Genomic DNA, 110,523 nt, shown 5'->3' on the forward strand with positions numbered 1-110,523 from the left:
TTTGGCATTGGGCCCTCGGCGCTGACGGAGGCCATGGGCATGCTCAACCACCATTTCGCAGCAGCCGCCTGATCGGCGCAGAGCGACAGCCTACCTCTGACTGCCGCCAATCTTTGCAACAGAGCCCGGTGCATCACCTCCAGCACGTCGAGCAGGGTGTCCTCGCTCATGCGGTCTCCTTCCGGTCTGCGGCCGCTCGGGCGGCCTCCTGGACTGCGGCGGGCGCGCGCAGGCGCCCGGAGGCGAGCAGCGAGCTCGCCAGGGTGGCGGCCTCCCCGACCGCGGCGACGAGCTGCGGCCGCGTGCGGGTGAATCGTTCCGCGGGGGCGGAGACCGTGAACGAGCCCGCGGGGGTGCCGTCGGGCGCGAAGTACGGGGCCGAGACGCAGCGCATGCCCTCGGCGAACTCCTCCTCGTCGACGGCGTAGCCCTGGCTGCGCACACGCGCCAGCTCCATGAGGAGGCCGTCGAGGTCGGTGACGGTGCGCGGCGTGAGCCGGGTCAGCGTCACCCCGGCGAACAGCGTCTCCACCTGTTCGACGGGGAGGTGGGCGAGGATCGATTTGCAGGATGCCCTGGCGTGCATGTCTCCCGTGTAGCCGACCTCGAGCCCGCCCACGCTCAGGGTGTGGGTGCTCGTGAGGAAGTGGCGCAGCAGCACCGCGCCGCCGGTCCACTCCGCGATGAACGCCGTCTCGCCCGTCGCGTTGAACAGCCTGGTCAGGATGACCGCGAGCTCGGGGGCGATCTCAGAGTGGCGTTGCAGGCCGCGGCCCAGCGCGAAGCCGTGCGGGCCGAGCTCGTAGCGGCCGCCCTCGCCGCGGACGACGTAGCCGTCGGCCTCGAGGGTGCGCAGCACGTGATAGCAGACGCCGAGCGAGAGCCCGCGTTCCGCCGCGAGTTGCTTCGCGGTGGCGGGACCGGCGTTCACGAGGTGCTCGAAGACCGCCATGCCCCGGCTGAGCGTGGTCAGGATCTCCGACTTCGCGGCGGTCACGGCAGCACCCGCAGGGCGTGGGCGATGGTGCGTGCGGCCCGCAGCAGCTCGGCCTCCGCGACGGACTCGTTCGCGGTGTGCGCGAGCGAGGTGTCCCCCGGGCCGAACACGAGCGTCGGCACACCGAGCGCCGCGTACTGCCCGGCGTCGTTCCCGGCGGTGAAGCCGCGGAGCTCGGCGGCGCCGTCGACGAACTCCAGCCCGCGGACGAAGGCGGTGGCGAGCTCGCCCGACTCCGACGTCTCCCACCCCGGGTACGGTGCCCCGAGCCACTCGAGGCGGTGCGGGTGCTCGCGCTCGTGCGGGTCGTCTCGGACGACCGCGGCGAGCGCGTCCGCGAACACCGCTCGGGCGTGCTCGGGGTCCTCGCCGGGCTTCAGCCCGATCCGTCCGGTCATCCGGGCGCGCGCCGGCACGGATGCCTGGTACTCGCCGGCGTCGAGGAGGCCGATGTTGAACGGGATGCCGGTGGGCACCTCCGCGAAGCGGGGGTGGGCGAAGCCGGCGGAGCGGGCGGCCGCGGTGGCGAGCATCGTCTCCCGGAGCACGAGCAGTCGCGCGAGCGCGTCGACCCCGAGCCACGGGGCCGAGGAGTGCGCGGCGACGCCGGACGCCTCCACGCGGAAGAACTGGAGCCCCGTGCAGGCGGTGACGAGGGCGTTGCCCGTCGGCTCGAGCACGACGGCCGCCGCGGGCGGATCGGCGAGGGAGAGCGCGAGCCGGGTGCCGACCCCGGTGCGCTCCTCCCCAATCACGAGGTGGACGACGGGGAGATGACTCAGCGGCTCGGCGTGTTCGCGGAGCACGTCGAGGGCGATGAGCGCAGCCGCGATGCCGCCCTTCATGTCGACCGTTCCGCGTCCGTGCACGCGGCCGCCCTCGCGGACGCCGTCGAAGGGCGGATGCGTCCAGGCGGCGTGGTCCCCCTCGGGGACGACGTCGAGGTGGCCGTTGAAGACGATCGTGCGGTCGCCCGGCCGCGGGCGGCCGAACGGGTAGCCGATCACGTTCGCCCGGTCGCCGACGTGCTCCTCGCTCGCGGCGAGGTCGGTGCCGGCGAGGGGCTGGAGCTCGACGTCCCAGCCGTGCGCGCGCATCCAGTCGGCGAAGAAGTCCGCGACGGCGCGCTCGGCGCCGGTCACGCTCGGCCGCCGGACGGCGTCGGCGAGGAGCCCGGCGATGGCCTCGCCGCGCGCCGCGATCTCGTCGTCGAGACCGTGGGTTTCCTCTGCAGTCATGCTGGCTTCCCTCTCTGGTCTGGATCATCATCGGGGCGGGGCCCGAGCTCATCGATATTCCGAACAAGCTTTTCGATTATGCGAAATATCGCCGCTGCGACCCCGTCGTCCGCCGGCCCCGGCCCTACCGTGGGCGCATGACGAACGCGTACCCCACGCCCGACGCCGACGGGCGCACGCTCCTCGAACGCCACCGCGCCGTGATGCCCGACTGGATGTCGCTGTACTACGAGGAGCCGCTGGAGCTCGTCTCGGGCCGCGGCCGCACCGTGCTCGGCAGCGACGGCCGGGAGTACCTGGACTGCTTCGGCGGCCTGCTCGCGACCATGGTCGGGCACGACATCCCCGAGATCACCGAGGCGATCCGCCGTCAGTCGGAGCGCATCCTGCACTCCTCGACGCTGTACCTGCTGAGCGGCCAGGTGCGGCTCGCCGAGCGGCTGGCCGCCGCGAGCCGGATGGCCGACCCGCGGGTGTTCTTCGTGAACTCCGGGACGGAGGCGGTCGAGGCCGCCCTGCTGGTCGCGACGGCGCACGCGTCGAGCAACCAGGTGCTCGCGCTGCGCGGCAGCTACCACGGCCGCAGCTTCGGCACGGTCGCGACGACCGGCATCCGCGCCTGGTCCGCGACCGGCTTCAGCCCGCTGCAGGTGAGCTACCTGCACAGCGGCTACCGCTACCGCAGCCCCTTCCGCGACCTCGACGACGCCCGCTTCGTCGACGCGTGCATCGAGGAGATGCGCACCATCATCGAGACGAGCACGAGCGGCCGGATCGCGGCCATGCTCGCCGAGCCGGTGCAGGGCGCCGGGGGCTTCGCCGAGCCGCCGCCCGGCTTCTTCCAGCGCACGAAGGCGGTGCTCGACGAGTACGGCATCCCGCTCCTCTCCGACGAGGTGCAGACCGCCTGGGGCCGCGCGGGCCGCGGGCCGTACGGCATGCACGCGCACGGCGTCGTGCCGCAGCTGCTCACGCTCGCGAAGGGCATCGCGAACGGGCTGCCGATCGGCGCCGTCGTCGCCGAGGCGGAGATCATGAACAGCCTCCCGGCCAACAGCATCTCCACCGCGGGCGGCAACCCCGTGGTCATGGCCGCGGCCAACGCGACGCTCGACTACATCGAGGAGCGCGGGCTGATCGAGCAGGCGGACCGCATGGGCGAGCTCCTGCAGCGCGGGCTCCGCACGATCGCGGCCGACTCGCAGGGGATCGTCGGCGAGGTGCGCGGGGCCGGGCTGATGATCGGCGTCGAGCTCGTCGAGCCGGGCACGAGCGATCCCGCGCCGGCGCTCGCCGTCGCGGCGGTACAGCGGGCCCGGGAACTCGGCCTGCTGATCGGTCGCGGCGGCCTGTACGGCAACGTGCTGCGGGTCACCCCGCCGATGACGGTCACGGCCGAGGAGGCGGCGCGGGCCCTCGAACTGCTCGGCGAGACGATCCGCTCGCTCGCGGCGGAGCGCCTCGGCGCGGCCGTCCCGATCGCATGAGCCCGAGCGAGCGGCGCCGGGTGCTCGTCACGGGCGGCGCCCGGGGGCTCGGCCGCGCCTTCGCCGAGCACCTCGCCGGCGCCGGCTGGGACGTCGCGGTGCTGGACCTCGACCTCGACGGCTACCGCGAGTTCCCCGAGGAGCCGTTCACGGCCCCCGTGGTGGACGTCCTCCGCGAGCTCGGGGCCGACGCGGTCGGCTTCGAGGCGAGCGCGACCGACGGGGCCGCGCTCGACGCGGTGGCCGCCGAGCTCCGGGCGCGGTGGGGCTCGCTCGACGGCCTCGTCTGCAACGCCGGCGGCGGCTCCGGCGAACTCGACGGCAACCGGGCGTCGGAGGTCTCGCTCACCGACCTCGCCGAGATGCTGGAGCGCAACCTCCTGGGCACGGTGCGCACCGTGCAGGCGCACCTCGGGCTGCTCCGTGCGACGCCCGGCGGCGCGATCGTGACCATGTCCTCGCTCAACGGGATCGAGCCGACCGAGCACGGCGGCTACGCCCACTACGGGGTCGCGAAGGCCGCCGTGGCGCACTACTCGCGCTACCTCGCGAAGGACCTCGGGCCCGAGGGCATCCGGGTCAACTGCATCGCGCCCGGCCCGATCGCGACAGGCCGCCTGCTCCGCCGCATGGCGGAGCGCCCCGAGGCCAACGCGAACGTGCGGAACGCCCTCGGCCGGCTGGGCACCCCGGCCGACGTGGCCCCGCTCGTGCGCTTCCTGCTCGAACCCGGGTCCGAGTACCTCACCGGCCAGGTGCTCCGCATCGACGGCGGGCTGTGACGACGACGGGCTGCGACTCCGGGCGCGCTCGCTAGCCCTCCGCCATCCAGCGCTCCAGCCGCCGCGCGAACCAGTCGGGCCGTTGGAGCGGGATGCCGTGGCCGCATCCGTCCACGATCTCCAGCTCGCTGCCCGGCAGGGCTTCGGCCAGGCGACGGGCGGAGCGGCGCATGACCGCGCGCTCCTTCCCGCCGGCGAGGACGACGGCGCGACCGGGGAAGCCCGCCCAGCCGGCCGGGACGGTGAAGCGGAGGTTCTCGCCGACGGCCGCGAGGAGCGTCGCGCGCGAGACGCTCGCCGAGGTGCGGAGGTAGTCGTCGAGCAGGGATGCCGGGACGAAGAGCTCCCGCGCCTGCAGCGTCGCGAACCAGCGTCGCCGCGCGAGCGGCGCGGTCAGGCCCAGCAGGCCGAGGATGAGGCCAGGCGCCGGGGTCGGCTCGGCCTGCGCGCTCACCACCGCGACGCGGTCGACGAGCTCGGGCCGCTCGGCGGCGAGGAGCACTGCGAGCTGCGCGCCCAGCGAGAAGCCCACCACCGCGACCGCCCCCTCGGCGCGCCGCTCGATCAGCTCCGCGAGCTCGTGCGCGGTCTGCGCGTGCGAGACGTAGGGCGTCGCCGAGCTGCGGTCGTGGCCGGGCAGGTCGGGGACGATCAGGGTGGGCTCGGAGCGGAGTTCGGCGATCGCGGGCCGCCACATCCACCCGCCCACGCCGCCGCCGTGCAGCAGGAGCACCGTTTGATCGGCCCGCCCGCTCGTCACACTCGCGTACATGCCCGCCCCTTCGTCACGCGCCGGCCGCGGGCGCATCCGCCTGCTCGAATCCGGCCACCATCGTCGCGAGCACGGAGATCGCCCCGCCGAGCTGCGCAGGGCTCAGCGGCCCGAGCCGTTTCGCCGCCGAGAGCAGGCCGATCGTCGCGCACGACAGGGCGAGCGCGAGCTGCTCGGCGTCGACCGCCGAGCTGAACGCGCCGCGCTCCTGGAGCTGGCGGATCCACTCGGCGGTGCCCTCGAAGTGCACCCGGAAGCGCTCGTCGCTCACGGCGTCGGCATGGGTGCCGAGCACCCCCTCGTCGTCGAGGTACGCGGCGGTCATGAGCGGGTCGCCGAGGAGCGCGCGGATCGTCGCACGGTAGCCCTCGCTGAGCAGGGGCTGCTCGCCGAGCTCCTGTTCGACCCGGGCGCGCATGCGCTCGGCGCTCCGGCGGAGCAGCGCCTCGCGGAGCTCGTGCTTGCTCGCGAACTCGCGATACACGGCGCCCTTGGCGATGCCGGCGCGCTCGGCGACCGAGGCGACGCTCATCGCATCGAATCCGCGGTCGAGCACGAGCTGCTCCGCGGCGTCGAGGATGCGCGCTCTGCGGTGCGGGACGAGTGGTCGTGGCATGGGCTGCGGCTCCGTTCCGACGTTGTGACCAAATTAGCAGTTCTAGTCACAACGTCGCCCGGCAGCCCGAGGTCATCCCGCCGAGGCGACCGGCTGCGCCACCGAGCGCGCCGCGGCGCGCATCCTCCGCAGCATCCGCGCGTCCTCGAAGCCGACCTGCCGCGCGGCCGCCTCGGCGGTGTAGCCCTGCGCCATCAGGTGCTCGGCCCGTTCCCGTCGCAGCAGCTGCTGGTAGCGCAGCGGCGTCAGGCCGGTGGCGGCGGTGAACGCCCGCGTCACGGTGCGCGGGCTCGCGTGCACGCCCTCCGCGAGTTCAGCGAGCGGCAGCGGCTGGTCGAAGGACCGGTCGATGAGGTCCTGCACGCGGTGCACGAGCTCGTCGACGTGCGAGCGGTGCCGCAGCAGCGCGCTGAGCTGCGTCGCGTCGCCGTTGCGGCGCGCGTAGACGACCATCTCGCGCGCGACCCGCGCGGCGAGGGCCGGCCCGTGACGCTGCGCCAGCAGGAAGAGGGCGAGGTCGATCCCACTCGCGATCCCGGCTGAGCTGAGCACGCGGTCGTCGTCGACGTAGAGGACGTCGTGGATGACCCGGGCGCCCGGGTTCCGGCGCTGCAGCTCGTGCTGGATGTCGTGGTGCGTCGTGCAGCGCCGCCCTTCGAGCAGCCCGGCGCGGCCGAGCGCGAACGCTCCGGAGCACACACTCACGACGGTGCCGCCGCGCTCGTGGTGCTCGCGGATCCAGCGCAGGGTCGCCTCGGCGAACGCGCCGCTGCCGGACTCGAGCGGGGCGCGCCAGCCGGGGACGACGAGGAGGTCCGCCGGGGCGAGCTCGGGCCGTTCGACGGCGGCTTCGAGCATCAGCCCGTGCCCGGAGGGAATCCTCGCGGTCTCGGCCACGTAGTCGAGACGGTAGTCCGCGCCGGCCGAAGCCGCCGTCGCGAACACCTGCGCCGGCCCGGCGAGATCCAGCAGGATCACGCCGGGCGCGAGCAGGAAGACGACGCGGGTCATGCCGGGACCGCCACCCCCGCGAGCTGCTCGGTCGTCACGATCTCCGCGAAGCCGCGGCCGCCGAGGATCGACGCCGTGCGCGCCATCAGCTGCTCGCCGGAGATCTCGGCGTATCCCTCGCCGGCGAGAATCGGGGAGGTCGTCGTGGCGTCGATGACGAACTGCACCTCGTAGCCGAGGTCGCTCGCGACGCGGGCGGTGGTCTCGCAGCACTGCTCGGTGCGGATGCCGCAGACGACGAGTCGGCGGATGCCGGCGACCGTCAGCTGCTGCTGCAGATTCGTCGTCGTGAACGCGTTGATGGAGGTCTTCGTCAGCTGCGGCTCGTCGGCGGCGGGCTGCAGCTCGTCCATCACCCGAACGAAGCCCAGCGCCGGATCGAACACGTGGCCGGTGCCGGGCTCCGCGTGGGTGACCCACACGATCAGGTCACCGGCCTCGCGGGCCCGCTCGACGAGCCGGGCGACGTTCGGCACGGCCCGGGGGTTGGCCGTCGCCGCCCAGTCGTCGGCGCGCTGGCGGAACGATTCCTGCACATCGATGACGAGCAGGGCGGTGTCGGAACGAGCGGTCATGCAATCATCCTGCGCCCCATGGGCGCCTCCGACGAGGGCCGAACCGGCCACGACTCGGTACGATCCGGTCACCGGCGAGCCAGGCGCTTCGGGCGCTTCGACGAGCTCAGCGAACCAGCTGGTGGTTCCCCGAGCTGGTCGAGGGGCGCTCATTCGGCCGCCGCGCCGCGAGCGACGCCCCGCCCGGCGCCGCGGGCCGGGAGCAGGCCGAGCACGCTGAGCCCCGCGAAGACGAGCATGAGCAGCTGGGCCGCGCGCACGAGATCGGGCGCGGCCAGATTCACGAGCACCCCGGCGAGCGCGGCGGCGAACGCGCTCGCGATGAGGAGCACGGTGTTCACGGCCGCGGCGGCCTTCGCGCCCTCCTCCTCGCCGCTCGTGCTGCCGAGCGCCGCCACGGTGAGATGCGGGAAGCCGAGCCCGATGCCCGCACCCGCGACGAACAGGGTGACGAACCACAGCACGACCACGGCGAGCGAGGGGTCCTCGTACTGCAGCAGCCCGTACGCCGCGAGACCCGCGGCGAGCACGAGCGGGCCGACGAGGATGAGCGCCCGGCGCGCGGTCGCGGTGGAGGCGTTCGCGGTGAACACCTGGGTCAGCGACCAGCCGAGCGAGAGCGCCGCACCGAGCAGGCCCGCGGTGAAGGGGGCCATTCCGCCGATCTCCTGGCCGAACAGAGGGATGAAGGCCTCCGTCCCGATGCCGAAGGCGAGCACCGCGACGGTGAGGTAGACCCAGCGCAGCGAGGAGTTCCGCGCGAAGGTCGCGCGGGGCAGGATGCCGTTGCCGGTGCGCCGCTCGTGCGCGACGAAGCCGGCGGCGAGCGCTACACCGGCGACGAGGACGACCGCGGTCCAGACGCCGGCGGGCAGGATGCTGGCGACGCCGACCGCGCCGACGGCGCCCGCGAGGAGCAGCAGCGAGGCCCACGGCAGGGCGTCGCTCGACGGCGAGGTCGCGGTGCGGGGCATCCGGCGGAGCACGAGGAGGGCGATCAGGGCCGAGACGATGGCGAGCAGGGCGAAGGCCCAGCGCCACGCGTCGAGCTGGGCGAAGCCCCCGCCGACGACGGGGCCGACGATGTTGCCGACGCCCCACATGGCCGAGACGAGTGCGGCGGCCCGGGCCCAGAGCCGTTCGGGCAGGGCGCGCTGGATGAGGGCGTAGCCGAGTCCGGCGAGCAGGCCGCCGCCGAGGCCCTGCACCGCGCGGCCCAACAGCAGCACGAGCATCGACGGGCTCGCGGCGCAGAGGATCGAGCCGGCGGCGAAGAGGCCGAGGGCGAGCAGATAGGCCTGCACCGCTCCGCGCCGGGTGAGCACGCGGCTGACGAGCATGGAGCTGACGACCGAGGCGAGCAGGAACACCGTCATCGTCCACGCGTAGAACTCGGCTCCGCCGATCTCGGCGACGATCGTCGGCAGCAGGCTGGTGGTGAGGTAGACGTTGCTCGCCTCGAGCAGCACGCCGCCGGCGAGGACGGCGGCGATCGGCGCGTACCGGCTGCCGAGGAGTTCGCGCCACGTCCCCGTGGCGGTCGAGTCCTGGTCGATCTCGGTCATGGTCCGTCCTTCGTGTCGAGGGGCGGATGCCGCGGCATCCGGGCGCCGATGCGACGCCGCGGGCAACGGTAATACCTCGAGTAAACTTGAGGTCAAGGAGGTGCCATGTCCCTGGAACCCGAGGACCTGCTCGCGATCGGCGAGGTGTCCCGCCGCACCGGCGTGCCCGCCTCCGCGCTGCACTTCTACGAGCAGCTCGGGCTCATCGCGTCGACTCGCACGGCCGGCAACCAGCGCCGCTACCCGCGGCACATGCTCCGGCGCATCTCGCTGATCGTGGTCGCGAAGCGGCTCGGCATCCCGCTCAGCGATGTGCAGGAGCTGTTCGCCGGCCTCCCGCTCGACCACGCGCCCTCGCAGCAGGACTGGCGCCGGCTCGCCAAGATCTGGCGCGCGGAGCTCGACGCCCGCCGCACCCAGCTCGAGCACCTCCAGCGCGAGCTCACCGGCTGCATCGGCTGCGGCTGTCTGTCGCTGAAGGCGTGCCGGCTGCTGAACCCCGACGACGCCCTGAGCGCCGACGGCCCCGGCCCGCGACGCATCTGAGCCGCTTCGCAGCCGAGCGGACGGAATCGGTCAGCCGGCGTCCGGCGGCGCCGCTGTGTCCGGTCGGATCGCGACGCCCGCCGCCCGCACGATCCGGTCGGATCCGGCCCCCGGCGCCGCCGGGACGGGCCCCACGCCCCGTCCGATTTCCGCCGGAGCGGCGCCGCCCGCGGTGGTGGGGTGGGGGCATGCAGCTCTCCCGCGAACGCGTCCCGCTCCCCTCCGGCTTCACCCGACTGTCCTGGGCGAGCGTCCTCACCCAGCTCGCCGAGCAACTCGTGCTCGTGGCCGCACCGCTGCTCGCGGTGCTCGCGCTCGGCGTCGGCGCAGCGGAGACCGCGCTGCTGCAGGTGGCCCAGACCCTGCCGTTCCTCCTGCTCGCCGTGCCGTTCGGGCTGCTCGTGGACCGGACCGCCCCGCGCCGCGTGCTGCTCGGCTCCGAGGGCCTGCGGACGGCGACCCTCGCGGCGGTCGTCGTCCTGCTCCTCCTCGAGTCCCTGACCTTCCCGGCCCTGCTCGCGCTCGGTTTCATCGGTGCCATCGGCACGATGGGTCTGAGCGTCGCCGTCCCCGCCTCCGTGCCGCGGCTCGTGGGGCGCGAAGAGCTCGTCCCGGCGAACCGCTGGCTCGAACTCGGCCGGAGCGCGGCGTTCATCTCGGGGCCCGTGCTCGGCGGGGCGGCCGTGGCCGCCGGAGGTGCCACGACGGCGTTCGTCGCCGCGACGATCGCCTGCGGGGCGGCGCTCGCCCTGCTCGCGACGACGCGGGTGCCGCGCGGTGACGTCGCGCCGCGCAGCCGCCCGTGGCGGGAGGTCGGCGACGGCCTGCGCTTCGTCTTCACGCACGCGCTGCTGCGAGCGATGATCGTCACCTCGCTCCTCTTCAACGTCGGCTGGTTCCTGCTGCAGTCCGTCTTCGTCGTGTACGCGCTCGAGCGGCTCGGCATGACCCCGGAGCTCATCGGCGTGGCGCTCGGCGCGTTCGGTGTCGGCATGGTGCTCGGCGCACTGGGCGCGGGCTGGCTGTCGCGACGCGTCCCATTGGGCCGGATGGCGCTGTTCGGGCCGATCGGCGGCTTCGCCGCCGCACTGCTCATCGCGACGACGCTCTGGTTCCCGCTCCCCGCGCTGGCTGTGCTCTCCTACTTCCTGTTCGGGCTCGGCCCGGTGCTCTGGACGATCGGCACCACCTCGCTGCGTCAGGCGGTCACCCCGACCCGGATGATCGGCCGGGTCTCCGCCGTGCTCGTCGTCGCCACCTACGGCGCCCGCCCGATCGGCGCCGGCCTCGGCGCCGCGCTGGCCGCCACGGCCGGCATCGAGTGGTGCATCGCGATGTGCGCGGCGCTGTTCGCCGCGCAACTGCTCTACGTGCTCCGCTCGCGACTTCCCCGGGTGCGCGAGCTCCCCGGGCCGGACACGGACGCCGCGGGTGCCGATCCTGGGGCCCGGGTGGCGGCCGAGTGACCGCGGGGGTGGCATGCTGGAGCGGTGGGCATCCTGACCTATCGCTTCATCCGGACCGTCGAGATCGAGGACCGGTCGCTCGCCCATCTCCGCAGCGTCATCCTGGCCAAGCTGCGACGCGGCGAGTCCTTCGCGTTCTCCTGGGAGGTGCCCGCCGAGCAGGGCAGCGGCCGCAACTCGATCTGGCTCGGCCCGGACATCCCGGTCGTCTTCGAGTTCTTCGACGCTCGGGAGCCGCGGCTGAACCCGCTCTGGTTGCGCGAGCTGACGCGAGCGGCGAATTCACCCGCCGGCCTCAGCCTCGTTCCCGAGCCGTCCGGTCAGGGCTCGACGGAGCCCTGAGCGGGGCGCGCCGCAGCGAGCGCGACCGCGCGGATGCCTCGGCGCTCAGCCCGTGGGCTCGCGCCCGGCCTCGAGCGGCTCCGGCACGATCGTGAGGCCGCCGGCGGAGTTCGCGGAGCGGTTCATCGCCTGCACCCAGGCGGGGTTGAGGCGCGGGGCGCGGCCGCCGAAGTACTCGAACGCGACGGGGATCGCCGGCGACAGCCAGACGGAGGTGCGACCGAAGCCGCTGGCCGAGGCGGACTCGGTCCAGGTGAAGGCGAACGGTTCGCCGCGTCGCAGCTTCGCCCAGATCGCCGCCTGCAGGTGCGCGAGCACCCGATCGTCAAACGAGACGACCAGCTTGGAGTCGTAGGTGAGCGTGCCCATCAGAGGAAGGATACCCGGCGGACGAGCGCTCGCCGGCATCGGCCCCCTGGGGGCGCGCCCGGCGGGTGCGGAAGCCGCGAGGCGGTACGGTACACCCCCAAGCTGTGAACGAGCGATCCTTGCGCAAGGGGGTTGACAGGACGAGTCTTGTGGGATGGAGCGCCGCGCATCGCATCCCATCGCCGACCGGTCGGCCGAAGAACTCCGTCGCGCCGTCGGACGGGGCGAGCTCGTCGCCTACTTCCAACCCGAGTACGAACTCGCGACCGGGCAGCCGGTGGTGGTCGAGGCGTTGTGCCGCTGGCTGCACCCCGCTCGCGGCCTGGTGATGCCCGACCTGTTCATCCCGGTCGCCGAGCGCACCGGCCTCATCGGCGAGCTCAGCCGCGCCATGTTCGAGCAGGCCGGGCGGCGCGTCGCCGAGTGGCACCGCCACGGCCGCCACGTCGGGCTCGCGGTCAACGTCTCCCCGACGCAACTCCGCCCGGACTTCGCGGCGGCCGTGCTTGAGCTGGTCGGCGAGCTCGGGCTCCCGGCGGGCACCGTGACCGCGGAGATCACCGAGACCCCCGCCCTCACCGAGAGCTGCGAGGAGGTCGAGGCTCTGCAGATGCTCATCGACGGCGGGATCGGCGTCTCCGTCGACGACTTCGGCGCCGGCTTCACCTCGATCGAGGCGCTCCGGCGCATGCCGCTCACCGAGGTCAAGATCGACCGCTCGCTCATGCGCGATCACGACGCCGAGGCGGACGCGCTCGCGCGGGCCGCGGTCGAGGTCGCGCACGCGCGCGGCGCCGTGGTGGTCGCGGAGGGCATCGAGACGGCGGACGACCTCGACCGCGCCCGGCGGTGGGGCTGCGATCGCGGGCAGGGCTTCTACTTCTCCCCCGCGCTGCCCGCGGCTGAGGCGGAACGGCTGCTCAGCGTCGCCTAGCCGTACGCCATGCGCGAGGCCGCCGAGCCCCGGGGCATCCCGCCGTTAGAGGACGATCTCGTCGCCGGATGCGCCGGCGGGCTTCTCGTCGTCGCGTTCGCTCAGGTCGCCGCCCACGTCGATCTGCGACCAGGTCACGGGCATGCCCGGCGAGAAGAGGATGTCGATGCCGGGGCCGCCGCGCAGCGGCGGGATGTTGACGTACCCGCCGCCCGCCTTGATCGCCTCGAGGACCTGCTGCTTCAGCTCGGTCACGGGGTCGGGAAGGAAGTAGTCTCGGCCGTCTACGGTCAGTCGGTGCACAAGGGTCACCGATTCAGGCTACCTCGGCTCGCTTCCGCATAGGATCGGAACAATGGGACATCTGCACTACGGCTCGCCGCCGGCCTCGTTCGCGATCCCCGATCGCACCCTCGCGCACATCGAGTTCGTCGTGCTCGCCAAGCTCCGCCGCAAGGAGGCGTTCGCGCTCTCCATCGACGGCGACGCGGGCGCGCGCCAGCAGGTGTGGATCAATCCGTCGTCGACGCTGCGCTTCGAGTTCGACGGCGCCCCCGGCGAGATCAACCGGGTCTGGCTGGAGGAGCTCATCGACTCCGCCAACGGCGCCGCCGGCATGCGCGTCACGCCGGAGCCGAAGGCCTGACGCACGCCGCCGGAGGGGGCACCCCGACGCACGCCGCCTGACGGCGCGCGCCGTCAGAGCGAGATCCGGTTCCGTCCCGCGTGCTTCGCCCGGTACATCGCCGCGTCCGCCGCCTCGAGGAGCCCGACCCGGGGCGAGCCCGGCTCGGCCACGACGACGCCGCATGACGCCGTCACTGAGAGCACCGCACGACTCGTCACGATGGGCACGGCGATCGACTGCACGAGCCGATCGGCGATCGCCTCGACATCCTCGCCGATGACGCCGTCGAGGAGCACCACGAACTCGTCGCCGCCGAGCCGCACCACGACGTCCTGCTCCCGCGAGGACTCGGTGAGGCGGTTCGCGACCTCGAGGATCACCGCGTCGCCGGCGTCGTGCCCGTGCGCGTCGTTCACACTCTTGAAGTCGTCGAGGTCGACGAAGAGCATCGCCTTGCCGGCCTCGCCCACCGGGCCCCTGGTGGCCAGGCGCTCCACCAGGTAGCGCCGGTTGTACAGCCCGGTGAGCGCGTCGCGCATCGCGAGCTCCGCCAGCTGGGCCTCCGCCCGCCGTTGCAGGGCGACCTCCAGTTCGTGGCCGAGCTCCGCCGCCTCCTCGACAACCGTGCCCCAGGGCGCGCTGCGATCCCGCACCGTGCGCCGCCAGGTGGCGAACGAGGTGCGCGGCGACAGCTCGTCGGGCCGATTCGTGCCGCCGGGATCGCCGAGCCAGGAGATCTCGCGTGCGAGCTCGCCTCGGAAGAACACGAGCACATCGCCCGACTCCGCGAGCGGCACGATGAGGAGTCCCGCGACGCCCGGGATGAGCTCGGCGAGATCGGGCCGCTCGGTCAGGAGGCACTCGGATACGAAGGGCGTGCTGCCGACGCGTTCGAGCACCTGCAGGATCGGCCCCAGCGCGGGCGTCTCGCCAGCCATCCGCGAGGTGCCCGCGATCCGCACCAGCACGCCGTCGGCCGGGACGAGGTCGAGCACCGTCGCGGTGCCGCCGAGCAGCGCGGCGTGGATGTCGTCCGACGCGTAGAGCGGGGCGAGGAGCTCCGCCCGCCTGGCCCGCACGTCGACCATGTGCTGGAGGCGGCTGATCTGCCGCATCGAGGCGAGCTGCAGCGCGATCTGCCCGGCCAGCACCTCGAGCGCCCGGCGGAGCAGCACGGGCAGACGTCGCTCGCCCCGGTCGGCGCAGGTGATCATGCCGACGAGCCGGCCGCTCTCGACGATCGAGAGGGAGAAGCTCGAGGCCTGCCCCATGTTCCGCATGAACTGCAGGTGGTAGGGCGAGACCGTGCGCAGCTCGGCATCCGACAGATCGATCGTGCGCGGGTCGTCGGCGAGCGCGACGAGCGGGATGCCGGGCGCCTCCGTGCTCGCGATCGTGCGCCCGATCTTCGAGATGTAGAGGGCGCGCGCCTGCGGCGGGATGTCCGAGGAGGGGAAGTGCAGGCCGAGGTACGGCGGCAGCTCCTCCGCGCGGGCCTCCGCGACCACCTCGCCGTGTCCGTCGTCGTGGAAGTGGTACATCATGACGCGGTCGAAGCCGGTGATCTCGCGGATCTCGGTGACGACCGCCGCGCGCAGCTCCTCCTCGGAGCTCGCCTGCGAGGTGCGCATGATCGCCCCGACCACCGCAGTGCGGGCGTACTCGCCGCTCTCCGGCAGGGGCTCGATCTCGACGATCGTGATGGCGTCGCGGTGGTGCACGATCGCGTCGCACGCCTCGCCCTGCCAGGTGATCCGCACCGGATCGATCGCGTGCCCGCTGCGCACCGCGTACTCGAGCTCGGCGTTGCCGAGCTCGGCCACCAGATGCCCCAACCAGTCGCTCGCGTTCTCGCTCGCCACCGCGATGAGCCCCGTCCGGTCGATGCCGAGGAGGGTGCCGTGCGCCTGGATCGAGCCGGGCGTCCGAATCGGCTCCTTCGCGCACTCGTCGAGCCTGCGGAGCTCGTCGGGGTCGAGGGCGAGTTGGGCCGGGTCCACGGTCACTCCGTCTGCCGGAAGGGGTAGGACGACCGGTGTGGCCAGCGTAGCCGATTGAGCTGAAATGCCGCCCGTGTCAAGGGCCCCGTGCGTGGGCCGTTCCGACGGGATGATGCCTTCGGGAGGTCGATCGAAATGGAGCAGACACTGATCTGGGAGCCGCTCGCGCCGGGCGGATGGCGGCTCTGCGACTCGCGGTACCCGGCGGGGCAGGTGCAGCGACTCGTCGCCTACGTCGAGCGCGGAGAGCGCGGCGGCTACGAGGCCGTCTGGATCGCGCGGCGTTCGGCGCCGACGTGGCACACCTCGCGTGCCGATGTGCTCCGCGAGGCCCGGCGCAATGCCGGGTCGGTGGTGCCGACGGCCGCCGACGCGGAGCTGCACGAGGCCGTCGCCTTCACGGCATCCAGCACGTCCGACCGGCACCGCGTGCTCGCGGCCTGAACGAGGCGGCGCACACCGCCGCCGACGAGCGGCTGCGGGTAGGGTCCTCCAGACGCGCGCTGCGAAGGGGTCCGATGCCGGTGTTCACTCCGCCCACCGCACCGACGCTCGACCATGTCGACGTCACCGCACTCGAGCAAACCATCCTGCCCGACGGCGGGCCGTTCCCACCCTCCTATGTCGAGTTCGTGCGGGCGGCGGGGTGGGGGCGGCTCTTCGGGCTGTGGCTCGTGTACCCACCCGTCCTGGCCGGCTACGCGGACGGCTGGCCCGGTCGCACGACTCGACTCACCGAGCGGTTCCACGAGTCCTACGCTGCCGGGCGCATCGAGGGGTACGACTGGATGGAGGCCCGAGCTCGAACCGCTGCCGGGAGCGCGCATCGCCGGGTAGTCGGCACCGGTGAGCGCTCCGCGGGAGGCCGACACGCTCACCCCCAGGGCGGCTCGGAGGGGGTCGTCACTTCCAGGCCGGCGCGCTGCCAGGCACGGCGGGCGCCGCGTTTCAAGCGCTCATTGCAGTGAACCCCGCAGACGTGACGGTCCCGATGCACCCAATGAGCGTGCTTGGGGACTTCCGCACCGCACCAGATGCATGGTTCGCCGCCGCCCGCCCGCCCCTCCGGGTGCCGGAGCGAAGCGCTGTACCACTCCCAGAAGCCGTCCCCGACAGGCCCACGTCCCGCCTGCGCGACGACCCAATCGGGTACCTTGGTCCGGGCACCGCGGACCGCAAGCCTCGCTCTGAGCTCCTCCAGACCGATATCCATCCGGGCGACGAATGCCTCTTCAGTGATGATTTCGAGTGGTTGACCTCGCTCGACCTGCGCAAATGCTTTCGCGAGTTTGGTGCTGAAGGATGCCCCCGGCCGGAAGGTCCTCTCGTCGAAGTCTCCGGTCACGAGGATGCTGGTGGTGCGTGTGACCGAGTCCTGCCAGGTCCCGCCCTGCTCAACTACGAGCTCCCGCGCTCGTGTGCGGATCATCATCTTCAACGCGCCTGTGAAGCACACCACCTCGCCCTCGAAACCGGTGCCGACAAGGTCGTCGGCGTCTCCGTCGAGTGCAGCGATGAGCTCGTCGTCGTCTTCGGTCCAGGTCGCCGTGGTGCTGAGCGAGGTCTTCTTCAGGAGCTGATCGAGGCTTTCCGCTCCCGTCCGGGATGCAATCGCGGTCAACACCTGCGCCGATGCCCGCGCATCGGCCAACGGATCGTGGTGGTCGAACTCCGCGATGCCCAAATGCGCGGCGACCCAGGGCAGCGAATACGACGGCAGCGTGAGCGTCGCTCGCGAAAGCCGCAGCGTGCAAAGGACGTCCAACTGGGGCCAGTCGATGTCATGCGCTCCGCAGGCATTTAGGAGTACGGCGGTGTCGAACGGCGCGTTATGCCCCACCATCACGTCATCGCGCATGAACCGACGAAGATCCCGGTACACCGCGTCCCACGTAGGAGCATCGGCCACGTCGGCCGCGGTGATCCCGTGGACTCGGACGTTGCCTTCCTCGAACGCACCGAACCCGTCTGGCGGCCGGACAAGCGACTGGAACTCGTCCACCACGCTTCCGTCACGGACACGGACTGCGCCGACGGCGCACACAGACGCGTGCGCACGATTCGCTGTCTCGAAATCCACGGCGACAAAATCTAGCGCCACACGCACCCCCGCACTCGGTGGAGCCCCATCGCCTCCACAATTCCGGCCACGCTACTTGCCGGCACACGTCAGTGAGCAGGCCCAATGCTGGGGGTATCTCGCAGGTAGCTCGGATCGAGCAGTCTTCGGTCGCGCGCATTGCCATACTGTGCGGCACTATGTAGTGTGTGGCGCATGGTAGATGACGCCGAGCAGCTCCCGAAGCTCGAGCAGGACCTGCGCAAAGGCGTGCTGGTGCTTTCCGCGCTCTCGCGGCTGCGCACCCCGCAGTACGGGTACTCGCTGCGGCAGGAGCTCGCCCGGCACGGCATGCCCATCGAGGAGGGCACCCTGTACCCGCTGCTGCGTCGACTCGAGGGCCAGGGCCTGCTCGAGTCGCACTGGCAGGCGGACGACGGACCACCACGCCGTTACTACCGACTCAGCCCGCAGGGCGCCGAGGCCTACCGCGAGCTCACCTCCGCCTGGGGGTCACTCGTGTCGGTGATGGACGTGCTGTTGAACGAGAACGACCACGAGGAGGAGTGACATGGACCCCAACGCCATCATCGACAGCTACGTCGGCGACGTCGTGCGGCATCTGCCGCGACGACAGCGCACCGATGTGGCGCGCGAGCTCCGCTCGCTCCTCCGCGAGGAGGTCGCGGGCCGCGCCGCAGACGGCGGCCGCCCCGTCGACGCCGACGTGACGATGGAGCTGCTCGCCGCGTTCGGTCGCCCGGCCGACGTGGCCGACCGCTACCGGCCCGCAGGCTTCACCGTGATCCGACCGTCGGATGCCCCGCGCTTCACGTGGCTCGCACTCGGCGGCATTGCCGTGATCTGGCTGATCACGCTTCCCGCCGCGCTACTCGGCGTGCCGCCGGTCGTCGGCTGGGAGTACGGCGCCGACACCTGGTGGGGGCGACTCACGGTCTGGTGGTTCGGCCCCGGCCTCGGCGCGTTCTGGTGGCCGGGCGTACTGATCACGTTCACGCTCCTCTCGGCCCTCGCCACCCGTCGCCGCGAGTCCGCCGCGACGGCATGGGCACCGGCTCCCGCCTCGGTGCCGAAGAACGCGATCGACCGTGACCGCGTGAACCGCCCTCTGGGCGTGCTCTCCCTCGCACTCGCCCTGCTGGGCGCCAGCGCGCTGCTCGCCCTGCCCTCGCTGGGCTCGTGGGCACCCGGCCTGCCCGAGCCCGTGCTCGCCGCACTCGCCCTCGACCGCGGGTTCCTGCAGTGGCGGGCGCCGTGGCTGCTGCTTCTGTGGGCCGCAGAACTCGCCCTCTTCGTCGCCGTCCTCCTCGCGGGCCGCTGGGGTCCGGTCACCCAGGCCGTCAGGGGCGCGCTCGACCTGGTGTTCATCGCACTCCTGCTCTGGTGGGTGCTCGGGGGCCCGATCTTCGCGACGGCAGCCGCTGACGAGACCACCAAGTTCATCCTCGTCGCGTTCGTGATCGCCATCGCGGTCGACGCGGTCGTAGCACTGCGCCGGGCGGCGGCCGGGCGGCGGCTCGCCCGAACCGCAGCAGCCCCGCTCTGAGGCCGGTGCACCTGGCCGCAGGCCCCGTGTGACGCCGGGGGTCACCGTGCCGGCGGCGTGGTACCGTGACCGCGCACGTGGAAACGTTTCCGAGCGGGGACCTGGATGAGCACGATTCATGATGTCGCGCGGCTCGCGGGCGTCTCGATCGGCACGGTGTCGCGGGTGCTGAGCGGGAACCCCGCCACCTCGCCGGAGTCGCGCGAACGCGTGCGCGAGGCCGCCCTGCAACTCGGCTACACCCCGAACGCGCGGGCGCAGTCCCTCCGGCTGGCGCGCACGGGGGTGATCGGCCTGTCGATCTCCGACGTGCGGAACCCCTTCTTCGCCGACGCCGCACACGGGGCGGAGCAGGAGGCGCTCGCGGCGGGACGGGTGACGATGCTCGCCAACGCGGACGAGGACTCCGCGATCGAGGCCCGGTACCTCCGGGCGTTCCGCGCGCAGCGCGTGGACGGCGTGCTGATGTCGCCGCAGGGCGGGAGCGCCGAGGGCGCGCGGTCGCTCGTCGAGGCCGGGATCCCGGTCGTACTGCTGAACCGCACGCTCGACGGCGTCGACGCCCCGGTCGTGACGTTCGACGTGCGGCAGGGGATCGAGCAGGCGATCACGCAGCTGCGGGATCGCGGGCACCGGCGCATCGGCCTGATCGCCGGCCCCGTGTCCGTCTCGACGGGGCGGGCGCGGGTCTCGGCGTTCGAGGCGATCCGCGACGGGCTCGGGCTGGATCCCGCGCCGGAGCTCGTGCAGCTCGCCGACGGCCGGCGCGGCGGCGGCGCGGACGCCGCCGTGCGGCTCCTCGACCTGAGCCCGGCGCCGACGGCGGTGCTGTCCTCGAACGCGCTGATGAGCTCCGGGGCGTTCGAGGCGATCCGGGACCGTGGCGCGGCGGTCGAACTCGTCTCCTTCGACGACCAGGACTGGATGCGCCTGGTGGAGCCGCCGCTCTCGGTGATCGAGCAGGACGCCGCGCACATGGGCGCGGTCGCGATGCGCCTGCTGCTCGAGCTGATCGACGGCGGTCACCCCCGATCGGTGACCCTGCCCACGCGGCTCATCGCTCGCGGCTGATCCCGCGCGACTTGACAGCGGGAGGCCGCGGAGGTTAACTCTCTGCAGTCGTGTAAACGTTTCCATGTAAACGTTCACATCCCTGGATAAAGGAGTTGCCGGATGAGAGTCGCCCTGGGCGCCGACCACGCGGGGTTCCCGCTGACCGGGTTCGTGAAGGAGCAGCTGACGGCCCTCGGCCACGAGGTCGTCGATGTCGGCACCTTCGACGAGACCCCCGTCGACTTCCCCGACATCACGGCCCGCACCGCGCACGCCGTGCTGTCGGGCGCGGCCGAGCGCGGGGTGCTCGTCTGCGGCAGCGGCGCCGGCGCGATCATGGCCGCGAACAAGATCGACGGCATCCGCTGCGCGCTGACGCACGAGCCGTACTCCGCCCACCAGGCCGTGGAGCACGACGACGCGAACCTGATCGCGATGGGCGCGTGGCTCGCGCCGCGCGCGCTCATCCGCGACATCCTCGACGCCTTCCTCACGGCGACGTTCGACGACGACGAGGACACCCGGCGGCGGGTGCGGAAACTCCAGCTGCTCGAGCAGCGCACGCTCGCCGACTACCTGAACGACACCACCCCCTGACCCCACCACCGCGCAATCGAAGGAGATTGGGTATGACCAGCACGACCAGCACCGCCCCGAGCCCCCTGGGCTCGCCCGACCGGGTGAAGACCGCGATCGCCGCCGCCGTCGGCACGAGCGTCGAGAACTACGACTTCATCGCATACGGCACCGCCGCCGCCCTGTACTTCGGCCCGGTGTTCTTCCCGAACGAGGATCCGGTCGTCGGCACGCTCCTCGCGTTCGCGACCCTCGCCGTCGGCTTCCTGATGCGCCCCATCGGCGGGGCGATCGGCGGATACCTCGGCGACCGCTTCGGCCGCAAGCCCGTGCTCGTCGGGGCCATGCTCGTCATGGGCGGCGCGACCTTCGTGATCGGCGTGCTGCCGACCTACGCGACCGTCGGCATCCTCGCCCCGATCCTCCTCGTCGTCATCCGCATGATCCAGGGGCTCGCCTTCGGCGCGGAGTGGGGCGGCGCCGTCACGATGGCGTACGAGCACGCGCCGTGGAACCGGCGAGGGATGTTCGCCGCGATCCCCCAGTCCGGCAACCCGCTCGGCATCGCGCTCGCCAGCCTGATGTTCCTCGTCTGCGCGAACCTGCCCGGCGACTGGGCCTGGCGGGTGCCGTTCCTACTGAGCCTCATTCTCGTCGTCGCAGGCCTGATCGTGCGCGCGCGACTGTCGGAGTCGCCGGAGTTCGAGGAGGCGAAGGAGACCGGGAAGATCGAGAAGAACCCGTTCCTCGCGACGCTCCGCAAGGACTGGCGGGGCATCCTGCGGGTCATCGCGCTGCGCATCGTGGAGTCGTTCGCGTACTACCTGACGGCGACGTTCCTGCTCAACTACCTCACCACGAACCATCCCGACACCCGCTCGATCGCGCTCGCCGCGATCACCGTCGCGAGCGTCGTCGCCATCGGCACCACCTTCCTCGCCGGCTCGCTCAGCGACCGCTTCGGCCGCCGCCCGCTGTACATCGCCGCGTGCGTCACCGCGATCCTGTTCGCGTTCCCGATGTACTGGCTCACGAACGACGGGGTGCCGGCGCTCATCTTCGCCGTCTTCGTGTTCGGCATCGCGTTCATCCACGCCACGCTCACCGGGGTCCAGGGCTCGCTGCTGTCCGAGCAGTTCGGCACGACCAGGCGCACCTCGGGCGCATCCATCGGCTACCAGGTCGCGGCCTCGCTCGGCGGCTTCGCCCCGCTGCTCGCGACCCTGCTGACCGGCGTGTTCGGATGGCCCGGAGCGGCGATGCTCTACATCCTCGCCGCCGTGATCGGCCTCGCCGGCATCCTGACCGCGCGCGAGACCTGGGGCCGGGCGCAGCGCACGAAGGTCGCGGCGCAGATCGAGGAGGCGCGGCGCGAGACCGTGACCGCCTGACCGGGCGCGGCGTTCCGCGCGGTCAGGGCACGATGTGCCCGGCCGCGCGGAACAGCTCGTACCACTCGCTGCGGCTGAGCCGGAGATCGGAGCCCTGCGCGGCGGCGGCCAGGCGGGCCGGCTTCGTCGTGCCGAGGACCACCTGGATGCCGGCGGGATGCCGGGTCAGCCACGCAGTCGCGACCGCGATCGGCTCGACGCCGTAGCGGCCCGCGATCCGATCGATGACGGCGTTCAGCTCGGCGTGCTGATCGGAGCCGAGGAACACGCCCGCCGGTCCTTGGAAGGGCGCCCAGGCCTGCAGGGTGATGCCGTGCAGGCGCGCGTAGTCGACGATGCCCCCGCCGTCGCGCACGACGGACTGCTCGTCGGACATGTTCGCGGCGATGCCCTGGGCGATCGCGGAGGCGTGGGCGAGCGAGAGCTGGATCTGGTTCACGACGATGGGCTGGTCGAGCGAACGCTGGAGCAGCTCGATCTGGCCGGGCGTGTGGTTCGACACCCCGAAGGCGCGCACCTTCCCCGCCGCGTGCAGCTCGTCGAAGGCGCGGGCGACCTCGTCGGGCTCGACCAGGGCATCGGGCCGGTGCAGCAGGAGCACGTCGATGCGGTCGGTGTCGAGCGCATCGAGCGAGCCCTCGACCGAGGCGACGATGTGCTCGTAGGAGAAGTCGAAGGCCGCCTCGCCCTTCACGATGCCGCACTTCGTCTGCAGCGTGAGCTCGTCGCGCTCGGCGGGGCTGAGCCGGAGCGCCTCGGCGAAGCGGCGCTCGCAGCCGTGCAGCTCCCGGCCGTAGATGTCCGCATGGTCGATGTAGCTGATGCCCGCGGCGCGCGCGGTGTCGACGAGCTCGCGGATCGCGGCGTCGTCGAGGTCCTCGATGCGCATGGCGCCGAGCAGGAGGTTCGGGACCTCGAGGCCCGTGCCGCCGAGGGGGACGCGCTTCACGGACGGCTCGGGGACGGCGGTGGCGGTCATCCGGGATCCTTCGTTCGACGGGAGAGCGGGGGCCGCGGTCGGCCTCACCCGACGTTACCCCTCGACGGGCGCCGCGCTCCTGCCGCGGATGAGACGCTCGACTTAATAGAGATTAATCTCTAATATTGAGACGGATGCAAGGAGCCCCCATGATCTCGTCGACTCGTCCCCTGCCGGGACGCCCGTGGAGCTGGGGGCCGCCGATTCCCGGCGGGCCGAGCCACGCCGCTGCCCTCCCCGACCCCCGCACGATCGCGACCCGGGCGGTGCGCACGAGCGCGACGCCGGAAGCGCTGTTCCTCTGGCTGTGCCAACTGCGCCGCGCTCCGTACAGCTACGACTGGATCGACAACTTCGCCCGCCGCAGCCCGCAGCGCGCCGACCCGGCGATGACCCGGCTCGCCCTGGGTCAACGGTTCATGACCATCTTCACCCTCCTCGCCTTCGAGCACGGACGCTCGATCACCCTGGGCATGCGACCCGGCGCGCCGTCCCGACTCTTCGGCGCGCTCGTCGTGGAGTACCGCATCGACCAGCTCCCCGACGACGAGCGTCAGCTCGGCGCCATCCTCCGCATGCCGAGCGCCGGCCGCGGGGCCGCGGCGCGCAACACCGCCCTGGCCTGGGGCGACCTCGTCATGATGCGCAAGCAGTTGCGCGAGCTGAGCCGGCTCGCCGAGCAGGTCACACCGACCGGGAAGGAGGTCCGCTGAGATGGGCCGGACCGCGAAGTACTCGGAGCAGGACATCCTGGATGCCGCGCTCGAGCTGATCGCCGAGGACGGCGCCCACGCGGCCACCGCCGTCGCGGTCGCCAAGCGACTCGGGGCGCCGTCGGGCTCGATCTACCACCGCTTCCCCTCGCGGGACCTGCTCGTCGCCACGCTCTGGGTGCGCACCGTGCAGCGGTTCCAACGCGGCTTCCTCGACGCGCTCGCCTCGCCCGACCCGCGGATCGCCGCCGAACGCGCCGTCCGCCACACGCTCGACTGGAGCACGGCGCATCCGACCGAGGCGAAGCTCCTCACCCGGCACCGCCGGGAGGACCTCATCGCGCTCTGGCCGGACGAGCTCGGCGAGGAGCTCCGCACCCTGAACGACGACGTCGCCCGCGCGATCCGCCGCTTCGCGGCAGCGCAGTTCGAGCGCGTCGACTCGGCCGCGCTCGGCCGCACCCGACTCGCCCTGATCGACCTCCCGTACTCGGCCGCGCGCCTCGTCATCCGGGAGTCCGCGCAACCGCCCTGGCTCATGCCGTCGGTGCTCGCCGCCTCGGCCGCCGTGCTCGATGCGGATGCCGAGGCGCCCGCAGGCGGCGGGGCCGCGACATGATCGGCGACCGGCTCGGTTCGCTGCTCGGCCGCCGCCTCGCGGCGCGGCTCTTCCGCCCGCCGAGGAGACCCCACCACCGTGATCCCGCCGACTTCGGCCTCGAGGCGAGCGAGGGCACCGTCCGCACCGCTGACGGCATCGACCTCCATGTCTGGCTCGTGCCCGGCCGGGGAAGCGGCACCGCGATCGTCGGCCACGGCATCGGGCTGACCAAGTCGGCGAGCCTGCGCCACGCCGAGCTGCTGCACGGGCTCGGCTATCACGTGCTGCTGTTCGACCACCGCAACCACGGTCGCTCCGGCTCCGATCGGAGCCGGAGCGGGCTCGCCGATCGGTTCAGCCGGGACATCGCGGCCTGCATCGAAACGGCGACCGAGCGATGGCCGGACGCCGGCCCCGTCGTCGTGTGGGGCTTCTCCTTCTCGACGTTCCCGACGCTCTACTCCCTGCGCACCCGCGCGACGCCGATCCACGCGATCCTCTGCGACAGCGGCCCCGGCCTGGAGCTCGAGCCGATGCTGCGGCGCTTCGTCGTCGACGGCGGCGCGCAGCTGCCCGCCGCCGCCCGCTCGGCGCTGCGCCATCCGGCCGCGGTCGCCGCGTTCGCCTCGACCGCCGTCTCGATGCTCGGCGCCGCATGGCCGCCGGACCCCGCGAGCTCGGCGTCGGGCAGCACCCCGATGCTCTTCCTCATCGGCACCGAGGACGAGGTGCTCGACCCCGCCCAGGTGCGGGCCCTCGGCGCGCGCTACCCGCACGCACGGGTGGCCGAGCTGCCGACCGGTCACCTGCTCGGCATCAAGGAGACGGAGCCCGAGTACCGCGCCGCCGTCGCCGCGTTCCTGGCCGCCCTGAGCAGCCCACGCCCTGCGGAGGAGCGCCCAGTCAGCCGAGCGCCCCGAGCGGACGCGAGTACTCTGGCGCGCAGCGGAGGTTCGGCCGCCGATGCAGATCGAACCGGCCGCACGAACCCCTCGGCCACGACCACGGAGGCACGATGAACGACGTACCCGAGATCGCACCCGCCACCGATCCGACGGACCTCGCGTTGCTGCGGCGCTGCGTCGAACTCGCCCGGGAGGCGCTGGACGCGGGCGACGAACCCTTCGGCTCACTGCTCGTCGATTCCACCGGAGCCGTGCGCTTCGAGGACCGCAACCGCGTCGCCGACGGCGACGAGACCCGGCATCCCGAGTTCGAGATCGCGCGGTGGGCGGCCGCGCACCTGACCCCGGCCGAGCGTCGGCAGGCGGTCGTGTACACCTCCGGCGAGCACTGCCCGATGTGCTCGGCCGCGCACGCCTGGGTCGGCCTCGGCCGGATCGTCTACGCCACCGCCTCGGCGCAGCTCGCGCAGTGGCGTGCCGAGTGGGGCCTCGCGCCGGGGCCGGTCGCCGCGCTGCCGATCAACGCCGTCGCCCCGGGGCTCCCGGTCACCGGGCCCGCACCCGAGCTCGTCGACGAGGTCAAGGAGCTGCAGCGCCGGCTCGTCGAGCGCGGGGCCTGACGGCGGGGCCGGACGGGCGAGCAGCTCGGCGAGTCGGCATCCGTACGCTAGCCCCGCTCCTTGGTGGCGGTCGTGCGCCGTCGGCCGACGAGCAGCAGCGCAGCGCCGAGCAGCAGCATCGTGCCGACGAGGACCGCCGCGGTGCCGCGGTCGAATCCGAGCGCGGGGAGCTGCGTCGCCGACGGCTTCGCGGGGGCCGGCTTCGTCGAGGTCACCGGAACCGCGGGCGCGGTACCGCCCTCGGCGGCAGTGATCGTGAGGCCGCCTGAGACGTACTCCGCGCCGTGCTCGTCCACGAGCACGATGTGGTGCACGCCGGGTTCGAGCTTCGCGGGCAGGGTGAAGGTGCCGCGCACGTTCCCGACGCCATCCGCCGTGAGTTCGCCGAGCCGCACCGGGGTGGAGTGCAGCCACACCTCGACGAGCTCCCCCGGCGTGAACCCGGTGCCCGTGACCTCGAGCTGGGCGCCCGCCTTCGCCTCGGTCGCCGAGGTCGTGTTCACCGGGGTGGCGGGAGTGGTCTTCGCCGGCAGCACCGTGCCGGTGTACACGCGAAGGGTGCTGCCGAACTCGTTCGACACCTCGATCGAGAACGAGTACGACCCGGATTGCGTCGGCGTACCCGAGAGGACGCCTTCGCTCGTCAGCGAGGTGCCCGCAGGGAGGGCGCCGGAGCGGATCGAGAACTCGGCCTCCTGGTCGGAGGTGAAGGTGTGGCTGAACGGCTCGCCCACCTGGAACCCGAGCGGGTCGACCCCGTCGGTGAAGATCGGCGCGGCCGGATCGATGAAGATGATGAACGACTTCAGCACCAGACCGGGAGCGTAGTCCGGGTTCGACAGCGTCACCATGAACTGGGACGCACCGGCCGCAATCGGGACGCCGGAGATCTCACCGGAGCTGTTCATCAACAGCCCCGCGGGCAGCTCGCCCGCGATGAGGCCGAGCTCGGACCAGTTGGACCCCGAGAGCTGCGCCGAGTACGGCTGGCCGACCTTCGCTCTCGGGAGCCCCTGCGCTGCGAAGCTCGGCATCGGCCACTTCACCGTTCCGGTGAACTGCTGCGGGTAGCTCACCCCGTCCACATCGACGCTCAGCGTGAAGTCGTACGGCCCGAGGGCGCTCGGGGTGCCGACGAGGTGGAGCCAAGTGTCCTCGAAGAACGCCAGCCCGGCCGGCAGCGCCCCGGCGACCAGTCGCAGCGACGCGACGTTCTCCACGTCGATGACGGTGTCGACGTGGATGCCCTGCTCGAGCTGAGGCAGCGTCTTCGTCATCCACGGGTCGACCGGAGCGGTCACCTCGATCGTGAAGTACGCGAGGTCGAACGTGCCGTTCCCCCACGCTTCCACCGTGATCGGGAAGGTCCCCGACACCGACGGGGTGCCCGAGATCGTGGCACCCGTCAACGTGAGGCCGGCGGGCAGCACGCCCGACGACACGTTGTACCAGGTGGCGTTCTGCGCGACGAGCGTCTGCGAGTACGCGGTGCCGACCACCGCGGCCGGCAGGGACGTCGTCACCCAGGTGACGGGCGGCGGCGCCGGCTGCACCGTGCCGTTGAAGTCGTACGAGGACAGGCCGCCGCCCGCATTGTCGACCGCGGTGATCTGCACGAAGTACCCACCAGCGCTCGTGGGGGTTCCAGTGATCCGCCCGGAGGAGTCCATGTTCAGGCCGGACGGCAGAACGCCCATGGTGACCGCGAAGTAGTCCGCCGGAGGAGCCTGCAGCTGGATCGTGCCGACATCCTGACCGACGGTGAGGTCGCCGAGCGTGGTGGTGGCCCAGACGGGATTCTGGATCGGCTCGGCCATGGCCGGCACGGCCGAGAACACCGAAGCCGCAGCGATCACCGCAGCGACCAGCGCTGCGGCGAATGTTCGGCGCCGCGTCGTCGAAGTACTCATGGCTGGAGGGTGTTCCGTCCGTTGTCGACCCGCAGCGACGGCGCTGCGGTCTCGGCACGACCTGCAGGGCCAGCAGCCGGAACGCTGCGCCAGGGCAGCGCAGCTCCGAGATGTCCGATCCTCCTCTTGGATCCAACCATGCGGAAGGCCATCTCCGCCTCAGTGCGAGAGGAGCGGCCTGCCCCCAGTTGTGAGGGCAGGCCGCGCCGCACGCAGTGCTGCCCGCCCGGTGGCGACGACTTCGCGACATCCGAAACCGGCCCGCGAAGATCTCGCGGCGGAGTGCCAGACTGGTGCGATGAGCAACGAAGCGGACCGCTGGGGCATCGATGAGCTCGACGGCCTCACCCGCACGTTGATCGCCCATCGCATCCAGGACTGGGACGTCATGATCGGCGGCGGACCGGACCGCTTCATCGTCACCGCGACCGCCGACCAGGGTACCCGCGTCGCCAACGCGCTCAGCGGCACCCCGCTCGATGACAACGACGACGAGACGGTCGACCTGACCATCGGGGGTCAAGCGGTCGACTACCCCGCCGAGTACGCCGTCACCAGGAGCGAGGCGATGCTCGCGCTCTCCGACCTCGAGTCCGGCGTCCTTCCTGATGGACGCTGGGAGCAGCTGAGCTAGCGGCAGCACAGCCGCGATTCCGGGCGTACATGAGGATCGCGAGCCAGGCCAGTACGAGCAGCAGGGCTTGACAGCGCTACTCTCGGTCGGAACGCGCGTCTCGCCGCCCTGCAGCCTCGGGGTCTTCTTCCGGTTCGAAGGTGGTGGGCTCGCCGGCGCCGATGCCGACGCCGCCGGGTTCATTCGGGATGGTCCCGTCACTACCGAGCCCGTCGGTCTCTTCGGTTGCGCCATCCGGGTCGTCGTCGCCTGCGCCGTCTGCAGGGAGCCGGCTCGGCTCGCCACCGATTCCAACGCCTTGCCCTTCGGGCTCCTCGACGGGGCCGCCACGGTGGGCATCGACTTCCTCTTCATCGACCTGCGTCATCGGCAGGTCCATGCGGTCCGCGTCTTTGTTGTCGCCAGGGTCGACGAACCCGCTGGAGATGTCAGTCATCTGCCGCTCCTCTCGGTGTGTGGTGCGGCCACGATTCCATGGCTCCTGGCCTGGTGGGAGACGGTTGACAAGCGTCGGCGGTACGAGGCCCCGGTACTCCCGCGACTCGCCAACCCTGATCCCGATCGAGGATCGCGGGGCGCCGGCCCATCGGGGGTGAACTCCTCGCCGCGAAACGACAAACGCCCCCGCACACAGCGGGGGCGTTTCGAGTGGCGGAGACGGCGGGATTTGAACCCGCGGTCCCCTTACGGGGACTCCACCTTAGCAGGGTGGTGCACTCGACCGGACTATGCGACGTCTCCATGCGGACGCTTGCGCGCACGCGACTGCCATCATAACCCGATGGCCCCTCGAATCACGATTCGAGGGGCCATCGGCGGAACGAGCGGGTCGGGCTACTGGTCGGCGAGCGTGCGGCCGGCGGAGCAGCGCACGTCGGCGGCCGTCTGACCGGTCACGTCGCTCGGCAGCGAGCCGGCCGGCGGGGTGGGCGTGGACTCGGTCGATCCTTCGACCGGGGCCTCACCGCCCGTGTCGCCCTCGGCGGCCACCTGTGCGTTCGGGTCGGCCGGGGGCGCGTTCGGGTCGGCCGCGGAGGCGAAGTCCGTCTGGTCGGCCGCCGGGTCGAAGGTGATCGGCAGGTCGGCCTGCAGCGCCTGGTTCACGAGCTCGGCCGAGTCGCTCGGCACGACGCCGCCCTCGACGTAGCCGGTCGGGTACTGGATGAACGCGATCTTGGACAGGTCGACGTCCTTCATCGCCTTCGCGATGGAGATCATGCGGGTCGGGTCGGTGAGGCTCGACGACAGCTGCATGTTCGCGAGCGCCGCCTTCGCGATGCTGTAGAGCTTCACCGGGTCGCCGAGGGTGCCGTCGGACTGCAGCTGGCGGGCGAGCGCCGAGAGGAACACCTGCTGGTTCGAGATGCGGCCGAGGTCGGAGCCGTCGCCCACACCGTGCCGCACCCGGAGGAACTGCAGCGCGGGGAGCCCGGAGAGCGTGTGCATGCCGGCGTCGAGGTAGGTGTCCGTGTACGGGTCCTCGATGGGTTCGGCCACGCAGACCTCGACCCCGCCGACCGCCTCGGAGAGGCCGGCGACGCCCATGAACTGCACGATGCCGGCGAACGGGATGGTCACGCCGGTGAGCTCTTCGACCGTCTTGACCACGCAGTCCATGCCGCCGTAGGCGAGCACGCTGTTCATCTTCACGCTGCTGAGCGCGGAGAGCTCCTCGCTCGGGTCCTCGGGGTCGGTGCAGGTGCCGGGCACGGAGACGAACATGTCCCGGGGGAAGCTGACGACCTCGACGTGCGAGTGGTCCTGGGCGATGTGCAGCAGCATGGTCACGTCGTTGAGGACCGCGGTCTCCTCGTCGGGGTCGCCGAAGCCGTCGCCCTGACCGGCGCGGCTGTCGCTGCCGATGAGGAGCAGGTTCACACCGCCGTCGATCGCGCCGACGTCGGGCACGCCCTCGAGAACCTTCTCGCTCTCGAGCTTGACCGTGGGCTGCGCCGTCGCCGCGAGATCCCACGCCGCGTACGCCGCGACCGCACCGCCCGAGACGAGCGCCACCGCCGCGACCGCGGCGACCGACTTCAGCAGGGTCTTCCATGCCGCGCTCTTGCGGAGCCGCCCGTGACGGGCGAGGGATGGCGTCTTGGCTGCGCGCCGAGAGCTGTGCTGCACGTCGTGGGGCACTCGCGATCCTTCCATCTGGGCTGGGTTCTGCCGGTGCGGCACCGGCCTGGCTGACATCGGATGACGCGGAGGGCGTGGGATTCGAACCCACGAGGCATTGCTGCCCACTGGTTTTCAAGACCAGCTCCATCGGCCGCTCGGACAGCCCTCCATGCCCGCTGGCGCGCACGCCGGGGTGTGCACCCCGATGCGCCCGCGAACGGACAGGCCCCGATTCTACCGAACCACGTCCCCCAGAGCCTGCCATTCCGGCCTGGGAAGGCGCTGAGGCGAGCTCGGATCCCCTGATCAGCGCGGGTTCGCCGGCTCAACCCGGGTTGGCGGTTGCGCAGCGGACCTCGTCGCCCGACTGCCCGGTGACGTCGTTCGGCAGGGTCGGCGGCCCAGCCGGCGACCCCGTGCCGTCCACCCCAGTCCCGTCCGCCGGGGCCTCGCCCTCGGCCGGCGCCTCCCCCTCCGGCACCGCCTCGCCGGCGGGTGCCTCCGGTGCGGTGCCGAAGCTCGCGTCATCCGTCGCCGTCGCCGAGAGGGCGATCGGGGCGTCCGCCTGGAGCGCCGCGTTCACGGCCTCCGCCGAATCCGAGGGCACGACGGCGGACATGTCGTCCGTGTATCCGGTCGGGTACTGCACGAAGACGATGTTCGACAGATCGAGGTCCTGCACGGTCCTCGCGATCGAGATCAGCGTCGCCGGGTCCTGCAGGTGGCTCGAGAGCTGCATGTTCGCGAGCGCCGCTTTCGCGATCGAGTACATCCGGATGGGGTCTTCGAGGACTCCCTCCTGCTGCACCTTGCGCATGAGCGAGGCCATGAACGCCTGCTGGCTCGAGATGCGGCCGAGGTCGGATCCGTCGCCCACCCCGTGCCGGGTGCGCAGGAACGCGAGCGCGGTCATGCCCGAGATCGAGTGGTGGCCGGCGTCGAGCACGAGTCCGGACAGGGGGTCGTCGATGGGGTCGACGAGGCAGACGTCGACGCCGCCGATCGCCTCGCTGATCGCCGCGACGCCGTAGAACTCCACGACCCCGGCCAGCGGGATCGGGATGCCGACGAGCTCCTCGACCGTCTTCGCCACGCAGCCCAGCCCGCCGTGGTGGAACACCGTGTTGAGCTTGACGCCGGACATGGCCGAGAGCGTCTCGCCCTCCGCTCCGTTCGGGTCGGCGCACTCGGGGACGCGGACGAGCATGTCCCGCGGGAAGCTCACGACCTCGACGTGCGAGTGGTCCTGCGCGATGTGCACGAGCAGGTTCACGTCGTTCAGCACCGCCGAGTCCTCCTCGGGATCGCCGAACGCGCCGTCGGCCGGTCGCTTGTCGATCCCGGCGAGGAAGAAGGTGAGCCCGCCGTCCATCACACCGATGTCCGGGATGTCCGCCAGCACCTCCTCGCTCTCGAGCGTGAAGCTCGGCGGCTCCTGGATGTCGTCGTACAGGTCGGCCACGGCGTATGCGGCGACGCCGAGGGTCGAGACGAGCAGCACGGCCACGCTCGCGGCGAGCCCCTTCCCGAGCGCGCGCCACGCGCTCGGACGCCGCTGTCTGCCGTGCCGTGCCGCCATGGCTGCGCTCCCCCGGGGCGGCCCGGTCGTTGGCCGCCGCAGCGACAGGATAGCGGGATGCCCCGGCCACCACCCGGCGCTCAGGAGCGCGAGTCGGGCGCGGCCGTCAGCGCCCTCGACTCAGGGCAGCGAGTGCAGCACAGCCGCGAGACCGGCGTCGTCGATCGCCCCGGTGACCTCGCCCGCGACCTCGCGCACCTCGTCGGGCGCCTGGCCCATCGCGACGGCCCGCCCGGCGGAGCCCGCCCAGCGGAACATCTCGATGTCGTTGCGTCCGTCGCCGACGGCGAGCACCCGGTCGAGGGGGTGGTCGATCCAGCCGCGCACCCGTTCGAGCGCGGTCGCCTTGTTGACCCCGTCGGGGGCGATGTCGAGCCAGGCGGTCCAGCCGATCGCGTAGCTCACGTGGTGCAGCCCCATGCGGTCGACGATCTCGAAGAACTCCTCGAGACCGTGCTGACGGCTGCGCACCACGACGCGCGTGGCCTGCTGCCCGAACAGCTCGTCGAAGGGGACCTCGCGAGCGCGATCGAGGTTCCACTCGGTCATGCCCGCCGTGTACAGGCGGTAGCCGTCGCCGAGCTCGATCATGAACTCGCCGGCCGGCAGCACCGCGCGGATGCGCTCGAGCACGGCGGTCGGGTCGAAGACCTCGACGAACTCGCGGCGGTAGCCGTCGTCGGCGCTCGCATCGCGGCGCATGGTGACGGCGCCGTTCGCGCAGACGACGTACTCGGGCTCGAGGCCGAGCGAGCGCAGCACCGGGCCCGTCGTCGACCAGGAGCGCCCGGTCGCGAGCGTCACGTGGTGCCCGCGTGCGACCGCGGACGCGACGGCCTCGGCGACCGCGTGGTCGATCGACTCGTCCTCGTGCATGACGGTGCCGTCGACGTCGAGCGCGACGAACCACCGCTCCTCCGGCGGCAGGGGCTCGGCCTGCGGGCGCGAGCCCGCCGCGGCATCCGCCGTCTGCTCGACGATGGTGCGCACCCGGGGCTCGCGACGGTCGCTCATCGCCGAACCGGCTCCAGCACCTCGAGGCCGCCGAGGTAGCCACGCAGCGCCTCGGGCACAACGACCGAGCCGTCGGCCTGCTGGTGCGTCTCGAGGATCGCGACGATCCAGCGGGTCGTCGCGAGCGTGCCGTTGAGGGTCGCGACGGGCGCGGTCTTGCCGCTCTCCGTGCGGTGGCGGATGTCGAGGCGACGCGCCTGGAAGGTCGTGCAGTTCGAGGTGGAGGTGAGCTCGCGGTACGCGCCCTGCGTCGGCACCCAGGCTTCGACGTCGTACTTGCGGGCCGCGCTCGAGCCCAGGTCGCCGGCCGCGGTGTCGATCACGCGGTAGGCGAGGCCCAGGTCTTGCAGCATGCCCTCCTGCCAGCCGAGCAGCCGCTCGTGCTCGGCCTCGGCGTCCGCCGGGTCGATGTAGCTGAACATCTCGAGCTTGTTGAACTGGTGCACCCGGATGATGCCACGGGTGTCCTTGCCGTGCGAGCCGGCCTCGCGGCGGTAGCAGGTCGACCAGCCGGCGTAGCGGATGGGCCCCTCGGAGACGTCGAGGATCTCGCCCTGGTGGTAGCCGGCGAGCGCCACCTCGCTCGTGCCGGTCAGGTAGAGCTCGTCGTCGGGCAGGTAGTAGATCTCGTCGGCGTGCGCGCCGAGGAAGCCGGTGCCCTGCATGATCTCGGGCTTCACGAGCGTCGGCGTGATGAGCGGCACGAAGCCGGCCTGGATGGCCCGGTCGAGTCCCATGTTCATGAGGCCCAGCTCGAGGCGGGCGCCGACGCCCTTCAGGTAGTCGAAGCGCGCCCCGGACACCTTCGCCCCGCGCGCCATGTCGATCGCGTCGAGCAGCTCGCCGAGCTCGAGGTGGTCGCGCGGCTCGAAGTCGAAGGCCGGCACCTGCCCGACCTCGCGCAGCACGACGTAGTCGTCTTCGCCGCCGGCGGGCACGCCGTCGAGGACGACGTTGCCGATGCGCTGCACGACGGCCTGGAAGGCGGCGTCGGCCTCGTTCGCGGCGTGGTTCGCGTCTTTCACGGCCTGGGCGAGGCGCTGCGCCTGGGCGACGAGCTCGGCCTTCTGCTCCTTCGAGGCCTTCGCGACCTGCTTGCCGAACGCGTTCTGCTCGGCGCGGAGCGTCTCGAACGCGGTGATGGCGGTGCGGCGCGCGGCGTCGGCGGCGACGGCCTCGTCGACCAGCTCGGGAGACTCCCCGCGCAGCTCCTGCGAACGCTTGACCAGCTCGGGGTTCTCGCGGAGCAGCACGGGATCGATCACCCCGCAAGTCTAGCCGGGACCGCCCACACGGGGCCGCCCCGCCGACGGCTCGGTCCCGGCTCCCGGATCCACGCCCGACGATGCCGTACCGTTGGCGTGTGGCGAGCGAAACGACCGCCGGCGGCCCGGCGACCGACGATCAGTCCGCGCGCCCGCGCGCCGCGGTCATCAGCAATCCGACCAAGCAGGGCATCGACGCGCTCCGCGCCGCCGTCGAGCGCGCCGAGGAGCGGCAGGGCTTCGCGCCCTCGCTCTGGATCGACACCCTCGAGGACGACCCCGGCAAGGGCATGGCCCGCGAGGCCCTCGAAGCGGGCGTCGACCTCGTGATCGCCGCGGGCGGTGACGGCACCGTGCGCTCGGTCGCGGCGGGCCTGAGCGGCAGCGGCGTGCCCATGGGCATCGTGCCGCTCGGCACCGGCAACCTGTTCGCGCGCAACATCGACGTGCCGGTGAACGATCCGGACGACGCCGTGGTGCTCGCCTTCTCCGGCACGGACCGCACCGTCGACCTCCTCGTCGCCGACGTGGTGCGCCCGAACGGCGCCCAGGAGTCGCACACCTCGCTCGTCATGGCCGGCATCGGCATCGACGCCGCGATGATCTCGAACACCAACCCCGAGCTGAAGAAGCGCGTCGGCTGGCTCGCCTACGTCGACGCCGGGCTGCGCTCGCTGCCGGCGTCCCAGCCGTTCCGCATCGCGTTCCGGATGGATGCCGGACGCCACCATCGCTCGAAGGTGTCGAGCATCCTCGTCGCGAATCTCGGCTACCTTCCCGGCAACATCGAGCTCGTGCCCGACGCCGAGATCGACGACGGCCGCCTCGACGTGGTGCGCCTGCAGCCCCGCAACCTCTTCGGCTGGCTGTTCGTGTGGCGCACCGTCGCCTGGGAGAACCGGGTGCTCCGCAAGAGCGCCTTCGGCCGGCAGCTGATGGACCTCACGGGCGGCGACCGCCACCGCGCCGTCGCCTACTCGCGCGGCCGCTCGGTCGAGATCGACATCGACGGCGAGCCGCAGGAGTTCGAGATCGACGGCGACGAGTTCGGCGAGATCGTCTCAGCGCGCTTCCGCGTCGACCCCGCCGCGCTCACCGTCCGCGTCCCCCGCTGAGGCGGGCACGGCGGTCGGCTCGGTCACCTCAGGCCTCCGGCTCCCCGGAGAGGATGCCGCGCAACCAGTCGCGCGCCTCGACGAAGACGCCGTCGTCGTACTTCGAGTGGTACTGGATCTCGCGCCGGTCCGCCCGCGGGTAGGAGCCGAGGAAGATCACGTTGGGTGAAAAACGCCGCAGACCCAGCAGGGCGTCGGCCACCCGCTCGTCGCGCACGTGCCCCTCGAGGTCGATCACGAAGCGGTAGCGGCCGAGGGCGTCGCCGATGGGCCGCGACTGGATGAGCGAGAGGTTCACGCCACGGGTCGAGAACTGCTCGAGCATCGCGAGCAGCGCGCCGGGCTCGTCGTCGGGCAGCTCCACGATGACGCTCGTCTTGTCGGCCCCGGTGGGCGCGGGCAGCTCCCTCGAGCGGCCGACGAGCACGAAGCGGGTGACCGCGTTGGGGTTGTCGCCGATGTCGCGGGCGAGCACGTCGACGTCGAGGAGTTCGACGATGCCGGGCGGGGCGACGGCCGCGTCGGCCCGGTCGCCCTCCTCGAAGAGGCTCGCGGCGGCCTGCACGTTGCTCGTCGCCGGGATGTGGCCGTGGTCGGGCAGGTGCTGCTCGAGCCATCCGCGCGACTGGCCATAGGCGACCGGATGGGCGTTCACGATGCGCACCTCGGCGAGCGCGGTGCCGCGCCGGGCGACGAGCAGGAAGTTCACCGGCACGAGGTACTCGCCGATGATGCGGAGGCCGGGCACGGTGGCGAGGGCGTCCTGGGTGGCGCTGACCCCGCCGTCGACGGAGTTCTCGATCGCGATCATCGCGGCGACGGATCGGCCCGCGACGACGTCGGCGAGCGCTTCGCCGACGTTGTTGACCGGCCGCCAGTTCGTGCCCTGCGCCTCGGGCACCTGCTTCAGGGCCGCCTCGGTGAACGTACCGGCCGGGCCCAGGTAGGAGTAACTGGGGGTGGGGGCCGGCGCGTCCGTCATGCCGCGAGCCTAGTCGAGCGGCGGGCGGCGTCCCGTCGCCCGCCCGCCGGCCTTCCCTGGAATACTGCGAGGCATGCAACGGGTCGTTCCGAGCGACGCGGAACGCCGCGCCGCGCTCCGCCGGATGAAGACGATCGCGACGGCGCTCCTCGTCATCGCCGCGGCCGTCTTCGCCGTGTCCTTCGCCCTGCAGGACCGCCTGCCCTGGCTCGGCTACGTGCGCGCCGCCGCCGAGGGCGCGATGGTCGGCGCGATCGCCGACTGGTTCGCGGTGACGGCGCTGTTCCGCCGTCCGCTCGGCCTGCCGATCCCGCACACGGCGATCATCCCGACCCGCAAGAACGAGATCGGCGCGAGCCTCGGCGCCTTCGTCGAGCATGAGTTCCTCTCGGACGAGGTCGTGCTCGGCAAGCTCCGCTCGGTCGAGCCCGCCCGGCGCGCCGGCGAGTGGCTGCGCGAACCGGCGCACGCCGAGCGGCTGGCCGCCGAGGCATCCGTCGCGGCGAACGCGCTGCTCGAACTGCTCGGCGACGACGACATCGAGCAGCTGCTCGAGCAGCTCGCGAGGCGCCACCTGCTGGAGCCCGAGTGGGCGCCCGCGATCGGCCGGGTCGGGGCCCGACTGGTCGCGGCGGATCAGCAGCGTCCGGCAATCGACGCGCTGCTCGCACGGGCGGAGGGATGGCTCGACGCGCACCCGGAGGCGTTCGGGAGCATGGTCAGCGACCGCTTGCCGCGCTGGGTGCCGAAGCTCGTCGACCGCTTCGTCGACGACCGGGCCTACCGGGAGGTGCTCGCCTTCGTGCGGGCCGTGCGCACCGACGACGCGCACCCGCTGCGGCTCGCGATCGACCGCTACCTCGGCGACCTCGCCGAGAGCCTGCAGCACGACCCGGCGACGATCGGCAAGGTCGAGCGGCTGAAGACCGAGCTGTTCGACAGCCCGCGGGTGCGCGAGTTCGCGGGCGAGGCGTGGGCGGCGGTGAAGGGCTCGCTGACGGCGGCGCTCGCGGATCCCGAGAGCGAGCTGCGTCGAGGCCTCCGCCGGGCCCTCGTCGAGCTCGGCGCCCGCCTCGCCGCCGACGAGGGGCTGCAGGCGAAGGTCGACGGCTGGCTGACGGATGCCGCGGCCTACGTGGTGCGCAACTACCGCTCGGACATCGCGGGCGTCATCACCGAGACCGTGGAGCGCTGGGACGCCCGGGAGACGACCGAGAAGCTCGAACTGCAGGTCGGCCGGGACCTGCAGTTCATCCGGATCAACGGCACCGTCGTCGGCGCGCTCGCGGGCCTCGCGATCTTCAGCGTCGCGACGGCCCTGCACGCCCTGCTCTGATCGCAAGCCCCTGCACGCGGCGAACCGGGGTGGGAGACTGGGCGCATGCACGAGCGAGCGGGAACGCCGGCCCTCGAGGCCGATCTGATCGATGTCGACGCCCTGGTCCGGGCCTACTACGAGCTGACGCCCGACGTGTCGGTGCCGGCGCAGCGCGTCGCGTTCGGCACCTCGGGGCATCGCGGGTCGAGCCTGACGTCGAGCTTCAACGAGACGCACATCCTCGCGATCACGCAGGCGATCGTGGAGTACCGCACGGCGCAGGGCGTCACCGGGCCCCTGTTCATCGGCTCCGACACGCACGCCCTCTCGGCCCCGGCGCAGACCACCGCGCTCGACGTGCTCGTCGGCAATCGGGTGCGCGTGCTCGTCGACGAGTTCGACGACTATGTGCCGACGCCGGCCCTCTCCCGCGCGATCATCGCGTGGAACGCCGACCCCGCCCGCCGTGCCGAGGGCGAGGCCGACGGCATCGTCATCACCCCCTCGCACAACCCGCCGCAGGACGGCGGCTTCAAGTACAACCCGCCGCACGGCGGCCCCGCCGACAGCGACGCCACGAGCTGGATCGCGAACCGCGCGAACGAGCTCATCGAGGGCGGCCTCGCCGGGGTGAACCAGGCCGAGCCGAGCGCGGTGGAGACGTACGACTTCCGCAGCGCCTACGTCGAGGACCTCGCGAGCATCATCGACTTCGACGCCATCCGCGAGTCCGGCATCCGCATCGGCGCCGACCCGCTCGGCGGCGCCTCGGTCAACTACTGGGCGGCCATCCGCGACCGCTACGGGCTCGACCTCACCGTCGTGAACGAGCTCGTCGACCCCGCCTGGTCGTTCATGACGCTCGACTGGGACGGCAAGATCCGCATGGACCCGTCGAGCCCGAACGCGATGGCCTCGGTCGTCGCGAAGGCCGGCGACTTCGACCTGCTCACGGGCAACGACGCCGACGCCGACCGGCACGGCATCGTCACCCCCGACGGCGGGCTGATGAACCCGAACCACTACCTCGCGGTCGCGATCGAGTACCTCTTCGCACACCGGCCCGAGTGGCGGGCGGATGCCGCGATCGGCAAGACCCTCGTCTCGAGCTCCATGATCGACCGGGTCGCGGCGTCGCTCGGCCGGCGGCTCTGGGAGGTGCCGGTCGGCTTCAAGTGGTTCGTGCCCGGCCTCATCGACGGCTCGGTGGGCTTCGGCGGCGAGGAGAGCGCCGGGGCGTCCTTCCTCCGCTTCGACGGCTCGGTGTGGACGACCGACAAGGACGGCATCCTGCTGTGCCTGCTCGCCGCGGAGATCCGCGCGGTCACCGGGAAGTCGCCGTCCGAGCTCTACCGCGGCCTGGTCGAGCGCTTCGGCGATCCCGCGTACGAGCGGACGGATGCCGCCGCCACCCCCGAGCAGAAGGCCGCCCTCGGGCGGCTCGACGGCGACGCGATCGCGGCGAGCGAGCTCGCGGGCGAGCCGATCACCGCGAAGCTGTCGCGGGCGCCGGGCAACGACGCCGCGATCGGCGGGGTGAAGGTCGTGACGGAGGACGCGTGGTTCGCGGCCCGGCCGAGCGGCACCGAGGACGTGTACAAGGTGTACGCCGAGTCGTTCCGCGGGCCCGAGCATCTGCGGCTCGTGCAGGCGGAGGCGCAGCGCATCGTCGGCGACGCCCTCGGCGGGTAGCCGACTACTTCACGGAGAAGTAGTTGACGGTGCCGCCGCCGGCGATCGCCTCGTCGACGTCCCAGTAGTCGGCGTCCTTGGTGTGCCCGCCGACCCAGATGCGGGTGCCGGCGTCACTGTGCTCGACGCGGGTGACGATCGCGGTGTGGTCGCGGTCGCCCGAGGCATCCCAGTCGAACTGGGCGATGTCGCCGACCTTGACCTGCGCGCGCTGCGAGTCGTCGAGCGGGGTCGCGAGGTCGGGCCGGCCGAGCAGCCAGTCGCGCATGGCCGTCGAGCTCGCCCACGTCGCGGACATCGCACCGGTCGCGGCGTCGTAGTACCAGGCGCCGTCCATCGTCCAGCCGCGGGCGATGAGCGACTGGCTCGTGAAGTTGGCGCAGTCGTTGCCCGAGATCACGGTGTACGCGTCGGTGTTGTAGTCGCTCCAGTACGCGAGCACGTAGCCGAGCTGCGCGTCGATCCGCGGGTCGCTCGTGTACGTGAGGCTGAGCTCGCTCGGCACGGCGACCGGGGAGGCGGCCGCGACGCGCGGATGCGCCGCCGTGAAGGAGGCGGTCGCGGGCGAGGCGGGCGTCTCCGCGGCGACCGCGGTGCCGTCGGCCTCGGTCATCGTGACCGCGACCGAGCCGAGGGACGTCTCCGCGACGGCGGGCACGGCGAAGGTGAGCTGCCCCTCCTCGGCGGAGACGATCGTCGCGGGGGCGCCGCCGACCTGCACGGCGGCGACCTCGTCGAGCGCCTCGCCCTGCACGGTGATCTGGGTGCCGCCGGTGAAGGGCGCCGCGGCGACCGAGAGGCCGCTCGTGACGACCGGCGCCTGCTCGACCTGCGAGACGGTCGAGCCGCCGGGAGTCACCGTGAGCTCGTCGCCGCTCGCGACGAGCGGTGCCGCTTCGGCGGCGAGCGAGGCGGAAGCGGGCGCGCCGTCCGCGCCCGCGGCGGAGACGGCGCCGAAGGCGGTCACGCCGAGGATCGCGCTCGCTCCGGAGAGGGCGGCGACCCGGCGGATGCCTCGGGCGCCCGGGCGGCGGTTGCCGCTCGGGGCGGCGCGGTGCTTCGGGCGGCGGGAGGCGGGGGCAGGGTCGCGCGTGGTGTCGGGGTCGCTCGCGAGCTCCGGCGTGCGGGGGCGGGCCGGGATGAAGTTGGAGCGGCGGCGGGCAGAGGTGTCGGGGGAAATGTCAGGCACTAATCAGGAGTCCGGGTTGGGGGAAACGGAACCTGGACACCCCATCACGCGTTTTTGTGAGGATTCTTCCCGAAACCTGGGAGGGCCGTGAGAGCGCGGTCACCCGCCATCCCCGCCCCCGCCCCATCACCTCACCCCGTCCCCCGCCCCTTCACCCGCGGGAGGAGATCGTCGCATCGGGAGGATGCCCCGAGGCATCCGCTCCTCCCCAGGCGCTAATCTCCTCCGCCAGAGCCGGGCCATGCCCAGGTGAGCCGGGCGGGGCCCGGGCGTGACCTACTCCGCGTAGTCGGGCGCGGCCGGCAGGCCGAAGAACTCCTCGAGCGTCGTGATGCCGCGCGCGTGCATCTCGGTCGAGAGGTCGACGCCGACATAGCGGAAGTGCCACGGCTCGTACTCGTAGCCGGTCACGTCGGTCTTGTCGGCCGGATAGCGCAGGATGAAGCCGAAGCGGTACGCGTTGTCGCGCAGCCAGATGCCCTCGTCGGTGTCGCCGAAGCACGCGGCGAGCGAGCAGTCGCCCGACTCCGCGCCGATGTCCATCACGAGCCCGGTCTGGTGCTCGCTGTAGCCGGGGCGTGCGGTGAGGGTGTCGTCGCCGTCGTAGACCTCCTCCTGCGTGGAGTACGAGCGGTAGGCGCTATTCGAGGCGAGCGAGAGCCCGGCCTCGTTCGCCGCCGCGTCGAACATGGCGACGACGGCGTCGGAGGCCTCCTGGCGCATGAGCGGCGCCCAGGTGTGCGCGACGGGGACGTCGACGAGGTCGTCGGGCTCGTAGTCCTGCGGGTCGAGCGGCCGGAGCTTGTCGACGACCACCCAGATGCTGTCCGGGTCGTCGATCGAGTGCGCGGTCATGTCGAAGGTGGGGACGGCCTGCGCCGGCGGGGCCGCTTCGGGGGCCGGACGCGGGCTCGCGGTCTCGGCGGCGCCGGCGCTGCCCTTCGACCCGGTCGGCGATGCGCCGGCCGAACCACCGGACGCGGCCCCGACGACGAACGCGGCGACCCCGACGAGCACGGCCGTCGCGACGAGCGCGACGATCATGCGGCGGCGGTGCACCGCCTCGCTGACGGCTGGGCGGGTGGAGCTCTCAGACACCCTCCGAGTGTACGTCCGCCCCTCGACGGCTCCCTGGGAATCGAAGCGTGAGAGCGCTCTCTTGACAGCGTGGAGCCACCCGCCTAGAGTCGCAGCGCCGAGGCCCGATGCGCAGCAGCGCGGGGAACACGGGCCCGCACGACGACGACACCGACCTCCCGGAGGAACGCCCATGACCGATGCGACGGATGCCTCCCGCCCGGGCGAGCCGCGGCGCGCCTTCCCCGATTCCTTCCTCTTCGGCGCCGCGACGGCGGCGTTCCAGATCGAGGGCGCGGCCTTCGAGGGCGGGCGCACGGCGTCGATCTGGGACGCCTTCTGCCGCGTGCCCGGCGCGGTGATCAACGGCGACACCGGCGACGTGGCCTGCGACCACTACCACCGCATGCCCGAGGACGTCGCGCTCATGCGCGAGCTCGGCCTGCAGACCTACCGCTTCTCGACCTCGTGGTCGCGTGTCCGCCCCGACGGCGGGCCGGTGAACCCCGAGGGCATCGACTTCTACTCGCGGCTCGTCGACGAGCTGCTCGGCGCCGGCATCAAGCCGTGGCTGACGCTCTACCACTGGGACCTGCCGCAGTCGCTCGAGGAGCAGGGCGGCTGGACGAACCGCGACACCGCCGCCCGCTTCCGCGACTACGCCCTCAGCGTGCACGACGCGCTCGGCGACCGCGTCGAGGTGTGGACGACGCTGAACGAGCCGTGGTGCTCCTCCTTCCTGAGCTACACGGCCGGCGCCCACGCCCCGGGCCGCTTCTCGAAGGAGGACGGCCTGCGGGCGGCGCACCACCTCATGCTCGGGCACGGGCTCGCGATCGAGGCGCTCCGGGAGCGGGATGCCTCCCTCGACCTCGGCATCACGCTGAACCTGACCGTGGCGAAGCCCGCCGACCCCGAGCGCCCCGGCGACGTCGACGCCGCCCGCCGCATCGACGCGGGCTTCAACCGGGTGTTCCTCGATCCGATCCTCCGCGGCGCGTACCCCGAGGACTTCCTCGCCGACCTCGCCGAGATCGAGCTCGGGCACGTGCTCGAGGAGACCGTGCAGGACGGCGACCTCCGGACCATCAGCGCGCCGATCGACACCCTCGGCGTGAACTACTATCACGGCGAGCTGCTGAGCGACCGGCCGGCGGAGCATCCGCTGCTCGCCCAGGCGCCCACCGCCCGCGAGACCCGCTCGCCGTTCCCGAACGGCGACGGCGTCTTCTGGCACCCGCAGGGCCTGCCGCTCACCGCGATGGAGTGGGAGGTGCAGCCGGCCGGTCTCACCGAGCTGCTCACCCGCGTGCACCGTGAGTACACGGGCGAGCGAGGCATCCGCCTGTACGTCACCGAGAACGGCGCCGCGTACGACGACGTCGTGCAGGCCGACGGCACAGTGCCCGACGCCGAGCGCGCCGAGTTCCTGGAGCTGCACCTCGGCGCGATCCTCGACGCGATCGACGAGGGCACGCCCGTGCACGGCTACTTCTACTGGTCGCTGCTCGACAACTTCGAGTGGGCGTGGGGCTACGAGAAGCGCTTCGGCATCGTGCGCGTCGACTACGACACGCAGGAGCGCACGGTGAAGCAGAGCGGGCGGGCGTACCAGCGCGTCATCCGCGACCGCGCCCTCTGACCCCGCCCCCCCTCCCGAGTTGCCCGACTTTCATGAAAGTCGGGCAAGTCGGGTCTGACGCTCGGGTTGCCCGACTTTCATGAAAGTCGGGCAAGTCGGGGTCTGAAGCGGGCGGCACGCGCGACCTAGACTTGCCGCATGGCGAAGGATGCCTCGGGCGGAGCGCCCACCCTCGAGATGGTCGCGCGTCGCGCCGGCGTCTCCCGCGCGACCGTCAGCCGCGTCGTGAACGGCTCGCCCAAGGTGAGCCCCGAGGTCGTCAGCGCGGTGAACGCCGCCGTCGCCGAGCTCCGCTACGTGCCGAACCGGGCGGCCCGCTCGCTCGCCCGCCGCTCCTCGAGCGCGATCGCCCTGATCGTGCCCGAGGACGTCACCGTCTTCTTCGGCGACCCGTACTTCGCCGCGGTCGTGCAGGGCATCATGGACCGCATCGACGACAGCGAATACGTGCTGAACCTGCTCGTGGCCTCGGCGGATCCGCAGCGCAAGACGCGCGGCTACCTCGAGTCGGGCGTCGTCGACGGCGCGATCGTCATCTCGCACCACGCCGGCGACGAGCTGTTCGAGCACGCGACCGTCCCGCTGGTCTACGGCGGCCGCCCCTCGGCGGGGATCGACGCCTACGTCGTCGACGTCGACAACGTCGAGGCCGCGGTGAGCGGCACCGCGCACCTGATCGAGATCGGCCGGCGCCGGATCGGCACGATCTCCGGCCCGCTCGACATGCCCGCCGGCATCGACCGGCTCGAGGGCTTCCGCCGCGCGGTCGGCGCCGCCGGGCTCCCCGACGACCTCGTCGAGACCGGCGACTTCACCGCCGAGGGCGCGGCCGCCGCGACCCGGCGCCTGCTCGACCGGGTCGGCGACGGCCGCGACGGCCGCCCGCTCGGCGTCGACGCCCTGTTCGTCGCGAGCGACCTGATGGCGACGGGCGCCCTCGCCGTGCTCGCCGAGCGCGGGCTCCGCGTGCCGGAGGACATCGCGATCGTCGGCTTCGACGACAGCCCGGCCGCGCTGCGCACCGGGGTGCCGCTGACGACGGTCGCCCAGCCCTCGGCCGAGCAGGGCGGGCTGATGGCCGAGCTGCTGATCCGTCTGATCGAGGGCGACGAGACGGTGCCGAAGCAGACGATCCTGCCGACCCGCCTCGTGCTCCGCGACTCGGCGTAACCCCGCGGGCGGAAGGGACGCGGGCCGGGAAGGCGGCGCCGCCCGGCCCTAGCCGAGCGCGCGGAGCGAGCGCTCGATGAGCCCCCAGAAGCGGTCGACGTCGAGGTCGAGCGCGACGGTCGCGTTGTGCTCGCGGCCGAGGATGTCGATGAGGTCCGTGCTCGTCGCACCGCGGGTCTCGGTGCCGTCGAGCTCGACGTCGATGCGGGTGCGCACCGTCGTCGCGACCGCCGGGTCGGCGAGCAGGGCGACGGTGATCGGGTCGTGCAGGGGCCCGTCCGGCATCCGCTCGGCGCGCTCGTAGGTCGAGCAGAAAAACTCGAGCAGCTCGACGCCGAACGCCGAGAGCGGCGTGCCGATCGCCGACAGGCGGTCGCGCACCTCGCGGGTGATGAGCGCCTGGTGCGAGATGTTCAGGCCGACCATGGTGAAGTCGACGCCGCTGTCGAGCGCGATCTTGATCGCCTCGGGGTCGGTCCAGGCGTTGAACTCGGCGTACGGGGTGACGTTGCCGCGGGTCGTCGAGCCACCCATCCAGACGATGCGGGCGATCCGCGGGGCGAGCTCGGCGTGGTCGCGCAGCAGCACGGCGACGTTCGTGAGCGGGCCGGTCGCGACGATCGTGACGGGCTCGGCCGAGGCCTCGAGGACGTCGCGCATGAGTGTGATCGCGTCGCGCTCGTCGAGCGGCACGGTCGGCTCGGGCAGCACGGGCCCACCGAGGGCGTTGTCGCCGTGGATCCAGTCGGCCGGGTGCAGCTCGCCCGCGAGCGGGCCGGCGGCGCCGGCCGCGATCGGCACGCCCTCGATGCCGGCGACGGTGCAGGCGATGCGGGCGTTCAGCGTGGTGTGCTCGAGGCGGCCGTTGCCGCCGACGGTCGTGATCGCCCGGAGCTCGATCGCGGGGTCGCCCGCGGCGAGCCAGATGGCGAACACGTCGTCGTGGCCGGGGTCGCAGTCGAGGATGATGGGGGTGGTCATGGCCGCTCCGGTGGTCTCAGGCGCAGGGCGCGGGATGCCGTGGCGGCATCCGCGCCGAACTGCACAAGCTTTGCGTAATCGATTGCACTCTGCGGCGTCGATTTTGTCAAGCCCCTCCCCCGCGAGGCCCCGGAAACCCCGTACAGTGGGAGCGATGCGCCCGCCCGGGTGCGCAAGACCGGAGCAGTCGATGCCGCACGCCGTGACCCTGCAGGAGGTCGCCGACGCCGCCGGCGTGTCCGTCGCGACCGCGTCGCGGGCGCTCTCCGGCAAGAACCGCGTGGCCGCCGACACCGTCGCCAAGGTCCGCGCCGTCGCCGCCGAGCTCGGCTACCGGGTCGACCCGATCGCCCGGGCGCTCCGCGAGGGCTCCACCCGCATCGTCGGCATGATCGTCCCGGTCATCGGCAACCCCTACTTCGCCCAGCTCGTCGACGCGGTCGAGCACGAGCTGCACCGCGCCGGCTTCGAGCTGCTGCTCGCCGACTCGCACGGCGAGCTCTCCGAGGAGTCGCGCCGCCTCACCGTCTTCGGCGACCGCAAGGTCGACGGGATCGTCATCGTACCCTCGCACCGGCAGCGCTCGGCCGGCGCACTGCGCGCCGTGGGGGCCGAGATCCCGCTCGTGCAGATCGACCGCTCGGCGGGCGTCTCGCTCGCCGACTACGTGGGCGTCGACAACGAGATCGGCCTCAGCCTCGCCCTCGAGCACGTGCACGAGCGCGGCGCCCGCTCGCTCGTCTACGTCGGCGCCGACGACGTCACCTCGAGCGGCGTCGAGCGCTGGAACGCCTTCGACCGCACCGTCGACCGCGAGGCCGTCACGGTCGGCGAGCCGTTCCGGGGGGACTTCAGCCTCGCCACCGGCGCCGCGGCCGCCGATGCCCTCGTCGCCCGCGGCGAGCTGCCCGACGCGGTCATCGCCGCCTCCGACCTCATCGCCCTTGGGCTCATCGGCCGGCTGCGCGAGCACGGCGTCGAGGTGCCGCGCGAGCTGCTCGTCACAGGCTTCGACGGCACCGAGCTCTCGCAGGTGCTGGCGCCGACGCTCACGACCGTGGTGCAGCCGATCGAGGCGGTCGCCGCGGACGCGATCGGCTTCCTGCTCTCCCGCGTCGCCGGCTCGACGGCCCCGGTGCGCAGCAGTCGCGTCGCGCCGACCCTGCTCGTCGGCGGCTCGACCACGCGCTGAGCGCTCCGACCCGAAGAATCGGTCGCGCCGCACTCCCGCCGACGCACGGATGCCGCGGGGCGCCTCGAGCCCCGCGGCATCCGCCGTTCCGGATGGTCCGGTTACGCCGCTCGCTACGGCGAGTTGACCGACTCGACCACGATCTCGCCCGAGATGATCTGCTGCCGGATGGCGTCGACGGCCGCCGCGAGCTCGGGGCTCACCGAGTCCTCGTACTCGTGGAACGGCGCGATCGCGACCCCGTCGTTGGCGAGCTCGCCGATGAACGGGCTGTTGTCGAACTCGTCCTCGACGGCCTGCCCGATGAGCTCGACGACCGCGTCGGCCATCTGCTTCATGACCGAGGTCAGCATGACGTCGGCGAGGTCGGGCGAGAGCTCGACCACGTCGTTGTCGACGCCGACGAGCACGACGTCGCCCGGCGCCTCGTGCGCGGCCTCGCCGCTGCCGAGGTAGAGCGAGCCGGCGACGGGCATGATCACGTCGGCGCCCTGGTCGATGAACGTCTGGGTGAGCGTCTTGCCCGCGGCGATGTCGGTGAAGGTGCCGGCGAAGGTGCCGTCCTGGGCCGCCTTGTCCCAGCCGAGCAGCTTCACCTGGGTGCCGGCGTCGGCGTTGTAACGGTCGACGCCGTCGGAGAAGCCGTCCATGAACAGCAGCACCGGCGGGAACGGCTGCCCGCCGAAGACCGCGACCGTGCCCGTCTTCGAGTAGCCCGCCGCGAGGTAACCCGCGAGGAACGAGGCCTGCGCCGTGTCGAAGACGACCGGCTTGACGTTCGGCAGGTCGATCGAGGAGTCGTCGATGATCGCGAAGCGCGAGTCGGGGTTCTGCTCGGCGGCGGCCTTCGTCGCCTCGGCGAGCGAGAAGCCGACCGTGACGGTGAAATCGCAGCCCTGGTCGACGGACTGGGCGAGGTTCGGCGCGTAGTCGTTCTCCGTCGTGGACTCGAGGCGCAGCGTCTCGACGCCGTACTGCTCCTCGGCGGTGTCGAGCGCGGCGAGCACGGCCTGGTTGAAGCCGCGGTCGTCGAAGCCGCCGAAGTCGGAGACCATGCAGGCGAGGAAGTCGGTGGTCGCGGCGGCGTCGCCGCCACTCTCGGCCGGGGGCGCCGAGCAGGCGGTCAGGGCGGTCGCGAGGCCGCCGATGGCGGCGAGCGCGACGGCGGTCCGGGTGCGGTGCTGTCTCACGGGTACTCCTTCGTCTGGCGAGGCAGGGGGGATGCAAGGACGGATGCGTCAGCAAAAGTTGCGCAATCGATTACGCATCACGTGGCACCATGATACTGCTGCGGCCCGTCGCCGCAAGAGGGGCCGCGGCATCCGCCCGGCGGTCCCGCCGGCCCGGGCTACGCCCCGGAGACCTGCTCCCCCGCGAGGTACGTGCCGCGCACCGCGGTCTCCGCGAGCGCCTCGGCCCGTACCGTCAGCGGATCGCGGTCGACGACGACGAAGTCCGCGAAGCGACCGGGTTCGAGCACGCCGATCTCCTGCTCGCCGAACAGCTGCCACGCCGCGTTGGCCGTGTGGGCCCGCAGGGCGTCGGCCCGCGACACCGGGGCTCCGCCCGGCATCCGCCGCCCGTTCCGCGTCAGCCGCGTCTCGGCCACCGCCATGTTCCGGAACGGCTCGTTCGGCGTCACCCAGCCGTCGTTGTGGAACGTCGCCCGGTGCCCCGCCGCGAACGCCGCCCCGGCGTCGGCCCAGGCACCGCCGTGCTCGGGACCGAAGAGCCCGTCGACGAGCACCTCTCCCCAGTACCGCACGTGATCCACGAACACGCTCACCGTCACCCCGAGCGACGCCGCCCGCGCGTAGAGCTCGGGCGACGCGGCACCGACGTGCTCGAGCCGAAACCGGTGGTCCACGAGCCCGTGCCGGGCGATGAGCTGCTCGTACACGTCGAGCGTCGAGGCGATCGCGAGGTCGCCGTGCGCGTGGCAGGCCAGCTGCCAGCCCGCGGCGGCGTAGGGCTCGGCGATCGCGAGCAGCTCCTCGCTCGAGTAGTTCGCCCGGCCGTGGTGCCCGGGCTCGAGGCCGATCGAGCGGGTCGCCTCGGTGTCGAGGTACGGGAAGCTCGTGGCGATGTTGCCGACCCAGGGCGAGCCGTCGCTCCACGTCTTCACGCCGGCCTGGCGGAACACGGGGTCGAGCGAGGCATCCCGCGACGGCGCACGGCCCGGCGCGCCGCCGGGGCGCGACATCTCGTACCAGCGCAGCCGCAGCGGCAGCCGCCCGGAGCCGCGCAGCGCGTCGACGACGGGGTTCAGCGCCGGGTCCCAGGAGAGGTCGGCGACGGTCGTGTAGCCGAGGCCGGACAGCTCGGCGAGGTGCGCGGCGAACAGTCGCGGGAAGTCCGCGCGCCCGCGCTCGAGCAACGGCGCCATGACGCGCTCGACGGCTCCGGCCTCGAGCGCGACGCCGTCGAGCTCGCCGCGGGCGTCGCGGCCGAAGCTCGCGCCGACCGGGTCCGGGGTGTGCCGGTCGAGGCCGGCGAGCGCGGCGCCCGCGGTGTTGAAGTACGCGGAGTGGCCCGAGTTGTGCACGATGACGATCGGCACCTCGCCGGCCAGTTCGTCGAGCCAGGCGCGGTCGGGTGCGGGCAGCCCGCGCTGCAGCAGGCCATCCCAGCCGTTCGCGAACACCGGTCCGCCCGCGGCGACCGCGCGCCGCAGCGCCGCGAGCGCGCCCTCGGCGTCGGGCACGACGACGGGACGGAGGTCCACGACGAGCTCTGAGCAGAGCACCGCCGCGGTGCCCGGGTGCCCGTGCGGCTCGATGAGCCCGGGCATCGCCCAGCCGTCGAGCGCCGTCCGCGCGGCGGCGGGGTGCGCCGCGGCGAGCGCGTCCGCCTCGCCGACGGCGACGATGCGACCGTCGTCGCCGACGAGCAGCCCCGTCACCGGGGCGGATGCCTCGTCCGCCAGCGTGCGGAACCGGCCGGTGTACAGCGTCTGCGTCATCGTCTCCCCCTCGACCCCGCTCAGCGGAACGCGGGCACGACCTCGGCGGCGAGCAGCTCGAGCACCTCGAGGTCGTCGAAGTCGAGGATCTGCAGGTAGAGCGTCTCGACGCCGAGCTCCGCGAGCCCGCCGATGCGGTCGACGACCTCGGCGACGGCGCCGCCGATGCCCTCGCGGGCGAGCTCCGCCGGGTCGTGGTCGATGGCCGCGGCACGGCGCCGGTAGGCGGCATCCGTCTCCCCCACGGTCGTTGTGAGGGCCGCCGAGTAGACGAGCGAACCCGGGTCGCGGCCGAACTCCTCGGCCGCCCGGCGCACGCGCCCGAAGGCCTCGGCGATCTCCGCGTTCGTGCTGAACGGCACGTTGTACTCGTGTGCGAGGCGCGCGGCGAGGGCCGGCGTGCGGCTCGGGCCCGTACCGCCGACGATGATCGGCACCGAATCCTGCACGGGCTTCGGCAGCGCCGGGGAGTCCTGCAGCGTGTAGTGGTCGCCCTCGAAGGAGAAGCGCCCGCCGACGGGCGTCGACCACAGCCCGGTGATGACCTCGAGCTGCTCCTCCAGCAGGCCGAAGCGCTGCGCCGGGAACGGGATGCCGTACGCCGCGTGCTCGGCGGCGAACCATCCCGTGCCGAGCCCGAACTCGACCCGGCCGCCGCTCATCGCGTCGACCTGCGCGACCTGGATCGCGGTGAGCCCCGGATGCCGGAACGTGAGGCTCGTGACGAGCGTGCCGAGCCGGATCGTCGACGTCTCGCGCGCGAGCGCCCCGAGCGTCACCCAGGAGTCCGTCGGACCCGGCAGTCCGTCGCCGCCCATCGTGAGCAGGTGGTCGCTGCGGAAGAAGGCGTCGAAGCCGAGCCGCTCCGCGGCGAGCGCCATCGCGAGCTGCTGCTCGTAGCTCGCCCCCATCTGCGGTTCGGTGAAGATCCGGAACTTCATGCGCGCTCCTTCGCGTCGAGCGCCGTGGCCGGCGCGGTGGCACTGCTCTCGAACACCGTGTCGGGCACCTCGCCGAGGCGGGCCTGCATCACGGCGACGGCGTCGGGGTGCTCGTCGACGAGCACGAAGCGCCGGCCGAGGGCCGCCGCGACCGCGCCCGTCGTGCCGGAGCCGGCGAAGAAGTCGAGCACCCAGTCGCCCTCGCGGGTGGAGGCCTGCACGATGCGGCGCAGCACCCCCTCGGGCTTCTGCGTCGGGTAGCCGGTCTTCTCGCGCCCGGTCGGCGAGACGATCGTGTGCCACCAGACGTCGGTGGGCAGCTTGCCCGCGGCCGCCTTCTCGGGGGTGACGAGCCCGGGCGCCATGTACGGCTCCCGGTCGACCTCGGCGGAGTCGAACCAGTAGCGGTCCGGGTCCTTCACGTAGACGAGGATCGTGTCGTGCTTCGTCGGCCAGCGGCGCTTCGTCTTCGCGCCGTAGTCGTAGGCCCAGATGATCTCGTTGAGGAAGCACTCGCGGCCGAAGAGCGCGTCGAGCAGCACCTTCGCGTAGTGCGCCTCGCGATAGTCGAGGTGCAGGTAGAGGGTGCCGTCGTCGGCGAGCAGCCGCCACGCTTCGAGCAGCCTCGGCTCGAGGAACGCCCAGTAGTCCTCGAAGCGGTCGTCGTAGCGCAGCAGATCGCCGCGCACCCGCTCGTAGCGCTGCCCCGCGAAGCCGCGGACCGTCGCATGGGCGGGGCGAGGTTCGACCTCGGGGCGGCCGGATGCCTCGTCGGGCTCGGGCTCGGGGTCGACGATGCGCACGTGGCTCGTCGTGCGCCGCTCCTGCGGCCGGCCGGTGTTGAACGGCGGGTCGAGGTAGATCATCGTGAAGCGGCCGTCGGGCAGCGTCGGGAGCACGTCGAGGTTGTCGGCGTGGATGACGCGGTTCGGTTCGGCGGCGGCCACGCGCTCCAGTCTGCCAGCAGGCCGACGCGGGCGACCGCTACGATGCCCGCGGGAGGCCAGGATGCGCACGCTCGTCGTCTACGAATCCATGTTCGGCAACACCGCCGCGGTGGCGGCCTCGATGGCGCGGGCGCTCACGCCCGTCGGCGCGGTGCGCCTCGAGCTCGCCGACGACCGGCCCGACGTGGGCGACGCGGAGCTCGTCATCGTCGGCTCGCCGACGCACGGCTTCGCGCTGCCGAGCCGGCTCTCGCGCCGGGCGGCGCGGGCGCAGGGGGCGGATGCCTCGGCCGCGAGCCGCGCGGGGATCCGCGAGTGGCTCGCCGAACTCGGGGCGGTGCCCGCCGACGCCGCGCCCTTCGCGGCGACGTTCGACGTGCGGCAGGCGCCGGGCACCGCGGGCGCCCCATCGCACCGGGTGCGGCGCCGGCTCGACGGCCTCGGCTTCCGCACGATCGGCGAGCCGGCGTCGTTCCGGGTCGGGCCGACCGCCGGGCCGCTCCGCGACGGCGAGCTCGATCGCGCCGCCGCCTGGGCGGCGGCGCTGCTGCGCGCGGCGCGCTGAGCGCTCTGGTAGTTCGCTGAGCTTGTCGAAGCGCCCCTGGTTCGCTGAGCTTGTTGGTTCGCTGAGCTTGTCGAAGCGAACGCCCAGGCCGCTTCGACAAGCTCAGCGGACCAGCCGCTTCGACAAGCTCAGCGGACCAAGCGCAAGCTCAGCGAACTAAGCGCTTCGACGAGCTCAGCGAACCAGCGCTTCGACAGGCTCAGCGGACCAGGGCCGTCAGTGCCCGTGCGCGTGGGCGTCGCTGAGCTCGCGCCCGGCCGCCGGGTCGGCCGCCGCGACGGATCCGACCGCCTCGGCCACCGCGCCGAGCGAGTGCACCACCCGCCCACCGACCATCGTGACCTCGGCGTGCTCCCCGAGGAGCCCGGCGGGATCGTGCTCGTGCGCGTGGAGATCGCCCGACCAGACGACGAGGTCGGCGTCCATCCCTACGGCGAGCCGCCCACGCGAGCCCTCGAGGTGCCAGGCTCGCGCCCCGTGCACGGTGTACGCCTCGAGCGAGCGGTCGATCCCGACGCGCTCGGCGGCGGTCCAGGCATTCGCGCCGTCGAGCGCCGCCCGCGTCGCCGCCGAGAAGACGCCGACGAGGGGATCCATCTCGCCGACCTGCCAGTCGCTCGAGAACGCGACCGTCGCACCCGAGTCGAGGAGGCTGCGGAACCGCCAGGCGCGATCCCAGCGGGCCTCGCCGACGTTCTCCATCCACGTGCCGGCCACGAGGTCGGGCGAGCAGTGCCGCGGCTGCATCGCGGCCGTGACCCCGAGCTCCGCGAAGCGGGGCAGGTCGTCGGGGTGCAGGCACTCGACGTGCACGACGCCGTGCCGGCGGTCGCTCGTGCCGTTCACCCGCTGCGCCTGCTCGATCGCGTCGAGCGCGAGGCGGATGCCGCCGTCGCCCGTCGCGTGCGTGTGGGTCTGCAGTCCGAGCCGGTCGAGCTCGGTCACGATGTCGACCAGCTCGCGCCCGCCGTTGCCGGCGTAGCTCGGACGGCCGCGCCGGCCGGGCCGGTTCGCGTAGTCCTCGAGCATGAGCGCGGTGTGCGGCTCGATCACGTCGTCGGCGTAGAGCTTGATCGGGCCGAGGCGCAGCAGCCCCTCGGCATCCGCTTCGGCCGCCGCGCGGTCGATCGTCTCGCGGAGCCGCGCCCGGAACGTGCCGTCCGCCCCGACCGGGTGGAACAGCGCCGCGATCACCCGCGAGCTCAGCACCCCCTCGGCAAGGGCGCGCTCGAACAGCGGGAGCTCGGCGAGCGGCACCTGCGGCTCGACCACTGTCGTGATGCCGAGCGCGGTCGCCATGCGCATGCTCGACTGCAGCTTGCGGTAGCGGCGCTCGGGCGAGTACATCGGGATGTCGCGCTGCAGCTCGGCGAGGCCCGCCTCGGTCATCGCGCTCGTGTAGAAGTCGGTGACCCAGCCGGTGGGCTCGCCCGTCGCGGCGTCGCGCTCCGGGCGGCCCCAGGCGATCTCGCCGCCGCCGCCGATGCCGAGCACGCGCAGGGCCGTGTCGTTCAGCCAGACGGAGTGCTGGTCGTACGTCGTGACGAACATCGGCCGGCCGGCGGGGTCGAGCCCGGCGAGGTCGGCCGCGTTCGGGCGGCGGCCCTGCACGACCGCGTACACGGCGTTCTCGGCGCAGATCCACGGCAGCTCGGGGCGACGCGCCGCGAAGTCCGCGATGCGGCGGCGCACCTCGTCGAGGGTGTGCGCGCCCTCGAGCGAGACGGCGTCCTCGTCGAAGCCGAGCAGGAGGTGGTTGTGGCTGTCGATGACGCCGGGCGTGACGAGGCGGCCTTCGGCCTGCACCGTTCGGCGCGCCGCGGGCGCCGCGTCGGCCGAGCCGACGTAGGCGATGCGGCCGTCGGCGACGCCGACCGCCTCCGCCCAGGGCGCCGCGGCGTCGAAGGTGCGCACGCGGGCACCGGTGATCAGGGTGTCAAGGGTCACTTCGCGGGCTCCGGTTCGTCGTCGTCGGCCTCGAGCAGGTGGGCGGCGCCCGGATTGCTGCGGAGGTAGAGCAGGTAGTAGAGGAAGCCCGCGGCGACGATGCCCGCCGCGAGGCCGAGGCTCAGCCACTGCGCCGGGTCGAGGATGCCGACCACGAAGATCGTCGCGATCGCGATGAGGGCGACGACGGGCGGGGCGGGCCAGAGCGGCATCCGGAAGCCGCCGCTCGGCACCGTCTCGCCGGCACGGCGGCGACGGACGACGAGGGCCGCGATGGCGATGAAGCCGTAGCTGAAGGCGAGGGTCGAGCCGGTCGCGTTCAGCAGGATGTCGAAGGGCACGAAGCAGGCGGCGAGGGCGATGACCCCCATGACGATCGTCGCGCGCACCGGCATCCGCGTCGTCGGGGAGATCGTCGCGAGCGGGCGGGCGATGGCGGCCGGCATGGCCTGGTCGCGTGCCGCCGCGAACAGCAGCCGGCCCGACTGCAGGGCGATGGCGATGATCGCGTTCACGATCGCGAGGGCGATCGCGACGAGGATGACGATGGAGACGGCCTCGCCGGAGCGCGCCGTGAGGAAGGACTCGACGGGCAGCGCCGCACCGAACAGCTCCTCGAGCGAGTCGGCGCCGAGCAGGATCGCCGACAGCGGCACGATCTCGGCGACGACCGTGATGAGCGCCGACCAGAGCACGGCGCGGGCGATGGTGCGGCGGGCGTTGCGGGTCTCCTCGGCGAAGTAGATGGCGCCGCCGTAGCCGTTGTACGAGAAGATGCCCTGCGTCACGGCGAGCACGAGGCCGGCGATGCCGAGCGGGGCGAGCCCGCCGGTGGCGGCGTCGAGGGCCTGCGGGTCCAGCAGTGCGGTGACGGGGCGCTCGATGTGGATGAAGCCGAGCAGCGCGAGGAAGGCGAGGGCCGCCATCTCGACGAAGAGGAACGCGCCGGTGACCCAGGCGTTCGTGCGGATGTTGAAGCACGCGGTGATCGTGGCGAGCGCGATCACGATGAGGGCGGTCCACATCGGGTCGAGGCCGGCGATCGCGACGCCGAGGTAGTCGGCGACGCCGATGCCGAAGATCGCGACGATGAGGGGCAGCGTGATCAGGTTGATGAAGAAGACGGCGGCACCGGCGGCCGGGCCGAGCACCCGGTTCACGAGGGTGTAGTCGCCTCCGGCGATCGGATGCCTCGAGCCGAGCTCGGCGTAGCAGTACGCGACGAGGAGGCTGATGACGCCGGCGAGGAGGAAGCCCCAGAAGACGCCGGTGCCGTAGGTGGCGAGGGCGGCCCCGCCGAGGATGAAGACGCTCGAGGCCGGCGAGATGCCCGAGAGCGTGATGAGCACGTTGCCGCCGACGCCGAGCGAGCGCGAGAGCTGCGCGCCGTGCGTCGTCGTGGCGGCCGTGTCGAGGGCGGGCGGGCCCGCCGGGGTGGGGGTGGTCATAGGGGCGGTCTCTCTTCGTCGGGGAACCGTGCCGAGTCGAGTCCGGCGTGCCGGTCGGCTGCACCGGCGGGGGCCGGTCGGCTGGGCGCCGGCTGAGCCGGCCAATTCTTTGACGTTAGAGTCAAAGAATTCACCGAGTCTCGCAAACGCGTCGGCTAGTGTCAAGGTCATGGCCCGACCCCGCGATCAGCGCGCCCGCCGCGAAGCGCTCATCGAGGCGACGTATGCCGCCGGGCGCATGCACGGGCTCCGCTCGCTCTCGCTCACCGATGTGGCGGCGCAGGCCGGGCTCACCCGGGGCGCCATCCTCTACTACTACGAAGACCTCGACGCCCTCCTCGTCGAGGCGCACGCCGCCGGGGTCGAGCGCTTCTGCGACGCCCGCGACGCCGCGGTGGCAGCCCTCGACGACCCGCGCGAGCAGCTCTCGGCCGCCATCGCGGGGGGCCTGCCGAGCGGTCCCGACGACGCCTTGATGAGCCTGCTGTACGAGTTCGACGTGCTCGCGGGCAACTCGGCGCTGCACGACGAGCTCGTGCAGAAGCTCTACCTGCGCCAACTCGGCACCTACCGGGGCATCCTCGCCGCCGGCCGCGCGAGCGGCGCCTTCGCCCCGCGCCTCGACGACGAGCAGCTCGCGATGACCTTCGTCGCGCTGGAGGACGCGTACGGCCTGCACATCGTCGGCGGCAACGCGCTCATGTCGGTCGAGACGGCGGAGACGGCCATGCGCGCCGTCGCGGCCGACCTCGGCTGCCCGCCGCGGTAGTCGCGGTCCCCGAGCCCGTCGAGGGGACGACTGGTTCCCCGAGCCCGTCGAGGGGCGCTTCGGCCAGGCGCTTCGACAGGCTCAGCGAACCACCTGGTTCCCCGAGCCCGTCGAGGGGCGCTTCGACGGGCTCGGCGAACCGGCAGCCTCAGTCCTCCGTCCGCACGTCCACGATCGCGGGCAGCCGCCGGGTCATGACGTGCTCGACCGCAGCGGCGAGCGCGGCATCGAGCTCGCCCACGTCCTCGACGCGCCATCCGGACTCGATCCCCATCGAGGCCGCGAGCGCGACGAAGTCGACCGCGGGATCGTCGATGCGCGTGCCGATGCCGGCATGCTCGGTCGAGCGCCCGCGCAGCTCCGCGATCTTCACGGCGTGCATGAACGAGTTGCCCCACATGCGGTTGTTCTCGACGACGATGAGGAGCGGCACGCGGTGCCTGGCCGCCGTCCAGAGCGCGCCGGGCGTCATCATGGCGTCGCCGTCGGACTGGATGTCGATGACGAGCCGCTCGGTGCCCCGGTGCGCGAGGGCCGCACCGATCGAGGCGCCGAGCCCGTAGCCGAGCCCCGCCCCGCCGCTGGAGCCGAGGTAGCGGTCGACCCGTCCGATGTCCCAGATCCGATGCACCCAGTTGTGCAGGCTGCCGTTCGCGAGCACCCGGTCGTGCCTCCGGGTGGCCGTGTCGAGCCGTGCCGCGAGCACTGCCGGCGTGATGCGCTCGGCGTCGGCGGCGGTCGCCGCCCACGCGGTGCGCGCTGCCGCGGAGTGCCCGGTGGTCGCCGCGCCGCGTTCCTCCGCCCGGCGGCGCGCCTCGGGGCGCTCGGCGAGCAGGCGTTCCACCGCGGCGAGGAGGAGCGGCAGCGTCGCGGAGACCTGCGCGGGCACGAGCAGTTCGGCCGGCTGGACGCGCTGCAGGTCGGCGGCCCAGGCCTTCGGGGCCAGGCCCGAGGTCGTCACCTGCAGCACGGTCGCCTCGGGGTCGAGCCCCGGCACGACCGCGACGTCGCGCACCTCGAGCGCGAGCACGACGTCGGGACGGGCGGGCAGCGGCATGCCGGTGAGGTTCAGCGGATGCCGCGTCGGCACGCACAGCTCGGTGCGGTTGTAGTCGCGCTGCACCTCGACGACCCCGGCGCCGAGCAGCTCGGCGAGCCGGACGAGGGCCTCGAGGGCGGACTGCTGGCGGTCGACGGACTCGACGGCGATGAGCGGCCACTCCGCCGCGACGAGTCGGGCCGCGATCGCCTCGACCGCCGCGGGCGCAGGGGCGATGGCCTCGGCCGGGGCGTAGCGACCCGGGTCGGGCACCCGGAAGCCCTCGGGCACGGGGTTCTCCTGGATCTCGGAGTCGATCGTGAGGTACACCGGGCCCTGCGGCGCGGCGACGGCGAGCTGCCGCCCCCGGATCATCGCCTCCATCGCCGCGGGCAGCGACGCGGGCTGGTCATCCCACTTCGTGTAGTCGCGCACCTGCGTGGCCTGGATGTTCGCGGTGTGGATCCAGTCGATCCAGGGGCGGCGGAGCGCGGCATCCACCGGTCCGGTGCCACCGAGCAGGAGGAGCGGCACCCGGTCGCACCAGGCGTTGTAGATCGCCATCGTCGCGTGCTGCAGGCCCACGATGTCGTGCAGGGCGGCGGCGGCCGGCTTGCCGCTCGCCTTCGCGTAGCCGTGGGCGACCGCGACCGAGATCTCCTCGTGCAGGCACTCGATGATCCCAGGGGCGTCCGCCCGGCCGTTCACGAGGGAGTCGTGGATGCCCCGGAACGTCGCGCCGGGCGCGAAAGGGATGAGGTCGATGCCGAGCCCGACGAGCAGCTCGACGATCGCGTCCGAGCCGAACTCGGGGCACGCCGGCGCGCTCACGCCGTCACCACGTTGATCGCGCGGAGCTGCGTGTAGCTCAGCAGCTCGTCGACGGACTCCTCGCGGCCGATACCGGAGAGCTTGACTCCGCCGAACGGGACGCCGGGGAAGTGCGTCGAGGTGTCGTTGATCCACACGTAGCCCGCCTCCAGCGCGCGCGAGACGCGCAGCGCCTGGTCGAGGTCGCGGGTCCAGACGCTGGCGGTCAGCCCGTACTCGACGCCGTTCGCGATGCGCACGGCCTCCGTCTCCTCCCGGAAGGTCATGATGCTGACGACGGGGCCGAAGACCTCCTCCTTCGCGACCTCGAGATCCGGGGTGACGCCGCCGAGCACGGTCGGCTGCACGGCGTACCCGTCGCCGGGGCCCCGGCTGCCGCCCGTGAGCACCTCGGCGCCGGCCGCGACGGCGCGCTCGATGAAGCCCAGGGCGCGGTCCTGCTGCCGGCGGGACACCATCGGCCCGATCTGCACGCCTTCCTCCCAGGGCCGGCCGAGTCGCAGCCCGGCGACGGCGCGCACGAAGCGCTCCGTGAACTCCTCGGCGATCGACTCGTGCACGAGCACCCGCGAGGTCGAGCCGCACGACTGGCCGGCGAAGGCGAAGTTCATGCCCTTCACCGCCGAGGCGAGGGCGCGGTCGAGGTCCGCGTCGGGGAAGAGCAGCAGCGCGTTCTTGCCGCCGAGCTCGAGCGAGACGTGCTTGATGCCGACCTCCGCCCCCGAGCGCTGGATGGCCCGGCCGACCTGGTGGCTGCCGGTGAACGCGATGCGGGACACGGCGGGATGCCGCACCAGCGCCTCGCCCGTCTCCGGTCCGCCGTGCACGACGGAGAAGACCCCCGGCGGCAGCACGCCGTCGGCGAGCTCCCCCATCCGCAGCGCCGAGAGGGGGGTGAGCTCGGACGGCTTCAGCACGACGGCGTTGCCGGCGACGAGCGGGGCGGCGAGCTTCGAGGAGGCGAACATGAAGGGGTGGTTGAACGGGATGATCCGCGCGACGACGCCGAACGGCTCCGGGAAGGTGAGGTGCAGGTTCCCGGCGCTCGCGGGGATCGTCTGCCCGACGAGCGAGTGGGCGAGGTCGGCGAACAGCCGCATCCGCTCGACCCCGGTCGCGGCGTCGATGCGCATCATCCAGAGCGGCAGGCCCGCGTCGATCGTGTCGAGCCAGGCGAGCTCCTCGGCGTGCCGCTCGAGCACCGCAGCGAAGTCGCGGACGGCTCCGGCCCGCTCCCGCGGCGTCGCCGTACCCCACGCGACAGCGCCGTCCGCGGCGCGGTCGACGGCGTCGCGGACGTCGTCGGCGTCGGCCGTCGGCGGCGCCACGAGCACCGTGTCGTCCGTCGGGTCGATGATGGGGATCGCGGGGCCCCGGCCGACGCGCAGCTCGTCGCCGATGCGCTGCCGCCAGGGGTGCGCCCCGATCTCCTCGATGCGCCGCCGCGCCTCGCGGTCAGACTCCGTCATGTGGATCGTCTCCTCTCGGGCTCCGGCCCGGAGGCCGCGAGCGTCGTCGTTCGCCCGGCGGCGTCGCCGAGTCTGGTGCGGTGGAAGCGGCGTCCCGCACGCCGCGGGAGATCGCGGGGACGCTGAGGGTGCTGGCGAGGCCGAGCGCGCCGACCACGGCGATGGCCCCGCCGATCGGCATGACGACCGTGAGCGCGCCGAGCAGTGCCGGCGCCACGAGCTTGCCGAGGTTGCGGATCGAGCCCGTCGCCCCGAGGAACGCCGAGCGGGCGCCGGGCGGGGCGGCGAGGCTCGCGGACACGTTGTTCAGGACGCCGAGCAGTCCGTCGCCCAGGCCCGAGGCCACCACGAGCGCGGCGAGCAGCGCCGCGCCGGCAGCCCCGACGAACCCGGTCGCGGGGAGCAGCGCGATCGGCAGCGCCGCGAGCACGAGAGCGAAGAAGGTGAGGCCGCCGACGCTCGAGCGCCGCAGCAGCCACGGCACGAAGATCGCCACCGAGGCGGCGACGAACGCCAAACCGCCGATCATGAAGGCGATCTGGAGCGGCGTCATGCCGAAGGCGTCCGCCGCGAGCAGCGGCACGTAGCTGAGGATCGTGAACTTCACGAAGAAGCGCACGAAGCCGGGCACCTGCACGGCCGCGCCGAACGGGGTGCCGAGGGCGCCGAGCGCGGCCCCGGCGAAGCCGCCGCGCGGCGCATCGCTCCGGGCGGTCACGGGCACGGGGCTCGGCCGCCCGGCGGGCAGCGCCCACCAGCAGAGCATCGCGACGGGCAGAGCCGCGGCTTGGAGGGCGAAGACCCACTGCCAGGAGGCGAAGACGAGCACCGCGCCGGAGACGATCGGGAACACCACCTCGCCCGCGGCCATCGCCACGAGCCGGGTGCGCTGCGAACGGGCGAGCTCCACCGCGTCGGTGGAGTGCGAGACCGCGGCGATGCTGAGCGAGAGCACGACGCCGAACGCCGCGCCCTGCACGAAGCGCAGCACGACGAACGGCACCAGGGAGTCGACGAGGAACACCGCCGGGCCGCACAGCCCGAACACGGCGAGCGCCGCCGCGATGACCGGGCGCTCCCCGAAGCGGTCGCCGAACGCCGAGACGGGGAAGGCGATGAGCGCCGCGGCGAGCACGTACGCGATGGTGACGAGCGAGATCTCCGCGGCGGTGATGCCGAGCTCGGCCTGCAGCGCCGGCAGCGCGGGCGCTACGCCCTGCACACCGGTGAGGCTCACCGTCGCCGCCGCGGTGACGGCGATCTCGACGCGTCGCATCGCGCTCCTCTTCTCTCCGGTGGTTCGCTGAGCCCGTCGAAGCGAGGAATCCGCTTCGACGAGCTCAGCGAGCCATCCGTGTCGTGTCCGCTTCGACGAGCTCAGCGAACCATCCATCTCGACGCGGGCGACGGGCGCGGGGCCATCCCTCCCCGCGCCCGCCCGCGCGCGTCAGCCCTGGATGACGCCGTTCGCCAGTTCGACCGCGCGGTCCAGGGTCTCCCGGTCGACGAGCTCGGCCGGGTCGAGCGGTTCGCTCAGCACGCCGGAGGCCGTCGCGACCTCGACCATGAAGGCCATGCTGTCCTCGCTGAGGCCGCCGTCCTCGGTCCAGAAGGGGTACTCCTGGATGAGGTCGAAGAGCACCCGCAGCGCGTCCTCCTCGGGCGGGTCCTCGACGTAGGTGTTGACGGCTTCGACGAAGAGGTCGAAGTCGGCCTTCAGCTGGTGCATGGCGAGGAGGGTGGTGGCGCAGTACTGGGCCGCGAGCTCGCGGTTCTCCTCGAGCCATCCGGCCTCGGCGGCCTGCACCTCCTTCACGAAGGTGTCGACGTCCTCGTAGAGCGTCGCGATCCGTACCGGATCGGTGACCTCCCCCTCGGCCTGCTCGTACTGGTCCTCGTGGATGACGGTCGAGTCGACCTCGCCCGCGGCCCACGCGGCGGTGCGCAGGCTGGAGCTCTCGATGATCTGCTGGTTCGGGATCTCCTGGATGCTGCGGGTCTCGCCGCTGCCCATGAGCAGCGCGTTCAGGATGATCGCGCCGGCGCCACCGGGGCTGTCGATGCCGACCCGGGTCGACGCGTCGAACAGCTGGTCGATCTCGGTGACCCCGTTCGCCCCGGTGAGCACGAAGTCGTCCATGCTCACATACGGGCAGAAGATCTTGAAGTCCTCGCCCTGCTGCCGGGCGGCGAGGATCGAGGAGATCGACGAGCCGAGCACGTTCGCCCGGCCGCCGAGCACGGTCTGCGCGGCGGTCGTGTGCGAGTCGAAGATCGTCACGTTGTCGTCGACGCTGAGCTCGAGGCCGAACTCGCCGCCGTTGTTGTCGACGCCGTAGACGAGCGGCACGAGCGAGGCCTGGGGGTTGGCGCTCAGCGCGATCTGGACGGTCTGCGGTTCGGCGTCGTTGCCGCTGCCGCCGGACGCGCAGGACGAGAGGGCGAGCACGGCGACGGTGCCGAGCGCGAGGGCAGTGGTGGTGCGCCGCCTGAGGCGGGGTGATGCTGACATGCCATTCCTCCTTGTGGTGCTGGTGATCCTTCTGGGGGGATGCCGACGGCGGCGCCGTCGGCCTGGGAACGCATCGGAGTCAGTGCTGCAGATGGCGCGTCGCCCGGCGCTCCACGAGCGTCGCGATGCGCATGAGGACGAGACCGAGCAGCATGACGAAGATGATCGCGGCGAGCAGCTTCGGGATGTCGAAGAGCGAGCCGGCGAAGAGGATGACCTCGCCGAGGTTCGCCGCGGAGAGCAGCAGCTCGGCGGTGACGGCGCCGCGGATGGCCCGGCCGACGCCGATGCGCAGGCCGACCACGACGAGCGGGAGCGCCGCGGGCAGGATGACCCCGGAGTAGAGCTTCGCCCCGCCCGCGCCGTACGCCCGCCCCATCTCGATGAGCGGCACCGGCGTCGAGCGCACGCCCGAGATGGTGCTCACCATGATCTCGAAGAGGCACCAGAGCGCGGTGAGGGTCACCCGGCCGCTGAGGTCGAGGCCCGTGTAGATGCCGATGACCGGGATGAACAGCGAGACCGGGGTCGCGTACGCGGCGTGCACGAGCGGTTCGAACACGTTGCGCGCGAAGCGGGAGGAACCGATCCACAGGCCCATCGGTACGCCGATCGCGACGGCGATCGCATAGCCGAGCACCATGGTGAGCAGGGTGCCGGCGGCCGCGACGAGGAACTCGCCCGAGACGATCCCCTCCCAGAACGCCTCGACGACGTCGAAGAACGGCGGGATGGCGAAGGACTCGCCCTGCGTGCCGTACCACTGCCACGCGCCGAGGACGCCGAGCAGCAGGGTGATGCGGACGGTCCAGCCCCAGACCTTCCACGGGGGCAGCGGCGCGCGGACGGCGCGGCCGACGACGGGCGAGGCGCTGGTCGAGAGCTGCGCGGTCATCAGCGGGCCCCCGAGACGGCCTGCTCGACGTCGCCCGCCCACGGGGTGAGCTTGCGCTGCCCGTAGAGGAGGAGCGCCGTGAGGAACGCGCCGATGAGCACCACGGCCGCGGCGGCGGCGAAGAACTGCCCGAGCTCCCGCGCATAGCCGAGGCTCAGGAGCTTCCGCCCGGTGCCGATCGACACCCAGAGCTCCGCGACCACCATGCCCTGCACCGCCTGGCCGAGGCCCAGCCGGAGGCCGGTGATCACGAACGGCAGGGTGCCGGGCAGGGTGATGCTCCAGAGCCGGCGCACGGGCCCGACGCCGAAGGAGGTGCCCATCTCGGTCACGCCGCGGTCGATCGACCGCACGCCGGCGGCCGGCGTGATGATCAGATAGAAGACGGCGAAGAGGAAGACGACCGCGACGCGGAACTCGAAGCCGGTGCCGAACAGCAGGATGATGAAGGGCAGCAGCGCGGCGAGCGAGGTCACGAAGAAGGCGTTGACGAACGGTCCGATGACGAAGTCGACGAACTTGAACTGGCCCATGAGCAGCCCGAGCGGGATGCCGACGACCGCCGCGAGGGCGAAGCCGATGAGCATCTGCTGGAAGCTCGCGAGCACCGTCAGGTAGGTGCCGTCGGCGAAGGACTCGATCGCACCGGCGAGCACCTCGGGGATCGTGGGGAAGAAGAACGGCCCCACATTCATGGCGAACAGCTGCCAGGCGACGAGGATGCCGCCCCACACGAGCGTGCGCTGGAACCAGGCCCGGTGCCGGAGCGGGAGGCGGGCCTGCCGCCCGCGCACGTACTGCACGCTCACGCCGGTTGTCGCCGTCGCGGGCACCGCGTCAAGCGACATCGGCGTTCATCCCTGCCTGGAGCGCATGCCAGAGGCGCGTCTTCAGGCGGCCGAACTCCGCGGTGCCGCGCAGCTCGTAGTCGCGCGGCCGGTCGAAGGGGATGTCGACCACGTCGACGACGCGGCCGGGGCGGCTCCCCATGACCACCACGCGGTCGGCGAGGTAGACCGCCTCCTCCATGTCGTGCGTGATGAGGATCGTCGTCTTCTGCTCGGTGCGCCAGAGGCGTTCGAGGTCCTCCTGCAGCACGACCCGGGTCTGCGCGTCGAGGGCGCCGAACGGCTCGTCGAGCAGCAGCATGCTGGGGCGGACGGCGTAGGCGCGGGCGATGCCGACCCGCTGCTGCATGCCGCCGGACAGCTGCCCAGGGTAGTGCTGCTCGAAGCCGTCGAGGCCGACGAGCTGCAGCACATCGCGCACGATGCCCTCGCGCTGGGCGCGGTCGACGCGGAGGCATTCGAGGGCGAACTGGATGTTCCGACCGACGGTGCGCCAGGGCAGCAGGTTCGGCTGCTGGAACACGACGCCGCGGTCGGCGCCCGGCCCGGTGACCTCCTGACCGCGGAGCAGGATCTGCCCGGTGGTCGGGAAGTCGAGACCGTCGATGAGTCGGAGCAGCGTGGACTTGCCGCATCCGCTCGCGCCGATGATCGCGACGAACTCGCCCTCCTCGACCTCGAGGTCGACGCCGGCGAGGGCATGGGTCGAGGTCTGGGTGCGGCTCTTGCGCACCGTGAACGTCTTCGAGACGTCCCGGACGGAGAGGATGCTCGTCATCGGAGCACCCGCTTCCTCGCCTGCAGATCGCGCCGCTGCCGCTCCGCGAGCGAGCCGACATCGTTGTTGGTTCGTTCGTGCTGAGTCTCCATGCCGGACACGATAGGGAGTCTCAGCTTTTTAATCAAGGATTCTGGATACGGGATCCCTCGAAGCCCTTCCGCGCAGGCGGGGTGATCGTGCAGACTGATCCGGAGACGGAGGCCCAGGTGAACGAAGCGCTGTCGACGAGCGCCCTCGCGGCGCTCGGCGAGCCCGCATCCGGCGACTACGAGCTGCCGGAACGCACCTCCTCGAGCCTGCAGGCGACGGCCGAACGGATGGCGAGCCGATACCGCTCCGTGGGCGACACGGTGGTCGAGGTGCTCCGCGCCGGCATCCTCGACGGCACGCTCGCCCCCGGCCAGAAGCTCCGCCAGGCGACCGTCGCCGAGATCCTCGGGGTCTCCCGCGTCCCGGTCCGCGCCGCGCTCATCCAGCTCGAGGCCGAGGGGCTCGTCGAGGCCGACGGCCGCCGCGGCGCGCACGTGAAGTCACTGACGCCGCGGCAGGCCCGCGAGCTCTACGACGTCCGCGCGGTGCTCGAGGTGGAGGCGCTGCGCCAGGCGATGGCCGAGATGACGCCCGATCGCCTCGAACGGCTCCGCGAACTCGCGCGCATCGCCGACGACGAGAACCACGGCGCCGGCTTCGTGGCCGCACGGGCCGCCTTCTACGGCGAGCTCTACGACGCCGAGGAGCGGGCCGTGCTCTGGGACACCATCGAGCGGCTGCGGCTCAAGGTCGGCCGCTTCGTGCTCGGCTGGCGGCTGCACGACTCGCCCGAGCACGAGCGCACGCACACCGCCCTCGTCGAGGCCGTCGCGAGCGGCGATGTCGAGCGGGCGACGGCCGTGCTGCGCGGGCACCTCGCGGGCATCCGGGACGCCGTCGTCGCCCGGCTCGAAGCCGACGTGCCCGACTAGGGAACTGGTTCCCCGAGCTCGTCGAGGGGCGCTTCGACAGGCTCAGCGAACCAATGGCTCCCCGAGCCTGTCGAGGGGCGCTTCGACAGGCTCAGCGAACCAGGCTCAGCGAACCACGCCGCTAGACGTCGAGGCGGATGCTGCCGCGGAAGCGGTCGGACGGATCGGGCTCGGCCGCGGGGTCGCCCTGTTCGTCGGCGAAGGCGATGCCCTTGTCGCCGTCGGGCGTGGGCGCCGGCGTGGGCAGCCGGTTCTGCTTGTCCATCTCGAGCTGCGCCTCGTACTTGCGCGGCGCGAAGACCTCGTCGCCGATCATGAGCACCGCGTGCCCGGACGGCTTGCCGCGCTTCGTCTTGTCGGAGAGGTCGATCCACCCCCGGCGCACCAGGAACGCGGCCACCGCCACCACGACGACGGCGATCAGCGCCCAGACCCACCACTCCATCCGGGCGATTGTAGCGTCCGACGCTGAGCGTTCCTCGCGCCATCCACCCGTCCCGCCACGAAGGCGACCCCGAGGTCGCATGAACGGCGACTTCCGAGCCTGTCACCGTGCGCTTCGCGCGACTCCACCTCGTGGAGTCGCGCGAACGGATGCCTCGGGCCGCTCGCCTGCGCCGTTTGCGCGACTTCGCGGTGCGGGTGGGGGAACGAGCGGCCGCCTACGGAACCCGGTTGAGCCACTCCGGGGTCGCGAACTTCGAGGCGACGAGCTCTTCGGCCTCGGCGAGCTCGTCGGGCGCGACCGTGCCGGGCTGCGCCCCGTACAGCGAGACGAAGGTCTGCTTCAGGCGCTCGATGATCTCGGCGCGGCTGAGACCCGTCTGCGAGCGCAGCGGGTCGACGCGCTTCGCCGCCGAGGCGATGCCCTTGTCGCTGATCTTCTCGCGGCCGATGCGCAGCACCTCGAGCATCTTCTCGTTGTCGAGGTCGTACGACATCGTCACGTGGTGCAGCACGCCGCCGTTGCCGAGCCGCTTCTGCGCGGCCCCGCCGATCTTGCCGGCCGGGCTCGCGATGTCGTTGAGGGGCTGGTACGTGGCCTCGATGCCGAGCGAGCGCAGGCCCTGCAGCACCCAGTCGTCGAGGAAGGCGTAGGAGTCGGCGAAGCTCATGCCCTGCACGAGCTCGGCCGGCACGTACAGGGAGTAGGTGACGACGTTGCCCTTCTCCATCATCATCGCCCCGCCGCCCGAGATGCGCCGGACGACCTCGAAGCCGTGCTTGGCCGCGCCCTCCGGGTCGACCTCGTTCTTCACCGACTGGAACGAGCCGATCACGACCGCGGACTCGTCCCACTCCCAGAAGCGCAGCGTCGGCTTGCGCCGGCCGTCGCCGACCCGGCCCGCGAGCACCTCGTCGAGCGCGAGGTGCAGGCGCGGCGGCACGGCGGGATCGTGCACGAGCTCCCACTCGTAGTCCGCCCAGCTGCGCGCCTCGGTGAGGGCGCGGCGCACGACCACGGCGACCGCCTCGGGCGAGAAGCCGAGCAGCACCGCGTCGGGGCGGAGGCCCTCGGCGACCGCCTTCGCGATCGTCTTCGCATCGGATGCCGCCGGCAGGCCGTCGAGCGCCCGGTCGAGGTCGCCGAGCGCCTCGTCGGGTTCGAGGAAGAAGTCGCCGGCGACCCGCGGATTGCGGATCAGTCCGTCGACGACATCGAAGTCGACGACGACGAGCTTGCCCCCGGGAACCTTGTACTCACCGTGCATGCCCCCAGCCTACGGATCCGACGGCGGGCGCACGCCGGTTCGCCGCAACTCGGGCCTACGCTGAGACCATGACGACGTTCTTCCTCGCTCGCCACGGCGAGACCGTCTGGCACGCCGAGCACCGCTACGCGGGCAACTCCGACGTCGCGCTCACGCGGCACGGGCTCGGTCAGGCGGCGGCGCTCGGCGCCTGGGCCGTCGACGCCCGGCTCGACGCCATCGTCGCCTCGCCGCTCAGCCGCGCGCAGCGCTCGGCCGCCCCCGCCGTCGAGACGACCGGCCTCGAGCTACGCATCGAGCCGCGGCTCGTCGAGATCGACTTCGGCGTCGCCGAGGGACTCACGCCCGACGAGCTCGCCGAACGGTTCCCGGCCGAGTGGGCGGCGTTCTGCCGCGCGCCCGCGTCGAACCCGTTCCCCGGCGGCGAGTCGGGGCGCGCGGGCCTCGCCCGTGCGATGCCCGCGCTCGACGAGCTCGTCGCGGAGTTCCCGGACGGGCGGGTGCTCATCGTCGCGCACGCGACGCTCATCCGGCTGCTGTTCTGCGAGCTGGCGGGCATGGACCCCGACGGCTACCGCGACCTGCTGCCCGTGCTCGGCAACTGCAACGTCACGACGATCGTCTACCCGTGGTCGATGGAGTCGAGCGCGAGGCATCCGAACCATCCCCGCATGCGCCTGCTCGGCTTCGACGTCCCGCCCGACCGCGCCGCCACCTGAGTCGCCCCTGATCCGACTTGCCCGACTTTCATGAAAGTCGGGCAAGTCGGAACACGGGAACGCGCAGCTCAGTCGACGGCGAAGCGCTCGTCGAGCCAGGCGACCAGGTCGGCGCGCACCTCCTCGCGGTTCGTCTCGTTGAAGATCTCGTGCCGCGCGCCCGCGTAGACGATCAGCTCGACGTCGACGAGACCCGAGCGGCGCACGTACGCCTCGGCGAGCCGGCGCGCACTCTCCTCGCCGCCGAGCGGGTCGTCGTCGCCGACCATGATGAGCAGCGGCAGCTCCTTCGGCAGGTGGCGCGCCGGGCGACCGAGGAGGCGGGCGGCGTCGAGCAGCCCGAACAGCTTCTGCAGCGAGACGTCGGTCGTGTACGGGTCGGCCATGAACGCCTCGGCGACGGCGCGGTCGCGGGAGAGCCACTCGACCGTCGTCGCGCCGAGGTGCGCATGCCGCTTGTTGAGGTCGCCGCCGTTCATGTGCCGGAGGGTGCGGTAGGCGGTGCCGGTGAGCACGACGCCGTCGTAGCGTTCGGCGTGCCGGTTCACGATGATCTGCCCCATGAGCGAACCCCAGGAGTGGCCGAGGTAGACGAGCGGCAGCTCGTAGCCCTCGGTCTCGCGGATCACCTCGGTGAACTGCTCGACGGCCGCGATCGTGGCCCGGAGCCCGCCGGGACCGAGCCGTCCCATGCGGGTGAGGTCGCCGCCGTGCTGCTCGAATCCCGTCTTGCCGTGGCCGCGGTGGTCGTCGGCCCAGACCGAGTAGCCGGCCGCGTTCAGCGCCGCGATGAGCTCGCCGTAGCGGCCGATGTGCTCGCCGACGCCGTGGGCGAGCTGGATCACCGCGTGGGCGTCGGGCACCCGCCACGACTCGTAGTGGATCCGGACGCCGTGCGAGTCGGTGAAGGTCGCCATGCGCTCATCATGGCAGGCGGGCCCCGTCGGTGCACGGGCGCCGATCCGCGGGGCGGTCGCCGCGCAATTTACTTAGCCACACTAATTTGTTAGACTAACGATCATGACGGATGCCGCGACCAGCACCGCCTCGACCGACGCACGCCGCCCCGAGGCTCCCCGCCGTCGTACCCTCGCCGAGCAGTCCACCGAGCTGCGCATCGCGATCATGCGGCTGTCGCGGCGGCTCCGCCAGGAGCGCAGCGACACCGAGATCAGCGGTTCACAGTTCTCCACCCTCGGCTGGATCCACAGCGAGGGTCCGCTCACCATCGGCCGGCTCGCCGAGCTCGAGCGGGTCACCGCCCCGTCGATGAACCGCACGGTGAACTGCCTCGTCGACGCCGGCTACGCCGAGCGATCGAGCTCCCCCGACGACGGCCGCAAGGTGCTCGTCACGGTGACCGAGGCGGGCTCGCGCGTGGTGCTCGAGACCCGCAAGCGGCGCGACGCGTGGATCGCGAAGCGCTACGCCGCCCTCTCCCCCGACGAGCGCGAGACGCTCGCCCGCGCCACCACGATCCTCGGGAGGCTCATCGACCAGTGAGTGCCATGTTCCGTTCCCTCGCCCACGTCAACTACCGCATCTGGTTCATCGGGGCCCTCGTGTCGAACATCGGCGCGTGGATGCAGGCCACCGCCCAGAACTGGGTCGTCCTCACCGAGCTCAGCGACAACGACGCCCTCGCCGTCGGCATCACGATGGCGCTGCAGTTCGCCCCGCAGCTGCTCCTCGTGCCCGTCACGGGGCTCATCGCCGACCGCTTCGATCGTCGCAAGATCCTCGTCGTGACGCAGTCCTCGATGATGCTGCTCGGCCTCGCGCTCGGCCTGCTGCTGATCTTCGGCCACGCCGATCTCTGGCACCTCTACATCTTCGCCGGGCTCCTCGGCATCGTGAACGCCGTCGACAACCCGGCCAGGCAGACCTTCGTCACCGACCTCGTCGCGAGCTCCGACATGTCGAACGCCGTCGCCCTGAACTCCGCCTCGTTCAACACCGCCCGCCTCATCGGCCCGGCGGTCGCGGGACTGCTCATCGTCGTCGTCGGCTCCGGCTGGGTGTTCGTGATCAACGCGGCCACCTTCGTCGCGGTGCTCGCCGCGCTCGCGATGCTCCGCGGGCGCAAGCTCAAGCGGATGCCTCGGGCCCCGCGCGAGCGCGGCGCCTTCATCGCGGGCTTCCGCTACGTGTGGAGCCGCCCCGACCTCGTCGTCGTCTTCGTGATCGTGTTCCTCGTGGGCGCGTTCGGCATGAACTTCCCGATCTTCTCCTCGACGATGGCGGTCGAGTTCGGCCGCGGCGCCGGCGAGTACGGCCTGCTCAACTCGATCCTCGCGATCGGCTCGCTCGCGGGCGCCCTGCTCGCCGCCCGGCGCGAGCGCGCCCGCATGCGCATCATCATCCTCGCGGCGGCCGGATTCGGCGTCGCCGCGCTGGTGTCGGCGATCATGCCGGAGTTCGGCTGGTTCGCCGCCTCGACCGTGCTCATCGGCTTCACCGCGGTGACGCTGCTCACGACGGCGAACGGCTACGTGCAGACGACCACCGAGCCGGTGCTGCGCGGGCGCGTGCTGGCGCTCTACTTCGCGATCCTCTCGGGCGGCACGCCCATCGGCGCCCCGATCGTCGGCGCCGTGGCGAACAGCTGGGGCCCGCGCTGGGGACTGGGCGTCGCCGCGATCGCCGCGGGCGTCGCCGCCCTGATCGGCCTCGCTTGGCTCGTGGTGTCGCGCGGCATGCGCCTGGTCCGGCATCCCGAGCGCCGCTGGGCCGCCGCGGTGCGCTTCGAGGAGCCGCCGACCGCCGCGATCGCCGTCGTGCCGACCTCGGCCATCCCGGCGGTGCGCACGGAGGCCGTGCCGGTCATCCCCGCGGAGGCGCTGCAGGTGCCCACCGAGGCGAGCCCCATCGCGGATGCCTCGGACACCGCCGTCCCGCCGCGCCGGGGCCGCTTCGGCGGCGCCCGCCGGGCCCGGGCCGCCCGCCTGAGGTAGGGAACAGACCCCGGCCCGCCGCGGCGCCTAGATGACGCCGAGCGAGAGCATCGCGTCGGCCACCCGCGTGAAGCCGGCGATGTTCGCGCCGACCACGTAGTCGCCGGGGGCGCCGTACTCCTCCGCCGTCGCCGCGGTGCGCTCGTGGATCGCCGCCATGATCTCGGCCAGGCGCTGCTCGGTGTGCTCGAAGCTCCACGAGTCGCGCGAGGCGTTCTGCTGCATCTCGAGCGCGCTCGTCGCGACGCCGCCGGCGTTCGCCGCCTTGCCCGGCCCGAACAGCACGCCCGCCTCGCGGAACACGCGCACGGCGCCCGGCGTCGCGGGCATGTTCGCGCCCTCGGCGACCGCGACGAGCCCGTTCGCGACGAGCTTCGCGGCCTGCGCCTCGCTGAGCTCGTTCTGAGTCGCGCAGGGCAGGGCGACGTGGATCGGCTCGTCGCTCTCGATGTCCCAGACGGATGCCCCGGGCAGGAAGCGGGCGCGGCCGCCGCGCTCCTCCGCGTAGACGGCGATGCGCTCGCGGCGGCGCTCCTTCACATCGCGGAGCAGGGCGAGGTCGATGCCGTCGGGGTCGTGGATGGCGCCGGACGAGTCGGACGCGCCGACCACGACGCCGCCGAGCTCGACGACCTTCTCGATCGCGTAGATCGCGACGTTGCCCGAGCCCGAGACGAGCGCGCGGGCGCCGTCGAAGGAGCGGCTGCGGGTCGCGAGCATGTGCTGGGTGAAGTACACGGCGCCGTAGCCCGTCGCCTCGGTGCGCACGAGCGAACCGCCCCAGGTCAGGCCCTTGCCGGTGAGCACACCGGACTCGTACTGGTTCGTCATCCGCTTGTACTGGCCGAACAGGTAGCCGATCTCGCGGCCGCCGACGCCGATGTCACCGGCCGGCACGTCGCGGTACTCGCCGACGTGGCGCGACAGCTCGGTCATGAACGACTGGCAGAAGCGCATGATCTCGCCCTCGGACTTGCCCTTGGGATCGAAGTCGCTGCCGCCCTTGCCGCCGCCGATCGGCATGCCGGTCAGGGCGTTCTTGAAGATCTGCTCGAAGCCGAGGAACTTGACGGTACCGAGCCCGACGGTCGGGTGGAAGCGCAGGCCGCCCTTGTACGGGCCGAGCGCCGAGTTGAACTGCACGCGGAAGCCGCGGTTGATGCGCACCCGGTTCGCGTCGTCGACCCACGGCACCCGGAAGATGATCTGCCGCTCGGGCTCGCAGATGCGCTCGAGGATCGAGGCCTGCACGTACTGCGGGTTCCGCTCGAGCACCCGGTCGAGGGAGCCGAAGACCTCGCGGACGGCCTGGTGGAACTCGGGCTCACCGGGGTTCCGGGACAGGATCTCGTCGTAGACGTCGTCGATCAGATTCGGGGTCGCGGGCACGCGGAACTCCTTCGGGACTTGGCGGACGGGAAGCGCAAGGGCCGGGGCCGGTGCGGGGTCGCCGAGCGACGCGCCGTTGCGTGCGGGCTGGGTCCACCATAGCCAGCCGGAGCGGAGACTCCGCAACTGTGACGGCCGCCAACCCGGCGGCTCAGTGGCCGTGGGCGAGCTGCTGCAGCAGCACGACGACCGCGCCGAGGGCGACGAGGATGCCGAGGGCGAGGAGCTGCTTCCACCAGGCGATGCGGGTGCGCCGCACGGCGGCGTAGCCGATCACGCCGAGCGTCGCGAGGTACACGATGCTCGAGATGCGCAGCGCGGGCTCGAGCTCCATCACCCCGGCCCAGGCGAGCGCGAGCAGGACGAGCGGCACGCCGGCGGAGGCGAGCGCGGTGCCCGACACCCGCACCATCCGGCCGGCCTCGGCGCGATCGGGGAACGCCTCGTGCACCGCGAGATGGGCGATCACGTCGGCCACGAAGCCCGCCGCGGTGATCGCGACGATGCCGACGAGGAGGGTGACCGTCGCGCGCGCCGCGTCGATGTGCGCGACGTTGGAGTGCTGCACCAGCACGATGGCGAGCCCGGTGAAGGTCGCGTACACGCGCTCCTTCAGCGCATCCGCCCGTTCCTCGCTCGCCCGATCGGACCTGGCCATGCGCCCAAGCTAGCAGCGGCGCCCGCGTCGCGCCCGTCCCGGCGGGTGCACGGCGGCTCTGGAAGGATGGCGGCATGAGCGACGCGCGACTCACGGTGACCGTGCCCGGCGAGACCCTGCTGCGGGCCCTCGAGGCCACGCCGGGTGGCGTGCCAGACGGAGCCGAGGTGCTCGTCTGGGGGCTCGATTCGCCGCCGCCCGCACCGCAGCTCGACCTCGTCGTGCCGCCCTACATGGATGCGGCCGACAAGGTGGGCGCGCTCGCCGGCGTCGAGTGCCGCCTCGTGCAGTCGCAGTCGATCGGCTACGACGACCTCGTCGAGGTGCTGCCCGCCGGCCACGTGCTCGCGAACGCCGCGAGCGTGCACGAGCCCTCCACGGCCGAGCTCGCCGTCGGCCTGATGATCGCCGCGCAGCGCGGCATCCCCGAGTTCGTGCGCGCCGCGGACGAGGGCCGCTGGGCGCCCGTGCGCCGGGCCAGCCTCGCCGACCGGCGGGTGCTGCTCCTCGGCGTCGGCGGCGTCGGCCGGGCGATCGAGGATCGACTGGCCCCCTTCGAGGTCGAGCTCACCCGCGTCGCGAGCCGCGCCCGCGACGATGAGCGCGGCCACGTGCACGGCATCGACGAGCTGCCCGAGCTGCTGCCCGCGGCCGAGATCGTCGTCGTCGGCGTGCCCCTCACCGAGGCGACGACGGGCCTCGTGGACGCCGGGTTCCTCGCCGCCCTGCCCGACGGGGCGCTCGTCGTCAACGTCGCCCGCGGCAAGGTCGCCGACCCCGAGGCGGTGCTCGCCGAGGCCCGCAGCGGGCGGCTCCGCTTCGCGCTCGACGTGGTCGACCCGGAGCCGCTGCCCGAGGGGCACCCCCTGTTCGCGCTGCCGAACGTGCTGATCACGCCGCACGTCGGCGGGGCATCATCGGCGATGATGCCGCGCATGGCCCGGCTGCTGCGCGAGCAGATCGAGCGGATGCTCGCCGACGAGGAGCCGCGCAACATCGTGTTCCGCAGCTGAGCGCGCCGCGGCATCCCGCCTGTTTCCGACCGACCGACCGACCGACCCGAGAGGATCGCATGCCCGCCTTCGACCACGCCTTCGACTGGACCCGTCGCCACGTGGCGAGCGGCGCGCTGCCCACGGCGGTGCTCGGCCTCGCCGACGCCTCGGGCGTCATCGCGATCGAGGCGTTCGGTGAGGCATCCGCCGACGACCACTACCCGCTGTTCTCGATCACGAAGCCGCTCGTCGGCCTCGCCGCGCTCGAACTCGTCGAGCAGGGCCGGCTCGCGCCCACGACGACGCTCGGCGCGGCGCTGCCCGGGTTCCGCCGCGCCGAGGAGGTGCAGCTGCGTCACCTCGTGAGCCACAGCTCGGGCATCCTCGAGTCGCCCATGGACCAGCCGGAGCTGCGGCGCACGCTGCTCGCCGCCGACTCCGACTTCGCCCCGGGCACTGCGACCCGCTACTCGACGCTCGCGTTCGAGGGCGTCGCCGCGCTCATCGAGCACGCGAGCGGCGAGCCGTGGGAGGGCCGCGTGCTCGAGCTCGCCCGCCGAGCGGGGGCCGACGGGGTCACCTTCGACCGCGAGTCCACGCGGCACGCGCCCGTCGACGCCGCGGCGTTCGGACTCGACTGGGACCGCTTCTCGACGCTGCGGCATCCGGGCGCCGGCGCCTTCGCCCGCGCGAGCGACCTGCTCGCCCTCGGCTCGGCGCTGCTGCGGAACGACGGCCGCGTCGTCTCCCCCGCCGCCGTCGAGGCGATGCGCCGGCCGCTCACCGAGGGGCTGCGCAAGCTCGAGCCGTTCACCGAGGACCGCGGGCAGGAGTGGGGCTTCGCCTGGAACCTGCTCGTGCGCGCGCCGGGGCTGCTCGCCCGCGACACGTACGGGCACGCCGGCTGGGCGGGCACGCAGTTCTGGATCACGCCGTCGCGGGACGTCTGCGTCGTGCTGCTGACGAACCGCCCGGAACCGGCGCAGTTCGGCATCGTGGTCGACGAGCTGCAGAACGCCGTCGTCTCGACCGCCTCCCGGCGCGCGCTCGGCTGAGCGGCGGGTCGGCCGAGCGGCGCCTAGCGGGTCCAGGTGCCGAGGCCGCTCGTGTCGTAGAAGTTCAGGGTCATCGAGTCCCCCGAGGCATCCGCGCCCCCGCCGCCGAGCACGAACGCGGCCGAGGACCGCGACCCGGCCGGGGCGTTCTCGCCGTCGGGTTCGAAGGCGAAGACGTCGCCGTCCCAGGGCTCCAGCTCGAGCTCGGTCGCGCCGCCGTTGCCGAGCCGTACGACGAGCCCGCTGCCCGCCTCGTCGACGGCGACCACGGCCTCGCCGTAGTACGGGTTCTGCCACGTGCCGGCGTAGTCGGCGAGCGGGCGCGGCGGCGCCGGGTCGGCGGGACGGCGCTCCCCCGCCAGATCCCCCGCCGGCTCGAAGTAGTGGCCGAGCGCCGCCCCGTACGCCTCGAGCCAGTCGCGCGTCGCCTCGCCGTACTGCACCCGGTCCAGGAACTCCGACACGATCGCCTCCGCCGCACCGACCGGGGCGCCGTTCGTGAGCGCGACGACGCCGAGGTCGAGCGCGGGCACCAGCTGGAAGTTCGTGCCCGCGCCGAGGATGAAGGCCCCGGAGTGCCCGAGCGTCACCCGCCCGCTCGGCTGCGTGCCCACGTTGAAGCCGTAGCCGTAGAAGCCGGCGCGCGCGTCGGGCACGGGCGGCAGGCCGGTCGCGATCTCGGGCGCGATCGCCGGGGCGAGCGCGGACGGCGCGATCAGCTCCTCCCCCGCGAAGGTGCCGTCGTCGAGCACGAGCGACATCCACTTCGCCAGGTCGACGACGTTGGAGCTGACGCCGCCGGCCGGCGACTGGGCGTCGGGCCTGCGCTCGTAGAGCGGCGCGAACGCGCCGTCGCCGGTCTTCGCGTGCAGCGTCGCCCGGTTGTCGCGGGCGAGGAAGTCCTCGTAGCGCGAGCTCGTCGAGTCCATGTGCAGCGGTTCGTAGAGCTCGCGCTCGGAGAGCGTCGCCCAGTCGACGCCGGCGGCGTTCGCCACGGCCTGCGCGCCCGTCGTCATGCCGAAGTTCGCGTAGTTGTAGGAGATGCGGAAGGGCTGCAGCGGCTGGTACCGCAGGTGGTCGAGGATGTACTCGCGGTCGTAGCCGAGGTCTTCGAGCTCGTCGCCGGCGGCCATCGGCAGGCCGGAGCGGTGCGCGTAGAGGTCGGCGACGGTGAGGTGGTCCGTCACCCAGGGGTCGGCGAGCGCGAAGCCCGGGAGCAGCGGCGTGACCGGGGTCGACCAGTCGACGACGCCGGCGGAGACCTGCGAGGCGACCACCGTCGCCCCGATCGGCTTCGACATCGAGGCGATCTGGAACACGGTCTCCTCGTCGACCGCCGCCTCCTCGCCGAGCGTGCGGACGCCGAAGCCCTGCGCGAAGCGCAGCTCCCCGCCCTGCACGACGGCGACGGCGGCGCCCGGGACGCCGGATGCCTCGAGGATCCGTTCGACCTCCTCGGGCAGCTGCTCGAGCGCGGCGTCGAACGCCCCGTCGGCGAGCTCGACCGCGTCCTGCGGCGGAATCTCGCCGAGCGCGGCACGCGGCGCGTAGCTCGGCGCGGTCGTGCACGCGGTCAAGGCGGTCAGTGCGGTGAGCGCGACGGCGAGCGTCGCGATCCTGCCGATGGATGCCTGTCGCCGCATGCGGTCCTCCCCGGGTCCTGCGTGCAGCCTAGCGGCGCGGGCGTGCGGTGTCGCCGAGGCGTGCCCCGTCGACACCGCACGATCCGGTTACGCGGAGGCGGGAGCGGATGCCGCGTCGAGCGCCGCGAGCTCGGCCGGGGTGAGCTCGAGCTCGGCGGAGGCGAGCAGGGCGGGCAGCTGCGACGTGGTGCGGGCGCTCGCGATCGGCGCGGCGACGGTCGGCCGGCTGCGCAGCCAGGCGAGCGACACCGTCGCGACCTCGGCCCCGTGCGCGGCGGCGATCTCGTCGAGCGCCGACAGCACGGCCCGCCCGCGGTCGTCGAGGTACTCGGCCGCACCGCCCGCGCGGACGCTCGCACCGGGGGCCTCGAGGTCGGCGGCGTCGCGGTACTTGCCGGCGAGGAAGCCCTTCGCGAGCGAGAAGTACGGCAGCACGGCGAGCCCCTCCCGCTCGGCGCGCTCGCGCAGGGCTCCCTCGAAGTCGCGCTCGACGAGGTTGTAGTGCGGCTGCAGTGCAACGGCGCGGTGGAAGCCGTTCTCGGCGGTCACGCGGAACCACTCGTCGATGCGCTCGGGCGTGTAGTTCGAGATCGCGATGGCCCGCACCTTGCCCGCGTCCACGAGCGCGGAGAGGGCGCCGACGGTCTCCTCGAGCGGCACCGACTCGTCGTCGAAGTGCGCGTAGTAGAGATCGATGCGGTCGGTGCCGAGTCGGGTCAGCGAGGCATCCGCCGCGGCCCGGATGTTCGCGGCCGAGAGCCCGGCGAACTCCGGGTGCGTGCTGACCTTGCTCGCGATGGCGAGCTCGTCGCGGTCGGAGCGGCCGGCGAGCCAGCGGCCGATGATCGTCTCGCTCTCGCCGCCGCTGTGACCGGGGACCCAGTGCGAGTAGCCGTCGGCGGTGTCGAGGAGGGTGCCGCCGCCCGCGACGAAGGCGTCGAGCACCTCGAAGGAGCCGGCCTCGTCGGCCGTCCAGCCGAAGACGTTGCCGCCGAGCGAGAGCGGGAACGGGCGGACCCCGAGCGTCTCGGCGAGGCGGGCGAGGGCGGGGCTGGTGGCGGCGATGGCACTGGATTCGGTCATGCCTCCGGCCAACGGCGCCCCGCGCGCGGGTATTCCCCGTTCAGGCGCGCGGCGTAGGCTCGCGTCATGCCGGCATCCAGCGAACCCCGCGTGGCCCTCTACTTCGACTTCGACAACATCGTGATCTCCAGGTACGACCAGCTGCACGGCGACAGCTCGTACCGTCGCGACACCTCGCGCACGAAGGCGCCCGCGGCGGGCACGAAGACGGCCGAGCGGCTGCGTGCGGCGACCGTCGACGTCGACGCCGTGCTCGACTTCGCGGCGACGTTCGGCACGATCGCGATCGCCCGCGCCTACGCCGACTGGTCGGGGCACGTGAACGCGAGCTACCGCGGCCAGCTCATCGACCGGGCGGTCGACCTGGTGCAGCTGTTCCCGCTCTCCTCGACGAAGAACGGGGCGGACATCCGGCTCGCGGTCGACGCGGTGGAGGACATGTTCCGCCTCGACGACCTCACCCACATCGTGATCGTCGCGGGCGACTCCGACTACGTGGCGCTCGCGCAGAAGGCGAAGCGGCTCGGCCGCTACGTCGTCGGCATCGGCGTCGCGGGCGGCACGAGCCGGGCGCTCACCGCGGCGTGCGACGAGTACGCGGACTACGACGCGCTGCTCGCGACCGACGCCGCGGTCGGCGACGACGAGGACGAGGAGGCAGCGCCGACGCCGGCGCCCGCAGCCGAGGCCGCGCCGGCCGCGACGAGCGGTTCCGGCTCGCGCCGGCGGCGCGGCGGAGGCAAGCAGCAGGACGCCGCGGCCGAGCCGGGCCCCGAGGAGCAGGCGGATGCCGAGGCCGAGACCCCGCCCGCCGAGCGCCCCTCGGCGCGCACGCTGCAGTTCATGCCGCCGGTCGAGCCGGCGGCCGAGGCACCCGGCAGTCCCCGCAACCCGGGTCGGCTGCTGCTGAAGGCGATCGAGCTGCTGCGCTCGAAGAACGACGAGGAGTGGCAGAGCTCCAGCGCCGTGAAGAACCAGATGATGCGCATGGACCCGACGTTCCAGGAGCGTCGGCTCGGGTTCGCCTCGTTCACGGAGTTCCTGAAGTCGCGGGGCGGCGTCGTCGAGCTGGATGAGTCGGGCCGGGGCCGCGTGCGCATCCGCCCGAAGAAGGGCTGAGCCGAACCGGCCCATCGAGGTGCCGCACCTGTGGTCTGACCACATCTGCTACCCTGTGGTCTGACCACAGGAGGTTCCGTGAGCGACACCCGCGCCTGGCAGCACGTGCTCGAGCACGTCGAGTCGCGCCTGCTCGCGGGCGAGCTCGCCCCCGGCGACCGCCTCCCCGGCGAGCGCGCCCTCTCTGCCGAGCTCGGCGTCGGCCGCTCGAGCGTGCGCGAGGCGCTGCGGGTGCTCGAGGCGATGGGACTCGTCCGCACCGCGTCCGGCTCCGGCCCGAGCGCGGGCGCGGTGATCGTCGCGACCCCCGACGGCGGCATGCGCACCCTCATGCGCCTCCAGGTCGCCGCGCGCGGGCTCCCCGTCGCCGACCTCGTCGACACCCGGCTGCTGCTCGAGGGCGCTGTCGCGGCGCGCCTCGCCGAGGCCTCCGCCGGCGAGGCATCCGCCGCCCCTGACCTCACCGCGGCCGCGCGCCTGCTCGACGCCATGGACGATCCGACGCTCGCGCCCGAGGAGTTCCTCGCGCTCGACGCCGCGTTCCACCTCGCCCTCGCCGAGGCCGCCGGCAACCAGGTCACCCTCGCGACGATGGCGGGCCTACGCAGCGGCATCGAGGGCTACGTCGTCGCCGGCATGCAGCGCATCGCCGACTGGCCCGCCATGGCCGAGCGCCTGCGCGCCGAGCACCGCGGCGTCATCCGTTCGATCAGCGACGGGGATGCCGCGGCGGCCCGTCGAGGCATCCACGACCACATCGCCGGCTACTACGCCGCGATCTCCGACCCCGCACGATAGGACCACGAAATGGTGCAACGCCAGCTGCCGAACCCGCGCGAGCTCTTCCAGCTCATGAAGTTCAAGACGCCGACGATGAACCCCACCGATCGCCGGCTCGAACGCGCCCTCACGATCTGGGACCTCCGCGACATCGCCCAGCGCCGCACCCCGAAGGCCCCCTTCGACTACACCGAGGGCGCCGCCGAGGACGAGCTGTCGCTCGCCCGGGCGCGGCAGGCGTTCCAGGACGTCGAGTTCCACCCCTCGATCCTGCGGAACGTGCCGGTGGTCGACACGAGCCGCGAGGTGCTCGGCGGGCCGAGCGCACTCCCCTTCGGTATCGCGCCGACCGGCTTCACCCGGCTGATGCAGACCGAGGGCGAGGTCGCCGGCGCCGGCGCCGCGGGCGCCGCGGGCATCCCGTTCACCCTGTCGACGCTCGGCACCACCTCGATCGAGGGCGTGAAGGCGGCGAACCCGGCCGGGCGCAACTGGTTCCAGCTGTACGTCATGCGCGACCGCGAGATCTCGTACGAGCTGACCCGACGCGCCGCCGCCGCGGGCTTCGACACGCTCTTCTTCACCGTCGACACCCCGGTCGCCGGGGCGCGGCTCCGCGACAAGCGCAACGGCTTCTCGATCCCGCCGCAGCTCACCCTCGGCACGATCGTGAACGCGATCCCGCGCCCGGCCTGGTGGATCAACTTCCTCACCACCCCGCCGCTCGAGTTCGCCTCGCTGTCGACGACCGGCGGCACGGTCGGCGAGCTGCTGGATGCCGCGATGGACCCGACGATCTCCTTCGACGACCTCGAGATCATCCGCGCCATGTGGCCCGGCAAGATCGTCGTGAAGGGCGTGCAGACCCTCGAGGACGCGAAGAAGCTCGCGGGCCTCGGCATCGACGGCATCGTGCTCTCCAACCACGGCGGGCGCCAGCTCGACCGCGCGCCGATCCCGTTCCACCTGCTGCCGGACGTGGCGCGCGAGGTCGGCGGCGACCTCGAGGTGCACGTCGACACCGGCATCATGTCGGGCGCCGACATCGTGGCCTCGATCGCGCTCGGCGCGCGCTTCACGCTGATCGGCCGCGCCTACCTCTACGGCCTGATGGCCGGCGGGCGGCGCGGCGTGGACCAGACGATCGCGATCCTCCGTACGCAGATCGAACGCACCATGAAACTGCTCGAGGTGTCCACCCTCGACGAGCTCGGCCCGCAGCACGTGACGCAGCTCGCCCGCCTGCAGCCGATCGCCCGCCCGGTGCAGGCCGCGGCCGAGCTCGCCACCGCATCGAAGCCGAAGACGGTCCGCTCGCCGAGGGCCACCGCGGCGAAGAAGCCGGCCGCTCCCGCCAAGAAGCCGGCCGCCGCCGCGAAGGCCGGCTGACCGCCGCACGCTCGTCCCGATCGTCGGTGGTGTTCCACGAATTTCCGCCCGGCGGGTAACGTTCTCGGCTCTGCTGGAAACTCTCCAGGTGACGCCGGGGGGCGATCGTCGCACCATCGGGCGTCGATTCGGGAGGAACGATGACGTTCAGCAAGTTCATGACCAGCGCGTCCGCCGAGCCCGGCCGGGCCCGCTGGCCTCGGATCGCGGCGGCGCTCGCCATCGCGTTCGGCCTCGCCGCCGGCTCGGTGGTGGCCGCGCCGCCCGCGCCGGCGCAGGCGGCCAACGGCGGGTACTGCTCGAAGCAGGTGATCTACTACCCGTCGGCGGGCACGTACTTCGTCGTGCCGGCGGATTCCAACTTCAACGTGCTGTGCCGGCTCGACAGCGGGGCGAACTCCATCGCGGTCAAGGCGCTGCAGGGCGGCCTGAACAGCTCCTGCGCGGTGAGCGCCGGGCTCGCGGTCGACGGCGTCTTCGGGCCGGCGACGCGCGCCGCCCTGATCCGCGCGCAGCAGAAGTTCGGGGTCACCGCCGACGGAATCTACGGTCCGAACACCGCGCGCGCCTTCAAGTGGAAGACGACGGCCGGCACCTGCCGCTCGATTCCCTGATCCGCGTCGTCTGACGAGACCGATGCCGAGACGGCCCGGCCCGATCGCGGGCCGGGCCGTCCTCGCTCAGCGGGCGCGCACGTACTCGGAGAACACGACGCCGTTGCCGAAGACCTGGGTCGAGACCTCGGCGAAGCCGACGGGCGCGTACGGGCGCGGCCCGAACAGCGGGATGCCGCCGCCGAACAGCAGCGGGTACCGCTTCAGCACCAGGCGGTCGATCTCGTCGGCGAGCTGCGCCGCGAGGGTGCCGCCGCCGCACAGCCAGATGCCCGAGCCATCCTGGGTCTTGAGCTCGCGCACGAGCCCGACCGGGTCGTGCCGCACGGTCTCGACGCCCTCGCCCGTCGCCTCGTGCCCGCGACTGAACACGAGCTGGCGGAGGTGGCGGTAGGGACTGTCGACGCCGGAGGGCAGCCCGACGGCGTAGGTGTTCCAGCCCATCAGCACGGTGTCGAAGGTGCTGCGGTCCTGCACGAGGCCGAGCGCCGCGGCCGCGTCGGTGGGGACGGTGTCGGCGAAGCGCTCGTTGATGGCGTCCATGTGGGCGCCCTCGACCGGGAAGGCGTCGTACTCGCCGTTCGGTCCGGCGATGAACCCGTCGAGGGTGACGGCGACGTAGTAGCTGAGTTCTCGCATCGTGCTCCATTCACAACATTTGTAGTGATTGAGAGACTACAACAGCTGTCGTGGTTGCGCTAGGGTCGCAGCATGGCGAAGAACGAGGCGCGCCGACGGGCGCTCGCGGATGCCGGACTCGACGTGCTGGCCCGCGAGGGCTCGCGCGGGCTCACGCACCGGGCGGTGGACGACGCGGCCGCCGTGCCGGCCGGCACCACCTCGAACTACTTCCGCAGCCGCGAGGCCCTCATCGCCGGACTCGTCGACCGCATCGGCGAGCGGCTGGCCCCGAGCGACGCCGACCTCGCGGCGCGCGCCGGGGCCGAGCCGAGCCCCGAGCTCTTCGCCGACTACCTCCGCGACATTGTGCGGCGGCTGACGAGCGAGCGCGAGGTGACGCTCGCGCTGTTCGAGCTGCGCCTCGAATCGACCCGCCGCCCGGAGCTCGCCGCGGTGCTCGGCGCCTGGCAGCGCGCCGGCTTCGAGGCCGACGTGGCCTTCAACACCGGGGCGGGACTGCCCGGCGGCGCCCGCGAGATCGCCCTGTTCCACTACGCGATCGACGGGCTCCTCCTCGACCGGCTCACGAGCCCGATCGACCCGGGCACCTCCACGGACGAGGTCGTCGACGCCCTCGTCGCGGGCCTCCTCCCCCGCGGCTGAACCCAGCCCCACCCCGACTTGCCCGACTTTCATGAAAGTCGGGCAAGTCGGAGTCGGGTGTCTCGGAGATGCGAGCCGGCTCAGCGGGCGGATGCCTCCCACGCGAAGCCGTCCGGGTCCGCGACCGAGCCGAGCGCGCCGGCGATGACCAGCCGGTGCGAGCCCGAGCCCTCGGCGGGCACGCCGGCGTCCTTCGCGAGCGCGCGCCGCTTGTAGAGGCCGAGCCCGATCCGGCTGCCGGGGGTCTCGAACTCGACGTAGCTGCCGAAGCTCTTGCCCACGGCGATCCCGCGCTCGGTGTAGAAGCGCTTGCTCGCCGCGACGTCCTCGGCGCCGAGCAGCAGCACCATCCGCTCGAAGACGGCGGCGGCGGGCCGGGCGTCCTTCTTCGCCGAGGTCGCGACCTTCCAGATGGTGCCGTCGGGCGCCTGCACCGTGCCGCCGTAGCCCCAGAGGGACTTGGCGAGCGGCTTGACGACGACGGCGCCGGCGCCGAGGGCCGAGCGCACGAGCGCGTCGACGTCGCCGGGCTGGGCGGCGATGAGCGAGAGCGTGAAGCCGCGGAAGCCGCTCGACGCGGCCTCCGCCGGCTGCACCCGCAGGCGGTCGCCGAGGCCGAAGGCCGCGGCATGGAAGCGCTCGGCGGCGGCGACGTCGTCGGCCTGGATGACGATCGAGTCGATCGCCGGGGCGGTGGTGGGGTTCGTCTTCGTGTCCATGTCGGCCACGCTACGAGCGAGTGGATGCCCCGGGCTTCTCGATTCCTGCTCGCTTGCTCGACTGGCGTTCAGCATCGGGGAGCAGACTGGCGGTGAGCCCGCAGCTGGGCGGGCCGAATCGAGTCGAGGAGTCCGTGCACATGAGAGCGCTGCAGTACCGCACGATCGGGGCCGCCCCCGAGATCGTCGAGATCGAGACGCCGGAGCCGGGTCCGGGCGAGGTGCGGATCCGGGTCACGGCCGCCGGCGCCTGCCACTCGGACAGCTTCATCATGGGGCTGAACGAGGAGCAGTACATCTACGGCCTCCCGCTCACCCTCGGCCACGAGGGCGCGGGCATCGTCGACAAGCTCGGCGAGGGCGTCACCGGCGTCGAGGTGGGCGAGGCCGTCGCCGTCTACGGGCCGCAGGGCTGCGGCCGCTGCGTGCAGTGCGCGCAGGGCAAGGAGAACTACTGCGAGCGCGCCGCGGAGCTCGGCATCCGACCGCCCGGTCTCGGTGCGCCCGGCGCCATGGCCGAGTACCTCGTGGTGCCGGACGCGCGCTTCCTGCTGCCGCTCGGCGATCTCGACCCCGTCGAGCACGTCGCGTTGACCGATGCGGGCCTCACGCCGTACCACGCGATCAAGATGTCGCTGCCGAAGCTCGTGCCCGGCACGACCGCCGTCGTGATCGGCGCGGGCGGCCTCGGGCACGTCGCGATCCAGCTGCTCCGCGCGCTCTCGCCGGCGACGGTGGTGGCGCTCGACGTGAGCCAGGACAAGCTGCGGCTCGCGACCGAGGTCGGAGCGCATCACGTGTTCCCCTCGGACGCCGAGGCCGCCGAGCGCGTGAAGGAGCTCACCGGCGGCAAGGGCGCGGCGGCCGTCTTCGACTTCGTCGCGATCCAGCCGACCATCGACGCCGGCCACGCGATGCTCGCCGTCGAGGGCGACCAGGTGCTCGTCGGCGTCGGCGCGGGCGCGGTGCCCGCCGGGCTCCTCGCCGCCCCCTACGACTCGACCGTGCGGGCGCCCTACTGGGGCTCGCGGGCCGAGCTGTTCGAGGTCTTCGAGCTCGCGCGGGCCGGGCTCGTGAAGATCGAGACGGAGCGCTTCTCCCTCGACGAGGCGCCGGAGGCGTACCGCCGACTGCACGAGGGCACGCTCAGGGGTCGCGCGGTCGTCGTGCCCTGAGCCGGGCTTCGCACCGGAACGACGGATGCCCCGGGGCCGATGGGCCCCGGGGCATCCGCGTGCGAGCGCTGCTGCGCGATCAGTTGCAGGTGATGACGGTGCCGTCGTCGAGCTGCCACACGCCCGAGCCGAGTTCGGCGCAGGCGGCGCCGAGGCTGCCCGCGGCCGCGATGGCGATGATGATGGCGATGATCGACACGATGATGCCGAGCGCCAGCAGGATCGAGCCGACGATGATGCCGGCCTTCGCCGGGCCGTTCTTGTGGCCCGCCTTCTTCGACTGCGAGTTCGCCACGATGCTCAGGATGAGGCCGATGAGCGGCATGAAGATCGCGAGGATCAGGCCCGCGATGCCGAGGCCCTTGCCCGGGAAGGTGTCGCCGGCCGGAGCGGGCGCGTAGGCCGGCTGGCCCGGGGCGGCGCCGTAGCCGGGCTGCCCCTGCGGGGCGCCGTAGGCCGGCGGCGCGGGCGGTGCGGCGTAGGCCGGAGCGGCGGGCTCTGCGGCCGGGGCGGCAGGCGCCTCGTAGGCCGGAGCGGCAGGAGCCGCGGGCTCCGCCGGGGCCTCGTACGCCGGAGCGGCGGGAGCCGCGGGCTCGGCCGGAGCCGCGGCCGGCTCGGCGGGCGCGGCGACGGGCTCGGCCGGGACGGCGGGCTCGCTCGGCTGCTGCGGCTCGCCCTGCGGGGCGTTGGGGTCGGTCATGATGGGCTCCTCCGAGTCGCGGACATGGTCCGGGGAGTGTCGCCCCCCGACGCGCCGATCGTAGCGCCACCCGGTGACGGCGGGCCAGTCTCCGCGCCGGAATCGAGCGCTGCGACCGGCGGCACGGCGGATGCCTCGGGCGACTCGCGCCCGAGGCATCCGCCCGCCGTGCGACCGGCTCGCCCCCGCGGCTCAGCGCCCCGCGTTCGCCGCCTGCAGGAGCTGCTCGATCTGCTCGCGCGTCACCGGGATGCCGGGGAAGCCGACGAGCCGGCCGATCGGGAACGAGGCCATCATCTTCGCCATGCCCTCGTCGTCGGCCATCGCCGCCATCGCCGGGTCCCCGCCGAAGAGCCCGCCGAGCGCCTGCGCGACGATCGGACCGGCGACCGGGTCGCCCATCAGGTCGCCGATCGAGGACTCCATCGTCAGCGGCAGCCGCACGGCGTCGCCCTCGACGGCGACCCCGGCCTCGGCCCGGAGGTCGCGGCTCGAGGCCCCGACGGCGACGAGGTACTCGCCGCCCTCGACGACCCAGCGGTCCACGCGGACATCCCAGTAGGCGAGATCCTCGCGGCGCACCGCGAGCTCGACCACCCGGGACTCCCCGGCGGCGAGCTCGACCGAGGCGAAGGCCTTCAGCTCGCGCGGCGCCCGCTGCACGGCCGATCCGGCGAGCCCCGTGTAGAGCTGCACGACCTCGCGGCCGTCGCGCTCGCCGGTGTTCGTCACCGTGACGCGGGCGGCGATGCCGTTCGCATCGGCCGACACCTCGAGCGCCGAGTAGGCGAAGGAGGTGTACGAGAGGCCGTGCCCGAAGGGGAAGTGCACGGCCGCGTCGCGCGCGTCGTACCAGCGGTAGCCGACGAACAGGCCCTCGCCGTAGCGGACGTGCCCGAACTCGCCCGGGAAGTCGAGGTACGCCGGGGTGTCCGCGAGCCGCAGCGGGATCGTCTCCGTCAGCCGTCCCGAGGGGTTCACCACGCCGTAGAGCACGTCGGCGACGCCGCCGCCGCCCGCCTGCCCGCCGAGCCAGCCCTCGACGACGGCCGGGACCTCTTCGGCGAAGGGCAGCTCGACGACGCCGCCGTTCGCGAGCACGACGACGACGTTCGGGTTCGCGGCGCGCACGGCCGCGAGCAGCTCGAGCTGCGCCTCCGGGAGGCGCAGGTGCTCGCGGTCGAAGCCCTCCGACTCGGCGGCGGCCGGCAGCCCCAGGAAGGCGAGCACGACCTCGGCGCCCTCGGCCGCGGCGACGGCCTCGGCGATGAGCCCGGGGTCGGCGACGGCCTCCGTGTCGAGGGTGAAGCCCGGCGCGAAGGCGGGAGCCGAGCCGGCGAGCCGGCCGATCTCCTCGAGCGCGGTGTCGAGGCGGGTCGGGTTGATCAGCGAGGAGCCGGCGCCCTGGTAGCGCGGGGTGCGGGCGAACTCGCCGACGACGGCGACGCGGGTGCCGGTCGCGAGCGGCAGCACGCCGTCGTTCTTCAGCAGCACGACGCCGCGCGCCGCGGCCTCGCGGGCGAGGGCGTGGTGGGCGTCGACGTCGTACGAGGCATCCGCGTCGGCCCCCGCGGCCGCCTGCTGCGCGAGCCGCACGGCCCGCTCGGCGGCGAGGTCGAGCGCGGACTCGGCGAGCCGGCCGGCCTGCACGGCCTCGACGAGCTGCGCGTCGGTGCGGCCGTCCGAGGACGGCATCTCCAGGTCGAGTCCGGCGGGCAGGCCGGCGACCCGGTCGTTCACGGCGCCCCAGTCGCTGACGACGAGCCCCTCGAAGCCCCACTCCTCGCGCAGCACCTTCGTGAGCAGCCACGGGTCCTCGCTCGCGAAGACCCCGTTGATGCGGTTGTAGGAGCACATCACGGTCCACGGCTGGGCGTCCTCGACCACCCGCTGGAAACCGCGCAGGTAGATCTCGCGCAGCGGCCGCGGGTCGACGTCGCTCGACGCGCGCATGCGGTCGAACTCCTGGTTGTTCGCGGCGAAGTGCTTCAGCGAAGCGCCGACGCCCTGCGACTGCAGGCCGCGCACGAGCGCCGCGCCGAGCACGCCCGAGACGATCGGGTCCTCGGAGAGGTACTCGAAGTTGCGCCCGCAGAGCGGCGAGCGCTTGATGTTGATGCCGGGGCCGAGCAGCACGCCGACCCCTTCGGCGCGGGCCTCCTCGCCGAGGGCGCGGCCGACGCGTTCGGCGAGCTCGGGGTCCCAGGCGGAGCCGAGCGCGACGGCCGGCGGGAAGCAGGTGGCCGGCACGCTGTCGGCGAGGCCGAGGTGGTCGCTCGAGCCGCGCTGGAGGCGCACGCCGTGCGGGCCGTCGGTGAGCACGATGGAGGGGATGCCGGCACGCTCGACCGCCTTCGTGCTCCAGAAGCTCGCGCCGCTCGTGAGCGACGCCTTCTCCTCGAGCGTGAGTCCCGCCACGAGCTCCGCCGCGTCGCGCGCGGTGAACTCGGCGGCCTGGTCGATGGTGTCGGTCATACCGATGCTCCTTCGTAGGGTGACGCCGGCCGGGCGTCGAGCGGTGCCGGGGTCGTCCGGCGGAAGAGGGGCTTGCCGTAGTCGCGCTGCAGCAGCGTCGCGAAGGCCCACCAGAGCACGAGCGTCGCGGAGGCGCCGCCGATGACGCCGACGACGGCGTCCGAGAACCAGTGCGCGTTGATGAGCGTGCGCTGCCACACCATGCCGACGGCGATCAGGCCGCCGACGAGCCACCACCAGCGCCGCTTCGCGACGGGCAGCAGCGCGGCGACGCCGACGAGCAGGATGCCGGCGCTCACCGAGTGCCCGGAGGGGAACGAGCCGTGGTCGACCTGGAACAGGGGCCCGAACAGGTTCGCGGCGACGTCGTCGGCCGGGCGGGGACGGTCGACGAGGTTCTTCACGAGCTGGGACACGAGGAAGGTGCCGCCGAACTCGGCGGCGAGGAAGAACAGCGCCGAGCGCCAGCGCCGCACGACGAACAGCCAGATCGGGATGAGCAGGATCGTGAGCACCGCGCCGGGCAGCTCGCCCAGGTACTGGAAGAACATCGGCAGGGCCCACGTCTCGCCCCCGGTGCCGGGCGCGAGGCCGACGAACGCCCGCCAGGCGTCGTCGAAGGGCTGCGTGAAGGGGCGCTCGACGTTCGCGGCCACCGCGAAGGCGAAGGCGACGAACACCGCCAGGCCGGCGAGCCCGACGACGAGGAGCACCCGCGGGCGGCGGGGCCGCGAGGCATCCGCCGTCATCGCACGGCCTTGATCGGCCAGACGGCGAAGGCGCCGAGCACGGAGAGGACGATCGCGACCGGGAACAGGCCCGCGAAGCCGAAGGCGAGCACGATCGCGCCGGCGACGCCGGGTGCGAGCGTCTGCGGCAGGGTCGCGGCGATGTTGACGACGCCGAGGTCCTTCGCGAAGGACTTCGCCGAGGGCAGCACCTCGCTCATGAGCGCGGTGTCGACGGCCTGGAACATGCCGAAACCGAGGCCCGAGATGAAGGTCATGATCATCCACGCGGTGACGTCGGGCCAGACCCACGGCAGCAGGAAGGCGAGTCCGGTGACGACCGAGGAGGCGAAGACGAAGATCTTGCGGCGGCCGAGCTTGTCCGAGAGCGGTCCGGAGACGATCGTGGCGATGAGGATGCCGGCGAGGCTGATCAGGCCGAGCACCGGGATGACGTCCTGCGGGCGCTCGACGCCGAAGTAGTCGGTGAGCAGGTAGAGCTGGTAGCCGGTGACGGCGAAGTAGCCCGTGTAGAGCAGCAGCCGCCCGGTGAAGGCCCAGAAGAAGTCGGGGTGCTTGATCGGGTTCACCCAGAAGGTGCGCAGGAAGTCGCCGAGCTTGAACGGCTCGACCGGCAGCTCCTTCGAGGAGTAGTCGGGGTTGAACACGATGAAGAGCGTGAGCACCACGAGCGCGATCGCGGCGAAGGTGAAGTAGCCGGCCGTGATGCTGTCGAAGAAGAGCGAGCCGACGATCTGACCGCCGAGGGCGCCGACCATGAGCCCGATGCCGGAGAGCGCCGCGAAGGTGCCGCGCCGCTTCAGCGGCACGCGGTCGGGCATGACGGCGCTGAGCGGGCCCTGCGCGAAGTTGTAGGTGATCTGGACGAGGGTCCAGGCGATGACCACGCCGATGAGGGAGTCCGCGAAGGCGAGGCCGACGAGCGACAGGCCGCCGGCGAGGGCGCCGAGGAACATCCACGGCGCGCGGCGGCCGAAGCGGGAGCGGGTGCGGTCGGAGATCTGCCCGGCGATGGGCTGCGCGATCATCGCGCAGAACGCGCCGATCGTCGCGACGATGGCGAGGTTGGCGACCTTGTCGGCCTCGCCGAAGAGCACGGTCACCTGCTGCGGAAGCAGGATGCCGGGGACGGCGCCCCAGATCAGGAAGATGCCGAGGTTCGCGGGGATGATCCAGCCGAGCAGGCGGCCGACGCCCTTGATCGGCGCGGGCGGGTCCTCGTTTCCGGCCGCGTCCTCGACGAAGGCGGCGGTGGCTTCGAGCGACTCGGGGGTGTCGGACGGCTGGGGGGCGTCGGGCCGGGATTCGGCAGCGGGCTGCGGGGCGGACGACATCGTCATCGGGGGCAAGTCCTTCCGGGAGGCCTCGTCGTCGAGGCGGTGCGAAAACCATACGGCACTCGGTTTTGGTCCGCAAGCACTACCATGCAGCTATGGCACGCAGGGGTTCGTACGCGAAGGGCATCGCCAAGCGGGAGGAGATCCTCACCGCGGCGCTCGAGGTCATCGCCCGCAACGGCTACGGTCGCGCCTCGGTGCGCGAGCTCGCCGACGCGGTGGGCCTCAGCCAGGCCGGCCTGCTGCACTACTTCGCCTCGAAGGAGGAGCTCTTCGCCGAGATCCTCCGCAAGCGCGACGAGGTCGACCGGGAGACCCTCGACGCCGCACACGCCGACGAGGAGCTCAGCATGATGGACGGCTTCGTCGAGGTCATGCGGCACAACGCCGACGTCCCCGGCCTCGTGCAGCTCTACGCCCGCCTCTCGGCGGAGGCCACCGAGGCCGACCACGCCGCGCGCCCCTTCTTCACCGAGCGCTTCCGACTCTTCCGGGAAATGTCGGTCGAGAGCATCCGCGAGGGCCAGCGCGACGGCACGATCCGCGCCGACCTCGACCCGGAGAAGATGGCGAGCCTCCTGCTCGCCGCGGCCGACGGCCTGCAGACCCAATGGCTGATGGATCCCTCGATCGACATGGCCGAGCACGTCGAGTACCTGCTCGGACTCCTGAAGCCGCCGACGGCCGCGTGACCGGATCGCTCGCGAGCGCCGACGTCGGCCGGCACAACCTCGCGCTCGTCGCCGGACGCCTCGCCGAGCTCGGCAGCGCGAGCCGCAGCGAGCTGGCCGAGGCCACCGGGCTCGCCCGGGGCTCCGTGACGGCGCTCGTCCGCCGGCTGGAGCGCGACGGCCTGGTCCGCGAGACGGCATCGATCGCCCCGAGCGGGAAGGGCCGCCCGCGCACGCTGCTCGAGCTCAGCGGCGACCACCTCGCCATCCTCACGGTGCTGGTCGACGCCGATCGCGCGACCGCCGTCGCCTCGACGCTCGGCGGCGCCCGGCTGGCACGGCGCGATCGGCGGCACGGCCGCCCCATGGGCGACCCCGGGCGGGTGGCCGACGTCGCCGCCGAGCTCGTCGAGGAGCTCCTCGCGGAGCTGACACGCGACGGCCGCCGCGTCGCCGAGGCATCCGTCGTCGTCTGGGCGCCCGTGGGCGGCGAGCCGAGCGTCGTGCTCGCCGACACCGACCTCGACTGGGGCATGGTCGACCTGCTCGCGCTGCTGCGGGAGCGCTCGCCCTCGCTCGAGGCGCTGGGCCGGGCCGGTCGACTGCAGCTGCTCGCCGACACGGCGGTCGCCGCGGTCGCCGAGCACCTCGACGCCGGCCGGCCCGCCGAGCTGCTGTACCTCAAGAGCGACTCGGGTATCGGCGGCGCGATCGTCGTGGACGACGCGCCGCTCGACGGCAGCCACCACCTCGCAGGCGCGCTCGGGCACCTGCCCGTCGTGCCCGACGGCGTGCGCTGCGGATGCGGACAGCGCGGATGCCTCGTCACCGTCGCCGGCCCCGACGTGCTGCTCGCCGCGGCCGGCCTCGACGGGCTCGCCTGCGAGGCCGGGCTCGCGGTCGCGCTCGACGCCTTCGTCGCGGGCATCCGCGCCGGTGAACCGCGCGCCCTGGCCGCCTGGCGCACGGGCCGTGCCGAACTGGCGCGGGCGCTGCAGATCCTGGTCATGGCGATCGACCCCGCGGCGATCGTGCTGGGCGGCTACCTCGCCGGGCTCGCCGACGAGCTCGCCGAAGAGCTCGCCGCCATCCAGCCGGGCATCGACGGCGTGCACCTCACGCCGCCACCGGTGCTCGGCAGCCGCCTCGGCGGCGACGCGGCGCTGCTCGGCGCCGAGCGCACGGCCGCCGCCAGGGCCCTCGCGGACCCGGCCGCGCTCGCCCCCTGACGCGGCGACGGGATGCCTCGACCGAGGCGAGCCGAAAGGGACCGAGGTAGAAACGCTCTGGACTTCGCTGGATCGGTGTCGGCGGCGTCGCGTACGCTCGTGCCATCGGGATACCAAGGAGGTCGGTGCGAGTGCGACACCAGACGGCGGCAGACGAGCCGGCACGCGCGCGGGCGCCGCGCATCATCGCGGCGATCGCGCTGCTCGCGCTGGGCGCGGGAGCGGGGTGGGCGTCGACCGCGGTCTTCGCCCCGCCCGACGAGGTGGCCGCGGCGCCGTACAGTTACGTCGAGATCGTCGCGGGCGAAGTCGGCTCCTCGGTGCGGCTCACCACGGTGGCGTCCTGGCGGCGAGCGCCGGCCGGCACCAATCGCGCGGCGGGCACGGTGACCTCGGTGCCGCTCGCCGCCGGCGACGAGGTCCGCGCCGGCTCGGTGCTGTACTCCGTCGAGCTGCGACCGGTCGTGGCGGCCGTCGGCGAGGTCCCGGCGTTCCGCCAGCTCGGGCGCGATGCCGAGGGGCCCGACGTCCGCCAGCTGCAGCAGCTGCTCACCGAGCTCGGCCACTACGACGGACTCGTCGACGGCGGCTTCGGCGCCCGCACGGAGGCCGCGGTGCGGGCCTGGCAGCGTTCGCTCGAGCTGCCCGACGACGGCGTCGTGCGGCCGGGCGACCTCCTCTTCCTCCCGGCGCTCCCGGTGCGGGTCACCCTCGACGACGAGCTCGTCAGGCCGGGTGCGAACCTGTCGGGCGGGGAGCGGCTCGTGTCGGTGCTGCCGCCGGAGCCGGAGTTCGCCGTCCCGGTGAGCGCGGCCCAGGCCGCGACCATGCCGCTCGGCACCCCGGTCGAGATCACGGCGCCAGACGGGGCGGTCTGGCCCGCGGCGGTCGTCGCGCACGAACCGTCCGAGGAGGCCGACGACCAGGTGCGGCTGCGGCTCGGCGCCGCAGACGGAGCGCCGATCTGCACGGCGGCCTGCAGCACGATCCCGGTGCTCGGCGACACCCGGCTGCCCTCCAGCATCGTCACGCAGGCCGCGACGAGCGGGCTCGTGGTGCCCGCGGCGGCCCTGCGCTCCTCCGCCGACGGCACGGTCGCCGTCGTCGACCGCGAGGGTCGCAACCACCCGGTCACCGTGCTCGCCTCGGCACGCGGCATGGCGGTCGTCGACGGGGTGCGAGAGGGACTGCGCGTGCGCGTGCCGGCCGACGGGCCCGACGCGGGCACCGGCGGCGGCACCGGTTCGGATGGCGAGGGCGACGGCCGGGCCCGCCCGCCGGCGGCGGCGCAGCGATGACGGGGCCGGCGCTCCTCCGGGCCGAGTCGCTGTCGTTCCGCTACGAGCGGGCCACCCCGCTGCTCGAGGGCTGGTCCGCCCGCTTCGAGGCGGGCGAGGTCGTCGCGGTCACCGGGCCGTCCGGGCGCGGCAAGTCGACCCTGCTCTACCTGCTGGGCCTCATGCTCCGGCCGCGCTCGGGCGAGGTGCTGCTCGACGGCGCGCCGATGCAGGGGCGGTCCGATCGCGAGCGCGCCGCCCGCCGGGCCGCGACCTTCGGCTTCGTCTTCCAGGACGCGGCGCTCGACGCCACCCGCACGGTGCTCGACAACGTGCTCGAGACGGCGCTCTACCGCGGCGAGGATCGACGCAAGTCCGAGCCCCGAGCGCACGCCCTGCTGGAGCGCTTCGGCGTCGACCTCCGGGCCGATGCGCGGCCGGGCCAGGTGTCCGGCGGCCAGGCGCAGCGCATCGCCCTGTGCCGCGCGCTGCTCGGCGACCCGCGCATCGTCCTCGCCGATGAGCCGACCGGCAACCTCGACCCCGCTTCCACCGAGGTCGTGCTCACGGCGCTGCACGAACAGGCGCGGCACGGCGCGGCGGTCATCGTCGTCACCCACGATCCCGCGCTCGTCGCCCGCTGCGATCGCGAGCTGGCGCTGTGAACGGCGTGCGCGGCCTCCTCGCCGTCGCCAGGGAGGCGCTCGCCTCGGCGCTCGCACAGCCGGTCGGCTCCGCGATCGCGTTCGTGGTGGTCGCGGGCATGTGCGCGGCCGTGCTCCTCACCTCGGGGAGAACCGTCGCGGCCGAGCAGCAGGTCGTCGCTTCGATCGACTCGGCCGGCACCCGCGCGATCGTGGTGCGGGCCGAGGCCGACGCCGGGCTCGACACCTCGGTGCTCGACCGGCTCGCCGACGTCGAGGGCATCCAGTGGGTCGGCGCGTTCAGCCTCGCCGAAGACGCGCGGAACGCCGCGTTCACCGGCGGCACCCCGGTCCCGCTGCGTCGGGCGTGGAGCGAGGACTGGCGGCACCTCGGCCTGCCGAGCGGAGCGCCGGGCGACGGCGCCGTCGCCTTCGCCTCCGCGACCGCGCTCGACCGGCTCGGCATCGGCGGCGTGGTGGGCGCGGTGGCGCTCGACGACGGCAGCGGCTACGCCGTCGGCGGGCGGGTCGAGACACCCGAGCACCTCGCGTTCCTCGAACCCCTCGTCGTCGCCCCGCAGCCGCGCGCCCGGCAGCCGGTCGCCGTCGGTGCGCTCGTCGTCATCGCCACGCGCCCCGAGCTCGTCGCCCCGCTCACCGACGTCGTGCGCTCCGTGCTCGATGTGAGCGACCCGAGCCGGGTGGAGCTGCGCACCAGCGAAGCGCTCGCCTCGCTCCGGGGGCTCGTCGAGGGGCAGCTCGGCGCGTTCGGCCGCACGCTCACCCTCGGCATCCTCGCGGTGAGCGCCCTCCTCGTGGGCGTGCTGCAGTTCGGCGTGGTCACGCTCCGGCGCAAGGACTTCGGCCGCCGCCGGGCGCTCGGCGCGTCGCAGCGGCTCATCGTCGCCCTGGTCACGATCCAGACGGCGATCGTCGCCGCAGCGGGGGCCGCCGTGGGCTCGGCGCTCGCGGTCGGCATCCTCGCCGCCACCGACGATCCGCTGCCCGGAGCGCGCTACGTCGCCGGCGTCGGCGCGCTCGCGGTCCTCGTCGCCACGCTGGCCGCCGTGCTCCCGGCGCTCTCGGCCGCGCGCCGCGAGCCGATCACCGAGCTGCGCGTGCCGTAGCGCTCAGCCTGCGCCGCCGCGCGGCTCGATCCGGTCGACCCGATCGAGCCACGCGTCGAGCGCCGGCAGGGCCAGGTACGCGATCGTCGAGTGCGTCGCCCCCGGCACCGTCGTCTCGGTGACGTCGACGCCGAGGGCGCGTTCGCGGGCGACGAAGCCCGCCGTGTCTGCGGGCAGTACGAGGGCGTCGTCGGCCCCCTGCGCGATGAAGAGCGGCGCGGCGATCGCCGCCCTCCCCGCCGAGTTCTCCTCCAAGAGCTGCGCCCACGGTTCGGTCGCCGTCGGGTCGTGGGCGAAGAAGTCGCCGATGAGCGGAGCACCGAGCTCGTGCAGCCGGTCGAGGTTCGGCAGCAGGCAGAGCCGGTTCATCTCGGGCAGCCGCGCGATCGCGGCCGGGGTGAGCACGTCGTCGAGCTCCGCGCCGGGCACCGTGGGGCCGTAGACCGAGGCGTACGCCGGGAACGCGTACGAGCCGATCGTCACCCCCGACACGTCATCGAGGTGCGAGCCCATGAGCGCCGTCAGATCGGCGGCGGGCGCCGCGGCGGCGACCGCGGCGATCTCCAGCTCCGGGGCGTACGCGGCCGCCTGCTCCGCGGCGAAGAGCACGGCCTGACCGCCCTGCGAGTGCCCCCACAGCACGACGCGATCCCCGGCATCCGCGGCCTCGATGGCCCTCGCCGCACGTACGCCGTCGAGCACCGAATGCGCGGCCGTCACGCCGACGAGATAGGAGTCGGGGCCCGCGGTGCCCATGCCCGCGTAGTCGGTGGCGACGACGGTGTAGCCGCGGTCGAGCATGAGCCGCAGGCCCTCGATGCCGAGGAACGGGTCGTCCGCACGCGAGGGGGCGCAATCGGGCGCGGTCCCCGTGGTGGGATGCCCCCACGCGAGCACCGTCCGTGCACCGGGCACCGGCCTGAGCGGCGTGACCACGATGCCGGTCACGGCGACGGGTGCGCCGTCGAGATCGGTGGAACGGTACATCACCCGCCAGCCGCGGCTTGCGAGCGGCACCCCGGCGAGCGGCTCGCTGCGGATGATCGAGCCCGGGTCGCCGGCGAGCTCCGTCGCCGCAGGAGCGGTGTAGAACGCGTCGAGGCCCGGCCGCTCCGCGGCGTCACCCACCGCGCGCAGCGCCTCAGCGGCGATCAGGGTCGCCACGATACCGAGCACGTAGGCGGCCACGAGCCGACGGCCGCGGCGCGGACGGCGTACCCGCCGCCGTGACCCCGCAGGTTCGTCGCTCACGCCGCGATCCTCGCAGATCACGACCCGACCGTCACATAGTTCGAGGCTTGAATTTTTTGGATGGCCGCGCCACACTGGTGGCACAGATCCCGAACGACGCTTGGTATTTGTTACCTGCACCCCCACGCACCGGCCCACTCGACGATGAGGAGCCCCATGTCCATGCAGCCCCCGCTCGACCCCAGCACCGAGCTCGCCCCCACCGGCGCGATCTCCGCGAGCGAGCCGGTCCCCGGCGACCCGCCCGCGAGCCCGCCGCCGACGCGGCGCACCCTGCCCGGCATCCTGCTCGTCGCCCTCACGCTCTTCGCGACGTACGGCGGACTCAGCGCCATCCTGCTGCCGATCCAGGTCGCCATGATCGACGAGGCGAACAAGGTCGCGAACCTCGCGATCGTCTCCACCGTCTCCTTCGTGTTCACCCTGTTCGCCCAGCCGATCGTCGGCGCGATCAGCGACCGCACCCGCACCCGTTTCGGCCGCCGCGCCCCGTGGATGGTCGGCGGCGCGCTCATCGGCGGCATCCTCCTGTTCGGCCTCGGCCTGCTCGACTCGATCCTCTGGGTGACGATCTTCTGGGTGCTGATCCAGGTCTCGCTGAACGCGCTGCAGGGGCCGCTCTCGGCGATCACCCCCGACCGATTCCCGCGCGACAAGCGCGGCGCGGCGAGCGCGATGTTCGGCATCGGCACCCAGCTCGGCATGACGATCGGCGTCATGATCGCCGGGCAGTTCGCGACGAACTTCGGCGTCGGCTACTCGGCGTTCGGCGTCGCGATCATCGTCGTCACCGTCGTGTACGTGCTCATCGACCGCGACTGGTCCTCGAAGGAGGCCGCGATCGAGCCGTGGAGCTGGAGGCGCTTCCTCAGCGGCTTCTGGGTGAGCCCGCGGCGACACCCCGACTTCGCCTGGGCCTTCGCCGCGCGCTTCCTGCTGATGCTCGGCTACTTCGTGGTCGCGGCCTTCCAGCTCTACATCCTCACCGACTACATCGGCATGTCCCTCGAGGGCGCGGCCGGGGCGACGGTCACGCTGACCCTCGTCTCCCTCGTGCCCACGCTCGTCGCGATCGCGCTCTCCGGCTGGTGGAGCGACCGGATCGGCCGTCGCAAGGTGTTCATCTACGTCGCCTCGCTGATCATGGTCGCCGGCTTCGCGATGCCGCTGCTGATGCCGAACATGACGGGCATGATCGCGATGGCCGTCATCAACGGCATCGGCTTCGGCCTCTACATGTCGGTCGATACGGCCCTCATGAGCGAGGTGCTGCCCGGCGACGGCGCGGCCGCCGGCAAGGACCTCGGCATCCTGAACATCGCGACGAACATCCCCCAAGCCATGAGCGCCGCGGTCGCCGGCACCATCATCGGCGCGCTCGGGGGCTACCCGATGCTCTTCGTCTTCGGCATCGTGTTCGTCATCATCGCCGCGATCGCCACCGCCCCCATCAAGAGCGTGCGTTAGGAGCACTGCATGTCGCACACCCCCGCCACCGAGTCATCCGCCACCGCCGCCGGGGCCGCACCCGCCGCCGCCGAGTTCGTCGAGGTCGACACCCTCGCGGGGCGGGTGCGCGGCCGCTGGCGCCCGACGGTGCGGCGCGCGGGCGACGCGAGCGGCGGCGGGGGCGCCGAGCGCTCGGCCGCGTTCCTCGGCATCCCCTTCGCCGAGCCGCCCGTCGGCGAGCTGCGCTTCGCGGCGCCCGTGCCGAAGGCGCCATGGACCGGCACGCTCGACGCCCTGGAGTTCGCGCCGACGGCGCAGCGCGGCGACCCCGGGGTGACGCTCATCCCGGAGCCGAGCGTGCCGGGCGAGTCCACCCTGAACGTGAACGTCTTCACCCCGTCGCCAGCCACGCCTGCCGCGGGCGCGGCCGGGCTGCCCGTGCTCGTGTGGATCCACGGCGGCGGCTACTTCGCCGGCTCCCCCGCGAGCCCCTGGTACGACGGCCGCAGCTTCAACCGCGACGGCGTGGTCACCGTCACGATCTCCTACCGGCTCGGCTTCGACGGCTTCGGCTGGATCGCGGATGCCCCGTCCAACCGCGGCGTGCGCGACTGGCTGCTCGCCCTGGAGTGGGTGCAGCGCAACATCGCCGCGTTCGGCGGCGACCCCGGGCGGGTGACGATCGCCGGGCAGTCGGCCGGCGGCGGCGCGGTGCTCACCCTGCTCGGCATGCCGGCGGCGCAGCACCTGTTCCACGGGGTCTACGCCCTGTCGGGGGCGCTGGCCGACGTCGCCGCCGCACGGAGCGAGGCCTTCGGCCGGGCGCTCGCCGAGCAGGCCGGCGTCGAGCCGACCCGGGCGGGCTTCGGCAGCCTGCCCGAGGAGCGCGTGCTCGAGCTGCAGAAGCGGGCGACCGAGCTCGGGCCGGACTCGCTCGGCTCGATCATCGACGATGGGCTGCCGCTCGGCCCGACGATCGACGGCGAACTCCTCGAGCGCCCCACGCTCGAGTCGCTGGCCGCGGGGGTCGGCCGCGGCATCCCGCTCGTCCTCGGCGCGACCGACGACGAGTTCACGATGGCGTTCGCGGAGGCCGAGCGGAAGCTGCGCTGGGTGCCGAAGTCGCTGCTGCTGAAGAAGCTCGGCCTGCCGAAGGAGCGTCTGAAGCCGTACCTGCGCGCGAACGCCGACGTCGCCGCGAAGGGCACGGCGCGGATCGCCGGGCGCTTCCTCAGCGACCGGATGTTCCGCACCGCGCTGCTCCGCGTCGTCGAGGCGCGCGACGCCGGTGCTGCCGCCTCGGGGGGCGCGGATGCCTCGGCCGGCACCTGGCTGTACCGCTTCTCGTGGCCCTCCGGGACCTTCGGCTTCGCCGAGCACTGCCTCGACGTACCGTTCTTCTTCGACTGCCTCGACGGGCCCGCGATGGTGCCGCTCGCCGGCCCGAACCCGCCGCAGGCGCTCGCCGACGAGCTGCACACGGCCGCCGTCGCCTTCATCCGCTCGGGCGAGCCGGGGTGGCCGACGGCGCACGGCCGGACTCCGGCGGCGAAGGTCTGGGACGTGCCGTCGCGCGTGCAGCCGGACGCCTACGCCTCCGTCGGCCCGCTGCGCTGAGCCCGGCCCACGGCCCTGACCCGGCCCGCGGCCCTGAGCGCCGCCCCCGGGCTCAGCGGCGACGGAAGCGCGCGGCGACGCCCCAGCCGGTGACCCGCAGCATCGCCTCGAGCACGATGCCGAGGCTCATCTTCGAGCGCCCGAGCTCACGCTCGACGAAGGTCACGGGCACCTCGACGACGTCGAGCCCGGCCTCGTGCGCGTGCCACAGCATGTCGACCTGGAAGCCGTAGCCCTTGGTGTGCACCTCGTCGAGGCGCATGCGGCGCAGCCCCTCCGCCCGGAACGCGCGGTACCCCGCCGTCGCGTCGCGGGTCGGCAACCGCAGCACCCAGCGGGCGTAGGCGCTGCCGCCGCGGGAGAGCAGTTCGCGGTACCGGGGCCAGTTCTCGATGCGGCCGCCGGGGATCCACCGCGAGCCGATCACGAGGTCGGCGCCCTCGCCGAGCGGCGCGAGCAGACCGCCAAGCTGCTCGGGCAGGTGCGAGCCGTCGGCATCCATCTGCACGATCGGGTCGTACCCCGCCTCGAGCGCCCAGGCGAAGGCGTCGAGGTAGGCGGCGCCCAGGCCCTCCTTGCCGGCGCGGTGCCGCACCAGCACCCGCTCGTCGGCGGCGGCGAGCTCGTCGGCGAGCGCCCCGGTGCCGTCGGGCGAGGCATCGTCGACGACGAGCACCGCGACGGCGGGCTCGGCCGCGAGCACCCGGCCGACGATCGCGGCGAGGTTCTCACGTTCGTTGTACGTGGGGATCACCACGAGCGGGCTGGGCATCCCTCGAATCGTAACCGCTCGGTGGCCGCTCAGCGCACGCCGCGCATGAGCCGCAGCACTCCCCGGCTGCCGAGCGCGAGCGCGAGGCCGAGCACGATCGCGATGCCGCCCAGCACGCCGAAGTAGGCGACCTCCGTCGCGGCGGAGTAGAACTCCGCGAGCCGGCCCGAGATGGCCGTGCCGAGCGCGACCGAGAGGAAGAACAGCGCCACCATCTGGGTGTGGAACACCTCGGGCGCGAGCTTCGTCGTGACCGACAGCCCGACCGGCGAGAGCAGCAGCTCCGCGACGGTGAACACGAACAGGATGCCGACGATCGCGAGCAGCGGGGTCGAGTTCGGGCCGCCGCCCGCGAAGGGGATGAACAGCAGGAACGCGACGCCCATGATCGCCGTGCCGAGCGCGAACTTCACGGGCGTCGAGGGCTGCCGGGCGCCGAGCTTCGTCCAGATCGCGGCGAAGACGCCGGAAAGGATGATGATGAAGATCGGGTTGATCGACTGCACCCACGACACCGGCATCTCCCAGCCGAGGACGTCGCGGTCGAGCTGCTTGTCGCTGTAGATCGTGAGCACGGTGAACTGCTGCTGGTACAGCGACCAGAACGCGACGCTCGCGACGAACAGCGGGATGAAGCCGACGACCCGGCTGCGCTCCACCGCGGTGATGCGCCGGCTCGACAGGATGACCGCGAAGTACGCGATCGCGGCGACGATCGTCGCGCCGATCACCCAGACGACGAGGTTCTCCGCGGTGATGAGCCCGGTCGCCACGAGCACCGCGATGACGACGACGCCGGCGACGGCGACCCCGATCGCGAGGCCGATGCGTCCGCGGGGCAGCGGGTTCGGCACGACGGATGCCTCGGCCGGCAGCCGCTTGCGGCCGAAGGAGTACTGCACGAGCCCGATCGCCATGCCGAGCGCGGCGAGCCCGAAGCCCCAGTGGAAGCCGAGGGTCGACTGCAGCAGCCCGGTGAGGATCGGGCCGAGGAAGCCGCCGAGGTTGATGCCGAGGTAGAAGAGCGAGAAGCCGGCGTCGCGGCGCACGTCGTCCGGGGCGTAGAGGGTGCCGACGACGCTCGTGGCGTTCGCCTTCAGGCCGCCGGAGCCGAAGGCGACGAGCACGAGCCCGACGCCCACGCCGAGGAAGCCCGGGAGGAGGGCCAGCGCGAGGTGCCCGGCCATGATGACGATCGCACTGAAGAACAGCACGCGCTCGCTGCCGAGCAGGCGGTCGGCGATCCAGGCGCCGAGGATCGTCGAGAGGTAGACCCCGCCGCCATAGGCGCCGACGATGCCCGCGGCGGCGGCCTCCGGCATGCCGAGGCCGCCGTCGGCGACCGAGTAGTAGAGGTAGATGAGCAGGATGCCCTGCATGCCGTAGAAGCTGAACCGCTCCCACATCTCGACGCCGAAGACGTTCGCGAGCGCGCGCGGCTGCCCGAAGAAGCCGTGGTCGTTCCGGGCGTCGGGCTCGCTCGTCGCGCGCTGATCCCCCATGCCGCTCACCCTACCCCCGCCCCAATTTCCGACTTGCCCGACTTTCATGAAAGTCGGGCAAGTCGAGAGCGGGGTGTCCGCGGGCGCGCCGTCGCCTCAGCCGAGGCGGCCGGTGCGGGCCACCTCGCCGAGCCAGGCGAGGCTCGGCTTCGGGTGCCGCTCGAAGGTCTCGCGGTCCCAGCCGATCAGGCCGAAGGTGGGCGCGAAGCTGCCCCACTCGTAGTTGTCGAGGGCCGACCAGTGCAGGTAGCCGCGCACGTCGACGCCGTCGGCGAGGCATCCGGCCACCGTCTCGAGCGCGCCCCGCGTGTAGTCGATGCGGCGCGCGTCGTCGGCGGTCGCGATGCCGTTCTCGGTGACGTAGACGGGCACCCGGCTGCGCGACCAGGCGTTGCGGATGCCGTCGCCCACCGCCGGCGGGTAGTACTCCCAGCCGGTGAGGGTGCGCTCCGCGCCCTCCGGGATCGGCAGGGGCCCCTCCGGCCCGATCTTCGTGCGGGTGTACGCCTGCACGCCGACCCAGTCGTCGCCTTCGGCGGCGTCGAGGAACACGTCCTCGCGCGAGCGGCCGTAGTCGGCGGCCACCTGCTCCGCCCCGGGCTCGGGCTGGTAGGCCTGCGTCGCGATCGTCCAGCCAGCCTTCGCGCCGGCGCCGCGCACGAGCTCGACCGCGCGCCGATGGGCGGCGATGAGCCGATCGGTGACCGCCGGCACCCCCGGCGGCAGCCCGATCGAGGGGAAGCCGACCGCGGGGTCGGCGAGCACCGACACCATGTTCGGCTCGTTGATGGTGCAGACGTGCGCGACATCGTCGAGGATCGGCAGCGCCGCCTCGACGAAGCGGGCGAAGTGGTCGACCGAGGCATCCGTCAGCCACCCGCCCTCGCGGGCGAACCAGACGGGGTTCGTGAAGTGGTGCAGCGTCACCGAGGGCTCGAGGCCGAGCGAGCGGGCCGTGTCGACCATGCGCCGGTAGTGATCGAGCATGGCCCGCGAGACGAAGCCGCGCTCGGGCTCGATCCTCGCCCACTCGATGCTGAAGCGGTAGGCGTTCAGCCCGGCGTCGGCGAGCAGCGCCATGTCCTCCGGATAGCGGTGGAAGCTGTCGGCGGCGTCGCCCGAGGGCTCGGCGACGGGCGGCCCGGGCAGGTGCCCGTGCTCGCGCTGCCACCAGTCGGAGTTCACGTTGTTGCCCTCCACCTGGTGGGCCGCGGTCGCGGCGCCCCAGAGGAAGCCGTCGGGGAAGGCGGGGTTCGTCATGCGGTGCTGGTCTCCTCAGTCAGTCGAGTCGGATCGGACGGCGGGGGTCACTTGATGCCGGTGAGGGCGATGCCCTGCACGAAGTAGCGCTGCAGCACCACGAACACGGCGAGCACGGGCACGACGACCACGACGGCGCCGGCCATCATGAGGCCGTACTGGGCGGCGTTCTGGCCGACGGAGTAGAGCGCGAGCGCCACCGGCAGCGTGTACTTGTCCTCGCTCGTGGCGACGACGAGCGGCCAGAGGAAGTTGTTCCAGCTGGCGAGGAAGGTGAGGATCGTGAGCGTCGCGACCGCGGGCCCGCAGAGCGGCATGATCACCCGCAGGAAGATGCGCCACTCGCTCGCCCCGTCGATGCGGGCCGCCTCGATCAGCTCGTCGGGCAGGGAGAGCATGAACTGACGCATCAGGAACACCCCGAGCGGGGTGATCAGGAACGGCAGGATGAGCCCCGGGTACGAGTTCACGAGGCCGAGGTTCGCGGTGAGCACGAACAGCGGCACGAAGGTCACGACGCCCGGCACCATGAGGGTCGCGAGCACGAGGCCGAAGAGCAGCCGCTTGCCGCGGAACTCGAGCTTCGCGAGCGCATAGCCCACCATCGACGAGAACACGATGTTGCCCGCGGTCACGAAGAACGCGACGATCAGGCTGTTCGCGAAGTAGTTCGCGAAGTCGAGCCGGCCGAACAGCTGCGCGTAGTTGTCGAGGGTCGGATCGATCGGCCAGAAGTTCGTCGGGTGCTGCCGGATCTCGGCGTTCGTCTTGAACGAGCCGAGGATCATCCAGACGAACGGCATGACCATCGCGACGAGCCCTGCGGCGAGCACGAGGTAGAGCCACCAGCGGCGCGGACCGCGGCGTCGCCGGGGAGGTCGCTCGCTCGCGCGGGGCGCGGCGGCGCCGACGGGCGGGACGACGGATGCCTCGGCCGCGGCGCCGGCCGCGGCGGGCGGGTCGGTGAGCTGAGTCATGTCAGTCCTTCCGTCCGAGGAAGCGGAACTGGATGAGCGAGAGCGCGACGATCGCGAGGAACAGCACGTAGCTCGCGGCCGAGGCGTAGGAGTAGTTGCCGAAGCCGAACTGCTGATACGTGTACATCGCCGTCGAGAGGGTCGAGTCGAGCGGGCCGCCGCGGGTCATCACGAAGGGCTCCTCGAAGAACTGCAGGAAGCCGATGCCGGTGATCACGGCCGCGAACAGCAGGGTCGGCCGGAGCGCGGGCAGCGTGATCGAGCCGAAGCGCTGCCAGGCGTTCGCGCCGTCGACCATGGCCGCCTCGTGGTGCTCCTTCGGCACGCCCTGCAGGCCCGCGAGGAAGATCACCATGAGCGTGCCGATGTTGCGCCAGACCGCCATCAGGATGAGCGAGGGCAGCGCCCAGCTCGTGGACTGCAGCCAGTTCGGGCCCTCGATGCCGAACCAGCCGAGGAAGGCGTTCAGCAGGCCGTCGGGCTGCAGGATGAACCGCCAGACGATCGCGATCGCGACGATGCTCGTGACGACCGGGGCGTAGTAGCCGACTCGGAACACCGTGCGGAACTTCGCGATGCCGGTGTTCAGCGCGAGCGCCACGGCGAGCGCGAGCGCCATCGTGACGGGCACCCCGACGAGCACGAAGATGCCGGTGTTCAGCAGCGAGCGCACGAAGCGCGGGTCCTCGAAGAGGCGCAGATAGTTGTCGAGGCCGACGAGGTTCACGTTGAACGGGGTCTGCAGGTCGCGCGTGGTGAGGTCGGTGAAGCTCATCCCGAGCGAGGCCACGATCGGGCCCGCCATGAACGCGAGGAAGAGCACGACGAACGGCGCGGCGAAGCCCCAGGCGACGAGCGTGGCGCGCCGGCTCCGGCGCCGCGCCGCACGGGCGCGGGCCGGGGCCGGCGTGGGCAGGGCGGTCACGACCGGATCACTGCCCCGTGCCGATGGACTCGGCCTGCTGCTGCACCGACTTCAGCGCGTCGTCGACGCTCGTCTCGCCGCGGGTGACCTTCTCGAGCTCCTGGTCGATGACGGCCGAGACCTGCGCCCAGGTCGGGATGGCGGGCGGTGCCTTCGAGTCGGTGAGCTGCTCGCCGAAGACGCTGAGGTAGGGGTCGTCGGCGAAAGTCGGGTCGTCCCAGGCGGCCTCGACGCTCGGCAGGTCGGTGGAGACGTCGTACCAGGCGATCTGCGTCTCGGGCTGGCTCAGCCAGCGCACGAACTTCCACGCGGCATCCCGGTTGTCGCTGTCGTCGAAGACGGCGAGGTTTCCGCCGCCGGTGAAGCTCGTGCGGCTGTCGGCGCCCGGCACCATCGCGACGGCGAACTTGTCGGCGAAGTCGGCGCCGCCCTGCTCGAGGAGCAGGCTCACGTGGAACGGCCCGCTGAAGAACGAGCCGACCTCGCCGGAGATGAACTTCTGCTCGATCTCGCCGCCCTCGAGGCGCACGGGCTCGGAGATGCCGTCCTCGAAGAAGCCGGCGTAGAACTCGAACGCCTCCTTCCACTCGGGCTGTCGAGGGTGAAGGTCTCGCCGTCCTCGGCGAGGATGTCGCCGCCCTGCTGCCAGGCGAGCGGTGCGACGTACTGCCAGGAGTCGAATCCGCCGGGCGGCAGCGAGACGCCCGAGGCGGCGCCCTGCTCCTGCAGGGCCTTCGCGAAGGCGTGGTACTCGTCCCAGGTGGTGGGCGCCTCGACGCCGGCGGCCTCGGCGAGGTCGGTGCGGTAGTAGAGCACGCGGGTATCGACGTACCAGGGCACGCCGTAGGCGGTGCCGTCGACGACGGTCGTGTCCCAGGAGCCGTCGAAGAAGCTGTCCTCGTCGACGAGGCCCTCGGGCGTGGGCTCGAAGGCGCCGGTCGCGGCGAACTCGCCGACCCAGGTCGTGCCGAGCATCGAGATGTCGGGCGTCTCGCCGCCGGCGATGGCGGTGGCGATACGGTCGTGCGCGCTCTCCCAGGGCACGGCGGTGACGTCGATCGTGACGTCGGGGTTCTCCTCCTCGAACTTCGCGGCGAGCTCGCCGAGGACCTCGCCCTCGTTGCCCATCGCCCAGATCTCGACGGTGCCCTTCGCGGGCTGCTCGTCGATGGCGCCCTTGCTCTCGGCGCCGCCGTCGGCGCCGTCGCTGCGTCCGCAGCCGGCGAGCACGGTCGCGCCGACCGCCATGACGGCGCCCGCGAGCAGGGCGCGGCGCGCCACCCGGTGTGATCTCCATCGATTCATCGTTCGGCCTCCATCGGTCGTGGTCCGCGCGGCACGGGGGTGTGCTCCGCCGGATCCGGTCGGGCGTGCTGCCGCGACCGGCCCACCATAACCCAAAAACCTTACATCCGATAGGTTTTCGCGCGAAGGTGCGATAGATTCGCTCCATGCAGGACGACGAAGTGCAGCGCGAAGCCGCCGCCGGCGCGACCCCGGGGCATCCCGGTTCCCCCGCCCGCCCGCGCGGTGCGCGGGGCAGCTACGCGAAGGGGCAGGCCAAGCGGCAGGAGATCGTCGACGCCGCCCTCGTCGTCTTCGGCCGCAGCGGCTACCACAGCGGCTCGCTCCGCGAGATCGCCAAGCGCGTGAACCTCACCCCCGCCGGCCTCATGCACCACTTCTCTGGCAAGGAGGAGCTCTTCACCGAGGTGCTCCGCCAGCGCGACGCGCACGTGCAGGCGGCCGCGGGCGACGTCTCGGAGTCGACGTTGCTCGAGCAGGTGCGCAAGGTCGTCGCCTACAACCAGACCACCCGAGGGCTCACCTCCCTCTACACGGTCATCTCGGCCGAGGCGACCGACAGCGAGCACCCGGCGCACGAGGAGTTCGCCCGCCGCTACGCCGAGTCGGAGGCCTCCTCCAGTCAGGTGCTCGCCGACGCGCAACGCGACGGGCTGATCCGCGCCGACATCGACCCGACGAGCGCCGCCCGGCTCATCTCGGCCGTGATGGACGGCCTGCAGCAGCAGTGGCTGCTCGACGACTCGGTCGACATGACCGCGCTCTTCGACGAATTCGTGCGCGGCTACCTGCTCGCTCCGCCCGACCCCGCGGCCTGATCCGCGCCCGCGCGTCGGCGCGCCGGCCCCGGGCCATCCATCCGTCTCAAATACCTTGCACTTGTTCGGTTTTAACGAGAGGCTGCCTTCGTCCCATCCGCACGAACGAAGGAGTTCCCATGCGAACGAGACTGCGCGCCCTGCTCGGCGGGGCGCTCGCGCTCGCGCTGCTCGCCCCCGCCACCGCCGCGAACGCCGGCCAGGGCGACCGCGGCGGCGGCGAACGCGACACGCTGCTGCGCTACGCCGCCGACACCTGGACGTCGATGGCGGCGATGACCGACGACGACACCGGGCTCGTCGCCGACCACATCGACGGCGCGCTGAGCACCCCGAGCGGCTACACGAGCCCGACGAACATCGGCGGATCGCTCTGGTCCACCGTCGTCGCCCGCGACCTGAAGCTCGTCTCCCGCACCGAGGCGCACGAGCGGATGGCCCGCACCCTCGACACCCTCGCGGCCATGGAACGGCACGAGCCGAGCGGCATGTACTACAACTGGTACTCCCCCGCCGACGGCTCGAAGCTCACCACTTGGCCGACGGACGGCAGCGCGGTGCATCCCTTCCTGTCCACCGTCGACAACGGCTGGCTCGCCGCCGCCCTGCGGGTGGTCGCCTCCGCGGAGCCGCGCCTCGCGAAGCAGGCCGACGCGCTCTACGCGAGCATGGACTTCGGCTGGTTCCACGACCTCGAGGCCACCCCCGAGGCGGGCATCAACCGCGGCGGCTTCTGGGTCGAGCCGCCGCCCGGCTGCTCGGTGCCCGGCAACTACGGCGACGAGGGCCCCGACGTGTACTACACGTGCCACTGGTACGACACGACCGTGAGCGAGGCGCGGATCGCGACGTACCTCGGCATCGCGAACGGGCAGATCCCCGCGGAGTCGTACTACGGCACGTTCCGCACGATGCCCGAGCGCGGCTGCGACTACGCCTGGCAGGAGCAGAAGCCCACCGGCGAGTGGCGCGAGTACCTCGGCGTGCCCGTCTACGAGGGCGTGTACGAGTACCGCGGCATGAAGCTCGTGCCGGCCTGGGGCGGCAGCATGTTCGAGGCCCTCATGCCGGACCTCTTCATTCCCGAGGCCGAGTGGGGCGAGGACTCCTGGGCGGTGAACCACGAGGCGACCGTCCGCGCGCAGATCGAGCACGGCCTGGACGAGGCCGGCTACGGCTACTGGGGCTTCTCGCCCAGCTCGGACCCGTTCGCCGAGTACCGCGAGTACGGCGTCGAGGCGATCGGCATCAGCGCCGACGGCTACGCGAGCGATGTCGAGCGCACGAACGTCGACGCCGGCTACGAGGGATGCCGCGAAGCCACGAACCCCGAGCCGGACTTCGGCGACGGGGTGGTCACGCCGCACGCGGCGTTCCTCGCGCTGCCCTACGCCAAGGACGAGGTGCTCGCGAACCTCGCGGGGTTGGAGCAGGAGCTCGGCGCCTACGGCCCCGGCGGCTTCTCCGACGCGGTCGCGGTCGGCAGCGGCACGGTCGCCGAGCGGTACCTGAGCCTCGACCAGTCGATGATCATGGCCGCGATCGGCAACGAGCTGCAGCGCGACCGGCTGAAGGACTACTTCGTGGACCGGGAGTTCGAGCGCGTCGTGCGTCCGCTCGTCGAGGCGCTGGAGTTCGGCTCCGAGCTGCGCTGAGGCGCCCGCGCCCACTCCCTTCTCAGAATCCGAGTTGCCCGACTTTCATGAAAGTCGGGCAACTCGGTCTTCTGGCGGGCGTGCAGTGCGCGCAGGGTGCGAGGGCTAGACCGTGCCCGCGGGCGGCCAGACGCCGATGATGAGCGCCATCACGAGCACCGTCACGAGCTCGTGCGCGATGTTCATCGTGGTGAGCGCGGGCGGCCGCCCCTCGAAGGCGTCGTGCGTGATGAAGCGCGCAGCCGTGAACCCGGCCCACAGCGCGCCCGCCGTGAGCAGGGCGCCGAGCAGGAAGTTGCCGCCGTAGAAGTGCCACGCGATCACCGTCGCCCCCGCGAGCACCCACGCCGTGATGAAGCTCACGAGCACGGTCACCACGATCGCGCCGACGGCGCTCGAGGCGGCCCCGTCGAGGTCGACCTTGGCGAGCTTCGCCCAGCGGGTGCCGAAGACCTTCGGCGTGTACCAGATCGAGCCGACGACCATGCTCGACAGCGTGGCGAGGAGAACGGCCCAGTAGTTGATCTCAGGGGTCATGACGGCTCCTTCTCGAGCGCGGATGTTGAGCCGAGCGTAGCGCCGCCGCCCGCGCCGCCGTCGGATGCGCCATGCTGGGCGCACCGACCCACGCCGGAGAACGGAGTCCGCATGGCGCAGCCCGACCCATCCGCTTCACGCCGCGCGCAGCTCGAGCGGCTCGTCTACGGCGCGGGCGCGAGCGAGGAGGAGCGCGCGGCCGCCGAGCAGGAGCTCACCGCCCTGCGTCGCCGCGACGCGGGGGCGGATGCCCCGGCGGGATCGGATGCCCCGCGCGACGCGGATGCCCCGGCAGGATCGGATGCCACGCCCGCGCCGGGTGCCGCATCCGATGCCGCGCCCGCCCCGCCCCCGGACGCCGCACCCCGCGCCTGGTACCGCTCGCGCACGCTGCTCGTCGCGGCATCCGCCGCCGTCTTCGGGCTCCTGCTCGGCGGCTTGGTCGGCTGGCAGCTCTCCCGCACGGCGATCGTGGAGTCCGGGCTCGGCACCCCGATCGCCGGTTCGGGGGCCGAGGCCCTGCTCCTCCGCTCGGCGGACTTCGACGACCGGCCCTCGGTCTTCGACGCCGAGTCCGGCATCGACCGCGACAGCCTGCGCCGCATCGCCACGTCGGACGGCGGCGGCGAACGGGCGGATCGCGGGGTCGCCGCCTACGGTGCGCGCAGCACCGACGGCCGGGAGCTCTGCCTCGCCGTCGTCTGGGAGCGGATGGGCGGCGGCGGCGCCGCATGCACGAGCGGCGGCCGGATCCCGCCGAACGGCCTCACCATGGAGATGGGGACGAGCGATCCGACCGCACCGAACGGGATCCTCGCGCTGCGCGCGACGTGGTTCGCCGACGGCACGGTGCAGCTCGGCATCCCGCTGCTCTGAGCGGCCCTGGCCCGCATGACGTCAGTATCTGCGGGTGTGAAGCCGCCGCGACCCGCAAGAAGTGACGTCATGCAGGCTGAAGAACGGGCTCAGGCGTTCTTGGCGTCGCGCCACTCCAGCCAGCGCCGCACCGGCGCGAGGTCGTAGTCCGGGCCCGAGACGCCGATCGTGAAGAGCCGCACGCCCGCGTCGTACAGCGCGTCGGCGTGCTCCACATCCTGCCCGGCGCGGTCGAGCTCGTTCGAGACGGTGATCTCCGAGACGTCGCGGCCGACCTCGTCGCCCCAGCGCTTCAGCACGTCGAGCTTGTGGCCGAGCTCGTCGGGCTGCACGAAGGAGTGCCAGATGTCGGCGTGCTCGGCGACGATGCGGAGCGTCTTGCGCTCGCCCTTGCCGCCGATCATCACCGGGATGTCGCGGGTCGGGGCCGGGTTCAGCTTCGCCCACCGGGCGCGGATCCGCGGCAGCGCCTCGGCGAGCGCGGCGAGCCGGG

The 110,523-nt window shown here is 72.7% G+C and carries 106 protein-coding genes and 2 tRNA genes (1 of these 108 only partly in view); 48 read left to right on the forward strand and 60 right to left on the reverse strand.

From position 1 onward, the window contains the following. Positions 1-166: 166 nt before the first annotated feature. Together QSJ60_RS00005 and QSJ60_RS00010 are read right to left on the reverse strand one after the other, a co-directional pair. Positions 167-997 carry an IclR family transcriptional regulator gene (locus tag QSJ60_RS00005; protein ID WP_285462055.1) on the reverse strand — a complete coding sequence of 277 codons (831 nt, stop codon included), beginning with the start codon at positions 995-997 and terminating at the stop codon, positions 167-169. After that, positions 994-2,235 carry a M20 family metallopeptidase gene (locus QSJ60_RS00010; protein WP_285462056.1) on the reverse strand — a complete coding sequence of 414 codons (1,242 nt, stop codon included), beginning with the start codon at positions 2,233-2,235 and terminating at the stop codon, positions 994-996. Before QSJ60_RS00010 ends, QSJ60_RS00005 begins: the two co-directional genes overlap by 4 nt. 137 nt (positions 2,236-2,372) lie before the next feature. Here QSJ60_RS00010 and QSJ60_RS00015 point away from each other — a divergent pair, with 137 nt between their 5' ends. After that, on the forward strand, positions 2,373-3,722 hold the full coding sequence (locus QSJ60_RS00015; protein WP_285462057.1) for an aspartate aminotransferase family protein: 1,350 nt from the start codon (positions 2,373-2,375) through the stop codon (positions 3,720-3,722). After that, on the forward strand, positions 3,719-4,504 hold the full coding sequence (locus tag QSJ60_RS00020; protein WP_285462058.1) for an SDR family NAD(P)-dependent oxidoreductase: 786 nt from the start codon (positions 3,719-3,721) through the stop codon (positions 4,502-4,504). Before QSJ60_RS00015 ends, QSJ60_RS00020 begins: the two co-directional genes overlap by 4 nt. Positions 4,505-4,535: 31 nt before the next feature. Here the strand turns inward: QSJ60_RS00020 and QSJ60_RS00025 are convergent, their stop codons facing one another. The 5 genes from QSJ60_RS00025 to QSJ60_RS00045 all read right to left on the reverse strand — a co-directional run bounded on the left by QSJ60_RS00025 (position 4,536) and on the right by QSJ60_RS00045 (position 9,043). Beyond that, positions 4,536-5,276: an alpha/beta fold hydrolase gene (locus QSJ60_RS00025; protein WP_285462059.1), complete on the reverse strand. Its 741-nt coding sequence runs from the start codon at positions 5,274-5,276 to the stop codon at positions 4,536-4,538. Between the two features lie 13 nt (positions 5,277-5,289). Then, positions 5,290-5,892: a TetR/AcrR family transcriptional regulator gene (locus QSJ60_RS00030; RefSeq protein WP_285462060.1), complete on the reverse strand. Its 603-nt coding sequence runs from the start codon at positions 5,890-5,892 to the stop codon at positions 5,290-5,292. A 72-nt stretch (positions 5,893-5,964) separates the two neighbouring features. Then, positions 5,965-6,903 (reverse strand): GlxA family transcriptional regulator, encoded by a 939-nt coding sequence (locus QSJ60_RS00035; RefSeq protein ID WP_285462061.1) that lies wholly within the window; start codon positions 6,901-6,903, stop codon positions 5,965-5,967. Continuing rightward, positions 6,900-7,478 (reverse strand): cysteine hydrolase family protein, encoded by a 579-nt coding sequence (locus QSJ60_RS00040; RefSeq protein ID WP_285462062.1) that lies wholly within the window; start codon positions 7,476-7,478, stop codon positions 6,900-6,902. Before QSJ60_RS00040 ends, QSJ60_RS00035 begins: the two co-directional genes overlap by 4 nt. A gap of 149 nt (positions 7,479-7,627) precedes the next feature. Then, positions 7,628-9,043, reverse strand: coding sequence for an MFS transporter (locus QSJ60_RS00045; protein WP_285462063.1), 1,416 nt, complete (start codon positions 9,041-9,043; stop codon positions 7,628-7,630). Between the two features lie 105 nt (positions 9,044-9,148). Here QSJ60_RS00045 and soxR point away from each other — a divergent pair, with 105 nt between their 5' ends. The 3 genes from soxR (at position 9,149) to QSJ60_RS00060 (ending at position 11,397) form a co-directional block, all read left to right on the forward strand. Continuing rightward, on the forward strand, positions 9,149-9,589 hold the full coding sequence (gene soxR, locus QSJ60_RS00050; protein WP_230765683.1) for a redox-sensitive transcriptional activator SoxR: 441 nt from the start codon (positions 9,149-9,151) through the stop codon (positions 9,587-9,589). A gap of 188 nt (positions 9,590-9,777) precedes the next feature. After that, positions 9,778-11,055 carry an MFS transporter gene (locus QSJ60_RS00055; protein ID WP_285462064.1) on the forward strand — a complete coding sequence of 426 codons (1,278 nt, stop codon included), beginning with the start codon at positions 9,778-9,780 and terminating at the stop codon, positions 11,053-11,055. Positions 11,056-11,079: 24 nt separating this feature from the next. Beyond that, positions 11,080-11,397 carry a DUF7882 family protein gene (locus QSJ60_RS00060; protein ID WP_285462065.1) on the forward strand — a complete coding sequence of 106 codons (318 nt, stop codon included), beginning with the start codon at positions 11,080-11,082 and terminating at the stop codon, positions 11,395-11,397. A 45-nt stretch (positions 11,398-11,442) separates the two neighbouring features. Here QSJ60_RS00060 and QSJ60_RS00065 read toward each other — a convergent pair whose 3' ends face one another. Then, a complete protein-coding gene (locus QSJ60_RS00065; RefSeq protein WP_189085372.1) occupies positions 11,443-11,766 on the reverse strand; it encodes a DUF7882 family protein in 324 nt (107 codons plus the stop codon). Between the two features lie 154 nt (positions 11,767-11,920). Here QSJ60_RS00065 and QSJ60_RS00070 point away from each other — a divergent pair, with 154 nt between their 5' ends. Continuing rightward, the gene (locus tag QSJ60_RS00070) at positions 11,921-12,700 is read left to right on the forward strand and encodes an EAL domain-containing protein (protein ID WP_285462066.1); all 780 of its coding nucleotides are present in this window, start codon (positions 11,921-11,923) and stop codon (positions 12,698-12,700) included. 45 nt (positions 12,701-12,745) lie between these two features. Here QSJ60_RS00070 and QSJ60_RS00075 read toward each other — a convergent pair whose 3' ends face one another. Then, the gene (locus QSJ60_RS00075; protein WP_229781688.1) at positions 12,746-13,012 is read right to left on the reverse strand and encodes a hypothetical protein; all 267 of its coding nucleotides are present in this window, start codon (positions 13,010-13,012) and stop codon (positions 12,746-12,748) included. A 43-nt stretch (positions 13,013-13,055) separates the two neighbouring features. Here QSJ60_RS00075 and QSJ60_RS00080 point away from each other — a divergent pair, with 43 nt between their 5' ends. Next, positions 13,056-13,346 carry a DUF7882 family protein gene (locus QSJ60_RS00080; protein ID WP_230765673.1) on the forward strand — a complete coding sequence of 97 codons (291 nt, stop codon included), beginning with the start codon at positions 13,056-13,058 and terminating at the stop codon, positions 13,344-13,346. Between the two features lie 53 nt (positions 13,347-13,399). Here QSJ60_RS00080 and QSJ60_RS00085 read toward each other — a convergent pair whose 3' ends face one another. Next, a complete protein-coding gene (locus QSJ60_RS00085; RefSeq protein WP_285462067.1) occupies positions 13,400-15,328 on the reverse strand; it encodes a bifunctional diguanylate cyclase/phosphodiesterase in 1,929 nt (642 codons plus the stop codon). Between the two features lie 135 nt (positions 15,329-15,463). Between QSJ60_RS00085 and QSJ60_RS00090 the strand changes: the two genes are divergently transcribed. After that, the gene (locus tag QSJ60_RS00090) at positions 15,464-15,772 is read left to right on the forward strand and encodes a hypothetical protein (RefSeq protein ID WP_285462068.1); all 309 of its coding nucleotides are present in this window, start codon (positions 15,464-15,466) and stop codon (positions 15,770-15,772) included. 430 nt (positions 15,773-16,202) lie between these two features. On the opposite strand, the gene QSJ60_RS00095 is transcribed toward QSJ60_RS00090, so the two are convergent. After that, positions 16,203-17,435, reverse strand: a complete 1,233-nt coding sequence (locus QSJ60_RS00095) for an exonuclease domain-containing protein (RefSeq protein WP_352230677.1) — start codon at positions 17,433-17,435, stop codon at positions 16,203-16,205. 168 nt (positions 17,436-17,603) lie between these two features. Here QSJ60_RS00095 and QSJ60_RS00100 point away from each other — a divergent pair, with 168 nt between their 5' ends. From QSJ60_RS00100 to QSJ60_RS00120, 5 genes are all read left to right on the forward strand, one after another. Then, entirely contained in the window at positions 17,604-17,957 is a 354-nt protein-coding gene (locus tag QSJ60_RS00100; RefSeq protein WP_285462070.1) for a PadR family transcriptional regulator, read from the forward strand. A 1-nt stretch (position 17,958) separates the two neighbouring features. Continuing rightward, on the forward strand, positions 17,959-18,954 hold the full coding sequence (locus QSJ60_RS00105; RefSeq protein ID WP_285462071.1) for a hypothetical protein: 996 nt from the start codon (positions 17,959-17,961) through the stop codon (positions 18,952-18,954). A gap of 105 nt (positions 18,955-19,059) precedes the next feature. Further along, positions 19,060-20,025, forward strand: a complete 966-nt coding sequence (locus tag QSJ60_RS00110; protein WP_285462072.1) for a LacI family DNA-binding transcriptional regulator — start codon at positions 19,060-19,062, stop codon at positions 20,023-20,025. A 102-nt stretch (positions 20,026-20,127) separates the two neighbouring features. After that, on the forward strand, positions 20,128-20,604 hold the full coding sequence (locus tag QSJ60_RS00115) for an RpiB/LacA/LacB family sugar-phosphate isomerase (RefSeq protein ID WP_230765664.1): 477 nt from the start codon (positions 20,128-20,130) through the stop codon (positions 20,602-20,604). Positions 20,605-20,636: 32 nt separating this feature from the next. Further along, entirely contained in the window at positions 20,637-21,974 is a 1,338-nt protein-coding gene (locus tag QSJ60_RS00120) for an MFS transporter (protein WP_285462073.1), read from the forward strand. A 22-nt stretch (positions 21,975-21,996) separates the two neighbouring features. Here QSJ60_RS00120 and QSJ60_RS00125 read toward each other — a convergent pair whose 3' ends face one another. After that, entirely contained in the window at positions 21,997-22,953 is a 957-nt protein-coding gene (locus tag QSJ60_RS00125) for an aldo/keto reductase (protein WP_285462074.1), read from the reverse strand. Positions 22,954-23,102: 149 nt separating this feature from the next. On the opposite strand from QSJ60_RS00125, the gene QSJ60_RS00130 reads away from it, so the two are divergent. Genes QSJ60_RS00130 through QSJ60_RS00145 form a run of 4 tightly spaced genes read left to right on the forward strand, consistent with a single transcriptional unit; the run spans position 23,103 to position 25,792 of the window. After that, positions 23,103-23,666: a hypothetical protein gene (locus tag QSJ60_RS00130; RefSeq protein WP_285462075.1), complete on the forward strand. Its 564-nt coding sequence runs from the start codon at positions 23,103-23,105 to the stop codon at positions 23,664-23,666. Position 23,667: 1 nt separating this feature from the next. Then, entirely contained in the window at positions 23,668-24,285 is a 618-nt protein-coding gene (locus QSJ60_RS00135) for a TetR/AcrR family transcriptional regulator (RefSeq protein WP_285462076.1), read from the forward strand. Then, positions 24,282-25,286 (forward strand): alpha/beta hydrolase, encoded by a 1,005-nt coding sequence (locus QSJ60_RS00140; protein WP_285462077.1) that lies wholly within the window; start codon positions 24,282-24,284, stop codon positions 25,284-25,286. Before QSJ60_RS00135 ends, QSJ60_RS00140 begins: the two co-directional genes overlap by 4 nt. Continuing rightward, positions 25,283-25,792 (forward strand): nucleoside deaminase, encoded by a 510-nt coding sequence (locus QSJ60_RS00145; protein ID WP_285462078.1) that lies wholly within the window; start codon positions 25,283-25,285, stop codon positions 25,790-25,792. Before QSJ60_RS00140 ends, QSJ60_RS00145 begins: the two co-directional genes overlap by 4 nt. Before the next feature lie 47 nt (positions 25,793-25,839). Here the strand turns inward: QSJ60_RS00145 and QSJ60_RS00150 are convergent, their stop codons facing one another. Beyond that, a complete protein-coding gene (locus QSJ60_RS00150; RefSeq protein ID WP_285462079.1) occupies positions 25,840-27,702 on the reverse strand; it encodes a hypothetical protein in 1,863 nt (620 codons plus the stop codon). A gap of 298 nt (positions 27,703-28,000) precedes the next feature. Between QSJ60_RS00150 and QSJ60_RS00155 the strand changes: the two genes are divergently transcribed. After that, positions 28,001-28,336, forward strand: coding sequence for a hypothetical protein (locus tag QSJ60_RS00155; protein ID WP_285462080.1), 336 nt, complete (start codon positions 28,001-28,003; stop codon positions 28,334-28,336). 76 nt (positions 28,337-28,412) lie between these two features. On the opposite strand, the gene QSJ60_RS00160 is transcribed toward QSJ60_RS00155, so the two are convergent. The 7 genes from QSJ60_RS00160 to serS form a co-directional block, all read right to left on the reverse strand. Continuing rightward, positions 28,413-28,772, reverse strand: a complete 360-nt coding sequence (locus tag QSJ60_RS00160; protein WP_285462081.1) for a hypothetical protein — start codon at positions 28,770-28,772, stop codon at positions 28,413-28,415. A gap of 213 nt (positions 28,773-28,985) precedes the next feature. Beyond that, a tRNA-Ser gene (locus QSJ60_RS00165) sits at positions 28,986-29,077 on the reverse strand. 93 nt (positions 29,078-29,170) lie between these two features. Beyond that, positions 29,171-30,475 (reverse strand): LCP family protein, encoded by a 1,305-nt coding sequence (locus QSJ60_RS00170; protein ID WP_285462082.1) that lies wholly within the window; start codon positions 30,473-30,475, stop codon positions 29,171-29,173. Positions 30,476-30,541: 66 nt separating this feature from the next. Further along, positions 30,542-30,626, reverse strand: a tRNA-Ser gene (locus tag QSJ60_RS00175). A gap of 156 nt (positions 30,627-30,782) precedes the next feature. After that, on the reverse strand, positions 30,783-32,036 hold the full coding sequence (locus QSJ60_RS00180) for an LCP family protein (RefSeq protein ID WP_285462083.1): 1,254 nt from the start codon (positions 32,034-32,036) through the stop codon (positions 30,783-30,785). A gap of 120 nt (positions 32,037-32,156) precedes the next feature. Beyond that, positions 32,157-33,050 (reverse strand): HAD family hydrolase, encoded by an 894-nt coding sequence (locus QSJ60_RS00185; protein ID WP_230765625.1) that lies wholly within the window; start codon positions 33,048-33,050, stop codon positions 32,157-32,159. Continuing rightward, positions 33,047-34,315 (reverse strand): serine--tRNA ligase, encoded by a 1,269-nt coding sequence (gene serS, locus QSJ60_RS00190; protein ID WP_285462084.1) that lies wholly within the window; start codon positions 34,313-34,315, stop codon positions 33,047-33,049. Before serS ends, QSJ60_RS00185 begins: the two co-directional genes overlap by 4 nt. A 98-nt stretch (positions 34,316-34,413) precedes the next feature. On the opposite strand from serS, the gene QSJ60_RS00195 reads away from it, so the two are divergent. Beyond that, positions 34,414-35,430, forward strand: a complete 1,017-nt coding sequence (locus QSJ60_RS00195; RefSeq protein ID WP_285462085.1) for a diacylglycerol/lipid kinase family protein — start codon at positions 34,414-34,416, stop codon at positions 35,428-35,430. Positions 35,431-35,458: 28 nt separating this feature from the next. Here the strand turns inward: QSJ60_RS00195 and pheA are convergent, their stop codons facing one another. Next, positions 35,459-36,412 carry a prephenate dehydratase gene (pheA, locus tag QSJ60_RS00200; protein ID WP_230765619.1) on the reverse strand — a complete coding sequence of 318 codons (954 nt, stop codon included), beginning with the start codon at positions 36,410-36,412 and terminating at the stop codon, positions 35,459-35,461. A gap of 73 nt (positions 36,413-36,485) precedes the next feature. Here pheA and QSJ60_RS00205 point away from each other — a divergent pair, with 73 nt between their 5' ends. Both QSJ60_RS00205 and pgm read left to right on the forward strand, forming a co-directional pair. Then, positions 36,486-37,748, forward strand: a complete 1,263-nt coding sequence (locus QSJ60_RS00205; protein ID WP_285462086.1) for a DUF445 domain-containing protein — start codon at positions 36,486-36,488, stop codon at positions 37,746-37,748. A gap of 45 nt (positions 37,749-37,793) precedes the next feature. After that, positions 37,794-39,422: a phosphoglucomutase (alpha-D-glucose-1,6-bisphosphate-dependent) gene (gene pgm, locus QSJ60_RS00210; RefSeq protein ID WP_230765614.1), complete on the forward strand. Its 1,629-nt coding sequence runs from the start codon at positions 37,794-37,796 to the stop codon at positions 39,420-39,422. A 4-nt stretch (positions 39,423-39,426) separates the two neighbouring features. Here the strand turns inward: pgm and QSJ60_RS00215 are convergent, their stop codons facing one another. Both QSJ60_RS00215 and QSJ60_RS00220 read right to left on the reverse strand, forming a co-directional pair. Next, entirely contained in the window at positions 39,427-40,611 is a 1,185-nt protein-coding gene (locus QSJ60_RS00215; protein WP_285462087.1) for an amidase domain-containing protein, read from the reverse strand. Positions 40,612-40,887: 276 nt separating this feature from the next. Further along, positions 40,888-41,709, reverse strand: coding sequence for a M15 family metallopeptidase (locus QSJ60_RS00220; protein WP_285462088.1), 822 nt, complete (start codon positions 41,707-41,709; stop codon positions 40,888-40,890). A 172-nt stretch (positions 41,710-41,881) separates the two neighbouring features. Between QSJ60_RS00220 and QSJ60_RS00225 the strand changes: the two genes are divergently transcribed. Beyond that, complete coding sequence (locus QSJ60_RS00225; RefSeq protein WP_285462089.1) at positions 41,882-43,330, forward strand: GH1 family beta-glucosidase; 1,449 nt, start codon at positions 41,882-41,884, stop codon at positions 43,328-43,330. A 138-nt stretch (positions 43,331-43,468) separates the two neighbouring features. Continuing rightward, a complete protein-coding gene (locus QSJ60_RS00230) occupies positions 43,469-44,500 on the forward strand; it encodes a LacI family DNA-binding transcriptional regulator (protein ID WP_285462090.1) in 1,032 nt (343 codons plus the stop codon). Between the two features lie 48 nt (positions 44,501-44,548). Here the strand turns inward: QSJ60_RS00230 and QSJ60_RS00235 are convergent, their stop codons facing one another. Continuing rightward, entirely contained in the window at positions 44,549-45,481 is a 933-nt protein-coding gene (locus QSJ60_RS00235) for a nucleoside hydrolase (protein WP_285462091.1), read from the reverse strand. A gap of 190 nt (positions 45,482-45,671) precedes the next feature. Here QSJ60_RS00235 and QSJ60_RS00240 point away from each other — a divergent pair, with 190 nt between their 5' ends. Further along, positions 45,672-46,673 carry a LacI family DNA-binding transcriptional regulator gene (locus QSJ60_RS00240; RefSeq protein ID WP_285462092.1) on the forward strand — a complete coding sequence of 334 codons (1,002 nt, stop codon included), beginning with the start codon at positions 45,672-45,674 and terminating at the stop codon, positions 46,671-46,673. A gap of 113 nt (positions 46,674-46,786) precedes the next feature. Here the strand turns inward: QSJ60_RS00240 and QSJ60_RS00245 are convergent, their stop codons facing one another. The 4 genes from QSJ60_RS00245 to QSJ60_RS00260 form a co-directional block, all read right to left on the reverse strand. Then, on the reverse strand, positions 46,787-47,863 hold the full coding sequence (locus tag QSJ60_RS00245; protein WP_285462093.1) for a BMP family lipoprotein: 1,077 nt from the start codon (positions 47,861-47,863) through the stop codon (positions 46,787-46,789). 158 nt (positions 47,864-48,021) lie between these two features. Beyond that, the gene (locus tag QSJ60_RS00250) at positions 48,022-49,635 is read right to left on the reverse strand and encodes an amidohydrolase (RefSeq protein ID WP_285462094.1); all 1,614 of its coding nucleotides are present in this window, start codon (positions 49,633-49,635) and stop codon (positions 48,022-48,024) included. A gap of 20 nt (positions 49,636-49,655) precedes the next feature. Next, positions 49,656-50,576, reverse strand: coding sequence for an LLM class F420-dependent oxidoreductase (locus QSJ60_RS00255; RefSeq protein ID WP_285462095.1), 921 nt, complete (start codon positions 50,574-50,576; stop codon positions 49,656-49,658). Beyond that, positions 50,573-51,523 carry a DNA-methyltransferase gene (locus QSJ60_RS00260; RefSeq protein ID WP_285462096.1) on the reverse strand — a complete coding sequence of 317 codons (951 nt, stop codon included), beginning with the start codon at positions 51,521-51,523 and terminating at the stop codon, positions 50,573-50,575. The genes QSJ60_RS00255 and QSJ60_RS00260 overlap by 4 nt, the downstream gene beginning before the upstream one ends. 61 nt (positions 51,524-51,584) lie before the next feature. On the opposite strand from QSJ60_RS00260, the gene QSJ60_RS00265 reads away from it, so the two are divergent. After that, a complete protein-coding gene (locus QSJ60_RS00265; RefSeq protein WP_285462097.1) occupies positions 51,585-52,088 on the forward strand; it encodes a flavodoxin/nitric oxide synthase in 504 nt (167 codons plus the stop codon). Between the two features lie 216 nt (positions 52,089-52,304). On the opposite strand, the gene QSJ60_RS00270 is transcribed toward QSJ60_RS00265, so the two are convergent. Further along, positions 52,305-54,035: an amidohydrolase gene (locus QSJ60_RS00270; protein ID WP_285462098.1), complete on the reverse strand. Its 1,731-nt coding sequence runs from the start codon at positions 54,033-54,035 to the stop codon at positions 52,305-52,307. After that, positions 54,032-55,483: an APC family permease gene (locus QSJ60_RS00275; protein WP_285462099.1), complete on the reverse strand. Its 1,452-nt coding sequence runs from the start codon at positions 55,481-55,483 to the stop codon at positions 54,032-54,034. Before QSJ60_RS00275 ends, QSJ60_RS00270 begins: the two co-directional genes overlap by 4 nt. A 169-nt stretch (positions 55,484-55,652) precedes the next feature. On the opposite strand from QSJ60_RS00275, the gene QSJ60_RS00280 reads away from it, so the two are divergent. Beyond that, positions 55,653-56,252 (forward strand): TetR/AcrR family transcriptional regulator, encoded by a 600-nt coding sequence (locus QSJ60_RS00280; RefSeq protein ID WP_285462100.1) that lies wholly within the window; start codon positions 55,653-55,655, stop codon positions 56,250-56,252. 148 nt (positions 56,253-56,400) lie between these two features. On the opposite strand, the gene QSJ60_RS00285 is transcribed toward QSJ60_RS00280, so the two are convergent. The 7 genes from QSJ60_RS00285 to QSJ60_RS00315 form a co-directional block, all read right to left on the reverse strand. Then, positions 56,401-58,122, reverse strand: a complete 1,722-nt coding sequence (locus tag QSJ60_RS00285; RefSeq protein ID WP_285462101.1) for a thiamine pyrophosphate-binding protein — start codon at positions 58,120-58,122, stop codon at positions 56,401-56,403. Further along, positions 58,119-59,591 carry an aldehyde dehydrogenase family protein gene (locus QSJ60_RS00290; RefSeq protein WP_285462102.1) on the reverse strand — a complete coding sequence of 491 codons (1,473 nt, stop codon included), beginning with the start codon at positions 59,589-59,591 and terminating at the stop codon, positions 58,119-58,121. The genes QSJ60_RS00285 and QSJ60_RS00290 overlap by 4 nt, the downstream gene beginning before the upstream one ends. Further along, on the reverse strand, positions 59,578-60,867 hold the full coding sequence (locus QSJ60_RS00295) for an MFS transporter (RefSeq protein WP_285462103.1): 1,290 nt from the start codon (positions 60,865-60,867) through the stop codon (positions 59,578-59,580). The genes QSJ60_RS00290 and QSJ60_RS00295 overlap by 14 nt, the downstream gene beginning before the upstream one ends. A 171-nt stretch (positions 60,868-61,038) precedes the next feature. Further along, positions 61,039-62,103: an ABC transporter substrate-binding protein gene (locus QSJ60_RS00300; RefSeq protein WP_285462104.1), complete on the reverse strand. Its 1,065-nt coding sequence runs from the start codon at positions 62,101-62,103 to the stop codon at positions 61,039-61,041. A gap of 79 nt (positions 62,104-62,182) precedes the next feature. After that, the gene (locus tag QSJ60_RS00305) at positions 62,183-62,998 is read right to left on the reverse strand and encodes an ABC transporter permease (protein ID WP_230765569.1); all 816 of its coding nucleotides are present in this window, start codon (positions 62,996-62,998) and stop codon (positions 62,183-62,185) included. Next, positions 62,998-63,846 (reverse strand): ABC transporter permease, encoded by an 849-nt coding sequence (locus tag QSJ60_RS00310; protein WP_285462105.1) that lies wholly within the window; start codon positions 63,844-63,846, stop codon positions 62,998-63,000. Before QSJ60_RS00310 ends, QSJ60_RS00305 begins: the two co-directional genes overlap by 1 nt. Then, positions 63,836-64,624 (reverse strand): ABC transporter ATP-binding protein, encoded by a 789-nt coding sequence (locus QSJ60_RS00315; protein WP_285462106.1) that lies wholly within the window; start codon positions 64,622-64,624, stop codon positions 63,836-63,838. The genes QSJ60_RS00310 and QSJ60_RS00315 overlap by 11 nt, the downstream gene beginning before the upstream one ends. 179 nt (positions 64,625-64,803) lie before the next feature. On the opposite strand from QSJ60_RS00315, the gene QSJ60_RS00320 reads away from it, so the two are divergent. Beyond that, positions 64,804-65,589, forward strand: a complete 786-nt coding sequence (locus tag QSJ60_RS00320; RefSeq protein WP_285462107.1) for a GntR family transcriptional regulator — start codon at positions 64,804-64,806, stop codon at positions 65,587-65,589. Between the two features lie 121 nt (positions 65,590-65,710). Here the strand turns inward: QSJ60_RS00320 and QSJ60_RS00325 are convergent, their stop codons facing one another. Both QSJ60_RS00325 and lplAB read right to left on the reverse strand, forming a co-directional pair. Next, complete coding sequence (locus QSJ60_RS00325; protein WP_230765561.1) at positions 65,711-66,034, reverse strand: hypothetical protein; 324 nt, start codon at positions 66,032-66,034, stop codon at positions 65,711-65,713. A 217-nt stretch (positions 66,035-66,251) separates the two neighbouring features. Further along, a complete protein-coding gene (gene lplAB, locus QSJ60_RS00330; protein ID WP_230765559.1) occupies positions 66,252-67,301 on the reverse strand; it encodes a lipoate-protein ligase LplAB in 1,050 nt (349 codons plus the stop codon). Between the two features lie 68 nt (positions 67,302-67,369). Here lplAB and QSJ60_RS00335 point away from each other — a divergent pair, with 68 nt between their 5' ends. Next, positions 67,370-68,020: a histidine phosphatase family protein gene (locus QSJ60_RS00335; RefSeq protein WP_230765557.1), complete on the forward strand. Its 651-nt coding sequence runs from the start codon at positions 67,370-67,372 to the stop codon at positions 68,018-68,020. 68 nt (positions 68,021-68,088) lie between these two features. On the opposite strand, the gene QSJ60_RS00340 is transcribed toward QSJ60_RS00335, so the two are convergent. Beyond that, a complete protein-coding gene (locus QSJ60_RS00340) occupies positions 68,089-68,937 on the reverse strand; it encodes an alpha/beta hydrolase (RefSeq protein WP_285462108.1) in 849 nt (282 codons plus the stop codon). A 103-nt stretch (positions 68,938-69,040) separates the two neighbouring features. On the opposite strand from QSJ60_RS00340, the gene QSJ60_RS00345 reads away from it, so the two are divergent. Then, positions 69,041-69,523 carry a MarR family winged helix-turn-helix transcriptional regulator gene (locus QSJ60_RS00345; protein ID WP_285462109.1) on the forward strand — a complete coding sequence of 161 codons (483 nt, stop codon included), beginning with the start codon at positions 69,041-69,043 and terminating at the stop codon, positions 69,521-69,523. A 5-nt stretch (positions 69,524-69,528) separates the two neighbouring features. After that, positions 69,529-70,974: an MFS transporter gene (locus tag QSJ60_RS00350; protein WP_285462110.1), complete on the forward strand. Its 1,446-nt coding sequence runs from the start codon at positions 69,529-69,531 to the stop codon at positions 70,972-70,974. A gap of 27 nt (positions 70,975-71,001) precedes the next feature. Here the strand turns inward: QSJ60_RS00350 and gdhA are convergent, their stop codons facing one another. Together gdhA and QSJ60_RS00360 are read right to left on the reverse strand one after the other, a co-directional pair. Beyond that, the gene (gene gdhA / locus QSJ60_RS00355) at positions 71,002-72,363 is read right to left on the reverse strand and encodes an NADP-specific glutamate dehydrogenase (RefSeq protein WP_285462111.1); all 1,362 of its coding nucleotides are present in this window, start codon (positions 72,361-72,363) and stop codon (positions 71,002-71,004) included. 151 nt (positions 72,364-72,514) lie between these two features. Continuing rightward, entirely contained in the window at positions 72,515-73,021 is a 507-nt protein-coding gene (locus tag QSJ60_RS00360; protein WP_285462112.1) for a hypothetical protein, read from the reverse strand. Positions 73,022-73,095: 74 nt separating this feature from the next. On the opposite strand from QSJ60_RS00360, the gene QSJ60_RS00365 reads away from it, so the two are divergent. After that, entirely contained in the window at positions 73,096-74,034 is a 939-nt protein-coding gene (locus QSJ60_RS00365) for a 2-hydroxyacid dehydrogenase (RefSeq protein ID WP_285462113.1), read from the forward strand. A 59-nt stretch (positions 74,035-74,093) separates the two neighbouring features. Further along, on the forward strand, positions 74,094-75,071 hold the full coding sequence (locus tag QSJ60_RS00370; protein ID WP_285462114.1) for a serine hydrolase domain-containing protein: 978 nt from the start codon (positions 74,094-74,096) through the stop codon (positions 75,069-75,071). Positions 75,072-75,094: 23 nt separating this feature from the next. Here QSJ60_RS00370 and QSJ60_RS00375 read toward each other — a convergent pair whose 3' ends face one another. Both QSJ60_RS00375 and QSJ60_RS00380 read right to left on the reverse strand, forming a co-directional pair. Next, positions 75,095-76,714 carry a serine hydrolase gene (locus QSJ60_RS00375; protein ID WP_285462115.1) on the reverse strand — a complete coding sequence of 540 codons (1,620 nt, stop codon included), beginning with the start codon at positions 76,712-76,714 and terminating at the stop codon, positions 75,095-75,097. A gap of 87 nt (positions 76,715-76,801) precedes the next feature. Further along, on the reverse strand, positions 76,802-77,797 hold the full coding sequence (locus QSJ60_RS00380; protein WP_285462116.1) for an aldo/keto reductase: 996 nt from the start codon (positions 77,795-77,797) through the stop codon (positions 76,802-76,804). A 66-nt stretch (positions 77,798-77,863) separates the two neighbouring features. On the opposite strand from QSJ60_RS00380, the gene QSJ60_RS00385 reads away from it, so the two are divergent. The 4 genes from QSJ60_RS00385 (at position 77,864) to QSJ60_RS00400 (ending at position 81,699) form a co-directional block, all read left to right on the forward strand. After that, positions 77,864-78,916, forward strand: a complete 1,053-nt coding sequence (locus QSJ60_RS00385) for an NYN domain-containing protein (RefSeq protein WP_285462117.1) — start codon at positions 77,864-77,866, stop codon at positions 78,914-78,916. A gap of 78 nt (positions 78,917-78,994) precedes the next feature. Continuing rightward, on the forward strand, positions 78,995-79,714 hold the full coding sequence (locus tag QSJ60_RS00390; protein WP_285462118.1) for a FadR/GntR family transcriptional regulator: 720 nt from the start codon (positions 78,995-78,997) through the stop codon (positions 79,712-79,714). A 9-nt stretch (positions 79,715-79,723) separates the two neighbouring features. Next, on the forward strand, positions 79,724-81,085 hold the full coding sequence (locus tag QSJ60_RS00395) for an alpha-hydroxy acid oxidase (RefSeq protein ID WP_285462119.1): 1,362 nt from the start codon (positions 79,724-79,726) through the stop codon (positions 81,083-81,085). A 140-nt stretch (positions 81,086-81,225) separates the two neighbouring features. Beyond that, positions 81,226-81,699, forward strand: a complete 474-nt coding sequence (locus QSJ60_RS00400; protein WP_285462120.1) for a peptidoglycan-binding domain-containing protein — start codon at positions 81,226-81,228, stop codon at positions 81,697-81,699. 66 nt (positions 81,700-81,765) lie between these two features. Here the strand turns inward: QSJ60_RS00400 and QSJ60_RS00405 are convergent, their stop codons facing one another. Beyond that, positions 81,766-82,338, reverse strand: a complete 573-nt coding sequence (locus tag QSJ60_RS00405) for a dihydrofolate reductase family protein (protein ID WP_285462121.1) — start codon at positions 82,336-82,338, stop codon at positions 81,766-81,768. A 72-nt stretch (positions 82,339-82,410) separates the two neighbouring features. On the opposite strand from QSJ60_RS00405, the gene QSJ60_RS00410 reads away from it, so the two are divergent. After that, positions 82,411-82,983 (forward strand): TetR/AcrR family transcriptional regulator, encoded by a 573-nt coding sequence (locus tag QSJ60_RS00410; RefSeq protein ID WP_230765530.1) that lies wholly within the window; start codon positions 82,411-82,413, stop codon positions 82,981-82,983. Between the two features lie 80 nt (positions 82,984-83,063). Here the strand turns inward: QSJ60_RS00410 and QSJ60_RS00415 are convergent, their stop codons facing one another. Further along, on the reverse strand, positions 83,064-83,702 hold the full coding sequence (locus QSJ60_RS00415) for a VOC family protein (protein WP_285462122.1): 639 nt from the start codon (positions 83,700-83,702) through the stop codon (positions 83,064-83,066). A 140-nt stretch (positions 83,703-83,842) separates the two neighbouring features. Here QSJ60_RS00415 and QSJ60_RS00420 point away from each other — a divergent pair, with 140 nt between their 5' ends. After that, positions 83,843-84,877 carry an NAD(P)-dependent alcohol dehydrogenase gene (locus tag QSJ60_RS00420; RefSeq protein ID WP_285462123.1) on the forward strand — a complete coding sequence of 345 codons (1,035 nt, stop codon included), beginning with the start codon at positions 83,843-83,845 and terminating at the stop codon, positions 84,875-84,877. Between the two features lie 79 nt (positions 84,878-84,956). Here QSJ60_RS00420 and QSJ60_RS00425 read toward each other — a convergent pair whose 3' ends face one another. From QSJ60_RS00425 to QSJ60_RS00440, 4 genes are all read right to left on the reverse strand, one after another. After that, entirely contained in the window at positions 84,957-85,577 is a 621-nt protein-coding gene (locus QSJ60_RS00425; protein ID WP_285462124.1) for a DUF4190 domain-containing protein, read from the reverse strand. Between the two features lie 192 nt (positions 85,578-85,769). Beyond that, positions 85,770-88,052, reverse strand: coding sequence for a glycoside hydrolase family 3 C-terminal domain-containing protein (locus QSJ60_RS00430; protein ID WP_285462125.1), 2,283 nt, complete (start codon positions 88,050-88,052; stop codon positions 85,770-85,772). After that, positions 88,049-88,801 carry a phosphatase PAP2 family protein gene (locus QSJ60_RS00435; protein ID WP_285462126.1) on the reverse strand — a complete coding sequence of 251 codons (753 nt, stop codon included), beginning with the start codon at positions 88,799-88,801 and terminating at the stop codon, positions 88,049-88,051. Before QSJ60_RS00435 ends, QSJ60_RS00430 begins: the two co-directional genes overlap by 4 nt. Then, positions 88,798-90,141, reverse strand: a complete 1,344-nt coding sequence (locus QSJ60_RS00440) for an MFS transporter (RefSeq protein ID WP_285462127.1) — start codon at positions 90,139-90,141, stop codon at positions 88,798-88,800. Before QSJ60_RS00440 ends, QSJ60_RS00435 begins: the two co-directional genes overlap by 4 nt. A gap of 92 nt (positions 90,142-90,233) precedes the next feature. On the opposite strand from QSJ60_RS00440, the gene QSJ60_RS00445 reads away from it, so the two are divergent. The 5 genes from QSJ60_RS00445 to QSJ60_RS00465 all read left to right on the forward strand — a co-directional run bounded on the left by QSJ60_RS00445 (position 90,234) and on the right by QSJ60_RS00465 (position 95,086). Beyond that, positions 90,234-90,830 carry a TetR/AcrR family transcriptional regulator gene (locus QSJ60_RS00445; RefSeq protein ID WP_230765518.1) on the forward strand — a complete coding sequence of 199 codons (597 nt, stop codon included), beginning with the start codon at positions 90,234-90,236 and terminating at the stop codon, positions 90,828-90,830. Then, positions 90,827-92,038 carry an ROK family transcriptional regulator gene (locus QSJ60_RS00450; RefSeq protein ID WP_285462128.1) on the forward strand — a complete coding sequence of 404 codons (1,212 nt, stop codon included), beginning with the start codon at positions 90,827-90,829 and terminating at the stop codon, positions 92,036-92,038. The genes QSJ60_RS00445 and QSJ60_RS00450 overlap by 4 nt, the downstream gene beginning before the upstream one ends. Positions 92,039-92,169: 131 nt before the next feature. Continuing rightward, positions 92,170-93,336 carry a peptidoglycan-binding domain-containing protein gene (locus tag QSJ60_RS00455; protein ID WP_285462129.1) on the forward strand — a complete coding sequence of 389 codons (1,167 nt, stop codon included), beginning with the start codon at positions 92,170-92,172 and terminating at the stop codon, positions 93,334-93,336. Beyond that, positions 93,333-93,980, forward strand: a complete 648-nt coding sequence (locus QSJ60_RS00460; protein WP_285462130.1) for an ABC transporter ATP-binding protein — start codon at positions 93,333-93,335, stop codon at positions 93,978-93,980. The genes QSJ60_RS00455 and QSJ60_RS00460 overlap by 4 nt, the downstream gene beginning before the upstream one ends. Further along, complete coding sequence (locus tag QSJ60_RS00465; RefSeq protein ID WP_285462131.1) at positions 93,977-95,086, forward strand: ABC transporter permease; 1,110 nt, start codon at positions 93,977-93,979, stop codon at positions 95,084-95,086. The genes QSJ60_RS00460 and QSJ60_RS00465 overlap by 4 nt, the downstream gene beginning before the upstream one ends. A gap of 3 nt (positions 95,087-95,089) precedes the next feature. Here the strand turns inward: QSJ60_RS00465 and QSJ60_RS00470 are convergent, their stop codons facing one another. Continuing rightward, complete coding sequence (locus QSJ60_RS00470; protein ID WP_285462132.1) at positions 95,090-96,337, reverse strand: alpha/beta fold hydrolase; 1,248 nt, start codon at positions 96,335-96,337, stop codon at positions 95,090-95,092. Positions 96,338-96,493: 156 nt separating this feature from the next. Between QSJ60_RS00470 and QSJ60_RS00475 the strand changes: the two genes are divergently transcribed. Next, positions 96,494-97,804, forward strand: a complete 1,311-nt coding sequence (locus tag QSJ60_RS00475; RefSeq protein ID WP_285462133.1) for an MFS transporter — start codon at positions 96,494-96,496, stop codon at positions 97,802-97,804. Between the two features lie 9 nt (positions 97,805-97,813). Further along, the gene (locus QSJ60_RS00480) at positions 97,814-99,403 is read left to right on the forward strand and encodes a carboxylesterase/lipase family protein (protein ID WP_285462134.1); all 1,590 of its coding nucleotides are present in this window, start codon (positions 97,814-97,816) and stop codon (positions 99,401-99,403) included. A gap of 52 nt (positions 99,404-99,455) precedes the next feature. Here the strand turns inward: QSJ60_RS00480 and QSJ60_RS00485 are convergent, their stop codons facing one another. The 7 genes from QSJ60_RS00485 to QSJ60_RS00515 all read right to left on the reverse strand — a co-directional run bounded on the left by QSJ60_RS00485 (position 99,456) and on the right by QSJ60_RS00515 (position 106,120). After that, positions 99,456-100,175: a polyprenol monophosphomannose synthase gene (locus QSJ60_RS00485; protein ID WP_285462135.1), complete on the reverse strand. Its 720-nt coding sequence runs from the start codon at positions 100,173-100,175 to the stop codon at positions 99,456-99,458. Positions 100,176-100,204: 29 nt separating this feature from the next. After that, positions 100,205-101,677 (reverse strand): peptide MFS transporter, encoded by a 1,473-nt coding sequence (locus tag QSJ60_RS00490; RefSeq protein ID WP_285462136.1) that lies wholly within the window; start codon positions 101,675-101,677, stop codon positions 100,205-100,207. A gap of 96 nt (positions 101,678-101,773) precedes the next feature. After that, positions 101,774-102,937: a glycoside hydrolase family 1 protein gene (locus tag QSJ60_RS00495; RefSeq protein ID WP_285462137.1), complete on the reverse strand. Its 1,164-nt coding sequence runs from the start codon at positions 102,935-102,937 to the stop codon at positions 101,774-101,776. Positions 102,938-102,984: 47 nt separating this feature from the next. Further along, a complete protein-coding gene (locus QSJ60_RS00500; RefSeq protein WP_285462138.1) occupies positions 102,985-103,914 on the reverse strand; it encodes a carbohydrate ABC transporter permease in 930 nt (309 codons plus the stop codon). 1 nt (position 103,915) lies between these two features. Continuing rightward, the gene (locus QSJ60_RS00505) at positions 103,916-104,839 is read right to left on the reverse strand and encodes a carbohydrate ABC transporter permease (protein ID WP_285462139.1); all 924 of its coding nucleotides are present in this window, start codon (positions 104,837-104,839) and stop codon (positions 103,916-103,918) included. Between the two features lie 7 nt (positions 104,840-104,846). After that, positions 104,847-105,380 carry an extracellular solute-binding protein gene (locus tag QSJ60_RS00510; RefSeq protein WP_285465225.1) on the reverse strand — a complete coding sequence of 178 codons (534 nt, stop codon included), beginning with the start codon at positions 105,378-105,380 and terminating at the stop codon, positions 104,847-104,849. Then, positions 105,287-106,120 (reverse strand): extracellular solute-binding protein, encoded by an 834-nt coding sequence (locus tag QSJ60_RS00515; protein ID WP_285462140.1) that lies wholly within the window; start codon positions 106,118-106,120, stop codon positions 105,287-105,289. The genes QSJ60_RS00510 and QSJ60_RS00515 overlap by 94 nt, the downstream gene beginning before the upstream one ends. 170 nt (positions 106,121-106,290) lie before the next feature. Here QSJ60_RS00515 and QSJ60_RS00520 point away from each other — a divergent pair, with 170 nt between their 5' ends. Further along, on the forward strand, positions 106,291-106,962 hold the full coding sequence (locus QSJ60_RS00520; protein WP_285462141.1) for a TetR/AcrR family transcriptional regulator: 672 nt from the start codon (positions 106,291-106,293) through the stop codon (positions 106,960-106,962). A 119-nt stretch (positions 106,963-107,081) separates the two neighbouring features. Then, entirely contained in the window at positions 107,082-108,617 is a 1,536-nt protein-coding gene (locus QSJ60_RS00525) for a glucoamylase family protein (protein ID WP_285462142.1), read from the forward strand. Between the two features lie 105 nt (positions 108,618-108,722). Here QSJ60_RS00525 and QSJ60_RS00530 read toward each other — a convergent pair whose 3' ends face one another. After that, positions 108,723-109,154 carry a DUF1761 domain-containing protein gene (locus QSJ60_RS00530; RefSeq protein WP_230765490.1) on the reverse strand — a complete coding sequence of 144 codons (432 nt, stop codon included), beginning with the start codon at positions 109,152-109,154 and terminating at the stop codon, positions 108,723-108,725. Positions 109,155-109,265: 111 nt separating this feature from the next. Between QSJ60_RS00530 and QSJ60_RS00535 the strand changes: the two genes are divergently transcribed. Beyond that, positions 109,266-110,030, forward strand: a complete 765-nt coding sequence (locus QSJ60_RS00535) for a hypothetical protein (protein WP_285462143.1) — start codon at positions 109,266-109,268, stop codon at positions 110,028-110,030. Between the two features lie 89 nt (positions 110,031-110,119). Here the strand turns inward: QSJ60_RS00535 and QSJ60_RS00540 are convergent, their stop codons facing one another. Continuing rightward, positions 110,120-110,523, reverse strand: partial view of an LLM class F420-dependent oxidoreductase gene (locus tag QSJ60_RS00540; protein WP_285462144.1) — the 3' portion only. The gene runs 397 nt beyond the window's last position; only the last 404 of its 801 coding nucleotides appear in the window; its start codon lies off the right edge, out of view; the stop codon is at positions 110,120-110,122.

The organism is Agromyces sp. NBRC 114283 (genome assembly GCF_030268405.1).
Lineage (GTDB): Bacteria > Actinomycetota > Actinomycetes > Actinomycetales > Microbacteriaceae > Agromyces > Agromyces mediolanus.

Coding starts and splice junctions, on each gene's coding strand:
- QSJ60_RS00010 (WP_285462056.1), bottom strand. CDS start 2,235: ATGACTGCAGAGGAAACCCACGGTCTCGACGACGAGATCGCGGCGCGC.
- QSJ60_RS00015 (WP_285462057.1), top strand. CDS start 2,373: ATGACGAACGCGTACCCCACGCCCGACGCCGACGGGCGCACGCTCCTC.
- QSJ60_RS00020 (WP_285462058.1), top strand. CDS start 3,719: ATGAGCCCGAGCGAGCGGCGCCGGGTGCTCGTCACGGGCGGCGCCCGG.
- QSJ60_RS00025 (WP_285462059.1), bottom strand. CDS start 5,276: ATGTACGCGAGTGTGACGAGCGGGCGGGCCGATCAAACGGTGCTCCTG.
- QSJ60_RS00030 (WP_285462060.1), bottom strand. CDS start 5,892: ATGCCACGACCACTCGTCCCGCACCGCAGAGCGCGCATCCTCGACGCC.
- QSJ60_RS00035 (WP_285462061.1), bottom strand. CDS start 6,903: ATGACCCGCGTCGTCTTCCTGCTCGCGCCCGGCGTGATCCTGCTGGAT.
- QSJ60_RS00040 (WP_285462062.1), bottom strand. CDS start 7,478: ATGACCGCTCGTTCCGACACCGCCCTGCTCGTCATCGATGTGCAGGAA.
- QSJ60_RS00045 (WP_285462063.1), bottom strand. CDS start 9,043: ATGACCGAGATCGACCAGGACTCGACCGCCACGGGGACGTGGCGCGAA.
- soxR (WP_230765683.1), top strand. CDS start 9,149: ATGTCCCTGGAACCCGAGGACCTGCTCGCGATCGGCGAGGTGTCCCGC.
- QSJ60_RS00055 (WP_285462064.1), top strand. CDS start 9,778: ATGCAGCTCTCCCGCGAACGCGTCCCGCTCCCCTCCGGCTTCACCCGA.
- QSJ60_RS00065 (WP_189085372.1), bottom strand. CDS start 11,766: ATGGGCACGCTCACCTACGACTCCAAGCTGGTCGTCTCGTTTGACGAT.
- QSJ60_RS00070 (WP_285462066.1), top strand. CDS start 11,921: ATGGAGCGCCGCGCATCGCATCCCATCGCCGACCGGTCGGCCGAAGAA.
- QSJ60_RS00080 (WP_230765673.1), top strand. CDS start 13,056: ATGGGACATCTGCACTACGGCTCGCCGCCGGCCTCGTTCGCGATCCCC.
- QSJ60_RS00090 (WP_285462068.1), top strand. CDS start 15,464: ATGGAGCAGACACTGATCTGGGAGCCGCTCGCGCCGGGCGGATGGCGG.
- QSJ60_RS00100 (WP_285462070.1), top strand. CDS start 17,604: ATGGTAGATGACGCCGAGCAGCTCCCGAAGCTCGAGCAGGACCTGCGC.
- QSJ60_RS00105 (WP_285462071.1), top strand. CDS start 17,959: ATGGACCCCAACGCCATCATCGACAGCTACGTCGGCGACGTCGTGCGG.
- QSJ60_RS00110 (WP_285462072.1), top strand. CDS start 19,060: ATGAGCACGATTCATGATGTCGCGCGGCTCGCGGGCGTCTCGATCGGC.
- QSJ60_RS00115 (WP_230765664.1), top strand. CDS start 20,128: ATGAGAGTCGCCCTGGGCGCCGACCACGCGGGGTTCCCGCTGACCGGG.
- QSJ60_RS00120 (WP_285462073.1), top strand. CDS start 20,637: ATGACCAGCACGACCAGCACCGCCCCGAGCCCCCTGGGCTCGCCCGAC.
- QSJ60_RS00125 (WP_285462074.1), bottom strand. CDS start 22,953: ATGACCGCCACCGCCGTCCCCGAGCCGTCCGTGAAGCGCGTCCCCCTC.
- QSJ60_RS00130 (WP_285462075.1), top strand. CDS start 23,103: ATGATCTCGTCGACTCGTCCCCTGCCGGGACGCCCGTGGAGCTGGGGG.
- QSJ60_RS00135 (WP_285462076.1), top strand. CDS start 23,668: ATGGGCCGGACCGCGAAGTACTCGGAGCAGGACATCCTGGATGCCGCG.
- QSJ60_RS00140 (WP_285462077.1), top strand. CDS start 24,282: ATGATCGGCGACCGGCTCGGTTCGCTGCTCGGCCGCCGCCTCGCGGCG.
- QSJ60_RS00145 (WP_285462078.1), top strand. CDS start 25,283: ATGAACGACGTACCCGAGATCGCACCCGCCACCGATCCGACGGACCTC.
- QSJ60_RS00150 (WP_285462079.1), bottom strand. CDS start 27,702: ATGAGTACTTCGACGACGCGGCGCCGAACATTCGCCGCAGCGCTGGTC.
- QSJ60_RS00155 (WP_285462080.1), top strand. CDS start 28,001: ATGAGCAACGAAGCGGACCGCTGGGGCATCGATGAGCTCGACGGCCTC.
- QSJ60_RS00160 (WP_285462081.1), bottom strand. CDS start 28,772: ATGACTGACATCTCCAGCGGGTTCGTCGACCCTGGCGACAACAAAGAC.
- QSJ60_RS00180 (WP_285462083.1), bottom strand. CDS start 32,036: ATGGCGGCACGGCACGGCAGACAGCGGCGTCCGAGCGCGTGGCGCGCG.
- QSJ60_RS00185 (WP_230765625.1), bottom strand. CDS start 33,050: ATGAGCGACCGTCGCGAGCCCCGGGTGCGCACCATCGTCGAGCAGACG.
- pheA (WP_230765619.1), bottom strand. CDS start 36,412: ATGACGGACGCGCCGGCCCCCACCCCCAGTTACTCCTACCTGGGCCCG.
- QSJ60_RS00205 (WP_285462086.1), top strand. CDS start 36,486: ATGCAACGGGTCGTTCCGAGCGACGCGGAACGCCGCGCCGCGCTCCGC.
- pgm (WP_230765614.1), top strand. CDS start 37,794: ATGCACGAGCGAGCGGGAACGCCGGCCCTCGAGGCCGATCTGATCGAT.
- QSJ60_RS00225 (WP_285462089.1), top strand. CDS start 41,882: ATGACCGATGCGACGGATGCCTCCCGCCCGGGCGAGCCGCGGCGCGCC.
- QSJ60_RS00230 (WP_285462090.1), top strand. CDS start 43,469: ATGGCGAAGGATGCCTCGGGCGGAGCGCCCACCCTCGAGATGGTCGCG.
- QSJ60_RS00235 (WP_285462091.1), bottom strand. CDS start 45,481: ATGACCACCCCCATCATCCTCGACTGCGACCCCGGCCACGACGACGTG.
- QSJ60_RS00240 (WP_285462092.1), top strand. CDS start 45,672: ATGCCGCACGCCGTGACCCTGCAGGAGGTCGCCGACGCCGCCGGCGTG.
- QSJ60_RS00250 (WP_285462094.1), bottom strand. CDS start 49,635: ATGACGCAGACGCTGTACACCGGCCGGTTCCGCACGCTGGCGGACGAG.
- QSJ60_RS00255 (WP_285462095.1), bottom strand. CDS start 50,576: ATGAAGTTCCGGATCTTCACCGAACCGCAGATGGGGGCGAGCTACGAG.
- QSJ60_RS00265 (WP_285462097.1), top strand. CDS start 51,585: ATGCGCACGCTCGTCGTCTACGAATCCATGTTCGGCAACACCGCCGCG.
- QSJ60_RS00275 (WP_285462099.1), bottom strand. CDS start 55,483: ATGACCACCCCCACCCCGGCGGGCCCGCCCGCCCTCGACACGGCCGCC.
- QSJ60_RS00280 (WP_285462100.1), top strand. CDS start 55,653: ATGGCCCGACCCCGCGATCAGCGCGCCCGCCGCGAAGCGCTCATCGAG.
- QSJ60_RS00290 (WP_285462102.1), bottom strand. CDS start 59,591: ATGACGGAGTCTGACCGCGAGGCGCGGCGGCGCATCGAGGAGATCGGG.
- QSJ60_RS00295 (WP_285462103.1), bottom strand. CDS start 60,867: ATGCGACGCGTCGAGATCGCCGTCACCGCGGCGGCGACGGTGAGCCTC.
- QSJ60_RS00300 (WP_285462104.1), bottom strand. CDS start 62,103: ATGTCAGCATCACCCCGCCTCAGGCGGCGCACCACCACTGCCCTCGCG.
- QSJ60_RS00305 (WP_230765569.1), bottom strand. CDS start 62,998: ATGACCGCGCAGCTCTCGACCAGCGCCTCGCCCGTCGTCGGCCGCGCC.
- QSJ60_RS00310 (WP_285462105.1), bottom strand. CDS start 63,846: ATGTCGCTTGACGCGGTGCCCGCGACGGCGACAACCGGCGTGAGCGTG.
- QSJ60_RS00315 (WP_285462106.1), bottom strand. CDS start 64,624: ATGACGAGCATCCTCTCCGTCCGGGACGTCTCGAAGACGTTCACGGTG.
- QSJ60_RS00325 (WP_230765561.1), bottom strand. CDS start 66,034: ATGGAGTGGTGGGTCTGGGCGCTGATCGCCGTCGTCGTGGTGGCGGTG.
- lplAB (WP_230765559.1), bottom strand. CDS start 67,301: ATGCACGGTGAGTACAAGGTTCCCGGGGGCAAGCTCGTCGTCGTCGAC.
- QSJ60_RS00335 (WP_230765557.1), top strand. CDS start 67,370: ATGACGACGTTCTTCCTCGCTCGCCACGGCGAGACCGTCTGGCACGCC.
- QSJ60_RS00340 (WP_285462108.1), bottom strand. CDS start 68,937: ATGGCGACCTTCACCGACTCGCACGGCGTCCGGATCCACTACGAGTCG.
- QSJ60_RS00345 (WP_285462109.1), top strand. CDS start 69,041: ATGACGGATGCCGCGACCAGCACCGCCTCGACCGACGCACGCCGCCCC.
- QSJ60_RS00350 (WP_285462110.1), top strand. CDS start 69,529: ATGTTCCGTTCCCTCGCCCACGTCAACTACCGCATCTGGTTCATCGGG.
- QSJ60_RS00360 (WP_285462112.1), bottom strand. CDS start 73,021: ATGGCCAGGTCCGATCGGGCGAGCGAGGAACGGGCGGATGCGCTGAAG.
- QSJ60_RS00365 (WP_285462113.1), top strand. CDS start 73,096: ATGAGCGACGCGCGACTCACGGTGACCGTGCCCGGCGAGACCCTGCTG.
- QSJ60_RS00370 (WP_285462114.1), top strand. CDS start 74,094: ATGCCCGCCTTCGACCACGCCTTCGACTGGACCCGTCGCCACGTGGCG.
- QSJ60_RS00375 (WP_285462115.1), bottom strand. CDS start 76,714: ATGCGGCGACAGGCATCCATCGGCAGGATCGCGACGCTCGCCGTCGCG.
- QSJ60_RS00380 (WP_285462116.1), bottom strand. CDS start 77,797: ATGACCGAATCCAGTGCCATCGCCGCCACCAGCCCCGCCCTCGCCCGC.
- QSJ60_RS00385 (WP_285462117.1), top strand. CDS start 77,864: ATGCCGGCATCCAGCGAACCCCGCGTGGCCCTCTACTTCGACTTCGAC.
- QSJ60_RS00395 (WP_285462119.1), top strand. CDS start 79,724: ATGGTGCAACGCCAGCTGCCGAACCCGCGCGAGCTCTTCCAGCTCATG.
- QSJ60_RS00400 (WP_285462120.1), top strand. CDS start 81,226: ATGACGTTCAGCAAGTTCATGACCAGCGCGTCCGCCGAGCCCGGCCGG.
- QSJ60_RS00405 (WP_285462121.1), bottom strand. CDS start 82,338: ATGCGAGAACTCAGCTACTACGTCGCCGTCACCCTCGACGGGTTCATC.
- QSJ60_RS00410 (WP_230765530.1), top strand. CDS start 82,411: ATGGCGAAGAACGAGGCGCGCCGACGGGCGCTCGCGGATGCCGGACTC.
- QSJ60_RS00415 (WP_285462122.1), bottom strand. CDS start 83,702: ATGGACACGAAGACGAACCCCACCACCGCCCCGGCGATCGACTCGATC.
- QSJ60_RS00420 (WP_285462123.1), top strand. CDS start 83,843: ATGAGAGCGCTGCAGTACCGCACGATCGGGGCCGCCCCCGAGATCGTC.
- QSJ60_RS00425 (WP_285462124.1), bottom strand. CDS start 85,577: ATGACCGACCCCAACGCCCCGCAGGGCGAGCCGCAGCAGCCGAGCGAG.
- QSJ60_RS00430 (WP_285462125.1), bottom strand. CDS start 88,052: ATGACCGACACCATCGACCAGGCCGCCGAGTTCACCGCGCGCGACGCG.
- QSJ60_RS00435 (WP_285462126.1), bottom strand. CDS start 88,801: ATGACGGCGGATGCCTCGCGGCCCCGCCGCCCGCGGGTGCTCCTCGTC.
- QSJ60_RS00440 (WP_285462127.1), bottom strand. CDS start 90,141: ATGACGATGTCGTCCGCCCCGCAGCCCGCTGCCGAATCCCGGCCCGAC.
- QSJ60_RS00445 (WP_230765518.1), top strand. CDS start 90,234: ATGGCACGCAGGGGTTCGTACGCGAAGGGCATCGCCAAGCGGGAGGAG.
- QSJ60_RS00460 (WP_285462130.1), top strand. CDS start 93,333: ATGACGGGGCCGGCGCTCCTCCGGGCCGAGTCGCTGTCGTTCCGCTAC.
- QSJ60_RS00475 (WP_285462133.1), top strand. CDS start 96,494: ATGTCCATGCAGCCCCCGCTCGACCCCAGCACCGAGCTCGCCCCCACC.
- QSJ60_RS00480 (WP_285462134.1), top strand. CDS start 97,814: ATGTCGCACACCCCCGCCACCGAGTCATCCGCCACCGCCGCCGGGGCC.
- QSJ60_RS00485 (WP_285462135.1), bottom strand. CDS start 100,175: ATGCCCAGCCCGCTCGTGGTGATCCCCACGTACAACGAACGTGAGAAC.
- QSJ60_RS00490 (WP_285462136.1), bottom strand. CDS start 101,677: ATGGGGGATCAGCGCGCGACGAGCGAGCCCGACGCCCGGAACGACCAC.
- QSJ60_RS00495 (WP_285462137.1), bottom strand. CDS start 102,937: ATGACGAACCCCGCCTTCCCCGACGGCTTCCTCTGGGGCGCCGCGACC.
- QSJ60_RS00500 (WP_285462138.1), bottom strand. CDS start 103,914: ATGACTCAGCTCACCGACCCGCCCGCCGCGGCCGGCGCCGCGGCCGAG.
- QSJ60_RS00520 (WP_285462141.1), top strand. CDS start 106,291: ATGCAGGACGACGAAGTGCAGCGCGAAGCCGCCGCCGGCGCGACCCCG.
- QSJ60_RS00525 (WP_285462142.1), top strand. CDS start 107,082: ATGCGAACGAGACTGCGCGCCCTGCTCGGCGGGGCGCTCGCGCTCGCG.
- QSJ60_RS00530 (WP_230765490.1), bottom strand. CDS start 109,154: ATGACCCCTGAGATCAACTACTGGGCCGTTCTCCTCGCCACGCTGTCG.
- QSJ60_RS00535 (WP_285462143.1), top strand. CDS start 109,266: ATGGCGCAGCCCGACCCATCCGCTTCACGCCGCGCGCAGCTCGAGCGG.